This is a genomic window from Prochlorococcus sp. MIT 1011 (genome assembly GCF_047305235.1).
Taxonomy (GTDB): Bacteria; Cyanobacteriota; Cyanobacteriia; order PCC-6307; family Cyanobiaceae; genus Prochlorococcus_B.
Genome location: NZ_CP138983.1, coordinates 115,343 through 229,221, shown reverse-complemented (window position 1 = coordinate 229,221; position 113,879 = coordinate 115,343). Strand labels below are relative to the sequence as shown.

Sequence of the window (113,879 nt, the reverse complement as noted above, 5' to 3'; positions counted from 1 at the left end):
TAGTTTCTAGGAATGTATCTCTCAATACATCGTATTGAATTGTTAATTAGGAAGATATGTTTGATCTTAATTTGTGTGAGGACACAATGAAGTTTTTTCAGCGTTTGCTGGTAGCCCCTGCTGCTTTGGGCCTAATGGCTCCTATTGCAGTGAATGCAGATACTGCATTCTCATCAACTACATCTCTTTCTGGTGGTGCTGTTTTCACTGTTGGTTCTGTTGCCGACGGTGGAACAACTGATACAGAAGAAGAGCTCTATATGCAATATGGATATGGACTGGATGTAACTTCCAGTTTTACTGGTGAAGACATGCTTTACATGGGCATGGAAACTGGTAATGCCAGTGGTCCATTGGCAAGCATGGATAGCTCAGTAGGTGGCACTGGTGCTATTACACTGCATTCTTTATTTTATGCATTCCCTGTTGGCGATCTAGAAGTAACTGCTGGTCCTTTGGTTGATCAGGATGATGTTGTTGCTGCAACTACTTCTGCTTACTCAGACGCTTTCAGACTAGGCAGTATGCCTTATTCGTTAGCTGGTAGCGAAACTGGTCCTGGTGTTGGTGTTGCGTACTCCAACGACAACGGCGTAGTTGCTTCTGTTAGCTTCGTTTCAGTTGGTGGTACTGATGCAACCACAGGTATCAATTCTGATGATGCTGATGATGTTTCAACTTTCACTCTTGGCTATGACGGCGACGGCTTTGGTGGCGGTCTAGTAATTGCTTCTAACGACGGTGAAGGTGGAACAACTGGATACGACACATTTGGTGGTGGTATCTACTACAGCCCTGAGTCAATCCCTGCAACAATTAGCGTTGCTTATGACACAAATGATCCAGAAACTGGTGCAGATGCAACTGATTTGTTCGTTGGCATTGACTACGAAGTTGGTCCTGGAACATTAAGTGCTGCATACAATTCAACTGATATTGACGGTAGTGATTCCGAAGATTCAACAGGATTTGAAGTTTCTTACAGCTACGGACTTAATGATTATGTCTCTGTAACAGCTGGATTCTTCACAGTAGAAGATACAAGTACTGGTGATGACGACACTGGTGTAGTTGCTGAAACTTATTTCAGCTTCTAAGACTTACAAGTTAAATTTACAAAGCCTCCTATTGAAATAGGAGGCTTTTTTTTGATAAATAGAAAAATAAATTTTAATAAACAATAATATTATTTAATAGATTTATTATTATTTTTAGAAGTACATTTGATTTGCGCTTCATAAGCATCAAGCTTCTCCAATCTCACAAAATCTTCATAGGGATCAGGATTATTTTGTTTGTTAATTTTAATCTTTCTCATGTGATTTTATAAAAAATAATTAATTTATATTGTTTCTCATGCTGCAATATCAGATTTCAAACCCCTGTCACGACTGCCTTTGAACCATCTCATTTGATGGGTCATACGATGTCCATCAGGATACAGATAATTACGATTCTGAATTGCTTGAATTGGAATTACCTTTTCGTTTTTATTAATAATGTCTTGAGATTTATCAGTATTATTTTGATTTAATTCCATAAAAAATAATTTCACTAAACTATTAAAAACACCAAATCAATAGATTGATGTTCGTCATGAACAAAGTGATGATTCTCAGACGAAAATAATCCAATCAAAAAAAATCACTATCTAAAATTATTTCTAAAAATTTGTTATTTATTCAAATTGAATTTCTCATGAAGAATAAAGGCAGCTAAATTAGCTGCCTTTATAACCTAAAAATCAATTTTATCTATATTTTTATCTTAAAAATATTTAAAAGGGAAAAATATCTTATCAGGACCCGCAAGCATGACAGAAGCAGCGATAAGGGCAGTTACTACTTGAACACCAATAAATTGTTTTTGAAGATATTTATATGAACCAGTTTCAGAAAGCTCAACTGTTGGTTCATTCTCAGGTAATCCATAATAATAAATTTGAGAGATCTGAAAAAAGATAACCAATCCTGCAATTGCAGCTAAAGGATTAAATCCGCCAAATGTGATTGTTGAAAAAGGAATTGTTGAGTAAAGCATTAAAAAGGCATTGCTCTGAACTTCTTATCATTACAGCATTAATTTTAGAAAATGCTTAATTCGCTAATAGACTGAAATCTAAAATTAATTAAAATTCAAAAAATATAATTTATCGAGTTACAGACAGTTTTACTGTCAGAGGTATGAAAAATTATTTTTAATCTAATTAATTGTTTTTAGGTCTAGCTTTTGTAACCCTGATAGCTCTCCCCATCCATTCAACATCTTGAAGATCATCGATTGCTTTTTGTTCTTGAGCATCATCGCCCATATCAACAAAAGCGAAACCTCTTTTTCTTCCAGTTTCCCTTTCTAATGGGAGCTTACAATTAGTGACTTCACCATAACTGCTAAAAACGCCAACAATATCTTCAACCTCAGCATCAAATGAGAGGTTCCCTATGTAAATAGTCATTGGATAACGGACCTATGAAATAATAATGAATGGTCCGAAAAGGGGAAAACCTCAATAATTTGGCTAATGAGCAAAACTTGAAGAAAGCTATTTGGATAATTCAACAAATATTCTAGATCTTTTTCTCCCAAAAAGGACAAAACAAAAATATGCTTTATCGTCCTGTAAAATTATCTGATAGCATTTTTTATCTTTTTGACTCAAGTAACTGTTGGAGAAAACGAAGGCATTGAATCAGCACTTCGCCGCTTTAAGCGTCAAGTTTCCAAAGCTGGCATCTTTGGAGAATTAAAGCGCCTGCGTCATCATGAAACTCCAGTTGAAAAATATAAGCGCAAATTGCAACAAAGACGCAGAAGCAGAAGAAGATAAATACAATTTCATTCTCTTACTAGTTCAATCAAATGGAAAGAGAAAACTGTTGGGTTTGGTTCAAAGGCTCACTCAAAGAAGGAGGCTCATGGAAGGGAGGATTTACATATAAAAAGGATGACAACTCAGGCGTCCTTATTCAAAACCCAGGATATGTACAATGTAGAGTTCCAGACTGGCGAATAAGCACTACAGAGCCACCTGATAAATCTATAGGACCTAAGATACCTGATAATGCTAATTGGAAAATTTTATAAATTTAACAGCCACATAATGAATATTTTTTTGACTTTCGATTACTAAATTGCTAGTTCATATTCACGCTAACAAAAGGAGCTAAATACTTAACAACAGCTGGCGTGATTAACAAAACAGCTATCAATCTAAATGCATGAATTGCTGCAACTGCAGCTCCTACCCCAAGTTCTGCTCCAACCAGGCTCATACCAAGAGTCCCTCCAGGAGCAGATCCTAGCAAAGCTATTAATGGATCAATTCCAAACAAACGGACTACCAGGGCTCCAACCAAGAGGCCTGTAAAAATTAAAGTAAAAGTAATTAAAATAGCTGGCTTCCAAAGAGTTTGTAACTCTGTGAGAGTATCTCGATTAATACCCGTACCAATAACAGTACCTACTCCAATTCCAAGCAAAGTTTTGGTGCCTATAGGCCATTGCGCAGGTTCAAATTGGCCACTTATACTTAGGCATCCCGCAGCCAAAATCGAGCCTAAAAGAGGAGCAGCAGGAATACCACTAAGCAGCATCAAACTCCCAAGAGCAGCACCACTGAAAATGTATATGATCAAAGTCATTGCAGAATTCATAATCCAATCATTAAAGCGATGGCTTTAGTCTGATCTATTTTTTGTTTTTTAAATCAATTGTTCAATATCAATTTAAAAAAGCCTTTATAAAAACTTTATCTTTCAATTAGATTGTCATCTTACTAGTTGCAAAAAATATAAAAATGACCTCTATAACTAAGTTTTGACTGGATTTGCAATGGACTTTAGTTTTCTTCCTTTTGAATATTCATCTAATTTCCAATCAAAAAGGTCCACAAATTGTTAGTGTTTATTTCTAATTGATCATTTTTGTTAGCAATAGATGTTCTGATGAAAGCAAATTTGACATCTGAATTAAAAGTGCTTAGACCTCAAGCAGAGGCTAAGATCTTATATGTCAGACTGCCTTGCAATCCTATTTTCCCTATTGGACCAATTTATTTAGCTGACCATGTTCATAAATGCTTTCCAAAAATTGAACAATCAATTCTAGATTTAGCTTCATTGCCAATTTTAGATGTCGAAAGAATATTAATAAGTAGCATTGAAAGTTTTAAACCTACACTCCTAATTTTTTCATGGAGAGATATACAAATTTATGCCCCTGTAGATGGAAGAGGTGGAAATCCATTACAAAATTCATTTGAAGTTTTTTATGCTCGCAATCCTCTTAAAAAAATTCGTGGTGCTTTAGGTGGATTCCAGTTATTGAAAAGTCATTATGGAGAGATATGGAGAAACCAAAAATTAATTAGAAAAGGATTAAAATATGCAAAGAAATATAATTCAAAAGCTAATGCAATATTAGGGGGAGGTGCTGTTAGTGTATTCTACAATCAATTAAAAAATTCACTTCCTAAAGGTACTATTATTTCCTTAGGAGAAGGAGAACTATTAATAGAGAAATTAATAAGAGGTGAATCAATAAATGATGAGAGATGTTTTATTGTTGGTGAGTCACCTAGAGAAAAATTGATTCATGAAAAACCAAATAATATACTTAAAACTGCATGCGACTATGGATATATTCAATCTATTTGGCCTGAATTTAAATGGTATCTAGATGGTGGGGACTTTTATATCGGAGTACAAACCAAAAGAGGCTGTCCGCATAATTGTTGTTATTGTATTTACACAGTTATTGAAGGTAAAAAAGTAAGAATTAATCCTGTAAGTGAGGTTATTAAAGAAATCAAACAATTGTACAATCTTGGTGTTCGAGGCTTTTGGTTTACGGATGCTCAATTCATACCCTCTAGAGGACACATTCAAAACGCTAAAGATATTCTTCAGGCTATATATGACGAAGGATTGCATGATATTCATTGGGCTGCATACATACGAGCTGACAATTTAGATGAAGAGTTAGCCGAATTAATGGTTAGAACAGGTATGAGCTATTTCGAGATTGGAATTACTTCTGGATCTCAAGAACTTGTTAGAAAAATGAGAATGGGATACAACTTAAAAACAGTTTTAAAAAATTGCGAACTTCTAGCAAAAGCAGGATTCAAGGCACAGGTTTCAGTCAATTATTCATTTAATGTTATAGATGAGCGTCCAGAAACAATAAGACAAACAGTTGCTTACCATAGAGAATTAGAGAAGATTTTTGGAGCTGATATCGTTGAGCCTTCAATATTTTTTATAGGACTTCAACCTCACACTTTGCTAGAAGAGTATGGACTGAAAAAGGGTTTATTAAATCCTGGTTATAATCCAATGAGTTTAATGCCTTGGACTGCTAGAAAACTCCTCTGGAATCCTGAGCCCATGGGAAAGGAATTTGGAAGAGTTTGCTTAGAGGCCTTTGATACAAATCCAAATGATTTCGGCAGAACAGTTATGAACTTATTAGAAAGAGATTATGGAGTTTCATCTTTAGACGAAGCATTAACTGTCGAGGCTAAAAATCGACCCGTTCTTGCAAAAAGTCTTCGTTGAAAAAATATAGTAATTAGCAAAATTATTATTCCAATAACGCTACCAATTGGATTCACCATATTTCTGCTTGGTCCTAATAAAAAATAAGGGGTATCAATAGAAAAACTTACCATTCCAGAATCAAAAAGATACCAAATACCAACCAATCCACCGTGCAAACCTATACATCCCCATAAAGACCCTTTATCAATAATTCTTCTAAAAGTGAGAACTATTCCAAACAAAAACAGACCAGTCAAGAAAAGAATTAAAGCTGATAAACTAAGATCAGATCGGTAATGGGCAAGACTGAAAATTGCAGATTGAAAAATCATTCCTCTTCGCATACCAACCAAAAGAACCATTTCTTCCATTAACCATCCTCTAAAAATCATCTCTTCAGCAAAAACAATACCCACTATTAACAATATTGCGTTTAACAATTGAATGAATTTGATATAGTCAACTCTATCAATCCAGCCAGATAAAAGAAAAAAAATAAAAAGTATAATTATAAGAAAAACTGAAAATATAAACCCACCAAAAAATAGTTTTAATGATTGAACTGTATTTTTAAAATCTAACCCAATATATAGCCATAGATTATTAGTTTTCCATCTAATTCTTCCCCAACTAGGCAAAAGAATTAGAAACAATATGAATGTAATTATGGTTCCTATAATACTTAAATTATTGGAACTAATATCTCGGTTAAATAAATAAAAAAATTGACTAATAAACCATCCTGCAGGATATAAAAACAAAAAAAGAGTAATTGTTGGTATCCATTGCATCTTTTGATGCAACCATCTATTCCAAAACCTGTTAATTGATAATTTCAGCTTTCTAATTCTATAGAACTTGTTAGTCCTTTTGCCTTTAAAGATTCAGAATAAAATTCAGCAGGTTCTAAGTCACATGTTATAACAAGTCCGATTCCATTGTTATGCGTTTCCAACATAATATTCAAAGCATCCTGTTCACTTAATTGTGGAACCACCTGCCTTAAAGTTTCAACTACATAATCCATCGTATTAACTGGATCATTATGTAGTAAAACCTTATATTTGGGTGATATTTTTCTAACTCGCTGAACTTCCCGATCAATAACAGCAGTATCTCCATCAGTTTTATTTGCAGAATCAACCATAATTAAACTGCCAAGACGAATAGCACTTTTTAATAAGGAACTTACCATGAACGAGCATCAAAGTTTTACAATCCTTTGCATCGCTTTTTCAACATTTTCTCTACTGTTGAAGGCGGACAATCGAAAATAACCTTCTCCCGCTGCCCCAAAGCCACTCCCTGGCGTACCAACGACATTTGCGTTTTCAAGCAAGAAATCAAAGAAGTCCCATGAGCTTAGGTTATTCGGTGTTTTTATCCATGCATAAGGGGCATTGATCGCACCAAACACCTCAAATCCCGCAGAAGTCAAATTAGCTTTGATTATTTGAGCATTATCCATATAAAAACTTACTAATTTTTTGACTTGCATTTTCCCTTCTTCAGAATAAACAGCTTCCGCTCCTCTTTGAACTACATAACTGACCCCATTAAATTTAGTACTTTGTCGACGATTCCATAAGGACCATAAATCAACTTCTTCCTTACCTGCTTTACCTTTTAAAGACTTTGGAATAACAGTAAATGCACATCTTGTTCCAGTGAAGCCTGCATTTTTTGAAAAAGAGCGAAACTCAATGGCACAATCTCTAGCTCCCTCAATTTCAAAAATCGAATGAGGAATCGAATCATCTTTAATAAAAGCCTCATAAGCAGCATCAAATAAAATCAAAGAATCATTTTCGTTTGCATATTGAACCCAAGCAACTAATTGCTCTCTAGTTGCTACAGCCCCAGTTGGATTGTTAGGGAAACAAAGGTAAATCAAATCAAATTTTTCTTTTGGAATTGCTGCCTCAAATCCATTCTCTGAATTAATTGGGATATAACTTAAACCTTGATATTCTCCTTTTAAGTTTGCTTCTCCTGTCCTTCCCGTCATGACATTGGTATCCACGTATACAGGATAAACGGGATCAGTTACGGCTATTTTATTATCCTTTCCAAGAATATCTAAAATATTGCTGCTATCGCATTTGGAGCCATCTGAAACAAAGATTTCTTCTGCTGAGATCTCGCAACCACGAGATGAATAATCATTTTTAGAGATACTTTCGCGAAGCCATTTGTACCCCTGCTCTGGACCATAGCCCTTGAAGCTTTCTGCTGTTCCCATTTCTTCAATAGCTGCTTTCATGGCTTCTCGACAAGCCAACGGTAGAGGCTCAGTAACATCACCTATTCCTAGACGGATCAAATCAGTATTTGGATTCTTAGAGTTAAAGTCTTTAATTCTTCTAGAAATCTCTGGAAAAAGATAGCCTGCTTTCAATTTCAGGTAATCAGCATTAACTTGTACCACTGGAAAATCGCTAAACGCTAAGATTTAATTTAAGGATAATCCCTTAAACACCTTAAAATCTTCAAAATAGATGATTCCATAATTAAGAACTAATTTTTTTAAGAACTCAGATTGAAAGCATTAACTCAAAATTGATCTTGTGTTAATATGAATTTGAACTAAGAAAAGGGTTTAAGCCCTTAGTGTTCTTAATTAACGTCAGTTTTTCTTAAAGGGACGCCTAGATTAAACGTTGACAACTCCATCGGTTTCAATCGGATTATATTTAATTCACATTCCGAACAGTATTCAAAAATCTCTTTAAGTTTGTTTGGCGTTAAAAATTTCCCACAGTTCTATCTGCAGTTTTTCTGCTAGTCAATTTTTTATAGCTTGAAAAAGCTCAACATTGTATATGCCCCAGCAAATTGTCATTGCTGAGTATTTGCGCATTGCCGCTCTGCTCACTGATGAGAGAATAGATGAATTAATCGTGGCTCAAGGTAGCTACCAAATCGGAGATATTTTCTTAGGTACAGTTGAAAATGTTCTTCCAGGAATAGATGCTGCTTTTGTCAATATTGGAGAAAGCGAAAAAAATGGTTTTATTCATGTCAATGATTTAGGTCCACTTAGATTAAAAAAGGCAACTACAGGAATAACAGAGTTGCTCGAACCAAGGCAAAAGGTTTTGGTTCAAGTAATGAAAGAGCCCACTGGGTCAAAAGGACCTAGGTTAACTGGAAACATAGCTCTCCCAGGGAGATATCTTGTACTCCAACCTTATGGGCAAGGTGTAAATATTTCTAGAAGAATAAGCACAGAGAGTGAAAGAAATCGACTTAGAGCATTAGGTGTATTGGTTAAGCCTCCAAGTACTGGGCTTTTAATTAGGACAGAAGCAGAAGATATTTCTGAAGAATTTCTGATTGATGATCTTGAAAATCTTCTTAAACATTGGGAGCTTATTCAACAAGCATCTGATGGTTGCACTCCGCCAATTCTTTTAAATAGAGATGAGGACTTTATTCATAGAATTCTTAGAGACAATATGGGGCAAAATGTAACTCAGATTGTTGTAGATAATACTGAAGCAATTGGTCGAGTTAAAAATTTCCTTGGCAAGGATAGTAAAGAATTGACAATAGAATTACATAGTGATTCACAAAATATATTAGAAAAATATAGAGTCATTTCTGCAATTAATGATGCTCTAAAGCCCAGAGTAGATCTACCCTCTGGTGGATACATAATAATAGAGCCAACAGAGGCATTGACGGTTATCGATGTAAACTCAGGCTCATTTACAAGATCTGCAAATTCCAGAGAAACAGTTTTGTGGACTAATTGTGAAGCAGCTATAGAAATAGCAAGACAATTGAAATTAAGAAATATTGGTGGGGTAATTATTATTGATTTTATAGATATGGATACAAGAAGAGATCAACTTCAATTATTAGAACATTTCACATCAGCTATTAATGGAGACTCAGCTCGGCCACAAATTGCTTCGCTAACAGAGCTTGGACTTGTAGAGCTAACGAGAAAAAGACAAGGTCAAAATATATATGAACTATTTGGGAAAAATTCTACTAATTCACAAGGCGAAAGTAATCTTACAAATATCACTATTCAAGATATAAATCCAACAACTTCTTCTGAAGCTGGTGTAATCAATTCAACTTTAATCTCAGGAGAACATGTCCAATCTTTACAAGAGAATAATATTACAAAGAAACGTATAAATAAAACAAAAGATTTAGATACTAACTTATTCAATGAAGAAAAAAAATCATCTATAGATTATTCAAAATCTAATTCCACAGAGATAATCGCAGAAGATATTAATAAGGAGAATAATAATAAAAAGCAAGAGAGTAAAATAATAAATATAAATATGAATGAGAATGAAAAAATGGTATATAGTTCAATGGGATTTGATCCAATTTTAATTTTAGATGAACCTCCACTATATAAAAACTATACCGTTAATATAATTCTTCCTGGAGTTGAGGAGGTTGAAGGAGAAGAAAAAAATAAAATTCCCGATGATAATCAACAACAAAAAATTGATATTTCCAATACTAAAAATAATAAAGATATAATTCGTCTTAAAAATAACAACCCTGTTGAGCAAATTTCAACCACTTCTGAAGGGAAAGAAAATCCCCAAGAAAAAGATATTAATGTAGATTTAGATATCGAAACAAATGAATTAATTAGTGCTGATAATATTTCAACAGATGAAAAGAATGAATTAAGTTCTAATGAATCACAAGAAGTTAATGAGGATCCAAGAAGGAAAAGAAGAAGATCATCAGCTTCTTCTTAACCATGAATACTCATAAACATCTGATTGCAGGCGTTGACGAAGTAGGAAAAGGTTGTTTATTTGGCCCTGTCTTCGCAGGAGCTGTCATATTAAGCAAAACTAACGAATCAAAACTTTTATCTCAAGGTTTGAAGGACAGCAAAAAATTAAGCCAACGCAAAAGATATAAATTAGTTCCTTTAATAAAAGAAAACTCAATAGCTTGGTCATTAGGCCAGGCTTCAGCAAGAGAAATTGACAGAATCGGTATCCGAGAGGCTACTGAAAAAGCAATGATAAGAGCATTAGAAAAATTTTCTTTTCCACCAGATTTAATTCTCGTAGACGGAATATTACCCATTCGCTCGTGGTCAGGAAAACAAAAAACACAAGTTCGGGGCGAGGGTCACTTCCCTTCAATTGCCGCTGCCAGCGTTTTAGCAAAAGAAGCAAGAGATGAATTAATTAAACGACTTGCTACCTTATACAGTCTTTATGGACTAGAAAAAAACAAGGGTTATGGGACTGAAATCCATAGAACAAACTTACTCAAAGAAGGTGCAACAAGACTCCACCGAAAAAGTTTTCTCTCAAAACTTAAAATTGATTGACATTTATTTTGTCACTAATTTTCTTTGCACCAGTTATTAAAGTCAACAATTAGCTGCTTTTCAACTCTGCCCTTAATTCCCAACAATATTCCATTTAATATTGATTGCCCAGTGGATTCGAGCATTTTAGGAGGAATTAATCTCAATAGCTGAGGCTGGCTGACCGTTACACCTAAAAGCGCTTCACCTTCAAGACCTGATGGTTTTGCCTCCAGAATTGCATCTAAAGTTAAATCAAAATCTTCAACAAATCCCAAACCATCCAAGTGACTTTCTGTCACATACATTCTGATTTTCCTATCAGTATTTTCGACACCTATTGATACCACTGGATTTATCTGAAGTTGAAAAACCTTAAAACTTGTGACTTCGTACTTAAATCTACCTGAACCCAAAGGAGTTAATTTTTTTGGATCAAGCATTGCTCCTACAACTCTTTCCTGTTGTAGGAGATAATCAGGTAGTTGCTCCTCATTTTCTTGAACAACTAGATCAATTTTTTGTCGTGCAGTAAAGGCAAGAGCCATTATCAAAAACTTGCTCAGTTTGATCTTATCGGCATTTACCCCTTTTTTTTTATCTAATGTCAATTCGAGTGGCCTACCTTGGACCTAAAGGAACATACGCTGAGAAGGCCGCAAAAGCCCTGGCAGCCTTAGAAGAGCTTGATTCTCCACAGTTCTCTCCATGCAAAGGGTTAAGATCCGTAGTCGATAATCTTGCAAACAATCTTTGTGAAGCAGCCGTAGTACCAATTGAAAATTCCGTAGAAGGTGGCGTTACCACAACCTTAGATTCTCTGTGGAGACATAAAAATCTATTTATTCATAGAGCCCTAGTACTCCCCATCAAACACTCATTAATGAGCAGCGGATCGATATCAACCATTTCAGAGGTCCTTTCTCATCCTCAAGCAATAGCGCAATGCAGCCAGTGGCTAAATGACAATATCCCAAATGCAGTTCATTTACCAACCAATTCAACCGCAGAAGCGATAAGAATGGTTAAGGGAAGTTCATTTCGAGCAGCGATAGGCTCCAAAGATGCAAGTGAGGAACTAAATATTCTTGCTTATCCAATTAATGATATTGAAGGCAATTGCACTAGATTCATTCTTCTTGGAAAGAAGAACGTTAAAGTAGATGGAAACAAGGCTAGTATGGCCTTTTCTCTTAAGTCAAATAGTCCAGGTGCATTACTTAAAGCATTGAATTGCATCGCAAATCTTGGACTGAATATGAGTAGAATTGAATCTCGTCCCTCTAAAAGGGAACTAGGCGAATATGTCTTTTTTATAGATCTTGATTTAAACCATGATAATAAAAAAGAATTTGAAAAAATTACTGAAGAGTTATCTCCACTTTGTAATCAAATAATTAATTTTGGATGTTATTTCGGTTCAGAAGTAGATTGATTTATCCTCTTGATTTAAAAACTCCAAATTCCATCAAACCTCTTGAAAAAGACCATCTCATCATTAATATCGTTGGGATTTCTCTAAATGCCTTAAATAAAGATCTAAGTCCTAATTTCAAGATAGCTGAAGGTCTTCTTAAACCTTCATATATTGACTCATTCCAAGATTGAATTGTGTATTTTGTCCAATTAGAAGTCTCTACAGAGCCTCCACAATAAGGACTATTTAATAAATTTTTTTTAAATCCTTCAATACTTGAAAATTCAGGATGCGTCCATTGAATTAATAGTTGATTCATAACGAACTTTTCCAAAAAATCGAATGGATTCTTTATTGAATCTCTTTGATTCCAATCTGCGATTGCCAAAATACCACCAGGTCTGAGGACTCTTAGCATTTCATCTGCAAAAGTTTGTTTATCAAAAATATGAGGTCCAGCTTCAACACTCCAAACGCCGTCAAAGCTGCCTTTGTCAAACTTTAAGTCAAGAGCATTCATTACCTCAAAACGGCATAAGTCACTATTAGTTGTTAGTTCATTTGCTCTTTTAATTTGTTCTTGACTTATAGAAATACCAATGACATCAAATCCATAATCATTAGATAATATTCTGGAACTTCCGCCTATTCCACATCCTACATCTAATATCCTTGATCCTTTTGGTAATTTATCCAAACCACTCCAACGAACTAATTCATGAACAAAATCAACCTTTGCTTTTCTAAAATCTTTTTTTATTCTTGGTTTTTCATAAAAACCAAGATGAATATGATCCCCCCAAAGATTTTCTAATAAACGATCATTAGTCCAGGAGTCATATGAGGATGCAACACTATTAACAGACTCATATTTGCGACTTTTCCTAAGCCATTGAGTACTTAAAAAGAATAAAAAGAAAGAACTAAATATAAAAATTAATATCCATTGCATAATTAATTACTGGCTGGATCAGCGCTTGAAAAAGTATCTTTTAAAGCTGTTCTTGCAGCCAGTTGCCTTCTTGTGTGATCAAGAAGTTCATATTCTCTTTCCAATCGTTGATATGTATTTGTTAACTCTAATAAATTTTGCTGTTCATTTGCTACTGGACCGCCAAGATGGGCAGCTATCCAAAAAGACAATTCTCTGGGGATATCAGGCAAAGAATCAGGGAGTTCTTTCTCTGAATCAGTTAATTTTGAAGTAAGCGAAACTACATCTCTAAGAGCGATAGCGACGGAGTTCTTGAGTTCTAATAGTTTTTTCTGATCTGAGATTTGATCATCATCAACCCAACTCACTAAAGCGTTAATGAAAGGAGTTTCGCTAATAATTTCTAGGATTCGAAATCTTTGCTGTCCAATAGTCACAATATTACTTCTACCATCTTGTGAAGTTTGATGCTTAATGATCTCAGCGCAACACCCAACATCAGCCATTTTTTTTGCAATTGGATCCCATCTAACAACTCCAAAACGGCTATCTGATTTCAACACAGATTGAAGCATGACCCTGTATCGAGTTTCAAAAATATGAAGAGGCAAGTACTCCTGAGGAAAAAGCACAACCTCAGGCAATGGGAAAAGTGGTAGCTCCCTAACTGAAAGTTCGCTCAAATGGGTATTCCTAATTAAACCTATCCTAGATAATCAATCTCGTGTTTGAGAGAAAAAGATCTAGAGCTTAACTTCTATATCAACTCCGCTTGGTAGATCCAACTTCATTAAAGCGTCAATAGTCTTTGCTGAAGGGCTATAAATATCAATAATTCTCATATGTGTTCTTGTCTCAAAATGCTCTCTTGAATCTTTATCAACATGAGGGGATCGGAGAACACAATAAATTTTTCTTTTAGTAGGAAGGGGAATAGGCCCTATTGCTGAAGCAGCTGTAGTATCTGCAGTCTCAATTATCTTATCGCAAGATAAATCAAGCATCCTTCTATCAAAAGCCTTTAGGCGGATACGTATTTTTTGCTGTGCAATTGCAGTTGACATAATGGCGTTACCAAAAGCTAATTAGATTTTCAAGGTTCTATTAAATATGAACTGATTAGTTCATTAGGTTATTCAATCTAGAGGATGACCTGAATAAATTACAAGTCATCCTCTGGAATCATCACTCAATAATTTTAGAAACAACTCCTGCGCCAATAGTACGTCCACCTTCACGAATTGCGAATCTCATTCCTTGTTCTATCGCTACAGGAGCAATCAATTCTCCTGTCATTTTTATTCTGTCCCCAGGCATTACCATTTCAACATTACTGCCATCATCAGATGTGAATGCTGTAATTTGACCTGTTACGTCTGTGGTACGGATATAGAACTGAGGACGATAACCAGCAAAGAAAGGGGTATGACGACCACCCTCTTCTTTTTTCAATACATAGACCTCACCCTCGAATTTAGTATGAGGCGTGATCGATCCTTTTTTAACAAGAACCATTCCTCTTTCAATATCTTCTTTCTGAACACCACGTAATAGGAGACCAACGTTATCTCCTGCCATCCCTTCGTCAAGAAGCTTTCTAAACATCTCAACACCAGTAACTGTTGTGAGTCTTGTATCTCTGATTCCTACAATTTCAACCTCCTCTCCGACAGTTACTTTTCCTCTTTCAATTCGACCAGTTGCAACTGTTCCACGACCAGTAATTGAGAAAACGTCTTCAACTGCCATCAAAAATGGCTTATCAACTTCACGCTCTGGCTCGGGGATTGAGGAGTCAACAGCTGTCATTAATTCATCTATTTTTGACTCCCAATCAGTTTCGCCCTCTATAGCTTTCAATCCTGAAACTTGAATAACAGGGATATCATCACCAGGGAAGTCATAACTTGTAAGAAGTTCTCTAATCTCCATTTCAACAAGCTCGATCATTTCTTCATCATCGACCATGTCACATTTGTTAAGTGCAACTACCAATGCTGGAACGCCAACTTGCTTAGCCAAAAGGATATGTTCTTTTGTTTGAGCCATTGCTCCATCTGTAGCAGCTACAACAAGAATTGCACCATCCATTTGTGCAGCCCCTGTGATCATGTTTTTTACATAATCGGCGTGACCTGGGCAATCAACGTGAGCGTAATGCCTACCGTCAGTTTCGTATTCAACGTGCGCAGTATTGATTGTGATTCCACGCTCTCGCTCTTCAGGAGCACCATCAATATCTGCATAATCTTGTTCTTTTGCTTGGCCCTTCTTGGCTAAAACCTTTGTAATTGCAGCAGTAAGGGTCGTTTTACCATGGTCAACGTGGCCAATAGTACCTATGTTGACGTGAGGTTTGTTCCTCTCAAACTTCTCGCGAGCCATTTTTTTTAAAGAATCGGGGGATGGTTAGTAAATTTTAGAGATCAGGAATTGCCCTGATTCTTGGAGATAATTGCTTCAGCAACATTACGAGGAACCTCCTCGTAGGTGCTGAACTCCATTGAAAATATACCCCGACCTTGAGTCATTGATCGGAGTTGAGTGGCATAGCCAAACATTTCGGCTAATGGCACTTTTGCCTGGACTTTGGATTGTCCATCATCGATGGACTGACCTTCGACCTGACCTCGTCTAGAGGACAGATCTCCAATTATAGAGCCTAGGAAGTCCTCTGGGACTTCTACCTCAACTTTCATCATAGGTTCCAGAAGGACAGGCTTGCACTTCTTGATTCCATCTTTGAAAGCCATTGAGCCAGCAATTTTGAAGGCCATCTCTGATGAATCAACATCATGATAAGAGCCATCAACCAAAGTGACTTTGACATCAATAAGAGGATAGCCTGCAATCACTCCAGATTCGCAGGTTTCCTTCATCCCAGATTCCGCAGGTTTTATATATTCTTTTGGAACTGATCCACCTACAATTTTATTGACAAATTCAAAACCAGTTCCTGGCTCACCTGGCTCAACTTCGATAACGACATGTCCATATTGACCTTTACCACCTGTTTGCCTTGCAAACTTTCCTTCTCCAGAAGAACTTGCTCTAATAGTTTCCCGATAAGAAACTTGAGGTGCTCCAATATTTGCCTCCACCTTGAATTCTCTCAACATACGGTCAACGAGAATCTCAAGGTGGAGTTCACCCATTCCTGCAATGACAGTTTGATTCGTTTCTTGATCAGTACTTACTCTGAATGTTGGGTCTTCCTCGGAAAGTGAAGTTAAAGCTTTCCCAAGCTTTTCCATATCGCCTTTGGTCTTTGGCTCAACAGCAACTGAGATAACAGGTTCAGGTATAAAGAGAGTTTCTAATACAATTGCCTCATCAGAAGCACATAAAGTATCTCCGGTGGTTGTATTTTTAAGTCCCAATACAGCTCCGAGATCTCCCGCCCTTAGCTCATCTACCTCTTCACGGTCATCAGCTTTTAAAATAATTAATCTTGATATTCTCTCTTTTGCATCCTTGGTTGAATTGAGTACATAACTTCCTTTCTCAAGGACTCCAGAATACATACGAACAAAAGTCAATTTCCCGTATGGGTCTGCCATTACTTTGAATGCAAGCGCACTAAATGGAGCACTATCATCTGAGGGCCTTACAGCTTCTTTCCCATTTGGAAGCAAACCTTGAATCGGAGGTACATCAACTGGGGCGGGGAGATAATTAACTACAGCGTCAAGAAGTAACTGAACACCTTTATTCTTAAAAGCTGAACCACATAACATTGGAACTAATCCATGCTTGAGAACACCTTCTCTAATTCCAGACTTCAATTGATCAACAGTTAACTCACCATTTTCTAGAAATGCGTCCAGTAATTCCTCATCAGTTTCAGCTATGGACTCCATTAGTTTTGAGCGCCAATCGGAAACCAACTCAACCATATCTGCGGGAACCTCAGTTTCTTCAATATCTTTCCCTAAATCATCTTTATAGATATATGCTTTATTACCTACAAGATCAATAATACCTTTAAGGTCATTTTCCGCTCCAATTGGTAATTGAATTGGGACTGCATTAGCTTTTAATCTATCTTTAATTTGGTCATGGACCTTTAGAAAATCAGCCCCTGTTCTATCCATTTTGTTAACAAAAACCATCCTTGGGACCGAATACCTATCAGCTTGTCGCCAAACCGTCTCGGATTGGGGTTGAACACCACCAACAGCACAGAAAACAGCAATAACACCATCAAGGACTCTCATCGAACGCTCGACTTCAATAGTGAAATCAACGTGTCCTGGCGTGTCAATGATATTGATTCGGTGATCATCCCATGTAGTTGAGATTGCTGCCGCTGTTATGGTTATTCCTCTTTCTCTCTCTTGGGCCATCCAGTCAGTAACTGCGGCCCCATCATGGACCTCTCCCATTTTGTGTACAACCCCCGAGTAGAAAAGAATTCTCTCGGTACAAGTGGTTTTACCAGCATCAATATGTGCAGCAATCCCAATATTTCTTACTCGTTCCAAAGGAAAGGCGCGTGCCACAGAAAATTCTCCGACTAAAGGGCTTTAAAATGCTGGTGGACTCTACAACTCAGCATGCAAAAAACGAAATATTTTTTGAAATTGAATAGAAATATTTGAAAAAATCAGTAACGGTAATGTGCAAAAGCTTTATTCGCTTCAGCCATTTTATGTGTCTCTTCCCTCTTTCTCACTGCGTTTCCAGCCTCATTAGCAGCATCCATAAGTTCCCCAGCAAGCTTTTGAGCCATGCTTCTACCATTTCTTGATCTTGAGAAATTTACCAACCATCTTAGAGCCATCGCAGTGCCTCTTTCCTGACGTACCTCCATAGGGACCTGATATGTGGCACCACCGACTCTTCTCGCTCTTACTTCAACAAGAGGTGTGACATTTTTCACTGCCGTTTCGAATAGCTCAATCGGATCTGAGCCAGTTCTTTCATTGATCAAACCAAAAGCATCTGAAAGGATTTTTTGAGCTGTCGATTTCTTCCCATGTTTCATCAACCGATGAACCATCATACTCGCCAAACGATTATTAAACTGTGGATCAGGGAGAACAGGTCTTTTTTCTGCAGCGTTTCTTCTTGACATGAAATTAAATTGTATAAAGGTTAAAATTCAACAAATCAAAGTAGGTTTTTATTCTTTAGGAGATTTAGCTCCATATTTAGATCTTGACTGCTTACGATCCTTCACACCAGCAGTATCAAGGGTTCCTCTAACTATGTGATATCTAACTCCTGGAAGATCTTTCACTCTCCCGCCTCTCAACAAAACAACTGAGTGTTCTTGAAGATTATGTCCGATACCACCTATGTATGCAGTCACTTCAAAGCCAGAGGTTAATCTTACACGAGCGACTTTTCTGAGTGCTGAGTTAGGTTTTTTGGGAGTTGAGGTGTAGACCCTTGTACATACTCCCCTCCTTTCGGGACACCCTCGCAAAGCAGGAGATTTTGTCTTTGTTTTAAGAGTCTTTCGCTCTGTTCTTATCAACTGTTGAATGGTTGGCATTAATTTAATATTTGGTCTAAGTACGACCAGATTCAACAATTCTTCAGATTACTTGGTCAACTACCCAAATTCATAGTTTTTTTCAATTAATATTTTATTTTTATTCAGGTTTAAGCATAAGTACAAATAATTTTCAAGAAAGTATTGAATAAAAAACTTCTTACTTCACAAAATGTTTAAGATGTAACTCTAGGATCTATCAAATTATTCTCATCAGCTATTTCAAGCTTTTATAAATACCACTTTTGCAAGGAAAGAAAAAATAGTAAGTTAACAACATGCATCAACGACCCTCAAGATCAAATTGGCCCTACTGCGATAGCACCAATCCAGATGCCTTCTCTGGGGAAAAAGATTCTTGTGGTGTTGGCTTTATAGCGAGCGTTGAAGGCAACCGAAATCATTGGGTCTTGTCTCAGGCATTACGTGGTCTCAGTTGCATGGAGCACAGGGGCGGATGCGGCGGAGATGGGGACTCAGGTGATGGTGCTGGGATTTTATGTGAAATTCCATGGTCATATTTAAGGCAAGTTTGGGGCACGGTTAAACAATGCGACCCCCACTTATCAGGAATAGGTATGATTTTCATGCCTAAGGACTATAAGAATAGAGAAATAGCGAAGAATATATGTGAGCAGGAAGCTGAGTTGTTAGGGATAACCTCCAAAGGGTGGAGAGATGTTCCTGTTCATGAAGAAGTTTTGGGAAAACTTGCAAGGGAAAATGAACCCTTTATTACACAATGGCTAGTTGATGTTAAGGATAAAGAAATCAATCTTGAGGCTTTACTTTTCAGATTGAGGCAAAAGATTTCTAATCGAGCAAATATAGAATTAAAGGAGGATGAATTAGGTCTCTATATTTGCTCTTTAAGTAGCAAAACTATTGTTTATAAAGGAATGGTTAGATCTAAAATATTAGCTCCTTTTTATAATGATTTACAGGACGATAGATTCGAAGTTTCATATGCGGTTTACCATAGAAGATTTAGTACAAATACTTTACCAAAATGGCCATTGGCTCAACCTATGAGACTTTTAGGTCATAACGGAGAAATAAATACCTTACTAGGAAATATAAATTGGGCAAAAGCAACAGAGACAGATATAAGTTCAGTATGGAAAAACAATGCAAATGATCTAAAACCAATTGTTAATAATTTATTTAGTGATTCAGCTAATCTTGATTTAACCCTTGAATTATTAGTTAGAAGTGGAAGGCCCATAACTGATAGTTTATTAACACTTATACCTGAAGCTTTTAGAGATCAACCTGAATTAATAAACAAACCTGAAATAACTGCTTTTTATGAATATGCAGCTGGAACTCAGGAGCCATGGGATGGGCCAGCATTAATAGTATTTACTGATGGAAGAAATATAGGCGCAACCCTAGACAGGAATGGACTTAGACCAGCCCGTTATTGCATAACTAAAAATGGATATGTTGTTATGGGATCTGAAACAGGGGTTGTTGAATTAGATGAGCAACAAATCCAAGAAAAAGGTCGACTTGGTCCTGGTCAAATGCTGGCAGTAGATTTAGAAAAAAAGAGGATTTTACGAAACTGGGATGTCAAAGAAGAGTCAGCGAATAGATATCCTTACTTAGATTGGTTAAAAGCAAATCGCATAAACCTTAACAACCAAAATTGGGAATTAAATAATAAATTTGACAAGCAAAAATTACTACAGAAACAAATTGCATTTGGATTTAGTTCAGAAGATTTTGATTACATAATTAATAGCATGGCAGCAAATGCAAAAGAACCAACTTATTGCATGGGAGATGATATTCCACTAGCCATACTTTCTAATAAATCACATATTCTTTATGACTACTTCAAACAAAGATTTGCACAAGTTACTAATCCCCCAATTGACCCTCTTAGAGAAAAACTTGTTACCAGCTTAGAAATGCATCTTGGTGTTAGAAAAGCACCATTATCTCCAAAAGCAGAATCAGCACGCCTAATTCATATTAAATCGCCAATTATCAATGAAAAAGAATTAACTTCGATAACAAAATCTGGGCTTAGATGCAAGGAATTATCCACATTAATTACTATTAATGATGATGATGAAGGTAACTTAGATAAAGGTCTTAAAAATCTATGTCAAGAAGCAGAATCCAGTGTAATTAGTGGTGAAGAAATACTAATCCTCTCAGATAGAAATATTAATCGAGAAAAGTCATACATTCCTCCTCTTCTTGCTGTTGGTGCAGTTCATCATCACTTACTTAGAAAGGGCCTAAGGCTAAAAACCTCGATAATTATAGATACAGCTCAATGCTGGAGTACGCATCACATAGCCTGTTTGATTGGATTTGGAGCAAGTGCAATTTGTCCTTGGTTGACATGGGAAACCACTCGCCATTGGTGGCAATTACCTAAAACTCAAAAACTTATTTCCGATGGAAAGTTATCTAATTTATCTATAGAGATTGCTCAAGATAATGTTAAGAAAGCAATGGAAGATGGGTTAAGAAAAATACTTTCTAAGATAGGGATCTCAGTACTAGCAAGTTATCACGGGGCACAAATCTTTGAAGCTATAGGTATCGGTGCAGATTTAATTGATTTGGCTTTCAAGGGAACAACAAGTCGTATAGCAGGACTAACTCTGAGAGAATTATCAATCGAGACAATTTCATTTCATAAAAAAGCTTTTCCAGAACTAGAGCAAAAAAAACTTGATTTTAATGGATTTGTTCAATATCGAAATAGCGGAGAGTTTCATTTAAATAATCCAGAAATGTCAAAAATTCTTCATGCTGCAGTGAAAGCTGGGCCTGGCTATGACCACTTCAAAACTTATCAACAACTTCTAGAAAATCGTCCCGCTACCACCCTCAGAGATCTCCTCTCATTTAAAACTGCTACTCAGCCTTTACCACTTGATCAAATCGAGAGTGTTGAGAGTATTTGTCAAAGATTTTGCACCGGTGGGATGAGTCTAGGCGCCCTATCTAGAGAGGCGCATGAAGTTCTTGCAATAGCAATGAATAGAATTGGAGGCAAAAGTAATAGTGGTGAAGGAGGAGAAGATCCTGCGAGATTCAATGTCCTAGAGGATGTTGATGAAAATAATCAATCAAAAACATTACCTAATCTCAAAGGACTTTTAAATGGAGATACTGCATGTTCTGCAATTAAACAAATTGCGTCTGGCCGATTTGGTGTAACCCCTGAATATTTAACTAGCGGAAAGCAATTAGAAATAAAAGTAGCTCAAGGTGCAAAGCCTGGAGAAGGAGGCCAATTACCTGGGCCAAAGGTTGATGAATATATAGCAAAGCTTCGTAATAGCAAACCAGGAGTAGCTCTGATTTCTCCTCCTCCTCATCATGACATCTATTCCATAGAGGATCTTGCCCAACTTATTCATGACCTGCATCAAATCAATCCAACTGCAAAAGTCAGTGTGAAATTAGTTGCTGAGATAGGAATTGGCACAATTGCAGGGGGAGTAGCCAAAGCCAATGCTGATGTAATACAAATTTCAGGACATGATGGAGGGACGGGTGCATCTCCACTTAGTTCAATTAAACATGCTGGTTTGCCATGGGAACTTGGATTAACTGAAGTTCATCGATCTTTATTAGAAAATGGTCTTCGCGAAAGGGTTTTATTAAGAGCAGATGGAGGCCTAAAAACAGGCTGGGATGTACTGATTGCAGCTTTACTTGGAGCAGAAGAATATGGTTTTGGAACAGTCGCAATGATTGCAGAAGGTTGCATCATGGCGAGGATTTGCCATACCAATAAATGTCCAGTCGGTGTAGCAACTCAACAAGAAGGATTAAGAAAAAGATTCCCTGGATTACCTGAACATGTTGTTAACTTTTTCATCTTCGTAGCGGAGGAAGTCAGACAATTAATGAGTCAAGTTGGAATAGCAAAAGTTGAGGATCTTATTGGAAGAACAGATCTATTAATTCCAAGAAATTTAGACTTAACAAAAACAAAAGAAGTTGACCTGTCTAGCTTGCTCAAACCTCTAGATAACTCAAGAGATAGATCATGGCTGAGCCACGAAATTCAAGCTCATAGCAATGGAGAAGTTCTTGAAAATGACCTACTCAGAGATGCAGAAGTTTCTAAGGCAATTCAAACTCAGGGAAGTATCACTAAAAAAATTCCAATTGTAAATACAGATAGAAGTGTTTGTGCGCGAATCTCTGGAGAAATAGCTAAAAAATATGGAAATAAAGGTTTTAATGGGAATGTAAATTTGATGTTTAAAGGTTCAGCTGGGCAAAGTTTTGGTGCATTTATTTTAAAAGGAATGAATATTTCTTTAATAGGAGAAGCTAATGATTATGTAGGAAAGGGCATTAACGGAGGTTCCATTACTATTGTTCCCGAAATTATTAATGACTCATCTAACACTCAGGTAATACTTGGCAACACATGTCTATATGGAGCAACTGGTGGAAAATTATTCGCCCTTGGAATAGCAGGGGAACGTTTTGGTGTTCGCAATAGTGGAGCTCATGCTGTTATTGAAGGAGCGGGAGACCATTGTTGCGAATATATGACTGGAGGCGTAGTTGTTGTGCTTGGAAAAACTGGAAGAAACATAGGAGCAGGAATGACTGGGGGCATATCTTTTATTCTTGACCAACACAATGAACTTGATTTAAGAATTAATAAGGAAATTGTTGACGTCTATTATCTAACTGCAACTAACCAAGAACAATTCTTAAATGACTTAATTATTGAATATCATCAGAAAACTAAAAGTCCTTTAGCCAAAAAGATTCTCGCAGACTGGTCTTCGTGGAAAAAGTTATTTAAAATAGTAGTTCCTCCAAGCGAAAAGAATAAATTAGGTATTGAGGAAGCGCTGGAGAAAGCAATTATATAAACAGACTAGAATGCCCTTATTTATCAAGACAGAGAAGTTTAAAGATAAAACCTTAGAAATGTCTAATAGTGAAAGAAAAAAATTCTTATTAATGCATAAACAATGGGTCGAAGATATTAGAAAATGTGGCAATTACATTCATAGTGGATATTTAATAAATGAAGAAAAAAGGCCAGGCGGGGGCGGTTTATTAATTTTTGAAGCGAAGGATTATTTGACAGCAAAAAAAATCATAGGAAATGATCCCATGATTAAACATGAGTTAGTTATTTGGGATCTTCAAGAATGGATATCAATTGATGGAAGTCAACCCAAGTTTTCAAATCATCTTGGATGAGACATCATTAATTTTTTAACTTCTCCAGCATGATAACTACTTCTAGTTAATGGTGAACTAATAACCTGTAAAAATCCTAATTTATTTTCTCCCTCAATACGGTAACTATCAAATTGAGAAGGAGATACAAATCTATTAACAGGTAAATGTTTTGGTCCTGGTGATAAATATTGGCCAATAGTTACTATATCAACTTTATTTAAATGAAGATCAGATAGAACGTTCAAAATCTCTTCATCTGTTTCCCCTAATCCAGCCATTAAGCCAGATTTTGTATACACTCTTGGCCATCCTTCACGAACTCTTTTTAATAACTCCAAAGACCTTTCATATTTTCCCTGTGGTCTAACTCGTGGATAGAGCCTTGGAACCGTCTCGATATTGTGATTGAGAACATTTGGGGCCGCATCCAAAATAACTTTCAAAGCATCCCAATTTCCGCAAAGATCTGGAATTAAGACTTCAATAGAAGTAAAAGGAGATTTACTTTGAACAGCCTTAATACATTTCAAAAATTGACTTGCACCGCCATCTTCTAAATCATCACGATTGACGGAAGTTATGACCACATGAGTTAAGCCCATCCTAGAAACAGCTTCACCTAAACGATCAGGTTCTGATGGGTCTAATTGCCTTTTCGAATTATCAAAAGAGATATCGCAATAAGGACATTTCCTCGTACAAGCTGGTCCCATAATTAAGAAAGTAGCTGTACCTCCTGCGAAACATTCTCCAATATTTGGACAACTAGCTTCCTGGCAAACTGTATTGAGTTTTAAATCAACCAATAGATCAGCAACGTTGCCAATCCTTTCTTGCTGAGGGGCCTTAACCCTTAACCAGTTTGGTTTAAGCAAAATTCTTTTAATAACAAACTAACTTTAGAAAGAATTCAGAGATTGACTTGATTTTTTAACTTCTTCTACAGTTGATGAGCAAAAATAAACTTAAAACTAAGCATTGGATTTTCTAGTTCGTAGTAATCAACGAAAAATTAATTAGATAAATAGCCTCTTGGAGTTAAAAATTTATTGTTTTTGATAACACTCTGACTATTACCAATAACCAGAATCGTGAGCATATCGACCTGATCAAATGGCAAAGTTTCGAGAGTATGTAGTTCTATACTTTCCTCTGGCCTCCCAAGCTGTCGAGCGATGGCAACAGGTGTGCTTGGTTTGCGAAATTCAAGTAATAAATCAACCGTCTTTTTCAGCTGCCAATAACGTTTTATTGATTTTGGGTTGAATATTGCAAGAACAAAGTCACCAATAGCTGCACTTTTTATTCTCTTCTCAATTTGATTCCAAGGAGTCAAAAGATCACTTAAAGAGATGGAGCAAAAATCGTGCATAAAAGGAGCTCCTAGTTTTGCCGCAGCCATTTGAAAAGAACTAATGCCTGGATGAACTTGAAATAAAGGTCTTGAATCAACCCTTTCATTTAGCCAAAGTTCAAGCGCCAAGCCTGCCATTCCATAAATTCCACTGTCTCCAGAAGAAATCAAAGCAACCTTTACTCCCTGTTTCGCAAGATCAAGAGCATTTTGACAACGATCTTTTTCAAAAGTTAATTCTGAATCGATCCGAACCTGATCATGACGTCGTATAGCTTCCAAATAATTTAAGTAAGGGCCATAACCAATCCAAGCAGCACATCTAGCCAAAACTTGACGTGAGTCAGAAGTAAGCATTTCTAATTTTCCAGGCCCACTACCAATTAAATGCAATTCACCTTTATGGGGAGCAAAAGGTTTATCAAGCTCTACCAATGCAATAGTTACAGCCCCAAATTCATCCTCTTTGGCATAATGGATTTTTTTTTCTTGTATTAACCTTCCACTTTCTGCTCCCTGGGAAAGTGCTGCCGCCTCAGCTACTGAGGGAGTTCCCATTTCTTTTAACACTACATTTGAAGGAGTAGGGACCTTTACTTTTGAAAGTTCAAGAGCACTAAAAAAATAAATTGGCCATTCATTTTTTTTTGATAAATTCAATAATCCAATTTCATCATTTTTTTTATCAATCGTTGCAATACAAGCGATTGAAAGAAGTGATAAACCTTTTTCAGAAAAAGACTCATTGATTGCTCTTTTAATCAATTTTTCATCAGTATTTCTCTCGCAACCAATTCCGATGATTATTGATGATGGATGCCATGAACATATGCTGTTTTTCTCTTGACCTATATATAAATCGATATTTCCAGAAGATATCTGATCATCTTTCTCTAAAAAAGAAAAATTTGAGCAAGCTTTCAACTTATGCCATAGTTTTGAGCCTTTAGATTGAAAAACAACATTTTTTCTCTCTCTAGCTTGTTTAATCATTAAATTTCGCCAATCAACATTATCTCCTCCTCTTTCCCATCCCCAACCTTTGCCAAAACAATCCAAGGATATTTTTCTTTGAATATATGAATCTGAAGTAAAAATCGATTCTGCTTCTAAAGCTGCTGATAATTCATTTGCAAATCTATCGCCCCCTTGTTTATGGCCTCCCAAGAGAGGAATAATATTTTCAGCTTTTGAATCCATTACCAGTATCGCTGGATCATTTTCTTTGGAACTGACGAAAGGAGAAATGAGCCTAACTACTGCTCCGATTGAACCTATAAAAATTAATTGATTGTTTTTCTGCCAATGCTCTTTTAAAAAAGCTTTAGGCATTGCTTGAATCAAACCTGAAGCTTGTTCTTCGAATAAAAAATCTGATCTATCCGACATGAAAATGTGATCAACATGATTAGATGCCTTTAATCTCTCGAGCAAAGGCAAAGAACTCAAAGAAAATCCAAATGCAATTCTTTTTGGAGTGTTAACTAAAGGTTTTTCCAGAACAGAAATAAGAAACAGCTTTATTTTGATGCATTTCAATAAAATGCCCATCGAAAAGATTCGCTAATGATTAAAAAACAATTTTCAAAACCTAAAACAATAAGAGTATATTTGCCTATGAATAAGCACTCAAAGAGAGCCTAATAAGCGAAAAACATTACGATAACTAGGATAAATAGCTATTTGGATGAATCTTAATTTAAGATATCTATCACCAAAACTACCATCTGAAATTTCATTGATTCTTTATTTCACCTCTCAAAAAATTGAGGTTAAGCAAAGTTTTGAATTTCGAATTGACACAAAAATAAAAGTGTAGAACATTTGTTACACGTGACCGTAGTAACTGAATCTCTGTTTTATGATTGTGACATAACTAAAAACCACAAATTCAATTACCTTTCAAGGTAGGTCTTGAATTCCTAAATCTATCCGCGGAACTAGCTTTTTTTTATTAGTTTTTTCCTCTTAGATTTAACAACTAATCTGAAAAGATTACCCCCCCACCTCGATCACATTCCTAAAGGAATCACTCGATGACCATAAGCCCCCCAGAAAGAGAACAAAAAAAAGAACCAGTTCTCGATAAACCTATCGAAACTGATGCAATCCCTGTAGATTTTTCCAAGCTTGATAAGCCTGGTTTTTGGTCTAAAACCCTTGCCAAGGGTCCCAAGACTACAACTTGGATATGGAATCTTCATGCTGATGCGCATGATTTCGATACCCATGTAGGAGATCTACAAGAGACTAGTAGAAAGGTCTTTTCAGCTCACTTTGGGCATTTAGCAGTCATCTTTATTTGGATGAGTGCTGCTTTTTTCCATGGAGCTCGCTTTTCCAATTACTCAGGCTGGCTAGCCGACCCAACTCATGTAAAGCCTGGAGCGCAGGTTGTTTGGCCAATAGTTGGTCAAGAAATGCTTAATGCTGATTTGGGTGGTAATTATCACGGAATACAGATCACATCAGGAATCTTTCAGATGTGGAGAGGCTGGGGTATTACTAACGAAACAGAGTTAATGGCTCTAGCTATTGGTGCTTTGCTAATGGCTGCCATTATGCTTCACGGGGGTATATACCACTATCACAAAGCGGCTCCTAAGCTCGATTGGTTCAGAAATCTTGAATCTATGCTCAATCACCACATTGCTGGTCTTGTTGGTTTAGGTTCAATTGCTTGGGCTGGACATTGCATTCACATTGGTGCACCAACTGCAGCCATCATGGATGCAATTGATGCTGGTAAGCCTCTGATTATTGATGGCATTCCTATTGCTTCAATTGCGGATATGCCTCTGCCACACGAGCTTTGCAATCCTGCTATTGCTAGTCAAATATTCCCTGGTCTCGCTGGAAGAACAGTTGAAAATTTCTTTACGACTAATTGGTGGGCGTTTAGTGATTTTCTAACTTTCAAAGGTGGACTAAATCCGGTTACTGGTAGCTTATGGATGACAGATATTTCTCATCATCATTTAGCTTTTGGAGTTCTAGCTGTATTTGGCGGACATCTATATAGAACAATGTTTGGCATTGGCCATAGCCTCAAAGAAATATTAGATAATCATGCTGGAGATCCAATTCTTTTCCCTGCTCCAAATGGTCATAAGGGCATTTATGAGTTTTTAGCTAATAGTTGGCATGCTCAGCTTGGTTTAAACCTTGCAATGATTGGCTCCTTGAGCATCATTATTTCTCATCACATGTATGCGATGCCCCCATATCCTTACTTGTCGATTGATTACCCAACAGTCCTTGGTCTATTTACTCACCACATGTGGATAGGAGGTTTATTCATTGTTGGTGCAGCAGCTCATTCTGCTATTGCAATGATTAGAGACTATGACCCAGCTGTTCATATTGATAACGTTTTAGACAGAATTTTGAAAGCAAGAGATGCATTAATTAGTCATCTTAATTGGGCTTGCATGTTCTTAGGTTTTCATAGCTTTGGTCTTTATATTCATAACGACGTTATGCGAGCGTTAGGAAGACCTGCAGATATGTTCAGTGATACAGGAATCCAACTTCAACCTGTTTTTGCTCAATGGATTCAAAATATTCATCATTCAGCAGCTGGTTCTACCACTCTTGCTGGTGCGAACGTAAACCTTCAAAGTGGCTTGGTTAGCGAGGTCTTTAATGGTTCAGTAAGTCAAGTAGGTGGGAAGATTGGAATCGCTCCTATACCTCTAGGAACTGCTGATTTCATGATTCACCATATTCATGCTTTTACTATCCACGTAACCCTTTTGATTCTTCTAAAGGGAGTTTTATTCGCGAGGAGCTCCAGACTAATTCCTGACAAAGCAAATCTTGGATTTAGATTCCCATGTGATGGACCAGGAAGAGGAGGTACATGCCAAGTTTCATCTTGGGATCATGTTTTCCTTGGATTGTTCTGGATGTATAACGGCTTATCAGTAGTTATTTTCCACTTCTCATGGAAAATGCAAAGTGATGTATGGGGTCTTACCGGAGGAAACTTTGCTCAAAGCTCCATCACTATCAATGGATGGCTTAGAGATTTTCTCTGGGCTCAGTCATCACAGGTCCTTACAAGTTATGGGCAGCCTATAAGTATGTACGGTTTGATGTTCTTAGGAGCACATTTCGTGTGGGCATTTAGTCTGATGTTCCTATTCAGTGGTCGTGGTTACTGGCAAGAATTATTTGAGTCAATTATTTGGGCTCACAATAAACTGAAGTTGGCTCCAACTATCCAACCAAGAGCTCTATCTATTACTCAAGGTCGTGCAGTAGGGGCAGCTCATTTCCTTCTAGGAGGAATTGCTACAACTTGGGCCTTCTTCCACGCTCGCTTAATCGGTCTCGGCTGACCCTCTCTGATCTTTTATAAAATGGCAACTAAATTTCCATCTTTTAGTCAGGGTCTTGCTCAAGACCCTACAACCAGAAGAATCTGGTACGGCATAGCTACGGCTCATGACTTCGAAAGTCATGACGGTATGACAGAGGAACAGTTATATCAAAAACTCTTCTCTACTCATTTTGGTCACTTAGCAATCATTGGTCTTTGGGTTGCAGGAAATCTTTTTCACATAGCTTGGCAAGGAAACTTTGAGCAATGGGTTCTAGATCCAACTCATACTCGTCCAATTGCTCATGCAATTTGGGATCCTCATTTTGGACAAGGTCTTACTGATGCTCTGACTCAGGCAGGAGCAACTTCTCCAGTCAATATTGCTTACTCAGGCTTATACCACTGGTGGTACACAATTGGTATGAGAACTAATGAGCAGCTTTTCCAGGGTGCAATCTTTATCAACATTCTTGTCTGCTGGTTATTGTTTGCTGGATGGCTTCATCTTCAGCCTAAATACAGACCATCATTAGCATGGTTTAAAAATGCAGAATCTCAATTAAATCATCACCTAGCTGTTCTTTTTGGATTCAGCAGTATTGCTTGGACTGGTCATTTGATTCACGTAGCCATACCTGAATCAAGAGGAATACATGTTGGCTGGGATAACTGGTTAACTGTTATGCCTCATCCAGAAGGTCTAACTCCATTTTTCTCAGGAAATTGGGGAGCTTATGCTCAAAATCCTGATTCACTAGATGCAGTTTTTGGAACTACTCAAGGAGCTGGTACAGCTATATTTACATTCTTAGGTGGACTTCACCCTCAAAGTGAATCACTTTGGCTATCAGATATTGCTCACCATCATTTGGCTATAGGAGTTGTATTTATAATTGCAGGCCATATGTATAGGACTAACTTTGGTATTGGCCATAGCCTTAAAGAAATTGTTGAAGCACATAATACAAGTCACCCCAAAGATCCACATAAAGGTTATTTCGGCATAAAGCACAATGGACTTTTCGAGACAGTTAACAATTCACTCCATTTTCAACTTGGACTTGCACTCGCTTCTTTAGGTGTAGCTTGTAGTTTGGTCGCCCAGCATATGGGTGCACTTCCTTCATATGCATTTATCGCAAGAGATTACACAACTCAGTCAGCTCTATATACCCATCATCAATACATAGCAATGTTCTTGATGGTTGGTGCGTTCTCTCACGGAGCAATTTTCTTTGTCAGAGATTATGATCCAGAGCTGAATAAAGATAATGTATTAGCAAGAATCCTTAGTACAAAAGAAGCCTTAATTAGCCACTTAAGTTGGGTAACAATGCTTCTAGGCTTCCATACTCTTGGAATTTATGTTCACAACGATGTAGTTGTAGCCTTTGGTACTCCTGAAAAGCAAATTCTTATTGAACCAGTGTTTGCCCAGTTTGCACAGGCTGCTAGTGGAAAAATGATGTATGGATTCAATGCGTTGCTAGCAAATGCATCAAGTTCTGCATCTATAGCTTCCAATTCCATGCCAGGTAATCACTACTGGATGGACATGATCAATAGACCAGATGCACTAACCAATTTCTTACCTATTGGACCTGCCGATTTCTTGGTTCACCATGCAATTGCATTAGGACTTCATACAACTGCTTTGATTCTTATCAAAGGTGCTCTTGATGCTAGAGGAACAAAACTAATTCCAGATAAAAAGGATTTAGGATTTGCTTTCCCTTGCGATGGTCCAGGCCGTGGTGGTACTTGTGATAGTTCTTCTTGGGACGCTACTTATCTAGCAATGTTCTGGGCCTTAAATACTATTGCTTGGATTACCTTCTATTGGCATTGGAAACATCTAGCAATTTGGATGGGCAATACAGCTCAATTCAATGAATCTGGCACCTATTTAATGGGTTGGTTTAGAGATTATCTATGGCTCAATAGCTCTCAGCTAATTAATGGATATAACCCATTTGGTGTAAATGCTTTATCTCCATGGGCTTGGATGTTCTTATTTGGTCATCTCATTTGGGCTACTGGATTTATGTTCCTCATCTCTTGGAGAGGTTATTGGCAAGAACTTATTGAAACTCTCGTTTGGGCTCATCAAAGAACTCCAATAGCTAATTTAGTTGGTTGGAGAGATAAGCCTGTTGCATTATCAATTGTCCAAGCACGATTAGTTGGTTTAACCCATTTCACAGTTGGAAACTTTGTAACCTTTGGAGCCTTTGTTATCGCATCTACTTCTGGTAAGTTCGGATAAATCCATAACAAAAGCTTCCAATCAAAGAACACTGTCTTCATAAACAGTGTTCTTTTTTTGGGAACTAATATTGATGAAATTAGATATTGTTATTTCAAATAAAAATAGATCAATAAATATAAATTCAAGCTTTTGACTCAAAATCAGTAAATTTAAATAAATAATTTAGAGAATTAAAAATATTTTCTAAAAAATTTAAGCTCCAAGTAAATGATATTCCTTAATCAAAGGGAGAACAGTATCTAAATGCAAAGTACCAATTAACAACCAAGCAAAAACAACACCTCCTGTACCTCCCAACCAAAAACCATTTGTAAAAATCAATTGTCCAAGCACGATTAGTTGGTTTAACCCATTTCACAGTTGGAAACTTTGTAACCTTTGGAGCCTTTGTTATCGCATCTACTTCTGGTAAGTTCGGATAAATCCATAACAAAAGCTTCCAATCAAAGAACACTGTCTTCATAAACAGTGTTCTTTTTTTGGGAACTAATATTGATGAAATTAGATATTGTTATTTCAAATAAAAATAGATCAATAAATATAAATTCAAGCTTTTGACTCAAAATCAGTAAATTTAAATAAATAATTTAGAGAATTAAAAATATTTTCTAAAAAATTTAAGCTCCAAGTAAATGATATTCCTTAATCAAAGGGAGAACAGTATCTAAATGCAAAGTACCAATTAACAACCAAGCAAAAACAACACCTCCTGTACCTCCCAACCAAAAACCATTTGTAAAATCATTCCATCCTGCTCGAGTAAATAAATCAGAAGGAGGATTAGCTACTGTTGCATCAGGGGGTTGGACATTAGGCGACTTGCCTGCAGCATTGTAAAGAATAAAAAGAGCAGTCAGTATTTGAATTGCTCCCACGCCGCCAAGTAAACCTGCTGTTAAGGCAAAATCAGTATTTCTAAGAGGCCCTGTCATAGAGAAAGGACCAAAGAGTAAGTAGCCAAAAATTGCTCCTGTTTCGAGGCCTCTGAAATTTGGCGACAAGCCCTGTCTATAAACAGGAAGATTATTTATAACCATCTTTGTAAACCAACCACTGTTCACTGGGGTTTGAAGATTACCAACAGTTGGGTCTGAGACTGTTTTCACAGCCCACTTTTGCATAAGTGTTTCTTGAGATTTAGTCATGGGCTAAAAGAATTGGTAGAAAATTAAGTTTTTGAAATTACTCAGTAGCTGTTATGTACCTACCAATCAAAACAATGAAAACGGCTGGACCCATTATTCCAACTAATGGAATCAGAATAGCGGGAAGCAAACTTGAAGCTAGTTCACTAGTCATTACTTATTTCAATAAATCCACTTATATTTTATAGAATTATGATCTAATCAAACCAAATACAACCCATTGATGACATAAAAGTTCAATCCGTTTATCTTCTTTTACGAAGATGCATCATTAAAAAGGTTTTCTCATCATGAATCAAGTTTTTGCTGGTGGTTTAGCTCTAATTATTGCTTTCATCCTTTGGAGTTCAAAAAAACAATCCAAGGCATCAGCTTTTTTTAAGTCTCAAAAAGATTCTTTTACAAAGGCAAAATTATCATCAGCCTCTTTGGTAATCGAAAAGAGTTTACAAAATAAAAAATCACCCAAACTAAATAATAAAAAATCAGAGTCTTTTAAACCTCAACTTTCACTTAATTCAATAGAAACAAAAAAACAATTAACTAGATTAATCTCTAGCAACCCAAATGATCGTCTTTTAGCTATTCAAATTGCTAGTCAATGGAAGAATAATAAATCATTGCCTTTTTTAAGAAGAGGATTAAGGGATTCTGATAGTAGAGTTGTTATTGCATCTGCAGCTGGCATTTCATCTTATAAAGGAAAAACTATTGATTTACATAAAAAACCTCAAACTTCTCGTCCGCCTCGGAATGTATCTCTAATGCGATAAATTGGTCTATTTTGACTTTCATGATAAGTCCGGATCTGAAGCTCTCCAAGCAATCCAAACCCAAAAAGTTGGACTCCAGTCACTGCAAGAAGTAAAGAGAAAATGAGTAAAGGTCTATTACCAATATCTTCTCCTAAAAGTTTGATGATTAATAAGTAAAAACTTGTTATGAAGCTCCCAATAATTGCAAGAATTCCACCAAAACCAAAAACATACATAGGTCTAGTTAAAAATCTATTCATAAACCAAACAGTTAACAAGTCCATTAAGACTCTAAAAGTTCTATCTATTCCATACTTACTAGACCCAAATTGGCGGGCTCTATGGTTTACTTTGACCTCCGTAATTCTAGCTCCTTCAATATTTGCGAGGACAGGCAAAAACCTATGCAATTCTCCATACAATCTCATATCTGTCAGTACTTCTTTCCTATAAGCCTTTAAAGAACATCCATAATCATTAAGTCGAACATCAGTAACCTTCCCGATTAACCTGTTAGCAATTTTTGAAGGAAGCTTTCTACTTATAGCGGCATCTTGCCTTCGATATCTCCATCCACTTACAAGATCAAATCCATCCCTAATCTTATTAACTAATAAAGGAATATCTTTAGGGTCATTTTGCAAATCACCATCAAGTGTGACGACTATCTCACCAGAAGAAATATCAAATCCTGCTGCCATAGCTGCAGTCTGTCCATAGTTTTTACGAAGCATAACTCCAACTAATTCTGGTATCTCAAAGCTTAGTTTTCTAATTACCTCTGCGCTGTTGTCTGATGAACCATCATTTACTAAAACTAATTCAAAAGTTTCTTCCATAGGCTCTAAAACTTCTAATAACTGATTAACCAAAAAAGGAAGACTTTCTTCTTCGTTATAGATAGGAACAACTATTGATAAGGTGACATTAGAATTCATTAAAAACTCCTCATAATGGTCAATTAATCTTCTTTAGAGTTTTTTCACTCTGATAAGAAGACATCACTCTTCCAGCAGATCTAAATTTAGATCTATAAAAAGAAGCAATTTTTCCAAGGTTCGGGTGAAATAAACCGTCAATCTCTATTCCATTATGCCCATCAGTTACCCCAGAACTGTGAATATAAAAACCATTCTCAATATGTAATCCCACATGTGTACATTTTTCAGAAGATCCAAAGAAAAGCAAATCACCAGGTATTAATTTTTCGCCTAAAGTTTCAATATCCAATCCTACATTTTTACAGAATATTTCCTGCTGATAAGCATCTCTTGGTATCCAAATACCTGAACTTGCAAAAGCAGATTGAACCAAACCAGAGCAATCAAAATTTGGACCTATAGTTCCACCCCACAAATACTCATTATTATTTTTTTTCGCAGCCTTAGTCCAAGACAAAATCCTAGGTATCTTAGAAATAATTTTCTCTTCAGTGAAAAATTCAGATTCCCAGGATTCTATTCTTGAAGCTTGATGAATTAATTCAGAAAATCTAAACCAACAAATATAGTCATCTTCCAAAAGACGCACTTTAACTCTATCGATAATTTCTTTATTTTTATAATTAGATTTAAAACAATCAATCAATTGAAAACTCCTACCAATACTTGCTTGAGTAACTAATTCATCACTATTTGGACTTTTCAATCCATCAATATTTACTCTGAGTTTCCATAAACTTCCCAAAACAAATGAAGCTTTAGTTAGCAAAACCTCTAAGGTCATATTGAATTCTTCTCGAGCGCTATGGCGTTCTACCGACAAGACCCTGAGATGGCATATTGCCTGAAAGGTCTCCTCGATAGATTTGAAAAAGAAGGTCGACCAAACCTTCAAGAAAACATTGCAATAACATGCATCCGCTATGACAAGAAAAGTCCATCTACATCTAGTGGATATGGAACAGGGTGGAATTCAAACAGAAATTTTTATCCTGCAAGCGTTGTAAAGATAGTTTATGCATTAGCGACTCACGTATGGCTTCAACAAGATTTAATTGTTGACTCAGAAGAACTTAGAAGAGCATTACATGAAATGATCGCAAACTCTAATAATGACGCCACAAGTTATATTTTAGATCTTTTAACAGGTACAACAAGTGGTCCATCTCTAAACAAGTCAAACTATCAAGCATGGACAATCCAAAGGCAATTAATTAACAACTGGTTAGAAGAACTTCAATGGCCTGAAATACAAAATTGGAACTGTAGCCAAAAAACTTGGAATGAAGGTCCTTTTGGAAGAGAAAAAGACTTTTATGGAGAAAATAATAAGAATCGAAACAGTATGACAACAGACGGAAGTGCCAGAATTTTTGAATCATTAATGACTAAAGAGATGCTTCCAAAAGTAGCAAGTGAAAAATTGATAAAAAATTTCCTTCGATCACTCGATCCATTTATTCGTAAGCAAGATTTAAATAATCAAGTAGATGGTTTTTTAGGCGAAGGTCTTCCTTATGCTTCAAAGCTATGGAGCAAGGCAGGTCTAATGAGTGAGGTTCGCCACGATGTCGCATGGTGGGAAGCACCCAATAAAAATCCTATGCTTGTAGCTGTTTTTACTATTGGGGAAAAATTAGTGAAAGATAGATTTCTACTTCCTGCTATAGGAAGTGAGTTAAATAAATTAGCTATCTAGCAATTAGTAAGATACCTGCAAATAAAATAGAACCCACAATGAATCCCACCCCTAAAAGAACAGCAATTATTGGGGTATTCAAATAAACAGATATTGTTGCGAGTTGATTACCCTTAGCTTCTGTCACCTTAAAAACTCCTAAAAAATATTTTTTATTCAATCATATAAACATCCCATTGAACTAAAAAGGTAGAAGAGAGAAAAAAATTTATAAAAAACTGATTTATTTCTTATTTTTTCAAATAAACTCAAAAAAAGTTAGATTTAGATTTCTTTGTATTTGAAATGGAGACGTCATTTTTAATTTCTATTTCTTCCAATTGTTCTTCATCTAATTCAGATATTTGATCTTTAGCGATATTATCTTCTGATTTTAATGAATCTTCGTTATCTGATAAATCCTCAGTTGATATATTTATTTCTTCTTTTGCAAAATCTTCTTCACTTTCAGAATTAAAATTAATATCAATAATTTGATTCTCCTCTGAGATTATATTTGATTTTTTGGTGTCTGTTTGAACAAGTTTATCTTTAAAAGCTACAGAAAGTGATCCTAGATTAAAGTTAAGTTGAGACCCCTTTAAAGTAGACAGAACAATTAGTGAAGATATAATTACTATAATTAATAAATTAGATATTAATCTTTGAATAGGAGGCCATAATAATGTTATTTTTGCTACTTCTTTTTGTTTAGATAAGGCGCTAGAAGATTTGCCAAATTCTAAAAATATATCTTGATTAATCCAGCCTTTATTTGCTTTGCTATAAGGAGATTCACTTTTAGTGAATTCAAGAATTTCTTGTAATCGGTCTTTAAACACAGTTTAATATCTTTTGGGAAAAGTTAAAAACGCAAACATAGCAGAAACTCATGATCAAAACTTAATTTGGATAAGATTTTTGAAAATTGAATTAGCCAGAAATAAATACCATTGCAGAGACAAGAAAAGCAGAAGCCAATATACCTACAGCAACTATTCCAACAATTTTACCTGTATCTAAAGAAACTGAAACTGTCAACAGTTCAGTCCTGGAGTCACGCTTTTTCTGAGGATCAAGTTGCTTTACTGAAATAGCTTTCTTATCTGCTGCTGCTTTCTTATCTGCTGCAGCCTTTTTCTCTGCTAAAGCTTTCTTATCTGCTAAAGCTTTCTTATCTGCTAAAGCTTTCTTATCTGCTAAAGCTTTCTTATCTGCTAAAGCTTTCTTCTCTGCTAAAGCCTTTTTCTCTGCTAAAGCTTTCTTCTCTGCCGCAGCTTTCTTATCTGCTAAAGCTTTCTTCTCTGCTAAGGCTTTCTTATCTGCTGCAGCCTTTTTCTCTGCTAAAGCTTTCTTATCTGCTGCAGCCTTTTTCTCTGCTAAAGCTTTCTTATCTGCTAAAGCTTTCTTCTCTGCTAAAGCTTTCTTCTCTGCTAAGGCTTTCTTATCTGCTAAAGCTTTCTTCTCTGCTGCAGCCTTTTTCTCTGCTAAAGCTTTCTTCTCTGCCGCAGCTTTCTTCTCTGCTAAAGCTTTCTTCTCTGCTAAAGCTTTCTTCTCTGCCGCAGCTTTCTTCTCTGCTAAAGCTTTCTTCTCTGCTAAGGCTTTCTTATCTGCTAAAGCTTTCTTATCTGCTAAAGCTTTCTTCTCTGCCGCAGCTTTCTTCTCTGCTGCAGCCTTTTTCTCTGCCGCAGCTTTCTTCTCTGCTGCAGCCTTTTTCTCTGCCGCAGCTTTCTTCTCTGCTGCAGCCTTTTTCTCTGCCGCAGCTTTCTTCTCTGCTGCAGCCTTTTTCTCTGCCGCAGCTTTCTTCTCTGCTAAGGCTTTCTTATCTGCTAAAGCTTTCTTCTCTGCTGCAGCCTTTTTCTCTGCCGCAGCTTTCTTCTCTGCTAAGGCTTTCTTATCTGCTAAAGCTTTCTTCTCTGCCGCAGCTTTCTTCTCTGCTGCAGCCTTTTTCTCTGCCGCAGCTTTCTTCTCTGCCTGAGCTGTTTTCGCTTGCACTTTAAATCCAAAATTTTGCCTATTCAAGCATCCTGATCACAATGATTTTAAAAATATTGGCTAGTTGCAATGAAGTAATGCAATAGATTTCTTTTCTTTTGAATTTATAAAGATCTTTTGCTGTAAATAGGAACGGAGAGGGAGGGATTCGAACCCTCGACAGAAGTTACCTCCTGTAACTCCTTAGCAGGGAGCCGCTTTCAACCACTCAGCCACCTCTCCATTGCCAATACCTTATCAAGTCAACGTTCAAAAAATTTGTATTGTGATCCTCTACAAATTTTAAGCGACCACTCTAGGAAGTCGATTTCTGAAACTGCAAAGAACTTCCCATGGAATTGATCCAGACAAATCGCACCAATGTTGAGGAGATATACAAATCTCACCATCTGTTCCAAGAAGGGTTAAAACCTGACCTGTTTTAATATCTGGTTTATCAGTTATGTCAAAGACCATTTGATCCATTGCAATTGCGCCTACTTGAGGAACCAAAACTCCATCTATTGAGGCTGATATTTTTCCAGAAAGAGTCCTGCTTACGCCATCTGCGTAGCCAATAGCTACGACAGCAAGCTTACTTTTCCTTTGAGTTTTAAAAATATGTCCATACCCCACTCCAATACCTTTTTCAACATCCCTAACCAAAGTAACTCGAGCCTTAACTTTCAAGGCTGGGGTAAGGTTCAAATCAGACTGAAAATCATTTGCGGGAAAGTAACCATACAAGCTAAGTCCCACTCGAACCATATCAAAATGAAGACGACTATCTAAAAGTGTCCCCGCAGAATTAGCTAGGTGTCTGCATAGAATCTTATTTCTTTTGCCTAAATCCTTTAAAACCTTCTCAAATCTATTTAACTGAATCTGAGTGAAACTTGTTTGAGTATTATTTTCTAGATCTTTATCAGCAATTGCCAAATGACTATATATACCTTCTAAGGATATATTTTCTAAACAATCAATCTTAGTAATTAATTCTTCAACTTGATTACAATCACAGCCAAGTCTAGCCATACCCGTGTCAACTTTTAAGTGAATAACAAATTTTTTATGATTATTTTCTGCTATATTATTGCAAATTATAGCCTCACGAATTCCGCTAATCGTGGGAATAAGATCCCAGCAAAAAGAAGCATAAAGTTCTTCTGCATTTATTAGATTTCCAAGAATTAATATATGACACTTCAAGCCAGCATTTCTTAATTGAATCCCCTCTTCTAATGTTGCTACTCCGAGACAATCAGCGCCTCCAATTAAAGCTGCTTTTGCAACAGTCTCTGCACCATGTCCGTACCCATCAGCTTTGACTACTGCCATTAATAAACAATCTGTGCCAATAAAGTTTTTCAAAACTCTTGAATTATTTTCAATGACTTTCGAATCGACCTCAACCCATGCACGACTTCGAGGATCAGGATTCAACACATTTTTAGTTATCCCACCAAAAGTGAAAGATCTTTCTCTTTTATTGATCTTTGACATACTCTACATGGAATCAATGTAATAAGGGAAACTGCAACAAGGCTCCAATGGCACTAGCATGCCGCTAAATAGCTTGCTTGCATGGCTCAAGTTCTTGTTCTGAATGCTTCCTATGAGCCATTGAACATCACTTCATGGCGTCGCGCGACTGTTTTAATGCTTAAAGGCAAGGCTGAAAGTCTTGAAGAAGATGCTTCACACAATATTAGGCAAGATGTCAAAGCCCCTACTGTAATTAGATTAATACAATTTATTAGAGTTCCATATCGAGATATTCCTCTTTCTAGAAAAAATATATTTCAAAGAGATAATAACTGTTGTCAATATTGTGGTCAAAAAAACAAGAAACTCTCAATTGACCATGTTTTACCCCGTAGTAGAGGGGGAACCGACAATTGGGAGAATGTGATTACTGCTTGTCTTCAATGCAACGTCATGAAGGGGAATAGAACTCCAGATGAGGCCAAGATGCCAATGAAAACAAAACCCTATAAACCTTTAAATAACATGAGTTTTGAAACTACAAAACAAATTCATTCTGGTCGCCATAAAGAATGGAGTAAATATGTAATTGGATGGGTAGCGTAGCTTCCTTTAATCTTCAGATTGATTACTAATTTCTTCCATTTGCCTTCTTTGTTCTTCGGCAATACATGCGTCAATCACATCTTCCAATTGACCTGAAAGAACTTGCTCGAGAGGGAAATTAACTCCTAATCGATGATCAGTTGTTCGATTATCTTTGTAGTTATATGTCCTAATTTTTTCACTTCTATCACCTGTGCCAACCTGAGACAATCGCGCAGATCTTTCCTTTGCATTAGCCTCTGCTATTTCTAATTCTAATAATTTAGCTCTTAAAATCTCCATTGCTCTTTCTCTATTTTGCATTTGAGAACGTTCCTGCGTACAAAAAACTCTTATACCTGAGGGCTTGTGAAATAAATCAATAGCTGTTTCTACTTTATTTACATTTTGCCCTCCAGCACCACCTGATCTTGCCGTACTTATTTCCAGGTCAGTAGATTCTATTTTCACCTCTACTGGATCAGCTTCTGGCATTACAGCAACAGTTGCAGTAGAGGTATGTACTCGACCTTGAGATTCGGTTGAAGGAACTCTTTGAACCCTATGAACACCTGCTTCAAATTTTAATTGGCTGTAAACAGACTCTCCTTTGACTGAGATAATCATTTCACGAAAGCCACCCATATCAGCTTCTGTTGAACTTATGGGTTTTACATTCCATCCAAGTTTTTGACCATATCTCTCATACATTCTTGCTAAATCGCCAGCCCATAAACAAGCTTCATTTCCTCCTGCTCCAGCTCTTATTTCAAGCATCACACTTCTTTCATCTCTTGGATCTTTGGGCAAAAGAGCCAAAGTCAACTTTTGAATTAATTCATTTTTTGAGAGTTCGAGATTTTGAAGTTCTTCTCTAGCTAAAAGTTCCATCTCTTTATCATCTTTGCTTTCTTTTACTAATCCTTTAGCTTCTAGACACTCTTTTTCTATTATCTGGAGGTTTAAATAATCATTAACCAAAGGCTCTAAACGGGATCTTTCTCTCGCAATTGTCTCTAATTGTTTTGGATCTGAAGCAACATCTGGATCAGCTAATTGCAACTCCAAATTTTGAAAACTACTTTTAGCTGTTTCTAGTCGTTTAATTAGGGTTGAAGAATCCATTCTTTTTATTCCCTAAATCTTTAAATCAAACGCTATCAACTTTCTTTTTTTTCTTCTGAAGATTTCTCTTTTTGTTCACTTGAATCCGATGGGGCCATACCATATTTTTTCATAAATCTATCTACTCTTCCTTCCGTATCTAAAATCTTTTGAGTCCCGGTGAAGAAAGGATGGTTTCCACTCCAAACATCAACCTGAATTTCAGGCTGAGTAGCACCTGTTGTCATGACAACCTCTCCATTACAAATAACTTTTGCTTCTGGATACCAAGTTGGATGTATATCTGATTTAGGCATGATTAGAAAAGAGCAAGATTTTAGATGAAAAGGGAAATTATCTCTTTGAGAATTGTGGAGCTTTACGAGCTTTTTTGAGACCATATTTGCGTCTTTCTTTTGCTCTAGGATCTCGACTAAGGTGACCCTCTACTTTCAAAGGCTTACGGTTATCAAGTGATAAGTCACATAAAGCCCTAGCAGCGCCCTGCTTTATGGCATCAGACTGACCAGTCAATCCTCCACCATAGACATTAACTAAAACGTCATATGATTCACTCAATCCTAAAGTTTTCAAAGGAGCTTTAACAGCAGATATATAAGCAGGATTAAAATTCAAGTAATGGTCACCAGGGCGACCATTGATGATTATTTCACCTTTTCCCGGAGTTAATCTAACTCTGGCTACTGATGTCTTTCGTCTACCAGTTCCCCAGTAAACTACTTTGTTTGTTGAACTAGTCATTTCGTAACAGATTCAGAATTTAGAGAAAGAATTTTAGGTTCTTGCGCTGAATGAGGATGATCAGAGCCTTTATAAACTTTGAGTTTCGTAAATAATTGCCTTCCTAGCCTTGTGTGAGGAAGCATTCCTTTAATTGCCTTTTCAACTATTCTCTCAGGGATTCTAGATTGAAGAGCCTTAAAGGTTTCAACTTTCATACCACCTGGACGTCCGGAATGTCTGCGGTAAAGCTTTTGATCTGATTTTTTGCCGGTTACTTTGATCTTTTCAGCATTGACGACAATAACAAAATCTCCAGTATCTAAATGAGGAGTAAAATTTGGCTTTGTCTTACCCCTTAGGACACTAGCAACTTCAGTTGCTAGTCGACCAAGAGTCTGATTCTCTGCATCCACCAGAAACCACTGGCGATCTATTGAATCCGGCGATGGAACTGATGTTTTGTTCATTTTCCCTGAACACCTTTAACACTGAATAAGCATTATCGTTTTGATAATACTGTTTAAGGAAGTTATCAAGTCAATAAATTGATCTGATTCTTCAGAAGATTGATTCTACACTTTCATGGCTTAAAACTGGCCTTTTTGTTCGTATAAAATTTAAATTACTGATTTAAGAAATGCCCAAATTTTAATTTATTAATCTTGGACTCTTTGAATACTTTTTGACGATTCAAACATTGGGAGAGAAAAGCTTGGGAAAGTGTCAAAACTTTTCTCTTTTGAAAAGATCATGTGCTCATAACCAACTCTTATCAAACACAAACCATGAGGAGGTGCAGCCTCTTTAATCTCAGAGCGCAAACCCTTTCTCCATCTATATCTAAATTTTTCTAAAGAAAGTCGTTTTTCTCCAACAGCAACTAATTGGCCCATCAAAAGCCTGACCATCCCATACAAAAAGCCACTGGCCTGAATTTCAACTGTGACTATATCCCCATCACGGGAAATAGAAACATCTTGTACTGTGGTCAATGAATTACTTCTATTGCTTCCTGCTTTTTGAAAAGCTGCAAAATCATGTAGACCTAACAAATCATTTAGAGCATGCTTCATTAAATTAATATCCAATATAAATCTATATTTATGCCAACTTATATTTTGAAGAAAAAGATTTGGATAGGAACCATTAAAAATAGAATATCTATACCTTCTATATTTTGCCGAATAGCAAGCATGCCAATCAATTGGAACACTTACTGCTTCAAGAACTTTAATGGATGCTGGAAGCCTACCATTCAAGGCTGATGCCCATTTATGAATAGGAATTGGTCCACAGCAATCAAAATGAACAACTTGTCCTGAAGCATGAACTCCTGAATCAGTTCTGCCTGCTGCTATTGCCTTGACTGGTCTGATTGGATCAAGTTCTGAAATTTTCTCTTCTAAAGTTCCTTGAACAGTTATTGAATCTTTTTGATTTTGCCAGCCTCTAAAACCTGATCCATCGTATTGAATAACAAGAGCAATTCTTTTCGTCAAATTGAACTAATAAGAAAAAATCTTGATTTACTTTTTTGCAGAATAATGAATCTATACAAGCTCAACAATCGCCATTTCTGAATTATCACCGCGTCTTGGAGTGGTTCTCACGATTCTTGTATAGCCACCTTCTCTATCACCGTATCGCTCTTGGGCCTTTTCAAAAAGTGCATGAACTAATTGCTTATCGTAGACATATCCAATAGCTCTTCTTCTTGAAGAAAGACTGCCATCCTTAGCTAATGTAATCATTCTCTCAGTTTCATTTCTCAAAGCTTTAGCTCTTGCTTTCGTTGTCGTGACTCTACCTTCACGAATTAATTGAGTAGTTAATCCTCTTAACAGTGCCTTCCTTTGATCTGCAGGGAGACTCAGTTGTGGAATTCGACGTTGATGACGCATTGGATTAGCCTTTAGATGTGATAGTAATAAAACTGAAAGTCATGCAGAAGTTCTACTTTGTGGAATAGAAATTCCAATTCTCTCTAGAGCTTCAATAACTTCATCAGCAGATTTAGAACCGAAGTTCTTAATTTCCAATAAATCCTCATAACTGAAACCCATCAGGTCTGAAACAGAGTTCACTTGGGCACGTTTTAGGCAGTTATAAGCTCTTACAGACAAGTTTAACTCCTCAAGGGGGATTTGGGCTTCAGCTGCTGGCTCTGGCTCTTCAGGAATCTCTTCTACCATTGAGACAGTGGCAAGAGGTTGAAAAAGTTCGATTAATTGATTCGCAGCTTCCGCCAATGCATCGTCTGGAGATGTGGATCCATCAGTGACCAACTCCATTTTTAATCTTTCTCTAGTTGATCCCCCCTCAGCTACAGCGGTTTCATCAATAGTAAAATTAACTCTATTTATAGGCATAAATACAGCATCTATTTGAAGCAAATCAATTGCGCTTGTCTCTTCATTTCTTCTATCAACTGGTCGATATCCAACACCTCTTTCTACATGTATTTCTAGTTCTAAGTTATGCCCCTCCTGAACTGTTGCGATTGGGCGATCACCATCAACAACTTCAACTTGTGATGAGAACTGAATGTCCTTTGCTTTAACTTCAGCTGGGCCTGTCACAACAAGCCTTCCTATCTCAAGCTCTTGACTGCGACTATCAACTGAAATTTGTTTACAATTCAGCAGTATGTCTAATACATCTTCTCTTACACCAGGAATTGTTGCATATTCATGATTAACACCTGCAATCCTTACAGCAGTAACTGCGCTGCCTTCGAGTCCGCCCATTAACACCCTGCGAAGGGAATTACCCAAAGTTGTTGCTTGACCTCTTTCAAGAGGTCCGATTAGGAAGACGCCTGTTTGGGAACGATCATTGGCAACTTGATGGTCGATCCTGTCTATCTGGTATTGCAACACGGTCTAATGCGATGTGGAAAAAAAGAAAAGTTCACTCAAGTGAATAGATTTTAAACGCGTCTGCGCTTAGGCCTCCTACAACCATTATGAGGAAGAGGAGTAACATCTCTGATCAAAGTAATTTCAAGACCAGCTACTTGCAACGCTCTTATTGCGGTTTCACGACCTGAGCCTGGTCCTCTTACAAGAACTTCTATTTGACGCATTCCTTGCTCTAGGGCCCTTCTGGCCGCAACTTCAGCAGCGGTCTGAGCAGCAAAAGGAGTACCTTTTCGAGCTCCTTTGAATCCGCTTGCTCCCGCTGATGACCAGGAAATGACTTCACCAGAGGTGTCAGTAATTGAGACAATGGTGTTATTAAAGGTACTTTGAATATGCACAACTCCATTTGGAACGTTGCGCTTTGACTTCTTAGAACCGGATTTCTTTGAGGGTGTAGCCATTAGGCTGTGCTTTATTTAATAAAGATTAAGTAAATTACCAGTTGGTAACAGGAGTCTTAAGAAATTATTTCTTTCTTCCTGCAACAGTTTTTCTAGCTCCTCTGCGTGTACGAGCGTTAGTTCTTGTTCGTTGTCCACGAACAGGAAGGCTCATTCGATGCCTGCGTCCACGGACACATCCAATATCTTGAAGTCTTTTAAGCGCCATTCCTTCCTGGCGCCTCAAATCTCCTTCAAGAGTGAATTCTTCAGTAACAGCTCTGAGCTTCTGAATATCACTATCATCTAAATCCTTTACACGAACATCAGGATTAACTCCTGATTTTTCAAGGATAGCCTGGGCTCTGGTTAAGCCAATGCCGTAGATGTAAGTAAGGGCAACTTCTACACGCTTTTCGCGTGGTATGTCGATGCCTGAAATCCGTGCCACTTAGGGATAAATCGAAGAGGACAATGAAAATCATCATAAATTAATGATGACCGTTGTTGAAAAAAGCAAACGAAATAATTTAATCGTTTAAGATTTCTTCAAAAGTCAGGAATCAGCCCTGACGTTGCTTGTTACGAGGCCTTTTCTTGTTGATCACATAGATTCGGCCTCTACGCCTCACGATCTGATCGTCAGGACTAATTTTTTTGACTGAGGATCTAACCTTCATTTGGTGAGACTCTCCTATTTCCAAACTATAACTTTACTACATCATCAGCCTAAAGATTTCTCAATACATGAAAACACAACATCTATGTCAGCATTACCTTCTATCTCCTCAAGAATACCTTCCTTCTTATACAAAGCAATTAAGGGAGAAGTTTTTTCTCTATAAATTTCGAGTCTATTTTTTATGACTTGTTGGTTATCATCCTGCCTTCCTCTTTCTAAAAGTCTTTTAATTAAATAATCGTCGGCACATTTTATTAGTACGACTGCTTCTAAAGGTTGATTTATTTTTTCTAAAAGACTTTTTAGAGAATTCGCTTGATTGACATTCCTAGGGAAACCATCAAGCAACCACCCTTCATTAATATTTTCTAATCTTCCTTCAACAATTGAGAGAACCAATTCATCACTTACTAATTCTCCTTTATTCATAACCTCCTCAGCTTTAAGACCTAAAACGGATCCAGAAGAGACTTCATCTCTAAGTAAATCTCCAGTTGAAAGATGATCTAATCCGTACTTCTTGCAAAAAAGATTTGCTTGCGTCCCTTTACCCGCACCAGGAGGACCAAGGAAGAGTAATTTCTTTTTCATTTAAATAAAAATCATAGTAAAGATTTTATTGACGTACTAATCCTTCATATCTTTGAGAAATGACATAAGTCTGAATCTGCTTAGATGTATCAATTGCAACTCCTACCAAGATTAATAATGAAGTTGCTCCAAGGCCTTGAAAAGTTTGCACATTAGTTGCTCTCTCTACTGCAGCAGGGACAATGGCAACTGAACCAAGAAATAATCCACCTAGTAAAGTGAGTCGATTTTGAACACCTGAAAGATAATTAGCAGTGGAACCTCCCGGTCTTACCCCTGGAATTGCTACGCCACCCTTTTTTAAATTAGAAGCAATATCTATTGGATTAATGGTTAAAGAAGCATAAAAATAAGCAAAACCCAAAATCAATGCAAAAAAGGTAATTGCATATGGCCATGGGTTGGATGAACCTGGATTAAGTGAACTGGCAGCCTTAATAAGTAAAGGATTTTGAGTGAAATTTGCGATTGTTATTGGAAGGAAAATCAATGCAGATGCAAAAATTATGGGCATAACGCCACCAGCATTTAACTTAAGGGGTAAATAACTTTGCCTACTTGGCAGAAGTGCTGTACCTCCCATTTGGCTTTTTGCACTTACGATTGGAATCCTTCTAGCGCCTTCTTGAACAAAAATAATACCCACAATAGTAATTAAAAAAACTATCAAAAGAATTATTATCCCAAGAACATCGGCTCTATCTCCGGTTTGAGCTTTTTCAATAGTAGAGCTAAGTGCCTTAGGCAAAGTCGCAACAATATTCAAGAAAATAACTAAAGAAGCCCCTTGGCCTATACCTTTTTCAGTAATAATCTCACTAAGCCACATGACTATCATCGATCCAGTGACTAATGCCAGGGATGTTTGAATAACAAATTCAGTTTCGCCAAGACCTTCGACTGCATACTGTCTAAGAATCAAAGCAAAAACTGTGCTTTGAACCAATCCCCACCCCAAGGCTACATATCTAGTAATTTGAGCAATCTTCCTTCTTCCTGCCTCCCCTTCATTTTTCTGTAGATCTTCCAATTGCGGTAAAGAAGCAGTAAGCAATTGAATAATTATTGAAGCATTAATAAAAGGAAGAATACCTAGTGCAAAAATACCCAAAGTTGAGATTCCGCCACCTGTGAAAATATCAAGAAATCCAATCAATTGCCCCCCCTGATCAATAAAAGTTTTAAAAGCCTCTCTATCTATTCCAGGCATAGGAATATAAATTCCTAACCGAACTATTAACAATAGACCTAGGGTAGTTAAGACTCTTCCCCTAAGCTCTTCATTACTAAAAAGCTGAGTGATTACTTCACCTGCGCTTGGGTTTCGACCACGACTTATTAACATTTAATAAGGATAATTTATTAGAGGCTAGTGTATAAAATCAATTTTTTGGGATAGCTAAGTTAAGTATATATCTCACATTTGCCGCCGATCTCTTCAATTTTCTTTTTGGCGGATGTTGTAAAAGCAGCAGCTTGAACAGTCAATTTAACTTCTAATTTACCGTTGCCAAGAATTTTTAGAGGATTTTTTGGTTTTGTCAAAATACCCTCCTTGACCAATGAATCAAGATTAACGACAGTTCCCTCTTTCAATTCATTCAAACTGGAAACATTGAGGACGGTAAAATTTTTCTGATTGACTATTGGAAAATGCTTTAATTTTGGGACTCTTCTATACAAAGGCATCTGACCACCCTCAAAGCCTGGGCGAGTAGGTCTACCTGATCGAGATTTTTGGCCCCTCATCCCAAAACCGCAACTAGCTCCTTGGCCAGCAGCGATACCTCGACCTTTACGTGTTTTTTTACGTCTAGATCCTTGATTTGACTGAAGAGATTCTAATTTAATAGTCATGATTTTTAAGAATAAATCTGCTCAAGTGAAATACCGCGCTCTTTTGCTGTGGCTTTATGAGTTCTTAACTCACTTAAAGCAACCATTGCAGCACGAGCATTATTGAGAGGAGTCTTACTACCTAATCTCTTAGCAAGTACATTTTTAATTCCAGCCAACTCTAAGACAGTACGAATTGACCCCCCCGCAATTACACCAGTTCCAGGCGCTGCAGGACGAATTAATACACTCGCTGCTCCATCTCTACCATTAGAGAGAGTTGGTATAGAGCTATTTCGTGTTAAGGGAACACGAACTAAATGTTTTTTTCCATCAGCGACTCCTTTCCTAACAGCACCAATTACATCGCCAGCTTTCCCAACCCCAACCCCAACTTGTCCTTTTTCATTCCCTACTACAACTATTGCCCTAAAACTCATTTTCTTTCCACCTTTGACAGTTTTGGAAACCCTTCTGATTTGGACAACACGCTCTTGCCATTCAGAATCTCTTTCTTGCCCTCTTCTATCTCTTCTTCCTCCGCGTTTCTCACCACGATTTCGACGATTATCCTGCCTACCATCTGCGGCAGGAGGGGAATCTGATGCTCCTGAAGTTCTTTTACTTGAGGACTGGTTTTTAGAGTCTGTCATTGTTAAAGCAATAATTAAAAGTTCAAGCCTGCCACTCTGGCAGCTTCGGCTAGAGCTTTAACCCTGCCATGATAGATGTTCCCACCTCTGTCAAAGATAACTTGTTTGATGCCTTTTGATAAAGCTTTTTTTGCAACAAGCTCTCCGACCGCTGTAGAAGCATCGCAACTTGCAGCATTAGATTTTAAAGAAGCTTTTAAGTCTTTATCTAAGGTTGATGCAGCACATATGGTGCTTTGGGCATCATCATCTATTATTTGAGCATAGATGTGGTTATTAGAACGAAAAACAGCAAGTCTTGGTCGAGCTTCTGTTCCGCTTAAGTTTCTCCTCAAGCGTTTATGTCTTTTTTGTGTCTGTTGTTTTCTTGAGAGTTTTGACATGGCTAAAAAATTTTAAAAAACAAATAAGCAAGATTAAGCTTTGCCAGACTTACCAGCTTTTCTAATTATGTTTTCTCCTTCATATTTGATTCCCTTGCCTTTATAGGGTTCTGGAGGCCTAATTGCTCTTATTTTGGCAGCTTCATTGCCAACTAATTCTTTATCAGGTCCAGTTACTATCACATTTGTATTATTTTCAACTTTAAAAGTTATGCCTTCAGGAGGGACAACCTCAACAGGATGACTATAACCGGCACTAACAACAAGAGTTTTTCCTTTTACTTGAGCTCTTGAGCCAACACCAACAATCTCAAGTTTTTTTGTAAAACCATTACTAACTCCCTCAACCATATTTGCCACAAGAGATCTACATAGCCCATGCATTTCCCTGGACTGTCTCTTTTCATTTATTGGTTTAACAACAATAGTTTTGTCATCTTTGCTTAGGCTTACTCCATCAGGAAGAGTTCGATGCAGTTCACCTTTTGGACCTTTAACAGTAATAGAAAGTCCTTCAAGTTTTACATCTACCTTTTCAGGAAGGGAGATTGGTTTTTTTCCAGTACGAGACATAATAAATACCTAATCAATCAACAGACATAGCAGAGGACTTCTCCTCCAACACCTTGTTTGCGAGCATCACGATCACTCATGACTCCCTTAGAGGTAGAGATTATTGCAACTCCAAGACCTCCTAAAACTTTTGGCAATCCTCGAGTATTTTTATAAATCCTCAACCCTGGTTTACTCACTCGCTGCATTGAACGAATAATGGGTGAGCGATGCTTACCAGTATATTTCAATCCAAGAATGAGCTGCTTTCGAAAGCCTTCTCCTTCTTCATTGATTTCTGCAATAAACCCCTCACGCTGAAGCACCTTAGCGATACTAAGAGACATTCTTGAAGCAGGGACTTTGGTTTGTTCATGACGTTTTTCACTTGCATTTCGTATGCGAGTGAGCATGTCTGAAATTGGATCGTGGTTGGCCATAGTATTTAGCTAATCAAACTCATTTTTTACGGAAGGGCATTCCCATTTCACTAAGAAGAGCCTTACCTTGCTCATCAGAGGAAGCACTGGTCACAATTGTGATATCCATGCCTCTAATGGTGTCGACTTTGTCAAAAGTGATCTCAGGGAAAATAAGTTGTTCTTTGACTCCAATGGTGTAATTTCCTCGGCCATCAAAGCTTTTAGGACTGACCCCACGAAAATCTCTGATTCTTGGAAGTGCCAGATTTATGAACCTTTCCAAGAATGCATACATGCGATCACCTCTAAGTGTGACTGCGCAACCAATAGGCATTCCTTGTCTGATTTTGAAAGTAGCAATTGCTTTCTTAGCCCTTGTTACAAGAGCTTTTTGCCCCGAGATTGTTGCCATTTCCTTTAGAGAGGCTTCTAAAGCTTTTGAATTCGTTGCGGCTTCACCAAGACCTCTATTTAAAGTGACCTTCTGCACTTTAGGAACTTGATGAACATTTTTTAGACCAAGATCTTTTAAAAGCTTTGGTCTAATTGTCTCTCGATAACGGGTTTTTAGTGACATTGTTGGAAAGGATTTAATTCTGGTCTTGGTCAGAATTCAATTGGGAAAAGAAACTCTGCTTTAGTTAATTCAGATAAAGGAATAGTGAATTAATCAATTAATTCCCCAGTCTTTTTTAATCGTCGTTTCTTTGATCCGTCTTTATCTACAAAAATTTCAACCTTACTAGCAACTTTCTCTTTAGTTGAGTAGATCATTACATTTGAGGCATGCAAGGAAAATTCTTTGGTCTCTATTCGACCAGTTTCTCCTTCCTGTGAGGGTTTTACATGCTTTGTTCTTTGGTTAATTCCTTGGACTAAAACTCTATTTTCATAGGGAAGTGTTTTAAGGACTTCACCGGTTTTACCCTTGTCCTTTCCAGAAATAATCTGAACTGTATCTCCTTTACGGATTTTCATTTTGATCCGATCAGTAGGAGCTTTGGATTTGTTAATTGCTGGCATGACTAAATAACCTCCGGAGCTAAAGAGACAATTTTAGTGAAATTGCGTTCTCTTAATTCTCGTGCGACGGGACCAAACACCCTAGTACCTCTTGGGTTTTGATCATCATTGATCAGAACAGCAGCGTTGTCATCAAAGCGAATTGAATTTCCTGTCTCTCTACGCATTGTTGCTCTAGTACGAACAACAACCGCTTTAACGACATCTGATTTTTTGACTCCCATATTAGGCATCGCATCTTTAACAGAAGCAACAATCACATCTCCTACGTGGGCATAGCGACGATTAGAGCCCAAGACCCTAATACATTGCAAACGCTTGGCTCCACTGTTATCTGCAACTGTTAAGAATGTTTCTTGCTGAATCATTTTGCAGCCTCCTTAGATTTCATACCCTGAACGAGAACATCTGTAACCGTCCATCGTTTTTGAGCGCTGATTGGAGGAGACTCTTTAATCCGAACTCTGTCTCCCACTTTGCAATGGTTTTCTGCATCATGAGCTTTATATCTAGTCGTACGACTAATAATTTTTTGGTAAATAGGATGTGGAAATCTATTTTCCACAGCGACAACTACTGTTTTTTGCATTTTGTCACTGACAACAGTGCCAACCATTTCCTTAAGTGCCATAACTAAAAAATCAAGATGATGTGTTGGAGCGGCTTCGCTCGTTAGAAACCGTTAAAAGTTGAGCCAATTCGGTTCGTGCCTCTTTGAAACGGTGGGTTTTCGCTAGCTGTCTAGTGGCTTGCTTAAAACGAAGATCAAAAAGTTCTTTACGAAGATTTTCAATCTTTTCTGATATCTCGGAATCAGATAGATTCCTAACATCTTTCGTAGTTGTTTTGCTCATGATGATGACTCCGAATCATCTGCTTCAACTGGAGTTTTAGCAGGTTTATAATTTCCCTTATTGAGATCTTCCTCTAGGAAAATAAATTTTGTTTTTACTGGCAGCTTGTATTGAGCAAGACGCATTGCCTCTTTTGCAATTTCCTCTGTAATTTCATCGCCACCCATTTCAAATAAAATTCGACCAGGCTTAACAACTGCAACCCAAAATTCTGGGTTACCTTTACCAGATCCCATTCTTGTCTCGGCAGGCCTCATCGTTACAGGCTTATCAGGGAAAATACGAATCCAAATTTGTCCTCCCCTTTTTACATAACGAGTCATAGCTCGTCTGCTTGCCTCGATTTGTCTTGAGGTAACCCAACCACAATCTTGAGCTTGCAATGCAAACTGACCAAAAGCGATTTTGTTGCCTCTAGTAGCAACGCCGCGCATACGGCCTCTCTGTTGTTTGCGAAATTTGGTTCTTTTGGGACTAAGCATGATTAAAACTCCTTATTTAGCTTCATTAGAACGATCCTCAAATTGTTGAGGTCTTCGATTCCCCCTATTGCGTCTAGGAGTAGAACCAACAGGTAATGGCTGTTCTTCTTTAGGAAGAACTTCACCTTTGAAAACCCATACTTTGATTCCTAAAACCCCATAGGTTGTACTAGCAACTTTGGTTGCATAGTCGATTTCTGCTCTCAAAGTGTGGAGAGGGACTCTTCCTTCTCGTGTCCATTCAGAACGTGCAATTTCAGCACCATTCAACCTTCCGCCTACTTGTATTTTAAGACCTAAGACACCAGCTCTTTGTGCTCTTTGAACAGCCATTCGAATAGTCCGTCTAAAGGCAACACGCTTTTCTAGTTGCTGAGCAATATATTCGGCAAGAAGATAAGCATCTGCATCAACTTTTTCTACTTCAACAACATTAATTCGTACTTGTCTATTTCTATCACCGATTGTTTTTTGAATACCAGATCTGAGTTCTTCAATACCACTTCCCTGCCTACCAACAATTACTCCTGGCCTAGCAGTTTTTAATTCGACCTCAAGCTGATCTGCTTTTCGAGCAATCAATACATCGCTTATCCCTGCTGCTCCATACTTTTTCTTGATGAAAGTGCGGATCCGATCATCTTCTTGGAGTAGTAAAGGATAAGTCTTACTTGGTGCATACCATTTAGAACGATGCTCTTGGGTGATGCCAAGCCTAATTCCAGTGGGGTGAATTTTATGTCCCATCAGTCTGAGTCCTCAGAATTGGTTGTTTGAGTGGCCGAAACAGCAATGCTGATGTGGCATGTCTGCTTTTTAATTGCGAATGCTCTGCCCTGAGCCCTAGGCCTATAACGTTTCATTGGTGGGCCCATATCAGCAGTAGCAGTGCTAATCACCAGCGAAGAAGGTTCAAGACCAAGATTGTTTTCTGCATTCGCAACAGCTGATCGCAATACTTTTGTTATTGGCTCAGTTGATCGATAAGGCATGAATTCAAGCATGATCAAAGCATCCCTATAAGTTCTTCCTCTTATTTGATCAAGAACACGTCGAACTTTTGAAGCAGATCCGCGAATATAACGCCCATGGGCCTGGGCTGTCTTTTTGGTAGATGAATTATTCATGATTAGCGTGTTCCTTTTTTATCTCTGATGTGACCTCTGTAGGTTCGAGTTGGTGCAAACTCTCCTAACTTGTGTCCAACCATTTGCTCAGTTATGAAAACAGGTATGTGACTCTTTCCATTGTGAACAGCAATTGTATGGCCAATCATCATTGGCAGAATTGTTGAGGCTCTGGACCATGTTTTGATGACAGCTTTATCGTCATTAGAGTTTTGCTTCTCGATTTTACGAAGCAAACTGTCTGAAATAAATGGCCCTTTTTTTAGTGAACGTCCCATAACGGTTTAAAAGAATTGGTAAAGAAAGATAGAAATCATGAATCGCGACCTCCTCTACTCCGTTTAGATACCTTGCGTCGTTTTCGAAGAACGTACTTATTACTAGGCTTATTCTTCTTCCTGGTTTTCAAACCAAGAGCAGCTTTACCCCATGGCGTAACAGGACCAGCTCGTCCAACTGGTGCCTTACCCTCTCCTCCTCCATGTGGGTGGTCACATGGATTCATAACACTTCCTCTAACTTGAGGTCGTCTACCTAGCCACCTTCTTCTCCCAGCCTTTCCAAGGCTTGTATTTCTAATTTCAGAATTTCCCACCTCTCCAAGTGTTGCGTAGCATTCTTTTCTTACTAAACGAACCTCAGTAGAGGGTAATTTCAACGCAACATAATCTCCTTCTTTAGCCATAACTTGGGCACTAGCTCCAGCTGTACGAACCATCTGTCCTCCTCGACCAGGATACAGTTCAACACAATGAACGCTGGAACCTAAAGGCATTGAGGAAAGAGGTAAGGCATTACCAGTTTCAATTGGTGAATCTGGGCCTGAAATAACTTCTTGACCAACCGTTATGTCTGCAGGCGCAAGAATATATCTCTTTTCACCATCAGAGTAAAAGAGTAAAGCAAGTCTTGCATTGCGATGAGGGTCATAATGTATAGCTGCAACTTTGGCCGAAACACCATGCTTATTTCGACGAAAATCAACAATCCTATATAACCTTTTGTGCCCGCCACCTCGATGTCGACAAGTAATTACTCCTCGATTGTTGCGTCCTTTCTTTTGATGTTTTGATACGACAAGTGAGCGCTCAGGCTTATTAGATGTAACTTCACTAAAGTCAGTTACGACTCTTGTACGAGTGCCTGGTGTGTAAGGTTTGAAACTTCTTATTGCCATTGTTTTAAGCCTCCTCTGATTCTGGGAACAACTGTATGGTGTTGCCTTCTGCTAAGCGAACCACAGCCTTCTTAACTTGTGGCCTCTTTCCAGAAAATCTACCAACCCTCCTACTTTTCCTTGGAGGATTCATAGTGCTAATACCAAGAACCTTGACATCAAACATTTTCTCTACAGCAGCTTTTATATCAGGCTTAGCTGCTCTTGGATCGACTTCAAAAGTGTACTGATTTAAATCCAAAGCTTTTGTAGCCTTCTCAGTTATTAAGGGACGCTTAATAACATCAGTAAGTCGTTTATCAAAAAATTTAGTCATTACCGTATACCTCCTTAATGGTTGATAATGCGTCTTCACCTATTACCAATGAATTGGCATTCAGAAGGTCAAACACATTTAATTGATCAGCAGAGATAAGCTTAATTTTTTCTAAGTTTCTAATTGAGCGCTTAATAATTTCAGAAGGATGATTGAGAATAATCAGAATTTTGCCATCAGAATCAATTCCAACTCGCTTGAGTAGGGCAACAATTTCACTTGTCTTAGGTACGTCAAGTTTTGAGCCAAAGTCTTTAATTATTTTTGCATCTGCAATTCTACTCATTAGAGCAGTGCGAAGAGCTAGCCTTCGTTCCTTCCTATTCATTTCCAAGTTATATTTCCGAGGCTTAGGGCCGAAAATAACTCCACCCCCAGGACGAAGAGGAGTTCTAATTGAACCTTGTCTTGCTCTACCAGTACCCTTTTGCTTATAGGGTTTTCTACCGCCGCCTCGAACCTCAGACCTAGTCAAAGAACTTGCAGTCCCTTGGCGGCTGTGAGCTTGCTGGCGCAAAACAGCGCGATGCAATAGATCTGCTGCAGATGATTCCTTGGCAGTTTTCAAATCAATTGATGATTCGCCAGTCTCTTTGCCTTGCCAATCAAGAACAGTACAGTTAGCCATCATTTACCTCCTTGGTGGGTAGAGACGCCAACTCTTTTGGCAGGTCTTATGTTTAGAAGAGATCCAGGCTTACCTGGAACAGATCCCTTTACGACTAATAAATTGTGATCAGTATCTATCTTTAGAATTTCTAGGCCTCTCGTAGTAACTTTTTTACCACCCATACGACCAGCCATCCTCTTGCCGGGATAAACACGTCCAGGAGTGGTTCCAGCCCCTGTTGAACCAGGTAATCGATGATTTTTCGAACCGTGACTCATAGGGCCTCGGCTAAACCCATGTCGCTTTTGATAACCAGCGAATCCTCTACCCATTGTGTCGCCGCTCACATCAACCTTTTGACCTGTTTTGAAATCATCGACTGTTATTGCAGCTCCAAGTTCAAATTCACCAGAATTTTCAACTCGGTACTCTCGAAGATGACGCAAAAGGTCATCTCCTGATTTTGCAAGATGACCTTTTGAAGGCTTGTTGATAAGTTTTTCGCGAATTAATTGAAAGCCTATTTGTACAGAAGCATAGCCATCTGTATCGGCAGACTTCAATTGAGTGATTCGACAGGGACCCGCTTCGATCAAAGTGACTGGAACGGCTCTGCCTTCATCATCGAAGAGTTGGGACATACCCAACTTCTTACCTAAGATTCCTAAAGACATTGATTTAAAAAAACGCCAGCTAAAACGTCTATCTGTACGAAGAAAGACTTAGATCTGAATTAAATCGCCTATCTAGCCAAAAAAGTTGAAATTAATTGAAGTTCAATTTATTTGGAAAATGCTAGCGATCATCAGCTGGCTGAGACTTTTCTAAACTCTTCACAAAGTTCAAATAGTATCTCGACAGAAGGAAAAAAATTCTTCTGTACTGGCCAAAAAGACTAAACGCAAACGCTCAGTCTGCTCAAGCATCTAGAGGCCCGGCTAGCGGGCGGGCATAGAAAAGCTTTAGCAACTTATAAGATTACACTACTAAGGTCAATTTTGTGTGATGCTTCAATTGAACAAGATAAAGAATTTGATTTAAGAATGCCTTTATTACTCTCTGGTCAGAAATTTCGCACTGATCTGGAATCATTTGGTTGTCTTGCCATCCTCAGTCCATTAGAAGGAGGAGCGGAAACTCGTTTACTTCGAAGACTTAGAGCTGGCGGGTATCAAACACAGATAACTTCCGCTAGAGGATTAGGAGATCCAGTTGTCTTTCTTACACAATTACATGGAATCAGGCCACCACATTTAGGACATCAAAATGTTGGGAGAAATGGGGCCTTAGGGGAAGTTCAACAAGTGATTCCTCAATTAAATGAATTGTTAGTTGAAGATAAACCCTTGGTTCTATGGTTATTAGAGGGTCAAGTTTTATCCAAGTCAGAACTATTAGCAATAAATAATCTCTGCCAAAAGGAACCTCGAATCAAAATTGTTATTGAGATGGGAGGGGCTCGAAGTATTCAATGGCAACCATTAAATGACTTTATAAATAGAGATTAGAACTTCATCAAAGTGATTACTCAAAATTCGATTTGCAATTCTGAAGCTCTCAAAAAAGGTAACTGGGTAAAATTAATTTGTGGCGCAAGTAATCAAGACTTACCTTCAATAACTGATCTTTGCTCAATTTATGGAGCTGCAGGGGTGCATTGCATTGACCTCGCTGCTGACGAAGCTGTTATCCATGCAGCTCGCAATGCAATTGATTGGGTTTTCGAAACTTATGGAAAAAAACCTTGGCTGATGATCAGCTTAAGTGATGGAAAAGATGCGCATTTTCGCAAAGCTTGGTTTAATCCAGACCTATGTCCTTCGAATTGCTCAAGACCCTGTCAAAGCATTTGTCCAGCTCATGCGATTGAAAAAGAAGGTGGTGTGAAGGCTAATAAATGCTATGGATGTGGCCGATGTATTGATACATGCCCATTAGGAATCATTCAAGAAAAGGATCGAAGATTAACTCTGAAAGATTTTGCTCCATTATTAACAACTATCAGACCGGATGCAGTAGAAATTCATACTGCTCCAGGAAGAGGAAAAGAATTTGAACAGACAGTCAAGGAAATTTTTAAAGTCGATCTGGAGCTACAAAGATTATCCGTAAGCTGCGGTTTACAAGGGCATGGAATAAACCATGAAAAATTAGCAGAAGAACTTTGGCTTCGACATAAATTTCTCAGAATTCATAATCAAAAACCTCTTTGGCAAATTGATGGGCGTCGAATGAGTGGAGATCTTGGGGCAGGTGCGGCCAAAATCGCAGTAAAGCTCTGGGAAAGAATACGCCCTATAGCTCCACCAGGCCCCTTACAACTTGCTGGAGGGACAAATGAATCGACCATTAAGTACCTTCCAGAGGTCAAGGGGCCTGAAGGCATTGCTTTTGGAGGGAAAGCAAGAAAGATAATTCAACCATGGTTAGAAGAGGCTCAACGAAAAAGAATTAGTCTTAGAGAATGGCCTGAAGGCTGGGAGGCGGCTCTGACAGAGGCAAAAAGACTGATAAATCCTTGGCTTGTAAGAAAATCTTTATAATTGGATTTCTCCTAGCTAAATCAATCATTCGAAAGCGCACGATGAGTTGTATTAATGAAGAAATCTTCCGATTAACAAAAAAAAACTGGATTAAGACATGACAGGATTGAATCAAATATGCAATTATCTAAGAGAAAGAATCCAAATCTATGTCTTTCTATTGCAAACATAGATCTGGGACAATGGGCCGTCGCCAAGTGGTAAGGCATCGGGTTTTGGTCTCGACATTCCTAGGTTCGAATCCTAGCGGCCCAGTTTTCAACACTTAGTGATAGAGAAACCTCTGCTTGTTCTTGATTTTGATGGCGTCATCGTTGACGGCATTAAGGAGTATTGGTCAAGTTCTCGTCAAACTTGTCTAAATATATTTTCTGCCAAAGAAAAAGAAATTATTTCTTTTCCTACTGAGATCCCCAAAGCTTTTAAGGCTATGAGACCATGGGTTCATCATGGTTGGGAAATGGTTATTCTGGCTGCTGAATGTTCAAATAAAACTAGTCAATTAAACTTAAAAGGTTTACAAAATTTCTCAAGTAATTATCAAATAGAATGCTCCTTAGCTCTTGAAAAATGGGGTTGGACACCTTTTCAATTACAAGAAGCTTTAAATCAAACCAGAAGAGAAGCAATAGCAAATAATTTCAATCAGTGGTTAAATTTTCATCAGCCTTTTTCTTTAGTCACTCAACGCCTCAAGACACTTGAGAAGGACGGCATTGAATTTGCTGTTTTAACAACAAAAAGTATTGAGTTCACAAAAAAACTTTTGGATTGTTTCGATCTTCAGCCAAAGCTTATTTTCGGCCACGAATCAGGAAGTAAAGTCGATGTCTTGAACCAACTCTTACAGACAAGAATAATTCAAGGTTTTATTGAAGATCGAAGAACAACCTTAGAAAAAGTCTTGGAAGATCCAAAGCTAAAATCTATACCTTGTTACCTAGCAAGCTGGGGATACTTAAAACCTCAAGATAAAAATAATCTTCCTTGCGGTATTAAATTATTAAATTCAGAAACTTTACAAGAACCTATTCCTAAGTGGTCTTGACTTAATAGCGTACGTCTGTACTATCGGTTTAATTGCTATTCGTTGAGGAACTGAGCATTTCATCATCAATCCCAACGTCTGTTGTTATCCCTCTGAATTAAAGTTATTTGTCATGTCAAACGAAGGTAAGTCACTCCAATCTACTGAACCTAAGAAAATAGACGCAAAGCCTGGTGAGAAAGAAAAAGCATTGAGCTTAGTGGTTGGACAAATAGAACGCAATTTCGGGAAGGGTTCAATCATGCGCCTTGGGGATGCATCAAAAATGCGGGTAGAAACAATATCTACGGGTGCTTTAACTCTTGATTTAGCTCTTGGTGGCGGTTATCCCAAAGGACGTGTAATTGAAGTTTATGGTCCCGAAAGTTCTGGAAAAACAACGCTGACATTACATGCGATAGCTGAGATTCAACGTAATGGCGGAGTTGCTGCATTTGTAGATGCAGAACATGCTCTTGACCCAGTTTATGCAGCTTCTCTTGGTGTTGATGTAGAGAATCTTCTCGTATCTCAACCAGATACAGGCGAGATGGCATTGGAAATCGTTGACCAACTTATTAGATCTGCTGCAGTCGATCTAGTTGTTGTTGATTCAGTCGCTGCACTTACGCCCCGTTCAGAAATAGAAGGAGAAATGGGTGATCATTCAGTCGGCGCTCAAGCTCGTCTAATGAGTCAAGCAATGAGAAAAATTACTGGAAATATTGGCAAGTCTGGTTGCACAGTAATTTTCTTAAATCAATTACGTCTAAAAATTGGTATTACATATGGGAATCCAGAAACAACAACTGGTGGAAACGCTCTTAAATTTTATGCCTCTGTAAGATTAGATATTCGTCGTATTCAAACTTTAAAGAGAGGAACTGAAGAATATGGAATTCGTGCAAAAGTGAAAGTCGCAAAAAACAAAGTTGCACCTCCATTCCGAATAGCCGAATTTGATATTCTTTTTGGAAAAGGAATTAGTACTCTTGGTTGTCTTCTTGATTTAGCAGATGAGACTAATGTCGTTACTCGTAAAGGAGCTTGGTATAGCTATGAAGGTGACAATATTGGGCAAGGGAGAGACAATACCATTACTTGGCTTGAACAAAATCCTGAATCAAAAGAAATAATTGAAAAGTTAGTGAAAGAAAAATTAACTGAAGGCTCAGAAGTAAGCGCTAATTCAATGAGACCATTGGCGACAGCTGCTCGACAGGCTTCATCACGATCAAACCTAAGCCAAGTTTCAGCGAACGGTTAAAGGTGAAAACATACTAGCTTTACCTAATATCAGCAGGAATCCACCACCCTGCAGCAGGTCCAATAAAGCGAACAATGATCCAAAGAATAACTAAAGCAGCAATGCCTACCCATCCTGCACGAATACTTAATTGTATGAATTGATCTCTTTGCGCTTGCGTAACAGGAAACCAAGAGACAATACGCGGTGACTCATTCCTAGAGTTTTTCTTACTACGAGGTTTTAAGCCTTGCTCAGATCTTCGGCGTGCTTCTCCCATTATAAAAAAAACAATATTTTTTAATCTAAGAGATTGATTTTAATAAGGCAATAAACGCTCTAAAGCGACCCATGGTTCAAGAGCTTCGAATATTAGTTTTCCCCAACTTCTATAGTGCATGCGTCCGTCAAGTATGGCGACTCGAGTATCTTTACCCCTAATAATTGCAAGCGATTTAAGAAGGGTAGTAAGGGTTTCTGGGAAAAGGAATTCTCGAAACCAGTCACGACCTTGATGCTTAAGCATTTCAACTTTAGCGGCTATCCAGGGTGATTCTAAAGTCGGCAATGGAATTACTGGGAAAATCAATTGATCTGGAATTGGCAAATTGTACTGATTAATAATCCACCAATTACAGCCACAACAAATAATCCCATTAGTTTCAATATTAGTAGTTTCATGAACGACTCTCAATCCAAATTCTCCAGCCAATTCACTAGTTATCTGAAGTCGTAGCTGTAAATCATCTACCAAAACAATAGTTGGGTGAGTACGACCAAGAATTAATCTTTGACACTGTCTTATAATGTGGCGATAAAAATGAGACGTATTTGGCAAAGGTTGTCTTTTAGGAACAAATAAAGGAGTAGGTTCTTGATCAAATTTATTTCCTAAATGCACCTTCACATCGAAAGTAAATTGTGTTTTATTTAAATCTAAAAAGAAAGAATCGCTTTGATCTGAGTTATTCAGCATCAAAAGAGAATTTTTTGATAGCAGACCTGAGAGAGTTTGCAAAGGAAGCAAAGGTTGAATATACCAATCCCAACTAAGTTTTCGATTATCTAGTTTCGCCCATGTTACCCATTCATTGTTGACGATATTAAGAGCTCGTTTCCAAGGCATTGCCGAAGGCAAGTCATCTTTGAGAATTTCTTTTAATGCTAAAAGTTCCCTATAGTCAATTCTTATTACAGCATCAGAACTTACAGAATGACTGAAAAGACTTTGACTTAGACGCTCATGAACTTCAATAATTGGAGCTTCAAAACGTGCGTAAGAAGCAATCAAATCTTCCCAATCTTTTGGAGTGATTTTTATAGACATAGATTCTCTAAGCTCATTAGAAATAAACTCAGATTCAGGAAATATTAATTGGCGATTGTTTAATAAATCTTTTTCATTCGCAAAAACAAGATCTTGGTATCTTAGAACCCAAACTTTTTTATCTGAGGGAGTTAATTCAATTCCTTCTACATAATCGAAATCTAATCGACTAGATCTTAACTTTGGCAATTCCACTTCAAATAAGTGTCGATATTGTCTCTTTGAAAGAACAAGCACAATATTATTGTTATGCAAACAAAGTGGAATCAAAAGGCCAGGCCACCAAAAATTTCTACTGTCACTTGATAGCTGAATAAAAGTATTATCTTGACGACTTAAACTTCTAGATATCAGTCTTGTTAGAGTCAGATTATGAGGCCATAGAGCAAGATTCTGTTGATAGTATTTTTTTAGATGTTTATGTGAATTTACCTCAAGCATTAGTAGTACCTTTTATCAATAAATTCTTTTAATCATGTTGCCCTATCAATAAAGATATAGAACAATACTATTTATGGAGCTTAAACCAAAACCCTCTGAAAATATTGGAATTGTTGGATTAGGTCTAATTGGAGGATCTTTAGGCCTAGATCTCCAAAAGCTTGGATATACAGTTTATGGGATTACTCATCGAGAAAAAACTGCACAAAAAGCCAGAACAAGAAAACTAGCCCAAATTGTTAGTACCGATCTGAGTGTATTAAACAATTGTTCTCTTATTTATATTGCTTTACCACTTGAGCAGCTCCTAAATCCTTCAACAGCTTTAGTTAATGCCATTCCTAGAAATTCTGTTGTTACTGATGTTGGATCTGTAAAAGTCCCTATTTTAAATACTTGGAACAAGTTACATCCACGTTTTGTTGCTAGTCATCCAATGACAGGGACGGAGGAATCTGGCGTGAACGCAGGTCAACATAATTTATTTAAAAATAAGCCATGGGTCGTAACCCCAAGCAAAGAAACTGATCAAAAAGCCCTCGACATAGTGCACAAAATTGCTTTATCACTTGGGAGTCAATGGATAAGCTCTGAAGCTCAAACACATGATGAAGCTGTTGGATTGATTTCACATTTACCAGTTCTAATTAGCGCGGCATTGCTCCAAACACTAACTACAGATGTAAAGCCTTCCTTATATTCACTTGCAAAAAGTATCGCATCCACTGGGTTTACTGATACATCTAGAGTAGGAGGTGGCAACCCAGAGCTAGGCGTCTCTATGGCAAAATTTAACAAACAAAATATAGAGAGACATTTGGCCTCTTATAGACATTCTCTAGATCTTTTTGAAAAATATTTACTTGAAGAGAACTGGAGTGAACTCGAAAAAATACTAATAAATACTCAGAAAGAAAGACAAAAATTTTTGTAAAACCTACTAATTAGAGACAGGGATATTCAAATATCTCCCTTTACATTCCATTAGTTGTCTGATAACCATCATCGCTGATTGGCTGACGCCAGCTGTACCTTCACCGGGATAAATTGAATCTCCACAAAGCCATAAACCTCTGAGAGGGGTTCTACTTGACAAGCCAAAAGGGCCAAATTGATCTGGATGTTGACCAAGGCCTCCGACTATACCACCAGGACGGCCTGTCCACTTTTCAAAGCTTCTTGGGGTTGAAAGTTCTTGATGATCCCAACTCGTCTCTAGCAAATCAAATTTTTTATTTAAAATACTTCTAATCTGTTTTGATATAATGTTTTTTTTTCTTGCATAGGATTGACTATCTAGGTTAGACCATTGATCAATATTAACAAATATACTTGCAATCAAAGTAGCCATTCCAGCTGGTGCACGCTGATCATCTTCCATGCTTATAGAAATAAATAAAGAACCAAAATTCTCATCGAAGAATTGAATATGCCCTGGACAATCAACTGGCAAGTCAGAACGATGGAGAGCTCCATAAAACACAAGAGCACCACTGGGCTTAGGTAATTTTTTTATAGTTTCACGATAAGTTGTGGATAAACCTCCATCAATAGGAATTAAATCTAAAAGAGATTGAGGAGGTAAGCTAAAAACAATATCTGATGCTTTTAGCTGTATCAAATTCTTTCTTCTATCAATTATATTGACATCAAAAATATTTAATTTATTTTTACTTAATATTTTGGTCACTCTATGCCCAATCAAAAGGCTTCCACCATCTCTCAAAAAACTATCTTTCAACAAATCGCTAAGAATTTGCATTGATCCATGAAGATGCCATAGGCCTCTAGGGGATTGGGCCATTTGAAGAACAGTTGCACCGTATAAAGCTGCCGTTCTACTTGCTGGCTCTTGAGAGTAAAGTTTTAATTGAAGGTCTAGAAAAATTCGTAGACGTCTATCTTTATGACAACCAGTTATTACAAGCAAGTCTGCAATAGTCAACTTACTCAAAAAACCTGTTAAAAGATTTGAAGGACGTATGGCTCTAATTAATTGACTTAAATCCCAAAAATTTCTTACAGGAAGTATTGGATCTCTTTCGACAAATTCCCAGTTACTTTCGTGAATTTTTGAACACAATGACCAGAAGATTTCACTCCCAGGAAACTGTTCTTGTCTTTCTTTCTGCCACCTCAATGGATCATGCCAAAGATTGATTGGCCTGCTCCCATCACCAAGTACAACTGAACACCCAGGATCTAAAATTTTTGCATCAGGTAACGGAATATCTAAATAATTAAACAAACGATGATGAATTCCTCCCCTCTCAAGGCCTGCAACTTGAGTAGCGCCTACATCAAAGGTATAAGAACCTCTTTTAAAAGTTCCTGCACAACCACCTAATTGACTATGTGCTTCTACCAAAATTACCTTGTAACCTTCTTTTGCGAGAAGAGCAGCTCCTGTTAAGCCAGCTATCCCTCCCCCAACAACAATGATAGATTCTTCAGACATAAAAAATTGTCAAGCGAGAATACGGTGAATGGAAGAATTAATCCAAAAGGCTCTTTCAAGTTCAAATAAAGTAAGCCAAAACTCATTAATAGAAAAAATAAGTCCGTTAGGCGGGGGTTGTATCCATAAAGCTTGGTGCATTCATTTCCAAAATGACAAGAGAGTTTTTGCCAAATCAAATCACATTGACAATATTAATATGTTTAAGTTCGAACGTGAGTGTCTTTCAGTTCTAAAAAAATTTGCTAATAAATCATATATCTGGGTTCCTGAAACACTTGACCTCATAAGTTATCAAAATATATCTATACTTTTTTTAGAATGGATAGATCTCAGACAAAGCCAACAAAATCTCCTTGGGAAAGGCTTAGCACTACTGCACAAATCCTCGAGTGAATGGAGCCAAAAAAATTTCGGATGGGAAAAAGAAGGTTTTATAGGTTCTAACACCCAAATAAGAGGGTGGGGAAGTAACTGGGGCGAATTCTTTGCCAATTATCGTCTTAGGCCACAACTTATACAAGCAAAAGCATGGGGGGTTAGAGTTGATGATTATGAGGATGTTTTAAAATATTTAAGTTCATATCTAAATGATCATCAACCAAGAATCTCAATAGTGCATGGCGATCTATGGTCAGGTAATTGTGGAAGTACTAAAAATGGTTTAGGAAGTCTTTATGACCCTGCTTCTTATTGGGCTGACAGAGAAGTCGATATTTCAATGACTAAATTATTTGGTGGTTTTAATAAAGAATTTTATAAAGGTTACGAAGAGATTTGGCCACTAGATAAATTTTCAAAAGATAGAACTGATATTTATAATCTTTACCATTTGCTTAACCATGCAAATATGTTTGGTGGATCATACAAAGAAAGTTCATTAAAAATATTAAAAGATCTGAGATCTCGTGTTTAACGAAACCTCAGATCTTTTGTTCTTTTCTTATTTATTTATCCTAAATACTCTTTTTTAAGATTTTGAACTTTATCAAAAACGGCTGTTCTTTTTTCACTTGTAGTTAAATTTTGCCAACTCCATTGGCCCAAAACTACTATTCCAAGAAGTTCTAGCAAACCAGGGAGAATTGGGAAGAAATTAACTGTATCAATAACAACCTTGATTAATACTTGAGCAAGCACAACCACAGCAATGATTCCTGCGGCCTTGCCATACTTACCCATCTGGGTCCAATCAATTTTGCTCAATGATTCATTAACTTTCCCCATTACATCACTGTAACGTTCCGAAAAATTAACACCTTCAGTTTTCCCTCCCTTTGATTCATCTTTAGAATCAGGATTTACATCAGACATGAACACAAGCGACTAAGCAGATATGGATTGAGCGTATCGAATTAATTTGATAAATGCCATAGGCTTTATAGAGATAAGTCCGAACCAAAATAGGGAGGATGCCGAATCAAATGACTTTTTCTTATGAAAATTCCAAAATATATTGAGTTCCATAACGAGACAAATTATGTTCTCTGTAGATTTTTAAAGGCAGCGGAACCAGCAGAAGGCTGCGCTATATTAATAGGTCAGAAAAAAACCTCCGCAACAGATAAAAAAAATTTTTGGAAAGTAACCCATATATGGAATTGTCGTAATATATGGGGGCAAACAGAGTCGCAATTAATTGATCAGAAGATAAAAGTTTTTTCTAATCAAAAAAATATTCAACTATCAAAAAACACTCGTTTCGAAATAGACGCTAAAGATCAAATTGCATCTCAAAAATGGTCAAGAGAGAATGGTTTAGAAGTTTTATGCTGTGCTCACTCTCATCCATCAGGTGAAAACAAACCGTCAAAAATAGACCTATTATTACATCAATCTCCTGGCCTTATGGTTATTTCAAATAAATATGGAGACTTAAAGGCATGGTGGATCACAAATAAATTAAACTTTCATAACGTGAAAATTGAAATTTTTTCTTTAACGTAAATTAATCAAGAAAGATTTGATTCATGGAGCAAAGCAAGAATGAAGCAAATTTAAATCTCGATGAACTTGCTAGGTATGCAAGACACATAAGTCTTCCTGAAATAGGTATCACAGGGCAAAAAAATTTGAAGACAAGCTCAGTTGCTTGCATTGGGACAGGAGGTCTCGGATCTCCACTTTTAATTTATCTTGCTGCAGCTGGAATTGGACGTATCGGAATAGTTGATTTTGATGTAGTTGAATACTCAAATTTACAAAGGCAAATCATTCATACTACAAATTCAATAGGTCTATTAAAAACAGATTCTGCCAAACAACACATACTTAAAATAAATCCTTCTTGTCAGGTTGATTTATTCAATCAAAAGCTAACAAGTGGTAATGCTTTGGAGATACTTAGAACTTATGATGTGATATGTGATTGTTCGGACAATTTCCCAACTCGCTATCTAATTAATGATGCTTGCATAATACTGAAGAAGCCTAATATATATGGTTCAATTGCAAGATTCGAAGGTCAGGTAAGTGTATTTAATTTAAAGGAAGATAGCCCTAACTATCGAGACCTTATTCCAACACCACCTCCACAAGAGTTAATTCCGTCATGCTCTGAAGCTGGTGTCATGGGAATTCTGCCAGGAATTATAGGTACAATTCAAGCAGCAGAAGCCATAAAAATAATCACAAATATTGGGTTTCCACTAAACGGAAGGATACTCATTTTTAATGCATTAAAGATGAGCTTTAAAGAGCTAACATTGAAATCGAGTCCAGAGAATAGAAATATCAGTAAACTAATAGATTATACAAGCTTTTGTGCAGAAGTTAAAGTCAAAAATGAGGTCGATTTAAATATAAAAAGTATTTCAGTTAAGGAATTAAAGACACTTCTTAGTCAAGCATCTAAAGAAACATTATTAATAGATGTTCGCAATCAAATTGAGCATCATGAATGTTCCATTTCAGGCTCAAGGCTCATACCCCTTAATACTATTGAAAGTGGGGAATCCATCAATGAAATTAAAATTCTTGCCTCACAAAAGAATCTTTATGTATTTTGTAAAAGTGGAAAAAGATCATTGCGAGCATTAGGGCTTTTAAAAAAGCGTGGTATTCAAGGTACAAATATTGAAGGAGGTATTGAAGCCTGGAATAAAGAAAATATTAATTAGAGCTAATAATCTACTCCCCTCTTTAAATCAACTCCTTTTTCTGCATAGTGCTTATGACAAACCATCTCAGAATGAACACTTGCTATATCAAAATATATAGGTTGGTTTTTACATCTCCCTGTAATAATCACTTCAGTCTCTGAGGGCTTCCGCAGCAATGTTTGAACAATAGGCTCAACTGGTAGGAGTTCCAAATCAACGGTTGGATTTAACTCATCCAAAATCACAGTCTTATAAAGACCACTAGAAATCGCTGCTCTTGCAATTTCCCATGCTCTTTCAGCTTCTACATAATCAATAGGCTTTTGCTGGCCCCTCCAAACGATCGCATCTCTACCAGATCGAAGATGGTCTACTAAATGAGGATAACTTTCTCGAAGAGCTGCTATTGCAGCATCCTCTGTATAACCACTACCACCCTTCAGCCATTGCAAAATTAATACACGATGACTTTTGTCCTGACTAATCCCTCTGCCAATAGCTTGTAAAGCTTTACCCAAAGCACTAGTTGATTTGCCTTTTCCTTCTCCGGTATATATTTCAATTCCACCAACATTATTCTCAAAAGGGGTTTCCGCATTATTAATCTCAGGGCGTCTGTGAGCTCTCATTTCAGAATGAAGTTCCGCAACTTTAATTAGAGGGTTTGGTGCAGCTCTTCCAGTGACGATAATTTCCATACCGTTTGGTCTTGCAGTAAGTGTTTTAACAACTTCTTCAACAGGCAATAATCCCAAATCCAAAACAGGATTCAATTCGTCCAAAACAACAACTGAATATAGGGCACTAGCAATTGCTCCCTTTGCTATGTCCCATCCTCTTTGAGCTTCTTGATAATCAAATTTAGTAGCTTGATCGGCGTTAAAAAATTCACCCCTCCCAGTCCTAACTTGATCAATCAGGTGAGGAAAGCCTTGCTGCAATGCATCAATTGCTGCATCTTCGTCATAAGAGCGACCAGGTCCTTTCAAAAATCTAAGAAGTAATACTCGTGTTTGTCTTTTCTCACATATACCCAGACCTATAGTACGCAAAACCACCCCCAAAGCTGCTTGGCTCTTGCCTTTACCTTCTCCGTCATAAACATGTAATTGTCCGTGACTACGTTCCTGGCTTCCCGATGCTGTCGTAATTCCTATACCGTTTGATACCACGATCGATAATTTTGCTTCTTATGCATGCAACTTAACTTCTTCTCCATTAGACGTCATAGAATATGCAAAATACATACAAAGATAAAAGTGTTTAGAAGTTTGAATTTAACCAAATCAATGATCTTTTAGAAAAGTGTTTTTTAGTCAACTGGAATCCTTAACTGAATCAGAACTGGAGCAATTAAAATTGTTGAGAGAGTTTATTAAGGATATCAATAAGGCTTGTGTTGCATTCTCTGGAGGCGTTGATAGTTCTTTAGTAGCAACAATCGCTCAAGAACAGCTAGGTTCAAAAGCCTTTGCTGTTACAGGTGTCTCTCCTTCCTTAGCCCCATATTTACTCAAGCAAGCTCGTCTTCAAGCAGCTTGGATTGGTATTCGTCATGCAGAATGCAAAACCAATGAAATCAATGAGCCAAATTACTTTAAAAATCCTGAAAATAGATGCTTTGCGTGCAAACAAGAATTGCACAAGCATTTAAATCAAATATCTCAAAGATTCCATAATGCTCAAGTGCTTGATGGAGTTAATCATGACGACCTTCAGGACTTTAGACCAGGCATTAAGGCATCTAATCAAGCAGGAGTAATATCACCTTTGGCCGAATTAAAAATAGATAAAAAATCAATTCGTTCGATTTCCAAATCATTAGGGTTACCTTGGTGGGATAAACCTGCTCAACCATGCTTAGCATCTCGCATTCCTTTTGGAGAAGAAATCAGTTCAAAAAGGCTGGAGCAAATTGCCTTAGCAGAAGAATGGATTATTAATCAAGGTTTTTCTAAAGTACGTGTAAGAAGTCAGGGCCTATCAGCCAGAATCGAATTGCCCGCAAATGAAATAAATAACTTTCTGAAAATTATTGAAAGGAATCAATTAATTGAATATTTCTTATCTTTAGGTTTTCATTCCATCAGTTTAGATCTAGAGGGTTTGATTAGTGGGAAACTTACTAGAGATATAAAGAAGACCACTTAAAAAATAAACTCTCATATAGAAATGGTTTTGGAATTACTGTAATTGAGGATTTTGTTTAGGGTTCACGATGCAAAACTTGGATTCCTGAAGGAATCTCTCTCGCGATATTTTTAAAAGAGAAATTCTTAGCCAAAAAATCCTTAAAAAATAACTTACAAGCCTTTTCAGGCATCGTATGGTCACCACAAGTGAATACATCAATGGCTGCATAACCAATCTCGGGCCATGTATGTATTGATATATGGGACTCAGCCAATAAAGCCAAGCCTGTAACCCCCTGAGGTTTAAAACTATGTGTTACCAAATTCATGAGTGTTGCACCAGCAACTTTGGCCGATGATGTAATAGTTGTCCTTATAAAAGCTTCATCATTAAGCTTCGCATGATCACATTGGTAAAGTTCAAGTATGCAGTGCCTACCAATATTCTCACTAGAATTAATATTTATAGTTTCGATATCCTTTGACTCCCAAGAGTCATTCCATCCAGGGTTTGGATGCAATTCTGGGAAAGAAGGTTCCATAATCTATCAAACAATCATTTCCACAATAACCGACCAATAGTTTTAAGAAAAAGGATCTAATTGCATTAATTGTGAGTTTTGTACCCACTCACCTTCAAAGGATTCTAAATGTGTTGCACTGATTAAACACTGATGTTTCTCACCAACAGCATCTAAAAGCAATAATTGTCGTTTTGGATCCAACTCAGCCAAAACATCATCTAAAAGTAAAATTGGAGATTTGCCATAAACCGTTTTAATTAATTCTAATTCTGCCAATTTCAAAGCCAGCACAATAGTCCTCTGCTGACCAGCAGACCCAAAACGTCTAGCATCTACCCCATTTAGTAAAAACTTTACATCATCACGATGAGGACCTACTCGACAATTACCCGTAATCTCTTCCTCAGACCTCATTTCTAAAAGTTGACGTTCAATATTCTCCCTCCAAAGCCTTTCACTCTCTTCACCTTCAAGTTTGCTACCCGGTAAATATTTGATGTTCAGATTCTCCTTACTATTACTTAAATGTTCTTGCCAGCTTGAAGCTATTGGAAGTAGACGATTTAAAATACGCCTACGTCTTCTATGAATTCTTGTGCTTACCAAAGCCATTTGCATATCATAAGAATCTAATAAGATATTTTGATCCTTGTTCGATTGAATACTTAAATTGCGCCAAAGCTGACTTCTTTGCCGAAGCAATCTAGAAAACCTTCCAATCAAATCAGAATAAATAGGCTCAAGTTGTTGAACAATTCTATCCAGCCAATGCCTTCTAAGAGCAGGTTCTCCTCTAATTAGTTCTAGATCAAGAGCACTAAAACCTACACTTCTTATCGGTCCAATCAAATCAATTTGACGAGTTAAAAGTTTTTCATTTTTATAAGCTTTTCTCCCACCTTTTCTATTTAATTCTAAAGAAACTTTTTGATCATCTTCAATCATCGCAGATACGCAAGCCTGATCTTGGTCCCAATAAATTAAATCCTGGTTTCGATTAGATCGATGAGAACGTAAACTTGATAGAAGCTCTACGGATTCAAGAAGATTAGATTTACCAACTCCATTTTGACCTATTATTATCAACCGATTTTCAGTTAACTCAAACTGAAAACATCGATAATTTCGAAAATTATTAAGTTCTAACTGGTGAAGTTGAATGTTTCTTTATGGAATTTGTATGTAAGCTAATTTTAATGAGGTCTCAGTATTTGGCCTTTTTTATAACAACCCCTTTTTGGGCATGTAGCTCAGTTGGATAGAGCATCAGATTCCGGTTCTGAGAGTCGGGGGTTCGAGTCCCTCCATGCTCGTAAAATTAATTTTTTCAAAGTCTAAATCCCATTGTTTTGATTCCATTTGGATCTAATAAAAATCCATTAGCTTTTAATGGATTAATTGAAATTAATGGAGCAGCAACTGAAATGCTACAGCCAGGCAACTCCCGTCTAATAATTTCAATTGCTTTAAATACCATAATAGACATGTAGGTTTCTTGTTGGTCTCCAGGCTCTGCCGCTAAATCCCACAAATTTGCATTTAAACCTTTATCGCTAGTCACACGCACGAAACCTACAAGGTTATCAGAAGTCTTTTCAAGGAGAGTTAAATAAAAATCAGACTTTTTCAAAGCTAATTCTAACTTCCTTGGTTGATGAGTATCTTGATTACATCTTGATAGGAGCCTATTTATTTTACGAACAGAAAGGAGTTGACTCCGTAGCAGAACTAAGCCCTCAGGCATTTGAGGACATTTATTTCCTGAATTTAATCCAAGCATATCATCCTGTGTTTCTCATCCCTGCAGCAATGCCATTGATAGTCAACAATGCTCCTCTCAATAACTCACTACGGCTATATGTACGTGAACTTTGACTAGAGTCAACAGTCAAATCTTCACTAATTGGTGGTTGACGATTCTGATCTCTTAATCGCTTAAGAAGAGCGACTTGGAGGAATCCTAATGGAACAATGGTCCTATTTCTCAAATTGACAGACAATTGCAAAGCAGGGTCTGCACTTAAAAGTTTTGACTTATCAGTGATTTCTAAAATTAATTTTTTAGTCAAGTTATATTCACTTGAGATAATCTCAAAAATTGCAGCAAATGCATCGCGATTATCATTACCACCTAAACTAACCATATAGTGGTGGGCAACATCCAAATCAACTTTCGAAAGTGTCATCTCTACTTTAGATATCAACATTCTAAAGAATGGCCATCTTTGATTCAACATTCTCAACATCTCCATTTGATCGGGGTCTGTATTTAGTTCAGTAGATAAAGCTGTGCCAACCCCAAACCAACTTGGTAAGAGGAAGCGACTTTGAGTCCAACCAAAGACCCATGGAATCGCTCGAAGACTGGATAAATCTTTTGCACCACTTTTTCTTCGAGCAGGACGACTAGAAATTTGTAACTTACTGATTTCTTCTATTGGAGTAACTACCTGAAAAAATTGAACCAAATCTGGATTATCATGAACTAAAGCTCGGTAATGCTCTCTTGAACGGGCGGCAAGTCTGGTCATTAAATCATTCCAACTTGGCGTAGCATCTAATTTATTTGTAACTAAGCTATTTTGAAGGACAGCCGTAGTTACAGTTTCAAGATTATATAAAGCTAACTCTGGTAGGCTATATTTTGAGGCAAGAACTTCCCCTTGCTCAGTAATCTTTATGCGGCCTTGAAGTGTGCCGCTTGGTTGAGCCAAAATTGCTTGATAAGCGGGTCCACCACCTCTTCCAACAGACCCTCCCCTACCATGGAAAATCCGTAATGCTATTCCTTGTCTACTAGCCAGATCTTGAAGTGCTATTTGGGCCTTATGAATTTCCCAATTACTTGAAAGAAAACCAGAATCCTTATTACTATCAGAATAACCAAGCATAAGTTCCTGAAGCGGTTGCTTTTTCTCTCCTACTCGTGGAAGTAATTTGCGATAAATGTCTGTCTGGAGCAACGACTCCATTACAGCAGGAGCATGCTGTAAATCCTCAACCGTTTCAAATAATGGAACAACAAGAAAATCAGCAGCCCCTAAAGTTGGATCAATCAACCCTGACTCTTTTGCTAAAAGTAGAACTTCTAATAAATCTGATGCTGTATGGCTCATTGAAATTACATATGAGCGACATATACGAGTGCCAAATTCTCTCTGAAGCCTATGAAGCATATGAAAAACTGAGATAGTTTCTTGAGTACTTTGAGACCACTCAAAAGCAGGAGGAATAAGAGGTCTCCGAGTATTTAATTCCTTCATCAACCAAGTGACTCGTTGATCCTCGCACATCGCTCCATACGACTCAGGCAGATCTAAATAGCGAGTGAGTTCATCCAAAGCATCACTATGTCGAGTACTTTCTTGCCTAATGTCTAAACTTGCCAAAGAGAAGCCAAAGATATGAACTTGATTTAATAATGTATCTAAAGGTTCACATGAAAGGTCCGTACTAACTAGACTGTTCCTAATGAGTTCTAATTCATTCTTAAACTCATCTACAGATCTATAGTGAAAAAATTCATCAAAACTATTTTTGGTAGACATTAAAGGCTTTCCTTCAGGCGAGAATTGCCATCCAGCATCGGCGAGCTGCTTATTACGTAGTTGAGTAAGTCTTAACCTCTCAAGTGTATAGCTAAGCTTCAAGCGATAAGGTTCTAATCGGTATCTCGCAGCTCTTTCCTCATAGACCTCAGGGAAACGAACTCTGTCCATCTCCAACGACTCTAAAAGAGGAGAACTTACTTGACTCCATTGCATAGATATACTCAGTTGGTCTCTAAGCTCTTGAACTGAGGCAATATATCTATCCAACATTAATTGTCTTTGATAACATGCTGTTCTCCATGTAATTTCGGGAGTAACAGACGGGTTCCCATCTCGATCTGAACCCACCCACGAACCAAATGTACAAAAAGCTTCATTAGGAATCTCTACATCTGGATAACTTGAAGCTAATGCAGTAGTCAACCTTCTTCTCAATTGGGGCATAGCATCAAACAAAACCTGCTGAAAGTAATGAAGTGCATAGTCAACCTCATCAAGAACAGTCGGTTTAAATTGATGAAGCTCATCAGTTCTCCACCAAAGTCTTATCTCCTCCTCTAATTGCAGCCTGAAAATCTCCTTCTCAGATTCGGAAATTAAGCTATTAGATTGAAGTTGTTGCAAAAGAGTTGCGACTCTACGTTGCTTGTGTCTAACAGTATGTCTAACTATTTCAGTTGGGTGAGCTGTAAAGACTAGACGAATATCCATTTCCCTCATCAGAGCATCAAGTTGAGCTGGAGGGACATTTAGACGCCGTAATCGCTCAAACAATTGTCTAAAAGTTGCTGGCGCAGTCTGACTTGCTAAAGCTGGAGCAAATGGATCTATTTTATAATTGACATTGTCTAATTTACCTTTTTTCATGCTTTCTAAATAACTATCTTCTTCTATACGTTGCTCAAGAATATTTACTAACTGAAAATAAAGTGAGAAAGCCCTAGCAGCAGATATAGCCTCAGCTAAATCCATTTCTGTAATTAACTGAACTATTGCCTGAGAAGAATTATCTTTCTTTGACTTGCTAGGGTCACTTAATTGTTTTAAACGCAATAATCGGTCTGTTTGATTAGGAGGACATTCACTTTTGAGAACTGTTTTCCAAAGATCCTCAACTAGTTCAAGCCTTTGTTGCAATAAATATCCAGGATCTTGATCCTCAACACATACTGTCGAGTGATTAGAGATATTTTCGTTAGAAAGATTTTTCAACATAAACCTATTATGAGGCAGTTCTCCCGACTTAGTCACTAATAGGTTGATTTCAATTGAATGAAATTAGTCTCTTCTCGTTCCATTTCACTAATACCTTTCTGGAGCAAAGACTGAATTGAGACGCCTTTGGAATAAGAATTCAGCCATATCATAGATTGATTTCCTTTTCTCAAAACAGATCCAATAGGTTGCAATAACTCAAACATATCAAGCTCCTTAGCTAAAGGAGTTACATCTAACAGAAGTTCATTTATCCACTCACGACAGGTTATTTTATTTCCATTTTTCCAATGAGATAGATTTCCATCCAGACTATATTTAGCTGCAATCAAATCATTTTCATCTGCCAATCGAGCCAATTCTTTTGGTGTTTTGGAGCTCGCTTCCATGGGATCATATTTTTTTATATTGTTTTTAAGGTTAATAATTCTTAGTTCAAGTAGTGCTGTAATAGCCAAAAGCAAATCAACATTACCGACTAAATCGCATATCCTTAGCTCTAATCGATTTAAAACATGAGGTCTTTGAGGACCATTTGGCCTTACTGATGTCCACAAATGTCTTTCATTTTGCATATTGCCCATAACTAGTTGATTTTCAACCCATGAAACATAGTGTCCATGATCCACAAACATAGGCACGTTCAAGGGTGTCTTAGGGAATTGAACCCATCTTTGAGAATGTGCTCCAGTAGCATTTCCTCCTAAGAAAGGAGAACTAGCGCTTAATGCCAACAATAATGATGCCTCACATCTAACCAAACGAAGGGCCGAAAAAAGTAAGGATAAATTTTCAATACCTAAATTAATATGAATACTTGCTGTTACAACTTTTGTTCCATAAGTTTTTTCTATATAAGAGTGATAGGGATTTCCCAATTCTGACCTTTCAAATTTTGTTGTATTGCCAAGACTTAGTGTGCTACCAGGAAGAATTGTCAGTTTTTTGTAATCAAGCCATTTCCTAAGTTTTATTCTTGGTAGTAGTAGAGCATGTTTTAAGACTGCATATCTTTGATCTGGGATAGTTATGTACTCAAGATTTCTTTGATCCGGCTCTTTGACAAAATCTGATAGATCTTTAGTAATGGCGGATGAAACCCCTACATTTTCACCAGCGAATGTGCCAGTAAAAAGCTCCACTTCAAACCCCTTTAAAAGCATAAAGTTGGTCATGAATCAGGAGCTTCTAAGCAAGCTAAAGCTGTGAACATACCTTTCGCTTTATTTAAAGTTTCTTGATACTCATTAGAAGGTATGGAATCTGCAACAACTCCTGCCCCAGCTTGAACTTGAACAGTAAAGTCATTATTGTTTTTCCTACGAACAACCATTGTTCTGATAGTAATCGCTGTATTCAATGCTCCATTTAAATCCATAGAGCCATAAATGCCGGAATAAGGCCCCCTACGTTGTTTTTCTAATTGATTGATCAGTTGCATCGCTCTTATCTTTGGGGCTCCACTTACAGTTCCAGCGGGGAAGGAAGCAATTAACAAATCCCAAACATCATTCCCTTTTTTTAAAGTACCTTCAACCTCACTGACTATGTGCATTACATGCGAATATTTTTCTATAACCATTAATTCTTTTACAAAAACACTACCTGGGTTGCAAACTCGGCCTAAATCATTTCGACCTAAATCTACTAGCATCACATGCTCAGCTCTTTCTTTTGGATCTTGTAAAAGATCTTTCTCTAGAGTTGCATCTTCCATATCATTTTTACCTCTTGGACGTGTACCAGCAATTGGTCTCAAGCTTGCTTGAATCCCCTTTTCTGTTTGTTGGGCCTTAACCATTACCTCTGGACTAGAACCAATAAGTTGCCACTCTCCAAAATCAAAAAATGCCATAAATGGAGAGGGATTTACCATCCGCAAGCTCCGATACAACTCAAAAGGTTTTTGTGGGACAGTCGACTCCAATTTTTGACTAATAACCAACTGAAAAACATCACCTTTTTTAATAAATTCTTTTGCTGATTCCACACTATTCTCAAAGTCAGTTTTTGAAGTTTTATAAGTCATATCAAGAGATCTTTTAGCATTTTCATTCCACTTTAAAGACTTCACTGGCTTTAGAGGCGAAGCCATTAGATCTTGAAGTTGATTTATTTGTTCACAGGCGATTTCGTAAGCCTGCTCAGGAGAAACTCCATCATTTAAATCTCCATATGCCACAGCTGTTATTAAACGTTTGACTTGATCAAAAATAAGAATTTTGTCCATAAACATCCAAATACCATCGGGCAAGTCTTGATTCGAAAATTCACAGGTGGGTACTGAGGGCTCAATCCATTGAATTAGTTCATAGCCCCACATTCCAAAAAGTTGCCCTAGTTGCGGCAAGCCAGACAAAGAAACAGATTTATAAGGTTTAAGCATTGTCCTGAGTATTTCAATTGGATTGCCATAAAACTTTTCTTGTTTTCCGTTTCTCCAAAATCTAGTCAATTCATTACCACTTACTGTCGCCCTCCAGAGAGGATCTGATGCAACCACACTCCACCTACCAATAGTTTCTCCGCCTTCAACTGATTCAAGCAATACTCCTGGAGGACTGTCGTTACCAACTTTAAGCCAGGTTGTAAGTGGGGTTTCCAAATCTGCTGGCCAACTTTTTGCCAAGGGGATATAGTTTGCCCCGCTGGACGCAGATAGAAGAAATTGTTCCTTATCTAAACTAAGCATGACTGCATAATGGCAGCCCAATATATATATTTAAAGGGGTCAATAGTTTAAATCAAATGAGTCATGCATCGTAAGTTTTTTTCCCGCTAAACTTCAAGCTTGCTGGATTAGGATTTTCTCCAATCCTTCTATTATTGTAGCCTTCTTTTAGCCTACCTTCATTGGGCTTCTCAGAGAAAACACCATCTTTAGGGAAAAGTAATTCTCTATCTCCTCCAGGATAAATTCTATATATTTTACTTGTTTCAATTCTTGGCTTAAACCCTCTTAATTGAGTATTCAAAGCAAAACACTGTTCTTTTCTAGCAAAGTACATAAGATTATCACCTTGATGCATTATGGCAGCTCCTCCAGTTGGAAGTTCAAAAACTTCCGAGGTTTTACTTGTCCATGTAATTGCATATTTTTCTTCGGTTTCAGCCGAGTTCAATAGCCCACCGGTGCTACCAATATGCTTTGGAAGTGTTCCAGGTAATACTTCGGTCATGCTTTCAATTAAATCAACTTATTCTTTATATTTTTAAATTAGCACTTTATTTTATGCCTTTTGATACATTTCACGTCAACTTCACACGCGTCAACATTAATCAAGAAGATCAAATTCTTTCAATTCAGAAATAGGAAAAAATATCGTAATTCCTTTATCTCGCCTATTCGTAAGACGACCACCAAGACTTTTCAAAAGCCTTTGCGTTGCAGCCTGACTAAGCTGCAAATTACCTGTGGCTGGATTCCAACTAAGTACTGGTCCAATTTCTTCATTCGAAACACTTTCTGAGATTTCAGAATTGGTAGCTGTGGGAAGCTGAGTTAAAATCTGAAGCTTTAGTCTCTGTCCAGCTGGCCTTAATTTCAAAGTTAATTCCCCACCCGTCTGCAATCCACGACTGTTACGGTCAATTAGACCTGTAAGCATTAATTCAAGCCCATCAGAATCACTCAAAACTTTTGGTAGATCTGGTGTGATATCAAGAATAAGTTTCAAACCTTTTCTCTCTAACTGATTACTCCAAACCGGATATAGGATTGTGAGCATTTTCCCTAAATCAGTTAAAGCCAAATTTGTTTTCTCTGGCTTGCTTCTCTCTAACTCCACTGCATTAAAAATCAAACCAAAACGATCAATTTGTTCTGTACATTCAATATCTATTTGCTTTAAACGCGTTTCAACGACTTTAGGTAAATCTTGCTTTCTTAAAAGAGATCTTATTAAAGTTCTTATAGTAGCCAATGGAGTTCTAATTTCATGTGTTAAAGCCTCTAGTAAGGAAATTTCACTATTTTTTGAACTTGATTTGTGATCATTAGTTAAATTATCTGGCAAAGTTTGAATATTCAAACTTGGTGCAATATCTGCGAGACGTTGAGATAGTAGAGGCCAAAATATTTTAGATAAATCATCATTGGTTTTTAGCTGGCCCATCTCTCCTAGTGCGTTGCGGAGATTATTTGCTTGTTCAACATTTTCTGTATTCAATCTATTATCAAGTAATGTCAAAAGATCACTCAAAGTCTCAGGATCACTTCGCATCAATAATTTTCTCTCCTGAGTATTACCTTCCAGAGCTAAAGCAATTTGAATTTCAGGAGTAATTACTATTAGCAAAGGATCGTTTCCATCTTCCTCAAGAAGAGTCAAGCGCTCATAGTCTGAAGAATCATTATGGAAATCCATCGAAACTGATTGACTTGGAGGCAACATCCCTACGGAAGGATTTTTAAGGTTTAACAAATCTTTTGGAGCCCAAACCCATCCTTGAAATTTCTTGAGTAATTTAGGTTCATATAATGCTGGCAAAGGTGAAGACATCCATAAACCTCTTGTAAGGTTCATTGGCAACAAAATATCTGACTGAAGAGTATCCAGAGCTGCCCACCACATTCTTCTTACTGCAGATTCACTGCATGTGGAATGAGATACACCTTCAGCCATCCTTTTTTGTAAAGCTTGAATAGTAACTAGAGGTGTTTTCACGAAAACCTCCAAACCTCATACCAACCTTTAAATCCAATTGATTGATCAAATTTTAAAGGATGAAAAATCATAAAAATTGGAGTTTCAACTCTTGAAGGTTTTTAAAATGACTATTGTGAAATAGTTAGATTGAGAATTCCTAAGTCAATCTATTTAATAGATAAATAAAGTTTCTCTAAACAAATTAAGTTCATGGGAGCTAATTCGTCTATGAGTCAGGATTTAGAAGGAGGAATATCTCCTTTAAATTCCATTAAAATAACAATAACTAATTCAATGAAACTAATGTTTAATATTGAAGTGAGGATTCCTTCCTTTACATAGATGAAAAAACTTAACCTCAAGATGGTATTTAGAGGTTAAACCATACTGAGACTCAAAGATTTTTTATCACTAAACAAATGCATCTATGCATAGAATCAGCAGAAGTGTCTAGTTAAAGATTTTTTCTTATTGACTGCCCTCGTCTTGAGACAGATAAACACAAGCCCAGACTTATAAAATTAACAAATAACGCAGTTCTTCCATAGCTCATAAAAGGTAATGGGATTCCAGTAACAGGACCTAAGCCAATAGTCATAAATATATTCACCATGATTTGAAAGACAAACATTGAAGCTATTCCAATAACAACTAAAGATTCAAAATCTGTACGCGCATCAACAGCTATCTTGATTAATCGAAAAACTAAAATAAAAAATAAAAATACTACTAATAAAGTTCCTATAAAACCTGTCTCTTCTCCAAGAGCACTAAAAATGAAATCAGTATGTTGTTCGGGGATGAATTTTAATTTAGTTAATTGACCTTGCATAAGGCCAGATCCAATCAATCCTCCTGATCCAATGCCTATTTTACTTTGAAGCATATGATATCCACCACCCAAAGGATCTTGGCTAGGGTCAAGAAAAATGATTAGTCTATTTCTTTGATAATCTCTTAAAACAGTTTCCCAAAACCAAGGAGTGATTTTTGCTATTAATGAATGAAAAAAGATAGAAAATAATGTTAGTAATTTTTTTAGTTTTGGAAAAGACTTATAAGATAAAAAACCAATTATTGGAATCCAAATAAAAAGTCCAAATGTATATAAATATGAGAGTAATCCTGTAATCAAAGTTGCAAAAACAATCAATGCCCATTCATATGGCATTCCTGACCAATACAACATTCCAAGAAGTATAGCTCCAAAAACAAGAGATGTTCCTAGATCGGGTTGTATAAAAACTAAAATCCAAGGCAAGAATGAAACTAAGAAAGGTTTAATTAAATGAGATAAATCAGAAAACCTTTTGCGATCCAATATAGAAGCCAAGGCAAGTATTAAGATTAATTTTGCAAACTCCGATGGCTGAACATACAATCCAGCAAAGCTCAACCACCTTTGCGCTCCTAAGGCAGAAGTACCGCTAAGATTCACATAGAATAGTGTTAAAATAGTGAAAAAATATATTGGTATAATGTATTTTCGTAAATCCTGTAAAGGAACTTGAGCTAAAACATAAACAATTAACGACCCTAAATAAGCAATAATTGCATGTTGATACCAATTTGTAATTCCAAGATTTCTTTGAGTGCTTGCAATTAATAAACAAGATAAATGTACTAAAATAAAAGGTACAATCCAAATTACGAAATCAATATTTTTCCAATTTTTTTTGTTTCTAACTATTTTTAAATTAGATATTTTATATCGACCAAAGCCCATCATTACTTTTAATCACTGTTTAACAGATAATGCATTACATAGAGTTCCCGCAAGTTCTAAAAATACTTTTGCTGTTAGTGAATCTGGAGATGTATGAACGACTGGCAGGTCCTTGCCTGTACCAGAATAGTTATCAGACTCTATTGGTATCTGCGAAAGTAAAGGTACATTATTTTCTTTGGCTAATTGATTACCTCCTCCTGAACCAAAAATCTCATATGATTTTTGCGGTTGATCCGGAGGTATAAAATAGGTCATATTTTCTATCACCCCAAGTACGGGAATATTCATTTGTTTAAACATTGCCAACCCCCTTCTTGAGTCTTGAAGAGATACATTTTGTGGAGTTGTAACTATTATCACACCTGCCATGGGAACTGCCTGAGCCAAAGAAAGTTGAGCATCTCCTGTCCCGGGAGGAAGATCTACGATTAAAAAATCACGTTCACCCCAGGAAGCTTGATATAAAAATTGTCGGATAATGCCATTAAGCATTGGGCCACGCCAAATCACTGGCTGATTTTGATCAATTAATAATCCCATTGAAACCATTCCAATTCCGCACGTTTCAATGGGAATAATCTTTTGCTCTGCACCAGATCCACTAACTTCCGGAGTTATTTCGCTAACACCAAGCATATAAGGCGTATTTGGCCCATAGATATCAGCATCGAGCAAGCCAACCTTAAAACCCTTTTGACTAAGTGCACAAGCTAAATTTACAGCAACAGTACTTTTACCGACACCACCTTTACCACTACTTATAGCGATAACATTTTTTACTTTTGGTATTGAAGTTAATCCCTGAGATTGCCCACCATGCCCGGCTTGACCAATAGGAGCATCCTCAGAGGGAGATGAATCACCTATCTCAATTTGAACTTCTTCTATATCGTCCAGCGAATTAATGCTCTCCCTTATATCGTTAGCCATTTGACTTCTTTGCTCTATCGCAAAATTAGGCAGAGTCAGTCTTACAACAACTTTCGGTGGCTTTACAGAAACTACTTCGAGCCATCCAAGTTCAACAATAGAACGTTTACTTCCGACATCTTTGATTGAATTAAAAGCTTTTAAAACCTTCTCGTTGGTTTTCATTCTTAATTTCTATTACTTACGATGATAGTAAAAAAATCGACAAATATTCCACCTCATTATCCAATGATATTCGCTTTAGTAATCAGTAAAAAATAGTCGCAATACAAACTTTTCCAATATTGATGTGAAATTTGCATCATTTGAAAGTATTTTTTTAGAGAAAGCAAAATAGAATTAATTTGTCCTCCTCACAAGACCAAGCCAATTTACCGGCAGAAAACTCAAGAGATCGAGCCAAAAAGCTTGTTCTAGGACTTCAAGATGAAATTTGCGCTGGCTTGGAGACTATTGATGAAGAAGGCAAATTCGTAGAAGAATCTTGGGAAAGACCAGAGGGTGGCGGGGGACGTTCAAGAGTATTAAAAGATGGAAAAATCTTTGAACAGGGAGGAGTGAATTTTTCTGAAGTACATGGCAAAGAACTTCCACCCTCAATTATTAGCCAAAGGCCCGAAGCAAAAGGTCACTCTTGGTTTGCGACAGGAACCTCCATGGTACTTCACCCCAAAAGCCCCTACATACCAACTGTTCATCTTAATTACAGATATTTCGAAGCAGGTCCTGTTTGGTGGTTTGGGGGAGGGGCAGATTTAACCCCTTTCTATCCATATCTATCTGACACGCGTCATTTTCATTCATGCCATAAAGCTGCATGTGACACAATTGACGAAAATCTTCACAAAGTCTTCAAGCCATGGTGTGACGAATATTTTTTCCTAAAACATCGAAACGAAACAAGAGGAGTTGGAGGTATTTTTTATGACTATCAAGATGGATCAGGTTTTCTTTATAAAGGACAAAATGCCAATGGGAAGGCCTCGAACATTTCAAAAGAACTAGGGAAATATTCTTTGAATTGGGAAAGTCTTTTTTCACTTGCGAAAGCATGCGGGCAAGCATTTTTGCCCTCCTATGAGCCAATAATCAACAAGCGAAAAAATCAAAGCTTCTCAACAAAAGAAAGGGAATTTCAGCTTTATAGGCGAGGAAGATATGCTGAGTTCAATTTGGTATGGGATAGAGGGACCATTTTTGGATTACAAACGAATGGAAGAACGGAGTCAATATTGATGTCATTACCGCCCTTGGCGAGATGGGAGTATGGATATAAGCCTGAAAAAAATTCACGTGAGGCACTTTTAACAGATTTATTTACTAAGCCTCAAGATTGGTTTACAGATAAAACGCTTGAAGAGAGGTGTCTACCTCATCAAGCATTAGATTAGGTAATGCACTTCTAAATTATTCCATTTAAAAAAGCCTGAACTATTTCATTTGCTAGAAGATTTATTGTTCTTTGCCTAGTTTTTAAATTCCTGAGATTTCTTTCTAGCAAACCCTCTAATTTCCCAATTTCAAGAATCCTTATTTGCCTTCTTGGAGCACCTAAACCTCCTCTAAATAAAACAGGAAACCGTCCAAATGCTCTTGCGATTGACTCGTCTATTTTATTTGGCGTCTCAGCGAAAGAAGGGATCAACCCTGAACCAACTCCATACTTACCGTATGCATCAAAATGAAGCTCAATTGCGTAGCCACCACGTTTGGCAAATTTCCGACCTACTGACCAATTCGTCCTTGGATCATTAGCGTCATCTATATTTCTTATTCCTGGATCATAAGATCGAATATTTAAACCTTTTTTTTTGCCAAGTTTAACAATTGATTCTTGTAATTTTAAATTCCAAAAAAGTTCATCACTAATTTCAGGATCCATTGGATTCAAACCAAACTTATCAACAGCTTCTCCAGGAGTACCAGCACCAGAAAATCCCTGAGAGTCTGCATGGCCGGCTAATATTAAAATTGGGATATTTTTATCTACATCTTTAGTCCCAACCCAAGTCGCAGGAAGATTTGAACTCTCGCCAATAAGTAGTTCTAGATCGTCAGCAAAATTTAAATTTCTAGTGTAATAAAGTTGTGAGAAAGCATAAAAAATACTAAAAAATACTATAAATTTTAAACCTTTTAATCCTTGTTTTCTCTCCACAACTACAAGTTAAATAGGAGAAGACAGTAGAGAATTTTCACTACTAAGCTTAAGACTTTCGGATAATTCCAACTGAATTGCTATCAGCTCATCGCGATGAGCTTTGATTCGTAAAATAGTGCTATCAGATAGATCTGGACTTAATAACTTAACTTCTAATGATTCCTCCCTCTGGGATTTAACACGGTAAACAATTCCAGCTAGAGGTGCACCAATTGCAGCCAGTAGTAAAGGCCACCAACTCAAAGAGGGGTAAAGCTGAATGAGAACAAGACCCAAACAAGCAGAACCGAGTCCTCCAAGGCAAGACAAAAAAATCACCAAAAATTTACTAGAAGCAACATTGCCATTAAAGATCAACAATTTCTCTTCTACATTTCCTCCATTTTTTGTCCAACCACGTTCTCCCAACCAAAAACTAATTCCTTTCAAAACTTCCAGAGGAGGTAAAGGAGACTTAACATCTACAATTGTAGTGCGATCCTTACTTGCAGCTCGCAGAAAAAACCCCAAACCTATCGCCAATAAGATAGTGAGAAATAAAGTTGAGGAGAATGCATTTTGCATCTCAAAAATACGATCCTTTCAAGTTTAATTGTTCTAGTAAAGATGGCTACAAAAGAGAGCTAAAAAAATCAAAAAATCTTAGAAAAGATAAAATCGTTGAGTTTACCGAATATTTCATCATTTAAGGTATTAGAATTTGATCATAAAAAAATCACTGATTAATTCAATTTCCACTGAATTTATTATGCCGAAAAAACTTGACGAACCTTCGACGTTCAAGATCTTTGATAAAGACATAGATAATGAAACTGAAATTGCATTAAGCTCATCTTTAGCGTTAGCAGTTGATACAGAAGCCATGGGATTAATTCATGGTAGAGATAGGCTATGTTTAATACAAATATGTGATGAGTTAGATAATGTTTTTTGTATTCGTATAGAAAAAAATCAACATTCAGCTCCAAACTTACAATCTATTCTTGAGAAGAAAACAATTGAAAAAGTTTTTCATTTTGCAAGATTTGATGTCGCTGCTTTAGCAAGTAATCTAAATATTGACGTTAATCCGATTTTTTGTACAAAAATTGCAAGTAAAATTGGTAGAACTTACAGCCCAAGGCATGGATTAAAAGAAGTAGTTATGGAAACTGTTGGAGTTGAATTAGATAAGCAATCTCAATGCAGTGACTGGGGAAAGGTTGGTGATTTAACTCAAAAACAACTGATCTATGCAGCAAATGATGTTAGATATTTACTAGGGGCAAAACACAAACTTGAAGAGATGTTGAAACGTGAAGAAAGATGGGAATTAGCACAAAAATGTTTCCAATGTGTACCAATTTTTTCCGAGCTTGATAGAAGAAGATTTACAAATATTTTTGACCACTAGTTTTTTCAAACCAAAGGACAATTAGTCCTCAAGCATAAAATTTTCCTCTTCTTTTAGAGCCTTCAATAAGTGATCAAAAGAGGCAGAGGCAGATACACTTTGTTTTTGATCCTCATTAAGAGTTTGATCTAGGATCTTTTGAGCAATTTCTTTTCTTGATTGCAAGTCTTTTTTCCCTTCCTTAGCTGCCGCGACCTCTACTTTTCTTCGAGCGGCTGAAATACTAATACTTAAAGAGGATGCCAATTGAGCACAAATTTTAAGATAATGATGATCTTCAATTAGAGGCATATGCTTTAGTTTGTATAGAAAATCTTCATGAAAAATCTTCTATTAGATTACACCTCACTATGAACGCTGGGACAAGTAGGTAGAAATAATAAGGGCTAAAGAGTGACTGCCACCTACCTCGCCCATCCTTTTAGATCCTCTTAAACCAATAGCGTGTCTATCAAAATCAGAATTCAATAAAAACTCAACTCGTTTTGCGAGAGCTTGATAACCTTTTGCAATAGCTACAGCTCCTCCCAATAAACGACTTTGCCGCTTAGCAAAATTGAAATTAAATTGAGGTCCTTTCCCAGGTAAGGAGACACATGGGATACCTAAACCTACTAATTGTTCTGTAGCTGTTCCTGCATTCGCCACTCCTACTTCTCCCCAATTAGCCCAAGAAGAGAATTGATTAAAGCCAATTAATAAAAGTAACGATTTTTTTTTCCATATTTCCGAAATTCCTAATTCATCTATTGATTCATAAGTCGATTGAAAACCTAAGTCAATTAATATCAATTTTATTGTTTTACTCATTGAAGAAGAATTTAAAGGCAAAAAGACTGCCAAGGGAGATGAATGTTGAATAAGTTGAATTGCAATTAAAAGTTTTTTAAAATTCTCATAAGCCTCAGGTAAACGACTTCCACATAACAAAATCAAACGTCTATATGTTTCAAAATTATTAGGAAATTCTTTCTTTACCAGACCATCCATCATCGGATTGCCAGGGGCAATTGCTTCGACTCTGTGATTCCTTAAACCTCTTGCAGTAATTTTGTCTCTTACTGCAACCATTTTACAACGACTAGATCGCATCAACCAATATTCCCATGGATCCCACTCGGTTCCTTTTAATCGATGATAAATATCACTCAAGGAGAATCTTGGTCCACTTGACCACGTGTAATCACTTTTAGGAGTGCCAATAAACAAATAATCTGCACCACTAGCCCATGCAAAAAGAAGAGGTAATAAATCTCCAACTGCAACAATAATTCTTCCCTCTCTCGCTGATCTATAAATAAAAATCCATTGACTCCAAAGGCTCCAAATTAATCCAGCTTGTAAATCTAAAACTAGTCCACTAAGACTCTGATTACTAAATCCACCGCTTGGTAAAAATGTTGAGGGACCAATCTTGGTAAGCCAGCCATCCTTTATGAGCTTTTTAAACACTTTTCCTTCTCCAACCATTGGGAGCACTTCCTGAGAAACATCCGGATTAATTTTATGAAGTGCCTCCATGATTTGGCAGGCAATCGTATCTTCTCCATGTCCATTACAAAGAAACAAAAGTTTTTGTTCAGATTGGCTGATACGATTTGAATTGGAAATGAATATTTCATTTTCGGCGGCATGGCCAAGTGGTAAGGCAGAGGATTGCAAATCCTTTATCCCCAGTTCGAATCTGGGTGCCGCCTTCAACAGTTTACGCTTTATCTTCTTGAGAACCCTTCCAAGAACTATGCTCCAAGTGTATCGGGTTGCGAGTCTCAAGTCTAAAAAACGGTAGAAAAGTGGTAGGAAAGTTTTTACTCTTTTTTATCGACCCTTTTGATGCCAGGAGTTTTCCTACCTTCACTCTATCAATTGGTAGTTTTTTAAGCCGAATCATGTGTTTACAAGTTGTTCGTCCTAACAGGTGTTATGTGACTATAACTTTTTGATCTAATCGCCATGTGTAAACAAGTTACGTAACGTGTGTACAGGGTTTATAAAACCAAATGGTCATTATGGTTTTATTAATGAACAAATTCATCTCTTATCGAAGAGTCAGTACTCAATCTCAAGGTCTATCAGGACGGTGGGATTAGAGGGACAAAAACAATCTATTGATGATTATCTAACTACTGTAGAAGGTGAACTAATTAAGACTTAGTTGACGTTGCAAGTGGTAAAGATGATTCAAATATAGTAACTTTATCAAAGCGCAGTAGAGGTATAGATTTTATTTATTACACTTAAGGTTACGAAGTAATCATATTAGTTGCAAAGGAATATGACTAAAATGGTAAATCTTATATAAAACTCTGTAAAGGTTTATGAGGGAAATGAATATCAATAGTGGATTTATAGATTAACTCTTGGGGCAATTAATGAATAAATACTTGTAAATACATTTTAAATAGCTTTTTAAATAGGAATGAGAAATATATTCTTAGATTGTTTGTTATGAGGCATACTTCATTCAGGAAAATTATCTTATACAAAAATGCAACAATTAGTCTAAAAAAGAGATGTCGAAGAAAGAATATCCTAAGGATATTCTAATTTAAAGAAACCTAAGAGAAGGAAATAACTTATAACAATAGAGAATCACATATTCTTGATATTGAGAAAAAATAATTTGCTTCAACGGTTTTACAAATTATTAAATATTATTCTATGCTGCTTTGTATGCTATGCAATTGGATTTGTAATTATGCATATACTTCTTTGGCCTTTATGAGCTGAGTCAATTGAAATTAGTTTGGAATTGTTGGACCATCTTGGGTGTAAATCACATCGGAAATCATTTCTATAAGATAAAGGATGGTAATATGAAGCTAATTTATATAGATTATTATTATATATGTTATAAATTAGTAGCGATTGTTCAGAAAGTTTGTTTGGGTATGTATCAGTTAATAGAAGATCTGTTCTAGGATTTGATAATGATGGGTGCCCATCTTCTGTAAGGATTTTGTGACCTATTGTAGAAAAATTATTTTTCTCTAAATCAAATAAATAGTATGAAAGTTTGTTATCATTAAATCCACAATAAATAATTATTTTATTTGGATCAACCCAGCAATGGTGGCTTATAATTCCATTCTCCAACAAAATAGAATACTTTTGCGTTACAATATTATAAATATAAGCTCTAGAAAATCTTTTTCCATTAGGCCATACCCAAAGATGTAAGAAAAAGAATTTTTTGGAATCAGGAGACCAAAGAATATGATTAAAGTAGTGACTTGCCTCTCTCATTGTTGATAGAGGATTGTTTTCTGATATTTCTTTTAAACTTATTAATAACTCCTTTTCCCCAGTAGTAAAATCAACAATATATAGTCCGTCATTATCAGGAGCTTTATAATTAATTGTTTTATCTTTTATGTCTGAATAACCATATCCGGGCCTAAACCTTTGAAGCCTTGAAAAGTTAATTGATATATAGTGGGTTGCATTGTTATTTATAGAATATATAGGGCTGTTATATTCATTGATAACCTTTTTAGAATTAATATCTATAATTCTACAAATATGATTTTCATAATTAGAGGTATTATATATTATTCTGGAATCTTCTTTTGGTACCCATTGAAGTCTACAACTTTGCTGCCAACACCATGAAAATGTCGATGCTAAATAGTTAAATTTTTTATTTATATCTGAAAGATCATAATATCCAATCTCTAAGTTTGAGTTCGAGACATTAGATATTAGTTTTCCTTTTGTCCTGCAAGCTAAAACTAAGCTATTATCTAAAGAAAATGGAGTAATATCATGATAACCAAAAAATGTTTCATATCCTGATGAATTGTATTCTATATCTTTGAATTCAATATATTTTATTTTTCTTGATCTTAATAATAATAAGCGATTTAATCGTCTTACTATTTGTAAAATAAATTTTTTAAAATTAACTAAACTCACTTTTTTGTTAATCTAATAACTTTATTAATAACACGCTCTAGTATAGATGATCTAATTATTTCTGATCCTTCATTTATAGAACTTTCAATAATAGATAATTTGTTTTTCCATCTTTCCGGCTTTTTTGAAGCGATTATGAAATGATAGATAGAGCAATTCCTGTATGGAGTAGATGTGAAAGTTAAAGGAGTTAATTTATTTTTCTCAAGAAGTTTCAATATACTACCACTCATAAATCTCCAATAGTCTCCTAAGCTATCTGAATAATGTTCTTCTTGAATTGCTGGAACTACTAAAATAAGGATGTCATTTGTCATTAAAGAAAGATTTCTAAAAGCAGTGAAAATATCAAATACATGTTCTAACGTTGTATGGTTAAAAACAACATCTGCATAATCTATTAATTCTTTTGGTAATTTTGATTCGAGATCAAGCTGCATTTGACCATCTTCCAAATCACCTCTGACCCCTTCTCCATAATTTGTGATTGAATAACTTTTAGAATTAGGAAAATAATTTTTATAAAAACCACCTTGTTTATCTTCATCCTTCCATCCACTAATATTAACTATATTGCCTTTAAACAAATATCCCACTTTGCGCAGTACAGTATTTGACCAAATCCTAGCCTCTCTATAATCTCGGCCAGTGCTGAAAATTAAATTATTATTTATTCTCATGGATTCTCCTTTTTAAATACATATTACTATAAAGCCTGTTTTATTTGTTCTGATTCAATTTAATCATAAATGGTGAATGCTGTTTAACTTCAATATTAACATTATCGTTTTGATTAGTATTCTTTATTATTTCTCTTATTTTATTTGGTTTTAAAATTTTTAACTTGTTTGAGATATATTAATTATTTTTTAAAAAAATTGATTTTAACTTATTAAGATAAGATCTTAAATAAGATTTAAAAGAATATTTTGGAATGAATTCTTTTCTATTCGCCAACGATTTTGCAACTGATTACTTTTGTTTTGATTGAACCCATTTCACAGATCTTTTTGCAGCCTCTAACATATCAGAAGTATTCATAGATTCTTGAATAACTATTTTCTTTTCTTTTCCGTCCTTACATCTTCTTTGAAACTCTCTAGGATCGTTCTCTTTTGATGGTAAATACTGGGCATATATGTTTTGCGAGTTGTCTATACGTTTAATCCTTAAATCCTGTGGATATGACCCTCTAATTCTCAAATCCCTTGCAAAGTTTAAGGTTCTCCAGTTTTCGCGAATGTCTGAAAAGTATTTTTCCTACTAAAATTGACCAAAAACGATCAAAAATACGTGTTTTTACACCCTAAATGGTCGGGAAAGAGTAGGAAAATGACCAATTCTTTGTTAAAAGATCCAAGTTATAGTAGCAATTTCTATTGCTTTAAACCCACTTCGAATCTGGGTGCCGCCTTTATTAGTTTACGCTTTATTTTCCTAAGAACCCATCCCAGTGCTATGATTTATGTGTAGAGAGTAGCAAGTTTCAAGAAGGTTCAGATATTGATAAGTTGATTTTGTTTATCGATCGAAATATTGATCATTTTTACCGTAAGTCTTAAAATAACTACTAATCAAAAGCTGGTAGCCAATCAAAATACCAACTATTTAGATATATCATATGTTCATATCTTTATTTACTATTTCATTCGTTTAAAAAGTAGAGAGTAATATTAGTCATGAACTAATATTAAATACAATTAGCAATAATAACAGTGACTGATCAAATTGAATTCAGTTCTTTTTTTAAATTATTAAATTCAATAAAAGAGGGAGACTCGGAGAAAACATCTTTATTAGATGAACAAATTAGTGAATTTAAAAATGGTATCAATTCTAAAAATTTTCTAGAGGAGTTGGGATCTATTTATCTTTCAGTAGGTGTTACAGAGTTATATAATTTTACCAATCAAAAGGATCTAAAATCTATCGGCCTAATAGATAAAGAAGAATGGGAAAGTTTATCTGAAAAAAATCAACAGGAGCTGCCCGTCTTTCTTGCTAATAAAATGATTGAGTACATTAAAGTAAACAAAAAAGTGAAAGAAATTTCCAAGAAGTGGAATGTTAGAGAAGGTGAAATTAGAAAGCACATAACAAAAATGGCAAGATATATTACTGAAGGAATAATTGATGTGATTGAATAAATTAATAATTAAAAATCGAACTAAATACTTTGAGATTAATAATTTACTTTGAGATTCTGCTATCTAAATAAATAATTTCAAAGTTAATATTCATTGTCTGCAACGCAAATTCCAAGGCATCTTATACCATTACTTGCTGTTCTACCACAATGATTACATAGTACCTTTTCAATTTCATTATCTCCTAAATTGTCTTTTTGACTTTCTTGATTACTATTATTTTTTTCCAAAGAAAAATCTTTTAATCTGTTTAATTTATTCATGTAAGATAACTATAATAAACTTTTGAGTTAAATAAAAAATGAAGTCATGAATAAGAAAAAAATTGGCATTGGCATTGGCACTTGGGCATGGGGAAATAAATTGGTATGGGGCTACAAGCCTGAAACAGATGATATTTTACTTAAAAAAACTTTTTTTGATGCAATTGATGGCGGATTAGATCTTGTTGATACTGCAGATTCATATGGCACAGGAAACTTATTTGGTCAAAGCGAGAAGCTTATTGGCAATTTCCTTGAAGAATTACCCAAAAGAAAGCTCAGAAAAATCACAATTGCAACAAAACTCGCCCCCTTCCCTTGGCGAATTGGTCGCAATGGCCTCAATCATGCTTTTCAAGAAAGTAATAAGCGGCTTAGAGGACATATAAAAAGAGCACAACTTCACTGGAGTACTTGTCGTTATGCACCTTGGCAAGAAGAACAATTACTAAATGGCCTGGGAGATTTATACGAAAAAGGTTTAATTAAAGAAATTGGGCTGTCTAATACTGGTCCAAAAAGACTAAGTTTTTTGTATCAAAAGCTTAAAGAACGAGGAATTAAAATTACTAGTATCCAAATGCAATTTTCATTATTAACGAAACCAACTTTAGAAGATGAGAAAATTAAAAATCTATGTATTGAGCAAAATATAGAATATTTAGCTTATAGTCCACTTGCATTGGGAATACTAGCTATTAAGCCTAATAAGTCTCCTAAACCTAGAACATTCTTACGACAAAAATTATTTCAAAATATTCTCCCAAAAACCATAGAATTGAGAAAGTTACTAACTAATATTGGCGAAAAGTATTCAGCCTCCCAGGCACAAGTGGCATTGAATTGGATAAGGTCTCATGGAGCTAAACCAATAGTTGGGATTCGCAATCCCTTACAAGCTAAAGATGCGATTTCAGCACTTAACTGGTCTTTAACTCAAAGAGAAAAAGAAAGACTGGATTTTCACAGGAATAGTTGTCTCGCTAATATGCCTCAAAATCCTTTTACTAGTCCATAATCCAAATTAAGTATCAGGACTGACAATAACCTTCATTGAATCTGAAGAGGTTGGAAGAGTAATAACTTTTGCTGGTGGAAGTGGCTGTGTATTTGAATTTTTTTCAATTATTTCTTTATCAGGCTCTTTTTCATCTTTAGCACAAGCTTCTAATGCTTCTCTCAACAACGAGTCAAAAGTAGCACCTGGCAATCTATGCCTGGCGACCTCAAGGAATGTGAGTGGTAAAGACTCTGATGCTGCATCTTTTAATGCAGGATTATTTTTTCGATGCTCTTGTTCGTCTTGAATTGCTCGAATAAATCTAAGAGTTACTTCATGCTTAGTAGAAGCTTTAATTAAAGTATCGTTATCTCTTTGTCCATTAGTTGCTTCTTGTTCTAGATCATTAATTCTGCTCTCTAAACTGGTTAGCACTTCATCAGCTTCTTTCCCAATATGAGAGAGTTGTCCATCAGACAAGTTTGGCAAATCAGCCACATATACTTTTCCATGATCTCTGAGAGTTAGGAAAGTTGGTCTTGGGCCTCCATTTTGTCTAATACCAGATTCAGATTGTCCACCTAAAGGCTTTCTAGGTGGAGTTGGACCTGCAGAACTTCTCCTACGCGTAAGACGCTGTTGATTTTCAAAAGGCATAGAACTTAGAACTAATTAAGATCTGACTTCGCATTACCCGAACTAATATCCGGCTAGCGTTTTTTTACATCTTACTGTTTTTTTACCGATATAGAAAATCTTCTTTAACCTTAATTTAAGGTATTCGAAAAATTGGAATTCAGATTTTATAAACCTATGCTTAATACCCTAAGCCAGGTATTCCTAATATATCGAAATGCTTTGGATTATTCGGACTTTCAACAACTTTACCAATATTCCAAGCTTGAAAATCATTTTTAATACATATTTCTAATGCAGGATTCACTACATTTTTAGGAACAATTAAACAAAAACCTATACCCATATTAAAAGTATTCCAAAGATCGATCTCAGGAATATCACCAGCACTTTGTAACCAATTAAATATTTCAGATCTTTCCCAACTAGTTATATCTATTTGAGGTAATAATCCAGCAGGAAAAACTCTAGGGAGATTTTCTGGCAATCCTCCACCAGTTATATGAGTCATTCCATGAATTGGTAAATTTTCACCCAACAATTGATCAACAAGTTGAGCATAGATTGCAGTTGGTTTAAGTAAAGATTGAATCAAGTTACTTTGATTTGCCCCATACAGAGTATTTTGATCAGCATTAGCCATCGAAAGCACTTTACGAACAAGACTAAAACCGTTGCTATGAACCCCATTACTTTTAATCCCAATAATTTGATCCTCAGAATTAATTTGCGTACCACTAATTAAATGCTTATTTTCAGCAATACCAACACAAAATCCTGCCAGGTCATATCTTCCCTTGGGATAAAAGCCAGGCATTTCAGCAGTTTCACCGCCCAAAAGAGAACAATCAGATTGCCTACATCCGTCAGCAATTCCCTCTATTACTTCGGCTAAAGCATCGGGAGTTAAATTTCCGCTTGCAATGTAATCAAGAAAAAATAAAGGTCTAGCACCATTAGTTATTACATCATTTACGCACATTGCAACTAGATCAATTCCAACTCCAAAATGGAAGCCATATTGCTGAGCTAGTTCTAATTTTGTACCAACTCCATCTGTCCCAGATACCAATACAGGACTTTCATAGCCTTTTGGAATTTTTATACATCCTCCAAAGCCTCCCAACCCACCAATCACTTCACTTTTGTGAGTTTTTTCAACGCATGATTTAATTCTCTCCACAAAGGCTCTTCCAGCAGTAACATCAACTCCCGAAGTTTTGTAATCCATCAGTAAAAAGCTTTCTTTTTCAAAAGATTATGAACCCTCATATGAAATCCATATGGGATCAGTATGCAATTAACCTATTTCATTTCAATCATAAGTTGATGAAATCAATTTGTTTACCAACATAGTGGGACAAAAAATCTTCCAAACTAATGCTGAATTAAAAGATTGGCTTAGTAAACAAAATTCAACAATAATTTTCATCCCTACTATGGGAGGACTTCACCCTGGGCACCAATATTTAATTCAGAAAGCTAAAGAAAGGAAAACAAACACAAACCAAATTATTCTTGTCAGTATTTTTGTAAATCCATTGCAATTTAGCAAGGGTGAAGACTTCAAAAAATATCCCAGAAATATAAACAGAGATGCTGAAGTAGCTTTTAGTGCAGGAGCAGATGCAATCTGGGTTCCAGATTATTTTGAGGTTTTTCCCGGAGGAGAAAATTCACATTTCAAAATTCAAGTTCCTCAAACATTACACAATCAATTATGTGGTGCTGAAAGAAAAGGACATTTTGATGGAGTCGCAACCGTTATTATTCGTTTGATCAAAATCATCCAACCAGAGAAACTAATTCTGGGAGAAAAAGATTGGCAACAATTAATTATCATTAGAAAACTATTTCAAGAACTCTCTATACCAATAAGAATTGAATCCTTTGCAACACAAAGAGATCAAAGTGGATTTGCTTATAGTTCAAGAAATACTTATCTAAGCCATTCTGAAAGATTGAATGCTCAGGCTTTACCCAATGTAATTCAAGATGCTAAAGACAGTTTTTCTAAAGAAAAGATAATCAGTCTCCAAAAGATCGAGTCCAAGCTTAAACACAGCAATTTAGAAATCGAATACATCAAAATTGTAGATGCATTTTCATTGGAAGAAAAAGAGAATATAAAAGGTATATGTCTTTTAGCCGCAGCGGTAAGATGTGGCTCTACAAGACTTATTGATCACACTTTTCTTATGCATCGGAAACCGATTATTGCCATTGATGGCCCAGCTGGTGCTGGCAAAAGCACAGTAACTAAAGAATTTGCAAAGAGACTTGGTTTTATTTATTTAGATACTGGTGCAATGTATCGGGCAGTAACTTGGTTCATACTCCATAATTCGATTAATCCAAGTAACCAAGTTGAAATCAAAGATATCTTAAAAGATGCAAAATTAGAATTTAAAAGCTCAAACTTAAATGAGCAGAAAATATTCATTAATAATACTGATGTAACAGAGAAAATACGATCTCCAAAAGTTACTTCAATAGTTTCTGAAATTGCCAAACAACAGTTTGTAAGAGAGTTACTTACAACAAAACAACAAGTTATTGGAGATAGCGGAGGTTTAATTGCTGAAGGAAGAGATATAGGCACAGCTGTATTCCCAGATGCAGATGTAAAAATCTTTCTGACAGCCACTCCAAAAGAAAGAGCGAAACGACGGTCTCTGGACTTAGAAAAAAGAGGTTATAAATATACAAGCATTGAAGATCTTGAAAAAGAAATTAAGGAAAGAGATAAAAAAGATAGCGAAAGAAAAATCGCCCCCTTAAAAAAGGCTCAAGATGCAATAGAACTAGTTACTGATGGACTAAATATTGAAGATGTATTAACAGAAATGACTTATATTTTTAGAGCAAAGATTCCAGAAGAAATCTGGCCAACCCCTAATCTATAAGACTATCTATTAATTCATCAATAGCTTCATCCAATAAGTCTAGAACCCTCTCGAAGCCATTTTGACCTCCATAATAAGGATCAGGAACTTCATCTAATTGTGATTTTTTAGAGTAACTTAAAATAAGTTTTATTTTAGAATTAATAGGATAAGTATTATCTTTAATTAATGATTTAACAGCATTAAGATTATCTTTATCCATAACAAGAATATGATCAAATTCATATAGGTCATTGTCGTCGATTTTTCTTGATCTACTTGTAAGTTCTATACCTCTTGATAATGCTGCTTCACGCATTCTTCGATCTGCCAGATTTCCAACATGCCAACCGCCAGTTCCTGCAGAATCAACAACAAAAAGATTTTCTAAATCTCTATCTTTAATTTTTTGCTTAAAGATTGCTTCAGCTGCAGGTGAACGACAAATATTCCCCAGACAAACAAATAGAATTTTTTTTACCATTATCAAAATGTATATACTTTATTGTAAATCAAAAAGAATATTATTTATATAGTTTTCAGCCCAAATATCACCAAAAAAACCTCTTAACATTCCTCTTGCTGGATCTTTTTCAGCTCTATATCGCATATATTTTTTCTGACCATTTAGCAGAATCGAAGCTCTTTCTGGTGAAACCCTCTTTGCATTAGTCACTAAATCCAAGAAAAAATTCAAATACTCATCAAAAGCTGGTTTAATAACCTGATTAATTAATTTATCACCATCTTCACCTAGAGGGATTCTAGTCCAAAGGAAACCTGGAGAAAAATATTTTTTAGCCTCCGATGGTATATCTCCTCCTGAAGGAAGTTTAGATTGCCAATTAGCGTGTATAGATTTTAATTTTCCTAAAACATATTTAGTATGAATCAGATCATCTTTTAATGCAGGTTGAAGATCTAATGCAATAAGATGTCCACTTGGAAGTGTTACAAAATCGGCTCCAAAAAAAGGTACATCATAATTATTAAAAGGTGAAATTACCAAATTCATTACAGAAGTAATTTCTCCAGCTTGCAGGCAAGCGCATCTAGCCTGACGTATTTTTTCTGTCTTTAAACCCCATGTTTCCAAAATAACTTTTTTAGGATTAGAATTTGAACCCCAAAAAGATTCTCTAAAAAGAAAATCATTCTCTATTGGATAAGGGCTAGATTGAAAAATAGAAAAACCCTTAATAGTTTTATCTAGAAAATAATTCCAACGCCAATTACGAATTGAAATAGGATCAAGACTATTATTTCGATTATTTTGCATTTAAAAAACTAAAATAAAGAATTAAAATTTTCTATGCTTAAGGGAAATAAAAACTCCTTCATATATTTCTCTGACCATTCTTTGCCAAAAAAGCCAGAAAATAAACTATGAGCAGGGTCTTTTTCAGCACTATATTTATCATAATCTATATGTAATAAGCTGACCTCTTGAGACTTAATATGATTTTCATTAGCTTTAGATAAATCAAGATTTAACCAATAATTTCTAAGAAAAGAGCTAAAAACCTTTGGCAAAATATTTTCCGCTTCAAAACTACCACCTTTGCAAAATAGAGCCCATGGAGAAAAGTACTTGCTTGGATCATATATATTACTTTTCATATCAGAATTAAATTCATTAAAACATTTTTTAAGGCTTTTTAAGCCAGCAAAGTATCTATCAAAATATTCTTTATCTTGAACAAGAGGCTGATAATCTAGAATAGCAACTAGCTTTTGTTTTTTTTCAAACCATAAAATGTCAATACCCATAATTGGCATATCATTGTGATAATGAGGATAAGCAACTGAATTTAATACTTGAAGACGATTACCTGCATCCAATCTGGTGACTCTCCATCTTCGAAATTCAGGGACATCCCATAACCAGCTATTTAGTTTATAATCACCTTTTTTAGAAACTCGTTCACAAAATTCATTCGGAACAGTCAACTTCTTACCGCCATGTTCAAGAATATTTTTTGTTAACTCACCTAAAAGTTCATCAAACATATACAGTTACCTCCTAGGAGAGTTTAATAATCTACTCTCGCTTAAAGTGATTGAATTAGTTAAAAAGAAAAAATACAAACCTTTTTCAATACTATTATAGGCATCTTAATAGAGACTGAATATAAATAAAGAAATAGTCTTTAGAAAATTTTAATTTCATTACTCTGTACTACCTTTTCGCTTTTTATTTGCAAAAAATCTAAATAAAACTTTCCCTATAGCAGCAATTAAATTTCCCTCTAATTCATTAAAAATATCCATATTGTATTTAAAAGATCTATTAGCCTCTTCTATAATTGAATCTGCTATCTTTTGATCAATAGGAAGATTATCTAATGTGTTTCTATAATTAATTTTAAATTCTTTTTCATCGTTGATTTCCTCAAAAATATAAAAGCTAAGTCCTTCATCCCCAGCTAGATTCATAGCTTTTTTAGTGATTGTTTTCAAAAGCTGTCCCCCAGACAAGTCACCTATATATCTGCTGTAATGATGCCCAATTAAAAGTTCAGGATTATCCTTAGCGATTTCTCTAATTCTTGCTTCATATTCAAGAGCTGGCTTAGAGGGTTTTACCAATTCAGACCAATTACTACCAAAATAGAATGACAAATCTTGTTCTAATTTTTCCTTACGATAAAGCTCTTTAAATCCAATTGGAGAAATGATGGGATGCGAGTTTTTACAAAGTTTTTCTATTTCTTCCTCCATCGCAGAGTAAACGAAATATAAATCAGCTAATAAATTTCTGTATGAGGACTGATCAACCACTCCCTTCAGGAAACAACTTATAAAACCTGTATTTTCAGCCATCGTATGAGACTTTTTAGTCCCTTCACGAAGTTGCCTAGCCAAGGCTACTGCCATGAGTTCAAAATCATTTAATCAAAACTTACCACTTAGACATAAGCTCAACATTATATCAATTAATCGCTGAATAAAAATTATGGCAAATTTTGAAAAGCTCACTGCACCATCAGAGGGGCAAAAAATTACTTTTGTTGATGGAAACCCAGTAGTCCCAGACCATCCAATTATTCCATTTATCAGAGGTGATGGAACAGGGATAGATATTTGGCCAGCTACACAATTAGTAATTGATAAAGCTATTGAAAAAGCTTATGGAAAAAATCGATCCATTGAATGGTTCAAAATCTATGCAGGTGATGAAGCTTGCGACTTATATGGAACTTATCAATACTTACCAAAAGATACTCTAGAGGCGATACGAACTTTCGGGATAGCAATTAAAGGCCCTTTAACCACACCTGTAGGCGGAGGGATTAGATCTTTAAACGTATCTCTAAGACAGATTTTTGATCTATATTCATGCGTTAGACCCTGCAAATATTACGCAGGGACACCAAGCCCTCATAAAAAGCCGCAAGATTTAGATGTAATTGTTTATCGAGAAAATACTGAAGATATTTATATGGGTATTGAATGGGAGTCTGATGATCCTGAATGCATCAAATTGATTGATCAACTGAATAATGAAATAATTCCAGCTAGCCAAAAACTAAAAAACAGGAAGATTCCAATCGGAGCAGGAATTGGAATTAAACCAGTTAGCAAGAGTGGTAGTCAAAGACATATCAGACGTGCAATTAAACATGCACTCACCCTTGAAGGGAGCAAAAGACATGTGACCTTAGTTCACAAAGGCAACATTATGAAATTCACCGAAGGAGCTTTCAGGGATTGGGGATACGAATTAGCAACCACGGAATTCAGGAATGAATGCGTAACTGAAAGGGAAAGTTGGATTTTAGATAATGTAGAAAAAAATCCTCGCATCTCCTATGAGGAGAATGCCGAGTTGATTGATCCAGGTTATTCATCTTTAACAGAAGAGAAAAAGAAAGCTATATGTGATGAGGTTTGTTCAGTTCTTAAAAGCATTGGAAGTAGTCATGGCAGTGGGAAATGGAAGGATATGGTGATGGTTGATGACCGAATCGCAGATAGTATTTTTCAACAAATTCAAACTCGTCCCCAAGAGTATTCCATACTTGCAACTCTCAATCTAAATGGTGATTACATATCAGATGCTGCCGCTGCAATTGTAGGTGGACTGGGGATGGCACCAGGTGCAAACATTGGAGATAAAGCAGCTATTTTCGAGGCCACCCATGGGACAGCTCCAAAGCATGCAGGCTTGGACAGAATAAATCCAGGTTCAGTAATCCTAAGCGGAGTAATGATGCTGGAATATTTAGGTTGGAATGAAGCAGCAAAATTAATTACAAATGGATTAAGCAAATCTATTTCAGATAAACAAGTTACTTATGACCTTGCAAGATTAATGGAACCACGCGTAGAACCTCTTAGTTGTAGTGATTTTGCTAAATCAATTGTTGAAAGATTTTAACTAAAAATTTTTTAGAATCTTGGAGAAATTAAGAATCATACTCCATCAATCTAAATGATTCTAGAAGTGTTTTTTCATTACCTAGATTCCCTGGGAAAGTAACCACTGGCAAATTATTTTGATCAGAATCACTCTGTACTATAGACAAGCCTGGTAATATTTGACCTTTTAAAATTACTTGATTAAAATTTAATCCTCTTTGAAGTAAAAGTTGTGTTGTAATACCTCCTTTACTAATAATATATCCTAATTTTTTACTTATTTTCCCAACTAAGATTGCCATAAACTCAGCCAGTGCAAGCCCATACTTCATTCTTGTAGAGTGAGATGAAAATTTCATCTCTTCTCGAGTTGTATATAAAACAGGTATTTTATTTGTATACAAAATATTATCTATTTTCGATAATAAATTATCCTCCAACTCTAAAATTAGCTTTTTACAATCTTTTGAGGCAAAAATATCAGCTAATTTGCTGACAGATATTTCCAAACCTTTACAGGAATTATCTTTCAATAAAAACTCTAGTTGATCTGTCGCTAATTTCACATGGGAACCGACCATTATCAAACCTGGCTTATATTTAAACTGATTATTTTTAGATTTCAAAGATACTAAATCTGCAGAACTTTGAGGGTTGGATGGTAATCCAGATAAAGAGTTAATAAAGCTTGCTGCAGTTCTGAAAAGAAATCTTTTCTCTGTAGAAACTACTTTAATCGCGCTAGCAAGTGTTTCTAAATGATGTGGTAATTTTGCATCGACGACTACTGAAATATTATTTTCCAATTGAGACAAAAAGCTTAAAAGAGATATAAAACCAGCTTCATTATTAAAAGCCATTTCTAATTGTTTAATATCTATATGCAAGATATTTTCCGCCTGAATCTTTCCAAAACTTTTTTCTTCAATCCATTTAGCTAAATCACTTGTAGAAAAACCAAAAATACTATCACGACCAAAATCAGTGCAATGGACAGGAATCCCATTTAGATAATGAATACCTTTTTCAGTTGTTCTTCCACCTTCCAAAAAAGCTGGAATATGAAATGTTGCATGAAATGGGCCTAATTCTTCAGCAAGAATTGCAGGCTCCAAAACACCATGACCACGTAATGTTGAATCACCTCTACTGATATAAAAATAATCTTCTTTAGAATATCCTTGTATTAAAAAAAACTTCTTGATAGCTAAACATATTGCTCTGGTTTTCTTAACAGCCAAAACAGACGACAAAGATCTTGTGTTCGCAAGTATAAATATCAAAGGTGAAGGCTGTTTAAATGCTTTCTCTAGAGTTTTCTCATCCCAATTTAATAATAATGGGCATCCATAAACAGTTTGAGATCCAGTTGGATCATCATCAAAAATAATGATTTTCATAAAAGATTAATCTATTATTCAACCAAAGATTTATTCAAATCTCTCCCAACTTTCAGGAACTTGAATATAAGATTTATTCAAATCGGCAACAGATCCACACCCCAATAGTTTCATTGTTCTTATTATGTCTGTTTGAAGAATTTCTATAGCTCTGGCAACGCCTTTACCTCCCGCAGCAGCAAGTCCATAAGCATATGCTCTACCTATCAAAACCCCTTTCGCGCCAAGACATAATGCTTTAACAACATCACTACCACTGCGAATACCTCCATCTAGCAACACATCTATTTTTCCTTCGACTGCAGCTAAAATTTCAGGCAAAACACGGATCGTGGGAGCAACGCTATCAAGTTGCCTGGCTCCATGATTAGAAATAACTATTGCATCAGCACCTAGCTCAGCCGCTTTTTTTGCGTCATCACCAATATGTATACCCTTAACAATAATCTTTCCACCCCACGCCTCGCGTATCCATTTAAGATCCTCCCAAGTAACAACTGATTGTTCTAAAGCAGGACCAATTGCTGTATAGCCCATAGGGCCATCATCTAGTTGAACATTCGGAAAACTCATTAGACCTCCATCACTTAACCATTGAGTCAACCAACATGGTTTAACTAATATTTGAGGAATATAAGGAAGCATCTCAAAAGGATTCCTCGACAAAAGCTGTTGGGTTCCAGATCGCATATCTCTTTCCCTCAAGCCAGATACAGGTGTATCAATCGTTACAACTATTGCTGAGAATCCTGCCTTTTTAGCTCTAGCAATTGTTTTCAGAGCGACTTCTTTACCACCTAGCAAATAAAGCTGATACCAAGCTGGCCAGCTTGTAGCAGCTTTAACATCTTCTAATAAACAACCTGAGAGAGTAGACAAGGTATATCCAGTTCCAGCTTTTCCTGCCTCTCTAGCTGCAACAACTTCTCCCTTGGGATAGAACATCCTGCTACTCCCAACTGGTCCCAACAAGAAAGGAAGTTGAAATTGCTGATCCAAAACAGATATTCCAAGATCACATGATGGAACAGAGACTGCACATCTAGGACGAAATAAAATTTCATTATATGCGTTGCAATTTTGTGAAAGTGTTTGTTCTCTATCTGCACCACTATCTATATAGTTAAAAACCATTGCCGGTAGACGATTTTTAGCTCTAGACCTTAGGTCGTCAATATTAAGTACTCCTGGAGAGGAAACATCTGCTCCTAACATTATTCATCACAAATTCATGAATATTGAATCTATAATATATTGATCGTAGATGCAAAAATTAACGAAATATTGAAATATTTGTCATACAAAAAAACTATAAATTAAATTTAATTAGTGACAAATTATACTCCTGAAAAACATAAATAACTAAAAAGAATTATGCTTAAAAGTAGTATATAATTCAATATATTCTTCTGGTTTAATTTCGAGTTTTCTATCCCCAGTGACCAATGAATTCCTTGGGCTAGTCCAAGGCTCAAGGCAAACCATTTGCCTTGGAGGATCAGTCCATATTACCGATGTATCCATTGGCTCTTGATAAATTAATTCAATTACATTCCTAGACAAACTATCGAAAAGCTTAACCGAGGAAGAAGGATAAGATAGAAAATCGACTCCTTTAGCTAAAATTCTAATTTGATCAGATGCATTCGTAACTTTCATATTTGTTTGATCAATACATTTTTCAGGTAATCCATCTATCTTTATTTTTTGCAAATTTGAAACTTGAAAATATGGATGCAGGCCAAAGCTAAAGGGCATAGAATCTTTACTCTGATTATAAATTTTCACCGATATTTGAAGACTTTTTTCTTTCAATTGAACATCCATGATAAGGGTGAAAAAGAAAGGAAATTGAGAACGTGAGTAATCAGTTTCCATAAGCTTTAGCCTTATTCCTGATTTGTCTTTAATTAAACTAATTGACCAAGGTAAATCTCTTGCAAAACCATGCTGTTTCAATAAATACTTCTTACCAGCTATTGAATAGTCTTCAGATAAATCACCGCATATGGGGAAAAGTATAGGTATTCCTCCTCTTATACTTTTATCTTTATCTAAAAAACGTTCTAAATCAAAATATAAAAGATCTTTCCCTTCACTTCGCCATTCAGTAACCAACCCTCCTCTTTCAGGGACAATTCTTATTAATGAATCAAATTCAGTATTTTTATATTCCCAGTGAGGATAGGGGTTTTTCTTTTTTGTGAAACTGACGGACATCGATTAAAGCTGATCGATCCATTCTAAAAGAGCGGAATTAACCTGATCAGGGACTTCATCATGTGGACAATGGCCAGCATCTAAAACAACTTCTTTTGTATTTTCAGGGGTGTGTTTTTTATAAGTAGCTCTTTTACCAGGTGCATTCATCCAAGGATCTCTATTCCCCCAGAGCAATAGTAATGGAGCCTTCAACTGAGCAAACAACTCATCAAGTGGTCTCCCCTGAGGTCCTGCGGGATCAAAAACACTTTTGAAGACATTAAAAGCCCCAGCATCCAAGGAAGGTTTTCGTATGGCTTCTACTAATTCATCATCAACGTTAGAAGTATCAATATAAACTTGATTCAAAGTACGTTTAATTGTTGAAGGCTGTCTAAGATTTTCAAAAATTATCCTTTGCAATAGAGCATTTTTGAGAAAGATTCCTACGACAGTCTTTCTAGCAGTAGCCCAAAATCCTGTTGTTGGCTTTTTATCCTCACTGAAATAACCAGCTGCATTCAATAAAACAACACCTGCTGCTTCAGCACCCAAAGCAGCACCACTTGCAAGCGCGGCATATCCTCCTAGAGAGTTACCAACAAGTATTGTTGGTCTCCCTATATTTTCTTTAATGTAAGAGACTATTTGATCTTTCCAAAGTGGACCTCCATAAGCAAGACCTCCGGGTTTAGAACTTTTACCAAAGCCTAGAAGATCTAAAGCATGTACTTCATACTGCTTCCCAAGTACTGGCAAATTATGCCTCCAATGTGTTGTTGAGGCACCAAAACCATGAATTAAAAGAATCGCTGGACCTTTTTCTTCATCAGTCTTACTTTTATGCGCTTCAGGAATAATGCTCAAACTGTGAACAGAATGACCTAAGAATTTCCAATCAGAAAGATTTTTTTCTACAACTGAGGAAACCATTTAAGAATAAACTGACACTTATAGATCTTAGTAAATCATTGTTAGAAAGAGATTGGTTATTTTATTTCTTTTTTTCGAAATTTCCTCACCTTTCGGTAAATAAAGTAAATAAATTATTTTTAAACTAATCCAACTGGATCAGCTGCAACCTCATCAGGAATGGAATTACCTCCTGAAGGTGGTTTATCTTTCAAAACAACTCTTAGCAAAACAGGAGCCAAAAATGTTGTTCCAATAACCATCAACAATATTGCAGCCTCAAGGGAAGGAGTAAGCAAACCAGCACTTGTTCCTAATCCTAAGAAAATCAATCCGACCTCACCTCGAGGCATCATCCCCAAGCCAACTACCAATCTATTTGTTGGTTTATCAATGACAAAGCACCAACCAGCAGCAATTTTACCAACAATTGCAACAGCAAATAAGAAACCAGCCACAATCAAAGCAGAGCGACTCTGTGGATCAAGAGGATTAATTACAGATAGATCCATGCCTGCTCCAACAAGCACAAAGAAAATAGTTGCGAATAGCGATACCAATGGCAAAACAGATTGTTGAATTGCGTGATTATTTTTTGAACTACTTAATATCAATCCAGCAGCAAAAGCACCCAGAGCAGCTTCTAAACCTATAGCAGTAGCTACAAAACAGCTCAGAACCAATATCACAAAAGAAGCTACAACGACAGCTCCAGGAGCTTTAAGTCTTTCAAGCAACCAATCAAAAGCTGGGGCAGCTGTTCGACTCAAAGCAATCGCAGCAAAGACAAAAACAGTTGCAGCTAATACTAATTTGACAATTGGAGCAATTTGCAAAGATCCTCCCGTAGCAAGAGCTACTACTACCGCAAGGATGACAATTCCAAGTATGTCATCCAATACTGCTGCGCCAATAACAATTTGACCTTCACGAGTTTTTAAATAACCAAGCTCACCAAAAACACTTGCAGTAATACCTATGCTCGTTGCGGTCATAGATGCACCAGCAAATATCGCAGGAATAATATCTACTTGGAAAATAAACATTAATCCAAAAGTTCCAAAAGCAAATGGCAAAATCACCCCTGCCATAGCAACTGTGAATGCTTGTGCTCCAACTGCTACGAGTTCCTCTAATTCACTTTCCAGACCAGTTAAAAATAACAATGCATATAGCCCTAAAGTTGCTACGGCTTGTAATGACGGAAAAGTTTCAAAATAAATATCTGGGACTGCTTCTTTAGGTACTGAAGCAAGTGTGCTGATAACAGAAACAAAACCTTGATTCAACTCAGCATGAGCACTTGGCGGCAATAGCAGATGCAATCCCGAGGCACCAATTAAAACTCCAGCAAGAAGTTCACCAACTATCGTAGGCAAACTTAGTCGAACCAAGATTTCAGCCAAAGTCCTCGCCGCAACAAAGATCATTAAGAAATTAATGACACCTATAAGTGTTTCTGCGACCTCGACATCATGCGAATTCAGGGCTGAGACTAAAGGAGTTAATACCATCAGGTTTTCTAGAAAAGCCTTTTCTTTAAGACATAAATTACCTAATCACAGAGCATATTTGGGATAAGTATCAAAGGTGACTTAATTAATAAGGTGTGGATCTGAAGTTACTAACTGATTACTCAGACTTTATTGGCTAGCGTCCAAAAACATTTGATGCCCCTATGAGCAGCTCCCAGTCAATAGATCTGCGTCTGCCTACCCCAGGATGCTATGCCGATCCTGTTAGGGCTGGCATGGATGCCGATGCTGTCTTCGATGGAATGACTGAGCATCTATTTTTCACTCTCGGCAAACTTGCTACTTCGGCAAGCCTTCGAGATCTCTACATGGCTTTAAGTTTTGCTGTAAGAGATAGATTGATGAGCAGATATCTCACAAGCCAAGAAACAATCCGAGCAAGACCTCAAAAAACAGTCGCATATCTTTCCGCTGAATTTCTAATCGGACCTCAATTAAACAATAATTTATTAAATTTAGGGATCAAAAAAGAAGCAGAAGAGGCTCTTAAAAGGTTTGGTATTGAATCTCTTAATGAAATATTGGAAGTAGAAGAAGAACCTGGACTCGGAAATGGAGGCTTGGGTAGACTGGCAGCTTGTTATATGGAATCACTTGCAAGTCTTCAGGTTCCTGCAGTGGGTTATGGCATAAGGTACGAATTTGGCATTTTCAATCAGTTAATTAGAGATGGTTGGCAAGTAGAAGTTACTGATAAATGGCTCAAAGGGGGTTGGCCATGGGAATTACCTCAACCAGACGAAGCTTGTTTGGTTGGTTTTGGTGGGCAAACAGAGAGTTACACAGATGACAATGGAAATTATCGATCCAGATGGATTCCAAGCGAACATGCAATAGGTGTTCCACATGATGTTCCCGTTCTTGGTTACAGAGTTAATAGCTGCGATCGCTTGAGGTTATGGAGAGCTGATGCAACCGAAAGTTTTGATTTTTATGCTTTCAATATTGGTGATTACTATGGTGCTGTTGAAGAGAAAGTAGCCTCAGAAACTCTTTCCAAGGTGTTATATCCCAATGATGGAACTGATGAAGGAAGAAGATTGCGCTTGAAGCAACAACACTTTTTTGTAAGTTGTTCTTTGCAAGATATGCTTCGAAGTCTAGAGAAGCGCTCTATACCTATTCAGGAATTTCCAGATCATTGGACTGTTCAACTTAATGACACTCATCCAGCAATTGCTGTTGCTGAGTTAATGAGACTTTTAATCGATCAGCATCGACTTGATTGGGAAAAAGCTTGGGAAATCACCAATAGATCTGTTGCTTACACAAACCATACTTTGTTACCTGAAGCTCTTGAAAAATGGGACCTCAGTCTATTTAGAAATTTATTACCCAGACATCTAGAACTTATATACGAAATCAATAGGAGATTCCTTCAACAAGTAAGACTTAAGTATCCAGGAAATGATTTAATTCTACGAAAACTTTCGATTATTGATGAAGAAGGTGGAAAAGCTATTCGAATGGCACATTTAGCGACAATTGGAGCACATCATGTAAATGGAGTAGCTGCCCTACATTCAGATTTAATAAAAAGACAGTTATTACCTGAATTTGCAGAACTCTGGCCAGAAAAATTTACTAACGTTACTAATGGCGTGACCCCGCGTAGATGGGTGGCTTTAGCAAATCCTGAACTTTCTAAACTTCTTGACAAAGAAATTGGTCCAAATTGGATTACCAATATGGATCTATTACTTGAATTAGAAAAAAAAGAAAACGACTCAAATTTTTTAGATCTTTTTGCTTCAGCCAAACTATCTGGAAAAAGAAAACTTGCTGGTTACATACATAAACAAACTGGAGTTCTTGTAGATCCTTCAAGTTTATTTGATGTACAAGTTAAAAGAATTCACCAATATAAGAGACAGCATTTAAATGCATTGCAAGTCATTGCTCAATATCTAAGGATTAAAAATGGAATAACAAAAAATATTGCACCTCGTACGATCATTTTTGGTGGTAAAGCTGCGCCCGGTTACTTCATGGCGAAGTTAATGATTAGATTTATCAATGGCATAGCAGATGTTGTTAATGCGGATCCTGATATGGAGGGATTACTAAGGGTAGTTTTTCTTCCTGACTACAATGTAAAACTTGGTGAGCAAGTCTATCCAGCTACTGATCTTTCTGAACAAATTTCTACTGCTGGTAAAGAAGCTTCAGGAACTGGGAATATGAAATTCGCCATGAATGGTGCACTAACAATTGGGACACTTGATGGAGCCAATGTAGAGATTAGAGAAAGAGTAGGGGCGGAAAACTTCTTTTTGTTTGGAAAGACAGAATCAGAAATCATGGAACTAAGAGATCAAGGGTACAGTCCAAATAGTTTTATTGCTGAATCAATTGAGCTACAAGAGACTCTTAAGTTAATAGAAGTTGGGCATTTCAGTAATGGTGACAGTGAGCTATTTAAACCAATAATAAATATTTTGACAGGGAATGATCCTTTCTTTGTGATGGCAGATTTTGATGATTACCTTCGGGCGCAAGATGAGGTTAGTAAAGCCTGGAAAAAAAGTCAGCAATGGAACCGTATGGCGTTATTAAATACAGCAAGGTCAGGCTTTTTCTCATCAGATAGATCTATTAGAGAATATTGTCAATCTATTTGGAAAGTTAAACCATTACCTGTAGAAATAAGTTGCGAAAAATAAATATCTACTTATCAGGCAAATCTGGAGTTTGATGTAATAATCTATTCAACCTTAATCTATCAATATTTAATGGATCTGGAGCAAGTTCGCCAGCGACTTCTCGAAATTTATCTTCAACTTCATCAGGAACTTTGACATCGAAAATTCTTTCCATTAAAGCTTCAATAGAATATAGATGAGCATTAATATTCTCCAGGTCTGAAATTACTTGTGTAATCGATTTTTCTTTTTTCTCAGTAGTACCTTCTTTAAAATGTTCTTCAGATTGATTAAATGAATTTGAATTCATTTTCTTTTGCAAATCTTCTAAAACTCGTCCACATAAAGTTCTAAAGGACTGAAGAGCTGCCCAATTGATCTCTTGTTGTTTGCGCAAAGTGGGAAACTCTCTGATTAAACGATCATGTTCCCGATAAAATCTTAGGCAATCTGGACATTGGCAAGGTTCTTCAGGCACCTTCATCAAGGCAGCTTGCAACCATCATTGCATTTTTTAGGCCGTCATAGGAGGCTCATCGCTATATAAGTCTCCTCCACCTTCAGTATTATCTAAATCTGAGCTTTCAGGTAGAGGTATTTCAACGCTAGTAACCACTTGTATGACATCACGTAATCTCATTGAATCAGCAAACCATCCCATCGCTTGTTCTGTATCACCCCTTCCTTCTGCATCATTAGCTTGATCTTCATGTGCTTCAGCTAGAAGTGTTAACCAACATAAGCATCTAGCTTGAACAATTGATAAATCTAAATCACTGGGTTGTGAATTAGATATGTGCTCACTCTCTTGTTGAACAAGTAATCGCAAGCGAAGATCGTGAAGCTGGGCCATGTTGACTGATTCACTAAACCAACGCTAGCGAGAGAGTAAAGATTTTGCACACCCACCACATATAGGACTACAAAATTTTAGTTTTAATTCGTTTTTCGTACGGGGCTGGCGGGACTCGAACCCACGACCTACGGTTTAGGAAACCGTCGCTCTATCCAACTGAGCTACAGCCCCCTGAAATTAATTATGCCTTGAGGCATGATGGAGTTGAAAGCAGGGGAGGTGATCGCAATTGAACTTCAGCAAAAAGCTGAAGAATTCCATTGAGGAAAGTCCGGGCTCCTATTTGGCCAGGCTTGCTGGGTAATTCCCAGTGCGGGTGACCGTGAGGATAGTGCCACAGAAACATACCGCCTAATGCTTAATGGGGAAATCCCAACAAGCGCGGCAAGGGTGCAAAGGTGCGGCAAGAGCGCACCAGCAGCATCGAGAGGTGCTGGCTAGGTAAACCCCGGCTAGGAGCAAGGCGAGGGACTCTGGATGGCCATAAACCTTGTCCCTAATGAGAGCCGCTTGAGGCTATCGGCAACGTTAGTCCCAGATAGATGATTACCCATTCACTTTCTATAGAAAGAAGAATGAACAGAACCCGGCTTATGACCTGCTTTCACTTTATTAAATTTATACAAAGAAATAATATCAGAATCCTATTTTTTTATACATTCAATTATGTGCTTTAAATAATTATGAAAATCTCAATTCAAAGAGTAGAAGAAATAATTAATTTTATAAAAAGTCTAAATTTAGATCAAAAATATAAAAAAGAATTTACCAATGAAAAAATTAAAAATATTTTATATATTAATGAATCTTTAACACATAGTTCAGCAAATAGTGACATTAATTACGAGAATCTTGAATTTCTTGGAGATGCAGTTTTAAGACTCATTGCATCAGATTTCATAAAAAATAAATATCCATCTATGCATGTTGGAGAGAGATCTGAACTTCGTTCTCATCTTGTAAGTGATCAATGGTTAGAGGAAGTTGGTGAAAAAATAAAGATCAAAAGTGTATTAGTAATTGGGAAAAAGGCTCTTAGAGATAAATCAGCAAATGCAACTATTCAAGCAGAGGCAACTGAGGCATTAATAGGAGCTTTGTATGAAAGTCTCACGATTTTAGATCCTATAAAAGATTGGCTAATTCCATTCTGGAATGAAAAAAGTCAAGAAATTCTAGCTGATCCTCATAAGAAAAATTATAAATCAGCACTTCAAGAACTGACTCAACGTGAGGGATTATCTATTCCAGTATATAAAACGATTGAAATTGACAAAAAGCATGACAATCCAAAACGATTTTTTTGTACTGTTTATATCAAAAATCGATCCATGGCTGAAGGCTGGGGAAAGTCAATTAAACAAGCAGAAAAAAATGCCGCAAGCAAAGCATTAAAGGATTCCGATGCTAATTTTATTAGCTTTTAATAAGATCTTTCAAAGGCAGTGTCAATAATTTATCCCAATTACCTCCCTCAAAAAGCACTGCGGCTTTATCACCACTTATTCTTTGAACAAAGCCTTCATAACCATTATAAATTGACTCTTGATTATCAACAGTTACTGTTGTCCCAGGAAGGATAGGATCTTTTAAATTAGTCATAATTAAACATATTCAAATAAACTCTTAGAAAGTCTACTTATAAAAATGATCGAAAAAGATAAATGGATGTCAATAGGTGAAATTGTTGCTGCTCAAGGATTAAAAGGAGATATTCGCATTAAACCTAGCAGTGACTTCCCTGAAAGATTTACAAAACCAGGCAAACGTTGGATTCAAAAAAACAAAGAATTGCCCACTGAAATTAATTTAAGAAAAGGAACACTTATTCCAGGTAAATCTATCTATGTACTTTCTATCGAAGGAGTATCTAATAGGAGTTCTGCAGAGGCAATTATTGGATGGAAATTAGTCATACCAGTTGATAGCAGACCAAACTTGAGTAATAATGAATACCATTATTTTGATTTGATTGGTTTAGAAGCAAGAAAAGGTCCAAAAAAGACTTTAATTGGTTATGTAACTGACTTAATCAAAGGAGGGAATGACCTTCTAGAGATAGAGTTGGTAGAAGGTAAAAAAGTTTTAGTACCTTTTGTTAAAGAAATTATCCCAGAAATAGAAATTAAAGAAAAATGGCTGCTAATCAATCCTCCCCCAGGTTTATTGGAACTCTAAAAATCATTCAGATTTTCAATCAGAACATCAAGCATGGATTAAAAGGTTCTTCATGGAAATAACTGATAAATCAATAATTCCTGTGATCCTTAGTGGTGGATCAGGAACAAGGCTTTGGCCACTTTCAAGAGAAAGTTATCCAAAACAATTTTTAGCACTAGATTCACGCACAAAGAAAACTCTTTTGCAGAACACTTATGAAAGACTTCTAGGTTTAGAGGGACTTGAAAAACCGATATTGATATGTAATGAGGAACATA

At 36.5% G+C, this 113,879-nt stretch carries 126 protein-coding genes, 5 tRNA genes, 1 other RNA gene and 2 pseudogenes (1 of these 134 cut by a window edge); 38 read left to right on the top strand and 96 right to left on the bottom strand.

Annotation, left to right across the window (positions count from 1 at the left end):
- Positions 1-86: 86 nt before the first annotated feature.
- On the top strand, positions 87-1,097 hold the full coding sequence (locus SIB75_RS01190) for a porin (protein ID WP_413683624.1): 1,011 nt from the start codon (positions 87-89) through the stop codon (positions 1,095-1,097).
- An 89-nt stretch (positions 1,098-1,186) separates the two neighbouring features.
- Here SIB75_RS01190 and SIB75_RS01185 read toward each other — a convergent pair whose 3' ends face one another.
- From SIB75_RS01185 to SIB75_RS01170, 4 genes are all read right to left on the bottom strand, one after another.
- Positions 1,187-1,318, bottom strand: coding sequence for a hypothetical protein (locus tag SIB75_RS01185; RefSeq protein ID WP_413683623.1), 132 nt, complete (start codon positions 1,316-1,318; stop codon positions 1,187-1,189).
- 36 nt (positions 1,319-1,354) lie between these two features.
- Positions 1,355-1,555 (bottom strand): hypothetical protein, encoded by a 201-nt coding sequence (locus tag SIB75_RS01180; RefSeq protein WP_413683622.1) that lies wholly within the window; start codon positions 1,553-1,555, stop codon positions 1,355-1,357.
- Positions 1,556-1,767: 212 nt separating this feature from the next.
- On the bottom strand, positions 1,768-2,040 hold the full coding sequence (locus SIB75_RS01175; protein WP_413683621.1) for a hypothetical protein: 273 nt from the start codon (positions 2,038-2,040) through the stop codon (positions 1,768-1,770).
- A gap of 166 nt (positions 2,041-2,206) precedes the next feature.
- A complete protein-coding gene (locus SIB75_RS01170; RefSeq protein WP_011295404.1) occupies positions 2,207-2,455 on the bottom strand; it encodes an RNA recognition motif domain-containing protein in 249 nt (82 codons plus the stop codon).
- Positions 2,456-2,650: 195 nt separating this feature from the next.
- Between SIB75_RS01170 and rpsU the strand changes: the two genes are divergently transcribed.
- Both rpsU and SIB75_RS01160 read left to right on the top strand, forming a co-directional pair.
- The gene (gene rpsU / locus SIB75_RS01165; RefSeq protein WP_011295405.1) at positions 2,651-2,827 is read left to right on the top strand and encodes a 30S ribosomal protein S21; all 177 of its coding nucleotides are present in this window, start codon (positions 2,651-2,653) and stop codon (positions 2,825-2,827) included.
- 32 nt (positions 2,828-2,859) lie between these two features.
- Positions 2,860-3,084, top strand: a complete 225-nt coding sequence (locus SIB75_RS01160; protein ID WP_413683620.1) for a hypothetical protein — start codon at positions 2,860-2,862, stop codon at positions 3,082-3,084.
- Between the two features lie 50 nt (positions 3,085-3,134).
- On the opposite strand, the gene SIB75_RS01155 is transcribed toward SIB75_RS01160, so the two are convergent.
- Complete coding sequence (locus SIB75_RS01155) at positions 3,135-3,653, bottom strand: AbrB family transcriptional regulator (protein ID WP_413389217.1); 519 nt, start codon at positions 3,651-3,653, stop codon at positions 3,135-3,137.
- A 291-nt stretch (positions 3,654-3,944) separates the two neighbouring features.
- On the opposite strand from SIB75_RS01155, the gene SIB75_RS01150 reads away from it, so the two are divergent.
- Positions 3,945-5,558, top strand: a complete 1,614-nt coding sequence (locus SIB75_RS01150; RefSeq protein WP_413683619.1) for a photosystem II high light acclimation radical SAM protein — start codon at positions 3,945-3,947, stop codon at positions 5,556-5,558.
- Here SIB75_RS01150 and SIB75_RS01145 read toward each other — a convergent pair.
- From SIB75_RS01145 to SIB75_RS01135, 3 genes are read right to left on the bottom strand one after another with little or no spacing between them, the layout of a single operon-like run.
- Positions 5,480-6,331: a CPBP family intramembrane glutamic endopeptidase gene (locus SIB75_RS01145; RefSeq protein WP_413683618.1), complete on the bottom strand. Its 852-nt coding sequence runs from the start codon at positions 6,329-6,331 to the stop codon at positions 5,480-5,482. The two genes, SIB75_RS01150 and SIB75_RS01145, sit on opposite strands and share 79 nt — an antisense overlap.
- A 44-nt stretch (positions 6,332-6,375) precedes the next feature.
- Positions 6,376-6,687, bottom strand: a complete 312-nt coding sequence (clpS, locus tag SIB75_RS01140; RefSeq protein ID WP_413684757.1) for an ATP-dependent Clp protease adapter ClpS — start codon at positions 6,685-6,687, stop codon at positions 6,376-6,378.
- A gap of 57 nt (positions 6,688-6,744) precedes the next feature.
- A complete protein-coding gene (locus tag SIB75_RS01135; protein ID WP_413683617.1) occupies positions 6,745-7,968 on the bottom strand; it encodes an LL-diaminopimelate aminotransferase in 1,224 nt (407 codons plus the stop codon).
- 394 nt (positions 7,969-8,362) lie between these two features.
- On the opposite strand from SIB75_RS01135, the gene SIB75_RS01130 reads away from it, so the two are divergent.
- Together SIB75_RS01130 and SIB75_RS01125 are read left to right on the top strand one after the other, a co-directional pair.
- Positions 8,363-10,279, top strand: a complete 1,917-nt coding sequence (locus tag SIB75_RS01130; protein ID WP_413683616.1) for an Rne/Rng family ribonuclease — start codon at positions 8,363-8,365, stop codon at positions 10,277-10,279.
- A 2-nt stretch (positions 10,280-10,281) separates the two neighbouring features.
- Entirely contained in the window at positions 10,282-10,869 is a 588-nt protein-coding gene (locus SIB75_RS01125; protein WP_413683615.1) for a ribonuclease HII, read from the top strand.
- Between the two features lie 14 nt (positions 10,870-10,883).
- Here the strand turns inward: SIB75_RS01125 and SIB75_RS01120 are convergent, their stop codons facing one another.
- Positions 10,884-11,396, bottom strand: a complete 513-nt coding sequence (locus SIB75_RS01120; RefSeq protein WP_413389223.1) for a DUF1997 domain-containing protein — start codon at positions 11,394-11,396, stop codon at positions 10,884-10,886.
- A gap of 56 nt (positions 11,397-11,452) precedes the next feature.
- On the opposite strand from SIB75_RS01120, the gene pheA reads away from it, so the two are divergent.
- Positions 11,453-12,283: a prephenate dehydratase gene (pheA, locus tag SIB75_RS01115; RefSeq protein ID WP_413683614.1), complete on the top strand. Its 831-nt coding sequence runs from the start codon at positions 11,453-11,455 to the stop codon at positions 12,281-12,283.
- 1 nt (position 12,284) lies between these two features.
- Here pheA and SIB75_RS01110 read toward each other — a convergent pair whose 3' ends face one another.
- The 7 genes from SIB75_RS01110 to rpsL form a co-directional block, all read right to left on the bottom strand.
- A complete protein-coding gene (locus tag SIB75_RS01110; RefSeq protein WP_413683613.1) occupies positions 12,285-13,217 on the bottom strand; it encodes a methyltransferase domain-containing protein in 933 nt (310 codons plus the stop codon).
- 2 nt (positions 13,218-13,219) lie between these two features.
- Positions 13,220-13,882: an LON peptidase substrate-binding domain-containing protein gene (locus SIB75_RS01105; RefSeq protein ID WP_413683612.1), complete on the bottom strand. Its 663-nt coding sequence runs from the start codon at positions 13,880-13,882 to the stop codon at positions 13,220-13,222.
- A 60-nt stretch (positions 13,883-13,942) separates the two neighbouring features.
- A complete protein-coding gene (gene rpsJ, locus SIB75_RS01100; protein WP_413683611.1) occupies positions 13,943-14,263 on the bottom strand; it encodes a 30S ribosomal protein S10 in 321 nt (106 codons plus the stop codon).
- Positions 14,264-14,384: 121 nt separating this feature from the next.
- Positions 14,385-15,584, bottom strand: a complete 1,200-nt coding sequence (gene tuf / locus SIB75_RS01095; protein ID WP_413683610.1) for an elongation factor Tu — start codon at positions 15,582-15,584, stop codon at positions 14,385-14,387.
- 41 nt (positions 15,585-15,625) lie between these two features.
- Positions 15,626-17,701, bottom strand: coding sequence for an elongation factor G (gene fusA, locus SIB75_RS01090; protein WP_413683609.1), 2,076 nt, complete (start codon positions 17,699-17,701; stop codon positions 15,626-15,628).
- A 104-nt stretch (positions 17,702-17,805) separates the two neighbouring features.
- The gene (rpsG, locus tag SIB75_RS01085) at positions 17,806-18,276 is read right to left on the bottom strand and encodes a 30S ribosomal protein S7 (protein ID WP_269608916.1); all 471 of its coding nucleotides are present in this window, start codon (positions 18,274-18,276) and stop codon (positions 17,806-17,808) included.
- A gap of 48 nt (positions 18,277-18,324) precedes the next feature.
- Positions 18,325-18,699: a 30S ribosomal protein S12 gene (rpsL, locus tag SIB75_RS01080; protein ID WP_158467243.1), complete on the bottom strand. Its 375-nt coding sequence runs from the start codon at positions 18,697-18,699 to the stop codon at positions 18,325-18,327.
- A gap of 278 nt (positions 18,700-18,977) precedes the next feature.
- Between rpsL and gltB the strand changes: the two genes are divergently transcribed.
- Positions 18,978-23,570 carry a glutamate synthase large subunit gene (gene gltB / locus SIB75_RS01075; RefSeq protein WP_413683608.1) on the top strand — a complete coding sequence of 1,531 codons (4,593 nt, stop codon included), beginning with the start codon at positions 18,978-18,980 and terminating at the stop codon, positions 23,568-23,570.
- A gap of 58 nt (positions 23,571-23,628) precedes the next feature.
- Entirely contained in the window at positions 23,629-23,907 is a 279-nt protein-coding gene (locus SIB75_RS01070) for a YciI family protein (RefSeq protein ID WP_413683607.1), read from the top strand.
- Here the strand turns inward: SIB75_RS01070 and lipA are convergent.
- Positions 23,895-24,764, bottom strand: coding sequence for a lipoyl synthase (lipA, locus tag SIB75_RS01065; protein WP_413683606.1), 870 nt, complete (start codon positions 24,762-24,764; stop codon positions 23,895-23,897). The genes SIB75_RS01070 and lipA overlap by 13 nt on opposite strands.
- Positions 24,765-24,901: 137 nt before the next feature.
- Positions 24,902-26,683: a precorrin-3B C(17)-methyltransferase gene (cobJ, locus tag SIB75_RS01060; protein ID WP_413684755.1), complete on the bottom strand. Its 1,782-nt coding sequence runs from the start codon at positions 26,681-26,683 to the stop codon at positions 24,902-24,904.
- Positions 26,684-27,279: 596 nt separating this feature from the next.
- Between cobJ and psaA the strand changes: the two genes are divergently transcribed.
- Both psaA and psaB read left to right on the top strand, forming a co-directional pair.
- Positions 27,280-29,586, top strand: coding sequence for a photosystem I core protein PsaA (gene psaA / locus SIB75_RS01055; protein WP_413683605.1), 2,307 nt, complete (start codon positions 27,280-27,282; stop codon positions 29,584-29,586).
- Positions 29,587-29,607: 21 nt separating this feature from the next.
- Entirely contained in the window at positions 29,608-31,836 is a 2,229-nt protein-coding gene (gene psaB / locus SIB75_RS01050) for a photosystem I core protein PsaB (protein WP_413683604.1), read from the top strand.
- Between the two features lie 195 nt (positions 31,837-32,031).
- Here the strand turns inward: psaB and SIB75_RS01045 are convergent.
- Positions 32,032-32,154: pseudogene (locus SIB75_RS01045) on the bottom strand (photosystem I reaction center protein subunit XI); the annotation flags it as partial.
- Positions 32,155-32,156: 2 nt separating this feature from the next.
- Between SIB75_RS01045 and SIB75_RS01040 the strand changes: the two are divergent.
- Positions 32,157-32,261: pseudogene (locus SIB75_RS01040) on the top strand (hypothetical protein); the annotation flags it as partial.
- A 195-nt stretch (positions 32,262-32,456) separates the two neighbouring features.
- Here the strand turns inward: SIB75_RS01040 and SIB75_RS01035 are convergent.
- Positions 32,457-32,984, bottom strand: a complete 528-nt coding sequence (locus SIB75_RS01035; RefSeq protein WP_413683603.1) for a photosystem I reaction center protein subunit XI — start codon at positions 32,982-32,984, stop codon at positions 32,457-32,459.
- Between the two features lie 37 nt (positions 32,985-33,021).
- Positions 33,022-33,138: a photosystem I reaction center subunit VIII gene (locus SIB75_RS01030; RefSeq protein ID WP_011295429.1), complete on the bottom strand. Its 117-nt coding sequence runs from the start codon at positions 33,136-33,138 to the stop codon at positions 33,022-33,024.
- A gap of 136 nt (positions 33,139-33,274) precedes the next feature.
- Between SIB75_RS01030 and SIB75_RS01025 the strand changes: the two genes are divergently transcribed.
- Positions 33,275-33,757 (top strand): HEAT repeat domain-containing protein, encoded by a 483-nt coding sequence (locus tag SIB75_RS01025; protein ID WP_413683602.1) that lies wholly within the window; start codon positions 33,275-33,277, stop codon positions 33,755-33,757.
- Here SIB75_RS01025 and SIB75_RS01020 read toward each other — a convergent pair.
- Positions 33,715-34,677 carry a glycosyltransferase family 2 protein gene (locus SIB75_RS01020; protein WP_413683601.1) on the bottom strand — a complete coding sequence of 321 codons (963 nt, stop codon included), beginning with the start codon at positions 34,675-34,677 and terminating at the stop codon, positions 33,715-33,717. The genes SIB75_RS01025 and SIB75_RS01020 overlap by 43 nt on opposite strands.
- Positions 34,678-34,696: 19 nt before the next feature.
- Positions 34,697-35,503 (bottom strand): NlpC/P60 family protein, encoded by an 807-nt coding sequence (locus SIB75_RS01015; RefSeq protein ID WP_413683600.1) that lies wholly within the window; start codon positions 35,501-35,503, stop codon positions 34,697-34,699.
- On the opposite strand from SIB75_RS01015, the gene SIB75_RS01010 reads away from it, so the two are divergent.
- Positions 35,486-36,379 (top strand): serine hydrolase, encoded by an 894-nt coding sequence (locus SIB75_RS01010; protein ID WP_413683599.1) that lies wholly within the window; start codon positions 35,486-35,488, stop codon positions 36,377-36,379. The genes SIB75_RS01015 and SIB75_RS01010 overlap by 18 nt on opposite strands.
- On the opposite strand, the gene SIB75_RS01005 is transcribed toward SIB75_RS01010, so the two are convergent.
- The 5 genes from SIB75_RS01005 to alr form a co-directional block, all read right to left on the bottom strand.
- Positions 36,372-36,506, bottom strand: a complete 135-nt coding sequence (locus tag SIB75_RS01005) for a hypothetical protein (RefSeq protein WP_413389238.1) — start codon at positions 36,504-36,506, stop codon at positions 36,372-36,374. The genes SIB75_RS01010 and SIB75_RS01005 overlap by 8 nt on opposite strands.
- Before the next feature lie 121 nt (positions 36,507-36,627).
- A complete protein-coding gene (locus tag SIB75_RS01000) occupies positions 36,628-37,200 on the bottom strand; it encodes a hypothetical protein (RefSeq protein WP_413683598.1) in 573 nt (190 codons plus the stop codon).
- Between the two features lie 91 nt (positions 37,201-37,291).
- Positions 37,292-38,353 carry a hypothetical protein gene (locus SIB75_RS00995; RefSeq protein WP_413683597.1) on the bottom strand — a complete coding sequence of 354 codons (1,062 nt, stop codon included), beginning with the start codon at positions 38,351-38,353 and terminating at the stop codon, positions 37,292-37,294.
- Positions 38,354-38,486: 133 nt separating this feature from the next.
- Positions 38,487-38,575 (bottom strand) — tRNA-Ser (locus SIB75_RS00990).
- 60 nt (positions 38,576-38,635) lie between these two features.
- On the bottom strand, positions 38,636-39,835 hold the full coding sequence (alr, locus tag SIB75_RS00985) for an alanine racemase (protein ID WP_413683596.1): 1,200 nt from the start codon (positions 39,833-39,835) through the stop codon (positions 38,636-38,638).
- Positions 39,836-39,916: 81 nt separating this feature from the next.
- Here alr and SIB75_RS00980 point away from each other — a divergent pair, with 81 nt between their 5' ends.
- The gene (locus SIB75_RS00980; protein ID WP_413683595.1) at positions 39,917-40,423 is read left to right on the top strand and encodes an HNH endonuclease; all 507 of its coding nucleotides are present in this window, start codon (positions 39,917-39,919) and stop codon (positions 40,421-40,423) included.
- Between the two features lie 6 nt (positions 40,424-40,429).
- Here SIB75_RS00980 and prfA read toward each other — a convergent pair whose 3' ends face one another.
- The 30 genes from prfA to rplC all read right to left on the bottom strand — a co-directional run bounded on the left by prfA (position 40,430) and on the right by rplC (position 56,933).
- Positions 40,430-41,527, bottom strand: coding sequence for a peptide chain release factor 1 (gene prfA / locus SIB75_RS00975; RefSeq protein ID WP_413683594.1), 1,098 nt, complete (start codon positions 41,525-41,527; stop codon positions 40,430-40,432).
- A gap of 35 nt (positions 41,528-41,562) precedes the next feature.
- Positions 41,563-41,823: a 50S ribosomal protein L31 gene (gene rpmE / locus SIB75_RS00970; protein WP_413683593.1), complete on the bottom strand. Its 261-nt coding sequence runs from the start codon at positions 41,821-41,823 to the stop codon at positions 41,563-41,565.
- Between the two features lie 37 nt (positions 41,824-41,860).
- Complete coding sequence (rpsI, locus tag SIB75_RS00965) at positions 41,861-42,268, bottom strand: 30S ribosomal protein S9 (RefSeq protein ID WP_413683592.1); 408 nt, start codon at positions 42,266-42,268, stop codon at positions 41,861-41,863.
- A complete protein-coding gene (rplM, locus tag SIB75_RS00960) occupies positions 42,265-42,717 on the bottom strand; it encodes a 50S ribosomal protein L13 (protein ID WP_011295447.1) in 453 nt (150 codons plus the stop codon). The genes rpsI and rplM overlap by 4 nt, the downstream gene beginning before the upstream one ends.
- A 189-nt stretch (positions 42,718-42,906) precedes the next feature.
- Complete coding sequence (truA, locus tag SIB75_RS00955; RefSeq protein WP_413683591.1) at positions 42,907-43,749, bottom strand: tRNA pseudouridine(38-40) synthase TruA; 843 nt, start codon at positions 43,747-43,749, stop codon at positions 42,907-42,909.
- Between the two features lie 51 nt (positions 43,750-43,800).
- On the bottom strand, positions 43,801-44,151 hold the full coding sequence (gene rplQ, locus SIB75_RS00950) for a 50S ribosomal protein L17 (protein ID WP_413389246.1): 351 nt from the start codon (positions 44,149-44,151) through the stop codon (positions 43,801-43,803).
- 39 nt (positions 44,152-44,190) lie between these two features.
- On the bottom strand, positions 44,191-45,129 hold the full coding sequence (locus SIB75_RS00945) for a DNA-directed RNA polymerase subunit alpha (RefSeq protein WP_413389247.1): 939 nt from the start codon (positions 45,127-45,129) through the stop codon (positions 44,191-44,193).
- 50 nt (positions 45,130-45,179) lie between these two features.
- The gene (gene rpsK, locus SIB75_RS00940) at positions 45,180-45,572 is read right to left on the bottom strand and encodes a 30S ribosomal protein S11 (RefSeq protein ID WP_413683590.1); all 393 of its coding nucleotides are present in this window, start codon (positions 45,570-45,572) and stop codon (positions 45,180-45,182) included.
- 64 nt (positions 45,573-45,636) lie between these two features.
- On the bottom strand, positions 45,637-46,002 hold the full coding sequence (gene rpsM / locus SIB75_RS00935; protein WP_413389249.1) for a 30S ribosomal protein S13: 366 nt from the start codon (positions 46,000-46,002) through the stop codon (positions 45,637-45,639).
- Between the two features lie 112 nt (positions 46,003-46,114).
- The gene (gene rpmJ, locus SIB75_RS00930; protein WP_011295453.1) at positions 46,115-46,231 is read right to left on the bottom strand and encodes a 50S ribosomal protein L36; all 117 of its coding nucleotides are present in this window, start codon (positions 46,229-46,231) and stop codon (positions 46,115-46,117) included.
- 44 nt (positions 46,232-46,275) lie between these two features.
- Entirely contained in the window at positions 46,276-46,824 is a 549-nt protein-coding gene (locus SIB75_RS00925) for an adenylate kinase (protein WP_413683589.1), read from the bottom strand.
- Between the two features lie 25 nt (positions 46,825-46,849).
- Complete coding sequence (gene secY / locus SIB75_RS00920) at positions 46,850-48,169, bottom strand: preprotein translocase subunit SecY (protein ID WP_413683588.1); 1,320 nt, start codon at positions 48,167-48,169, stop codon at positions 46,850-46,852.
- 59 nt (positions 48,170-48,228) lie between these two features.
- Positions 48,229-48,681: a 50S ribosomal protein L15 gene (gene rplO / locus SIB75_RS00915; protein ID WP_413683587.1), complete on the bottom strand. Its 453-nt coding sequence runs from the start codon at positions 48,679-48,681 to the stop codon at positions 48,229-48,231.
- Between the two features lie 5 nt (positions 48,682-48,686).
- Entirely contained in the window at positions 48,687-49,313 is a 627-nt protein-coding gene (rpsE, locus tag SIB75_RS00910) for a 30S ribosomal protein S5 (protein WP_413683586.1), read from the bottom strand.
- Positions 49,314-49,327: 14 nt separating this feature from the next.
- The gene (rplR, locus tag SIB75_RS00905; RefSeq protein WP_413683585.1) at positions 49,328-49,696 is read right to left on the bottom strand and encodes a 50S ribosomal protein L18; all 369 of its coding nucleotides are present in this window, start codon (positions 49,694-49,696) and stop codon (positions 49,328-49,330) included.
- A gap of 33 nt (positions 49,697-49,729) precedes the next feature.
- Positions 49,730-50,269, bottom strand: coding sequence for a 50S ribosomal protein L6 (rplF, locus tag SIB75_RS00900; RefSeq protein ID WP_413683584.1), 540 nt, complete (start codon positions 50,267-50,269; stop codon positions 49,730-49,732).
- A gap of 17 nt (positions 50,270-50,286) precedes the next feature.
- Complete coding sequence (rpsH, locus tag SIB75_RS00895; protein ID WP_413683583.1) at positions 50,287-50,688, bottom strand: 30S ribosomal protein S8; 402 nt, start codon at positions 50,686-50,688, stop codon at positions 50,287-50,289.
- Between the two features lie 19 nt (positions 50,689-50,707).
- Positions 50,708-51,247 (bottom strand): 50S ribosomal protein L5, encoded by a 540-nt coding sequence (rplE, locus tag SIB75_RS00890; RefSeq protein ID WP_011295461.1) that lies wholly within the window; start codon positions 51,245-51,247, stop codon positions 50,708-50,710.
- 89 nt (positions 51,248-51,336) lie between these two features.
- Positions 51,337-51,648, bottom strand: coding sequence for a 50S ribosomal protein L24 (gene rplX, locus SIB75_RS00885; protein WP_269625525.1), 312 nt, complete (start codon positions 51,646-51,648; stop codon positions 51,337-51,339).
- Positions 51,649-51,695: 47 nt separating this feature from the next.
- Positions 51,696-52,061: a 50S ribosomal protein L14 gene (gene rplN / locus SIB75_RS00880; protein ID WP_011295463.1), complete on the bottom strand. Its 366-nt coding sequence runs from the start codon at positions 52,059-52,061 to the stop codon at positions 51,696-51,698.
- A complete protein-coding gene (rpsQ, locus tag SIB75_RS00875) occupies positions 52,058-52,324 on the bottom strand; it encodes a 30S ribosomal protein S17 (protein ID WP_413683582.1) in 267 nt (88 codons plus the stop codon). The genes rplN and rpsQ overlap by 4 nt, the downstream gene beginning before the upstream one ends.
- A 10-nt stretch (positions 52,325-52,334) precedes the next feature.
- The gene (rpmC, locus tag SIB75_RS00870; protein WP_413683581.1) at positions 52,335-52,547 is read right to left on the bottom strand and encodes a 50S ribosomal protein L29; all 213 of its coding nucleotides are present in this window, start codon (positions 52,545-52,547) and stop codon (positions 52,335-52,337) included.
- Positions 52,544-53,029 (bottom strand): 50S ribosomal protein L16, encoded by a 486-nt coding sequence (rplP, locus tag SIB75_RS00865; protein WP_413389257.1) that lies wholly within the window; start codon positions 53,027-53,029, stop codon positions 52,544-52,546. The genes rpmC and rplP overlap by 4 nt, the downstream gene beginning before the upstream one ends.
- A 12-nt stretch (positions 53,030-53,041) precedes the next feature.
- A complete protein-coding gene (rpsC, locus tag SIB75_RS00860) occupies positions 53,042-53,776 on the bottom strand; it encodes a 30S ribosomal protein S3 (protein WP_413683580.1) in 735 nt (244 codons plus the stop codon).
- On the bottom strand, positions 53,776-54,156 hold the full coding sequence (rplV, locus tag SIB75_RS00855; protein ID WP_413683579.1) for a 50S ribosomal protein L22: 381 nt from the start codon (positions 54,154-54,156) through the stop codon (positions 53,776-53,778). Before rplV ends, rpsC begins: the two co-directional genes overlap by 1 nt.
- A 2-nt stretch (positions 54,157-54,158) precedes the next feature.
- Positions 54,159-54,434, bottom strand: a complete 276-nt coding sequence (gene rpsS / locus SIB75_RS00850; RefSeq protein ID WP_413389260.1) for a 30S ribosomal protein S19 — start codon at positions 54,432-54,434, stop codon at positions 54,159-54,161.
- A gap of 35 nt (positions 54,435-54,469) precedes the next feature.
- A complete protein-coding gene (gene rplB / locus SIB75_RS00845; protein ID WP_413683578.1) occupies positions 54,470-55,333 on the bottom strand; it encodes a 50S ribosomal protein L2 in 864 nt (287 codons plus the stop codon).
- 4 nt (positions 55,334-55,337) lie between these two features.
- The gene (locus tag SIB75_RS00840) at positions 55,338-55,649 is read right to left on the bottom strand and encodes a 50S ribosomal protein L23 (RefSeq protein ID WP_413683577.1); all 312 of its coding nucleotides are present in this window, start codon (positions 55,647-55,649) and stop codon (positions 55,338-55,340) included.
- A complete protein-coding gene (rplD, locus tag SIB75_RS00835; protein ID WP_413684753.1) occupies positions 55,642-56,277 on the bottom strand; it encodes a 50S ribosomal protein L4 in 636 nt (211 codons plus the stop codon). Before rplD ends, SIB75_RS00840 begins: the two co-directional genes overlap by 8 nt.
- On the bottom strand, positions 56,277-56,933 hold the full coding sequence (gene rplC / locus SIB75_RS00830) for a 50S ribosomal protein L3 (RefSeq protein WP_413389263.1): 657 nt from the start codon (positions 56,931-56,933) through the stop codon (positions 56,277-56,279). Before rplC ends, rplD begins: the two co-directional genes overlap by 1 nt.
- Positions 56,934-57,302: 369 nt before the next feature.
- On the opposite strand from rplC, the gene SIB75_RS00825 reads away from it, so the two are divergent.
- The 5 genes from SIB75_RS00825 (at position 57,303) to recA (ending at position 61,096) form a co-directional block, all read left to right on the top strand.
- Positions 57,303-57,767 carry an NAD(P)H-quinone oxidoreductase subunit N gene (locus SIB75_RS00825; protein ID WP_413684751.1) on the top strand — a complete coding sequence of 155 codons (465 nt, stop codon included), beginning with the start codon at positions 57,303-57,305 and terminating at the stop codon, positions 57,765-57,767.
- Between the two features lie 12 nt (positions 57,768-57,779).
- Positions 57,780-58,802: an LdpA C-terminal domain-containing domain gene (locus SIB75_RS00820; RefSeq protein ID WP_413683576.1), complete on the top strand. Its 1,023-nt coding sequence runs from the start codon at positions 57,780-57,782 to the stop codon at positions 58,800-58,802.
- A 183-nt stretch (positions 58,803-58,985) separates the two neighbouring features.
- A tRNA-Gln gene (locus SIB75_RS00815) sits at positions 58,986-59,057 on the top strand.
- A gap of 13 nt (positions 59,058-59,070) precedes the next feature.
- Positions 59,071-59,850: an HAD family hydrolase gene (locus SIB75_RS00810; RefSeq protein WP_413683575.1), complete on the top strand. Its 780-nt coding sequence runs from the start codon at positions 59,071-59,073 to the stop codon at positions 59,848-59,850.
- 112 nt (positions 59,851-59,962) lie between these two features.
- A complete protein-coding gene (gene recA, locus SIB75_RS00805; RefSeq protein WP_413683574.1) occupies positions 59,963-61,096 on the top strand; it encodes a recombinase RecA in 1,134 nt (377 codons plus the stop codon).
- A gap of 19 nt (positions 61,097-61,115) precedes the next feature.
- Here the strand turns inward: recA and SIB75_RS00800 are convergent, their stop codons facing one another.
- The gene (locus tag SIB75_RS00800) at positions 61,116-61,355 is read right to left on the bottom strand and encodes a DUF2839 domain-containing protein (RefSeq protein ID WP_413683573.1); all 240 of its coding nucleotides are present in this window, start codon (positions 61,353-61,355) and stop codon (positions 61,116-61,118) included.
- 39 nt (positions 61,356-61,394) lie between these two features.
- A complete protein-coding gene (locus tag SIB75_RS00795) occupies positions 61,395-62,843 on the bottom strand; it encodes a helicase (protein ID WP_413683572.1) in 1,449 nt (482 codons plus the stop codon).
- Between the two features lie 73 nt (positions 62,844-62,916).
- On the opposite strand from SIB75_RS00795, the gene SIB75_RS00790 reads away from it, so the two are divergent.
- The gene (locus SIB75_RS00790) at positions 62,917-63,777 is read left to right on the top strand and encodes a prephenate/arogenate dehydrogenase (protein WP_413683571.1); all 861 of its coding nucleotides are present in this window, start codon (positions 62,917-62,919) and stop codon (positions 63,775-63,777) included.
- A gap of 6 nt (positions 63,778-63,783) precedes the next feature.
- Here the strand turns inward: SIB75_RS00790 and crtD are convergent, their stop codons facing one another.
- Positions 63,784-65,301 carry a C-3',4' desaturase CrtD gene (gene crtD, locus SIB75_RS00785; protein ID WP_413683570.1) on the bottom strand — a complete coding sequence of 506 codons (1,518 nt, stop codon included), beginning with the start codon at positions 65,299-65,301 and terminating at the stop codon, positions 63,784-63,786.
- A 28-nt stretch (positions 65,302-65,329) separates the two neighbouring features.
- Here crtD and SIB75_RS00780 point away from each other — a divergent pair, with 28 nt between their 5' ends.
- Complete coding sequence (locus SIB75_RS00780) at positions 65,330-66,217, top strand: fructosamine kinase family protein (protein ID WP_413683569.1); 888 nt, start codon at positions 65,330-65,332, stop codon at positions 66,215-66,217.
- 35 nt (positions 66,218-66,252) lie between these two features.
- Here the strand turns inward: SIB75_RS00780 and SIB75_RS00775 are convergent, their stop codons facing one another.
- Positions 66,253-66,615 (bottom strand): CAAD domain-containing protein, encoded by a 363-nt coding sequence (locus SIB75_RS00775; protein ID WP_413683568.1) that lies wholly within the window; start codon positions 66,613-66,615, stop codon positions 66,253-66,255.
- A gap of 123 nt (positions 66,616-66,738) precedes the next feature.
- On the opposite strand from SIB75_RS00775, the gene SIB75_RS00770 reads away from it, so the two are divergent.
- Together SIB75_RS00770 and moeB are read left to right on the top strand one after the other, a co-directional pair.
- Positions 66,739-67,248 (top strand): M67 family metallopeptidase, encoded by a 510-nt coding sequence (locus tag SIB75_RS00770; RefSeq protein ID WP_413683567.1) that lies wholly within the window; start codon positions 66,739-66,741, stop codon positions 67,246-67,248.
- Between the two features lie 23 nt (positions 67,249-67,271).
- Positions 67,272-68,420, top strand: coding sequence for a molybdopterin-synthase adenylyltransferase MoeB (gene moeB / locus SIB75_RS00765; RefSeq protein WP_413683566.1), 1,149 nt, complete (start codon positions 67,272-67,274; stop codon positions 68,418-68,420).
- 2 nt (positions 68,421-68,422) lie between these two features.
- On the opposite strand, the gene SIB75_RS00760 is transcribed toward moeB, so the two are convergent.
- Complete coding sequence (locus SIB75_RS00760) at positions 68,423-69,574, bottom strand: cob(I)yrinic acid a,c-diamide adenosyltransferase (RefSeq protein WP_413683565.1); 1,152 nt, start codon at positions 69,572-69,574, stop codon at positions 68,423-68,425.
- A 133-nt stretch (positions 69,575-69,707) separates the two neighbouring features.
- Here SIB75_RS00760 and larE point away from each other — a divergent pair, with 133 nt between their 5' ends.
- Entirely contained in the window at positions 69,708-70,553 is an 846-nt protein-coding gene (gene larE / locus SIB75_RS00755; RefSeq protein WP_413683564.1) for an ATP-dependent sacrificial sulfur transferase LarE, read from the top strand.
- A gap of 55 nt (positions 70,554-70,608) precedes the next feature.
- Here the strand turns inward: larE and speD are convergent, their stop codons facing one another.
- Together speD and recF are read right to left on the bottom strand one after the other, a co-directional pair.
- Positions 70,609-71,076, bottom strand: coding sequence for an adenosylmethionine decarboxylase (gene speD / locus SIB75_RS00750; RefSeq protein ID WP_413683563.1), 468 nt, complete (start codon positions 71,074-71,076; stop codon positions 70,609-70,611).
- Positions 71,077-71,118: 42 nt separating this feature from the next.
- Positions 71,119-72,219, bottom strand: a complete 1,101-nt coding sequence (gene recF, locus SIB75_RS00745) for a DNA replication/repair protein RecF (RefSeq protein WP_413684749.1) — start codon at positions 72,217-72,219, stop codon at positions 71,119-71,121.
- A 78-nt stretch (positions 72,220-72,297) separates the two neighbouring features.
- On the opposite strand from recF, the gene SIB75_RS00740 reads away from it, so the two are divergent.
- Positions 72,298-72,371 (top strand) — tRNA-Arg (locus SIB75_RS00740).
- Positions 72,372-72,385: 14 nt separating this feature from the next.
- Here the strand turns inward: SIB75_RS00740 and SIB75_RS00735 are convergent.
- The 8 genes from SIB75_RS00735 to SIB75_RS00700 all read right to left on the bottom strand — a co-directional run bounded on the left by SIB75_RS00735 (position 72,386) and on the right by SIB75_RS00700 (position 83,297).
- Positions 72,386-72,838: an N-acetyltransferase gene (locus tag SIB75_RS00735; RefSeq protein ID WP_413683562.1), complete on the bottom strand. Its 453-nt coding sequence runs from the start codon at positions 72,836-72,838 to the stop codon at positions 72,386-72,388.
- Between the two features lies 1 nt (position 72,839).
- Complete coding sequence (gene ppc / locus SIB75_RS00730) at positions 72,840-75,824, bottom strand: phosphoenolpyruvate carboxylase (RefSeq protein WP_413683561.1); 2,985 nt, start codon at positions 75,822-75,824, stop codon at positions 72,840-72,842.
- Between the two features lie 35 nt (positions 75,825-75,859).
- Positions 75,860-76,999, bottom strand: a complete 1,140-nt coding sequence (gene gshA, locus SIB75_RS00725) for a glutamate--cysteine ligase (protein WP_413683560.1) — start codon at positions 76,997-76,999, stop codon at positions 75,860-75,862.
- On the bottom strand, positions 76,996-78,516 hold the full coding sequence (locus tag SIB75_RS00720) for an anthranilate synthase component I family protein (protein WP_413683559.1): 1,521 nt from the start codon (positions 78,514-78,516) through the stop codon (positions 76,996-76,998). The genes gshA and SIB75_RS00720 overlap by 4 nt, the downstream gene beginning before the upstream one ends.
- Positions 78,517-78,577: 61 nt before the next feature.
- Complete coding sequence (gene psaD / locus SIB75_RS00715) at positions 78,578-79,003, bottom strand: photosystem I reaction center subunit II (RefSeq protein ID WP_413683558.1); 426 nt, start codon at positions 79,001-79,003, stop codon at positions 78,578-78,580.
- 96 nt (positions 79,004-79,099) lie between these two features.
- Positions 79,100-80,491 carry a sensor histidine kinase gene (locus tag SIB75_RS00710; protein WP_413683557.1) on the bottom strand — a complete coding sequence of 464 codons (1,392 nt, stop codon included), beginning with the start codon at positions 80,489-80,491 and terminating at the stop codon, positions 79,100-79,102.
- A 436-nt stretch (positions 80,492-80,927) separates the two neighbouring features.
- Positions 80,928-82,202, bottom strand: a complete 1,275-nt coding sequence (gene rodA / locus SIB75_RS00705) for a rod shape-determining protein RodA (protein ID WP_413683556.1) — start codon at positions 82,200-82,202, stop codon at positions 80,928-80,930.
- A gap of 9 nt (positions 82,203-82,211) precedes the next feature.
- Positions 82,212-83,297: an Mrp/NBP35 family ATP-binding protein gene (locus tag SIB75_RS00700; protein ID WP_413683555.1), complete on the bottom strand. Its 1,086-nt coding sequence runs from the start codon at positions 83,295-83,297 to the stop codon at positions 82,212-82,214.
- Positions 83,298-83,476: 179 nt separating this feature from the next.
- Between SIB75_RS00700 and hemF the strand changes: the two genes are divergently transcribed.
- Positions 83,477-84,523 carry an oxygen-dependent coproporphyrinogen oxidase gene (hemF, locus tag SIB75_RS00695; protein WP_413683554.1) on the top strand — a complete coding sequence of 349 codons (1,047 nt, stop codon included), beginning with the start codon at positions 83,477-83,479 and terminating at the stop codon, positions 84,521-84,523.
- 11 nt (positions 84,524-84,534) lie between these two features.
- Here the strand turns inward: hemF and SIB75_RS00690 are convergent, their stop codons facing one another.
- Both SIB75_RS00690 and SIB75_RS00685 read right to left on the bottom strand, forming a co-directional pair.
- Entirely contained in the window at positions 84,535-85,290 is a 756-nt protein-coding gene (locus tag SIB75_RS00690) for an N-acetylmuramoyl-L-alanine amidase (protein WP_413683553.1), read from the bottom strand.
- Between the two features lie 9 nt (positions 85,291-85,299).
- Positions 85,300-85,857, bottom strand: a complete 558-nt coding sequence (locus tag SIB75_RS00685) for a cofactor assembly of complex C subunit B (protein WP_413683552.1) — start codon at positions 85,855-85,857, stop codon at positions 85,300-85,302.
- A gap of 184 nt (positions 85,858-86,041) precedes the next feature.
- On the opposite strand from SIB75_RS00685, the gene SIB75_RS00680 reads away from it, so the two are divergent.
- The gene (locus tag SIB75_RS00680) at positions 86,042-86,686 is read left to right on the top strand and encodes a ribonuclease D (RefSeq protein WP_413683551.1); all 645 of its coding nucleotides are present in this window, start codon (positions 86,042-86,044) and stop codon (positions 86,684-86,686) included.
- A 21-nt stretch (positions 86,687-86,707) separates the two neighbouring features.
- Here the strand turns inward: SIB75_RS00680 and SIB75_RS00675 are convergent, their stop codons facing one another.
- Together SIB75_RS00675 and SIB75_RS00670 are read right to left on the bottom strand one after the other, a co-directional pair.
- The gene (locus SIB75_RS00675; protein ID WP_413683550.1) at positions 86,708-86,977 is read right to left on the bottom strand and encodes a hypothetical protein; all 270 of its coding nucleotides are present in this window, start codon (positions 86,975-86,977) and stop codon (positions 86,708-86,710) included.
- Positions 86,978-87,034: 57 nt separating this feature from the next.
- Positions 87,035-88,207: a lipid-A-disaccharide synthase-related protein gene (locus SIB75_RS00670; protein WP_413683549.1), complete on the bottom strand. Its 1,173-nt coding sequence runs from the start codon at positions 88,205-88,207 to the stop codon at positions 87,035-87,037.
- Positions 88,208-88,312: 105 nt separating this feature from the next.
- On the opposite strand from SIB75_RS00670, the gene SIB75_RS00665 reads away from it, so the two are divergent.
- Positions 88,313-88,383, top strand: a tRNA-Cys gene (locus SIB75_RS00665).
- A gap of 979 nt (positions 88,384-89,362) precedes the next feature.
- Here the strand turns inward: SIB75_RS00665 and SIB75_RS00660 are convergent.
- The 3 genes from SIB75_RS00660 to SIB75_RS00650 all read right to left on the bottom strand — a co-directional run bounded on the left by SIB75_RS00660 (position 89,363) and on the right by SIB75_RS00650 (position 91,804).
- Positions 89,363-90,601, bottom strand: a complete 1,239-nt coding sequence (locus tag SIB75_RS00660) for a hypothetical protein (protein WP_413683548.1) — start codon at positions 90,599-90,601, stop codon at positions 89,363-89,365.
- On the bottom strand, positions 90,598-91,281 hold the full coding sequence (locus SIB75_RS00655; RefSeq protein ID WP_413683547.1) for a hypothetical protein: 684 nt from the start codon (positions 91,279-91,281) through the stop codon (positions 90,598-90,600). Before SIB75_RS00655 ends, SIB75_RS00660 begins: the two co-directional genes overlap by 4 nt.
- A 292-nt stretch (positions 91,282-91,573) precedes the next feature.
- A complete protein-coding gene (locus tag SIB75_RS00650) occupies positions 91,574-91,804 on the bottom strand; it encodes a hypothetical protein (RefSeq protein WP_413683546.1) in 231 nt (76 codons plus the stop codon).
- A 512-nt stretch (positions 91,805-92,316) separates the two neighbouring features.
- On the opposite strand from SIB75_RS00650, the gene SIB75_RS00645 reads away from it, so the two are divergent.
- A complete protein-coding gene (locus SIB75_RS00645; RefSeq protein WP_413683545.1) occupies positions 92,317-92,748 on the top strand; it encodes a hypothetical protein in 432 nt (143 codons plus the stop codon).
- 83 nt (positions 92,749-92,831) lie between these two features.
- Here the strand turns inward: SIB75_RS00645 and SIB75_RS00640 are convergent, their stop codons facing one another.
- Positions 92,832-93,011, bottom strand: coding sequence for a hypothetical protein (locus SIB75_RS00640; RefSeq protein WP_413683544.1), 180 nt, complete (start codon positions 93,009-93,011; stop codon positions 92,832-92,834).
- 46 nt (positions 93,012-93,057) lie between these two features.
- On the opposite strand from SIB75_RS00640, the gene SIB75_RS00635 reads away from it, so the two are divergent.
- Complete coding sequence (locus SIB75_RS00635) at positions 93,058-94,029, top strand: aldo/keto reductase (RefSeq protein WP_413683543.1); 972 nt, start codon at positions 93,058-93,060, stop codon at positions 94,027-94,029.
- Positions 94,030-94,035: 6 nt separating this feature from the next.
- Here SIB75_RS00635 and SIB75_RS00630 read toward each other — a convergent pair whose 3' ends face one another.
- Positions 94,036-94,668, bottom strand: coding sequence for a histidine phosphotransferase (locus SIB75_RS00630; RefSeq protein ID WP_413683542.1), 633 nt, complete (start codon positions 94,666-94,668; stop codon positions 94,036-94,038).
- Between the two features lie 160 nt (positions 94,669-94,828).
- Positions 94,829-95,878 carry a phosphoribosylformylglycinamidine cyclo-ligase gene (gene purM, locus SIB75_RS00625; protein WP_413683541.1) on the bottom strand — a complete coding sequence of 350 codons (1,050 nt, stop codon included), beginning with the start codon at positions 95,876-95,878 and terminating at the stop codon, positions 94,829-94,831.
- Positions 95,879-96,002: 124 nt separating this feature from the next.
- On the opposite strand from purM, the gene SIB75_RS00620 reads away from it, so the two are divergent.
- A complete protein-coding gene (locus SIB75_RS00620) occupies positions 96,003-97,553 on the top strand; it encodes a bifunctional pantoate--beta-alanine ligase/(d)CMP kinase (RefSeq protein WP_413683540.1) in 1,551 nt (516 codons plus the stop codon).
- Here SIB75_RS00620 and SIB75_RS00615 read toward each other — a convergent pair.
- The 4 genes from SIB75_RS00615 to SIB75_RS00600 all read right to left on the bottom strand — a co-directional run bounded on the left by SIB75_RS00615 (position 97,543) and on the right by SIB75_RS00600 (position 100,409).
- The gene (locus SIB75_RS00615) at positions 97,543-98,016 is read right to left on the bottom strand and encodes a low molecular weight protein-tyrosine-phosphatase (protein WP_413683539.1); all 474 of its coding nucleotides are present in this window, start codon (positions 98,014-98,016) and stop codon (positions 97,543-97,545) included. The genes SIB75_RS00620 and SIB75_RS00615 overlap by 11 nt on opposite strands.
- A gap of 18 nt (positions 98,017-98,034) precedes the next feature.
- Positions 98,035-98,811 (bottom strand): phycoerythrobilin:ferredoxin oxidoreductase, encoded by a 777-nt coding sequence (locus tag SIB75_RS00610; protein WP_413683538.1) that lies wholly within the window; start codon positions 98,809-98,811, stop codon positions 98,035-98,037.
- Positions 98,812-98,819: 8 nt separating this feature from the next.
- Positions 98,820-99,542: a 15,16-dihydrobiliverdin:ferredoxin oxidoreductase gene (locus tag SIB75_RS00605; RefSeq protein WP_413683537.1), complete on the bottom strand. Its 723-nt coding sequence runs from the start codon at positions 99,540-99,542 to the stop codon at positions 98,820-98,822.
- A 159-nt stretch (positions 99,543-99,701) separates the two neighbouring features.
- Positions 99,702-100,409, bottom strand: coding sequence for a heme oxygenase (biliverdin-producing) (locus tag SIB75_RS00600; protein WP_413683536.1), 708 nt, complete (start codon positions 100,407-100,409; stop codon positions 99,702-99,704).
- Positions 100,410-100,488: 79 nt separating this feature from the next.
- On the opposite strand from SIB75_RS00600, the gene SIB75_RS00595 reads away from it, so the two are divergent.
- Positions 100,489-101,913 (top strand): NADP-dependent isocitrate dehydrogenase, encoded by a 1,425-nt coding sequence (locus tag SIB75_RS00595; protein WP_413683535.1) that lies wholly within the window; start codon positions 100,489-100,491, stop codon positions 101,911-101,913.
- Positions 101,914-101,941: 28 nt separating this feature from the next.
- Here the strand turns inward: SIB75_RS00595 and SIB75_RS00590 are convergent, their stop codons facing one another.
- The 5 genes from SIB75_RS00590 to SIB75_RS00570 all read right to left on the bottom strand — a co-directional run bounded on the left by SIB75_RS00590 (position 101,942) and on the right by SIB75_RS00570 (position 107,922).
- On the bottom strand, positions 101,942-103,294 hold the full coding sequence (locus SIB75_RS00590) for a four-carbon acid sugar kinase family protein (protein WP_413683534.1): 1,353 nt from the start codon (positions 103,292-103,294) through the stop codon (positions 101,942-101,944).
- A gap of 30 nt (positions 103,295-103,324) precedes the next feature.
- Complete coding sequence (locus SIB75_RS00585; RefSeq protein WP_413683533.1) at positions 103,325-104,509, bottom strand: alpha-hydroxy acid oxidase; 1,185 nt, start codon at positions 104,507-104,509, stop codon at positions 103,325-103,327.
- Between the two features lie 147 nt (positions 104,510-104,656).
- The gene (locus tag SIB75_RS00580) at positions 104,657-105,514 is read right to left on the bottom strand and encodes a galactose mutarotase (protein WP_413683532.1); all 858 of its coding nucleotides are present in this window, start codon (positions 105,512-105,514) and stop codon (positions 104,657-104,659) included.
- Positions 105,515-105,517: 3 nt separating this feature from the next.
- Positions 105,518-106,429 carry an alpha/beta fold hydrolase gene (locus SIB75_RS00575; RefSeq protein ID WP_413683531.1) on the bottom strand — a complete coding sequence of 304 codons (912 nt, stop codon included), beginning with the start codon at positions 106,427-106,429 and terminating at the stop codon, positions 105,518-105,520.
- A gap of 119 nt (positions 106,430-106,548) precedes the next feature.
- Positions 106,549-107,922, bottom strand: coding sequence for a cation:proton antiporter (locus tag SIB75_RS00570; RefSeq protein WP_413683530.1), 1,374 nt, complete (start codon positions 107,920-107,922; stop codon positions 106,549-106,551).
- A 164-nt stretch (positions 107,923-108,086) separates the two neighbouring features.
- On the opposite strand from SIB75_RS00570, the gene SIB75_RS00565 reads away from it, so the two are divergent.
- Positions 108,087-110,606 (top strand): glycogen/starch/alpha-glucan phosphorylase, encoded by a 2,520-nt coding sequence (locus SIB75_RS00565; protein WP_413683529.1) that lies wholly within the window; start codon positions 108,087-108,089, stop codon positions 110,604-110,606.
- A gap of 4 nt (positions 110,607-110,610) precedes the next feature.
- On the opposite strand, the gene SIB75_RS00560 is transcribed toward SIB75_RS00565, so the two are convergent.
- The 3 genes from SIB75_RS00560 to SIB75_RS00550 form a co-directional block, all read right to left on the bottom strand.
- Positions 110,611-111,063, bottom strand: coding sequence for a hypothetical protein (locus tag SIB75_RS00560; protein WP_413684747.1), 453 nt, complete (start codon positions 111,061-111,063; stop codon positions 110,611-110,613).
- A gap of 36 nt (positions 111,064-111,099) precedes the next feature.
- Positions 111,100-111,438, bottom strand: coding sequence for a hypothetical protein (locus SIB75_RS00555; RefSeq protein ID WP_413683528.1), 339 nt, complete (start codon positions 111,436-111,438; stop codon positions 111,100-111,102).
- A gap of 100 nt (positions 111,439-111,538) precedes the next feature.
- Positions 111,539-111,612, bottom strand: a tRNA-Arg gene (locus SIB75_RS00550).
- 35 nt (positions 111,613-111,647) lie between these two features.
- Here SIB75_RS00550 and rnpB point away from each other — a divergent pair.
- Positions 111,648-112,051, top strand: an RNA gene (rnpB, locus tag SIB75_RS00545) — RNase P RNA component class A.
- A 73-nt stretch (positions 112,052-112,124) separates the two neighbouring features.
- Positions 112,125-112,868, top strand: a complete 744-nt coding sequence (gene rnc, locus SIB75_RS00540) for a ribonuclease III (RefSeq protein ID WP_413683527.1) — start codon at positions 112,125-112,127, stop codon at positions 112,866-112,868.
- Here rnc and SIB75_RS00535 read toward each other — a convergent pair.
- A complete protein-coding gene (locus tag SIB75_RS00535; RefSeq protein WP_413683526.1) occupies positions 112,858-113,043 on the bottom strand; it encodes an NAD(P)H dehydrogenase subunit NdhS in 186 nt (61 codons plus the stop codon). The two genes, rnc and SIB75_RS00535, sit on opposite strands and share 11 nt — an antisense overlap.
- A 45-nt stretch (positions 113,044-113,088) precedes the next feature.
- Between SIB75_RS00535 and rimM the strand changes: the two genes are divergently transcribed.
- Together rimM and SIB75_RS00525 are read left to right on the top strand one after the other, a co-directional pair.
- Positions 113,089-113,619, top strand: coding sequence for a ribosome maturation factor RimM (gene rimM, locus SIB75_RS00530; protein WP_413683525.1), 531 nt, complete (start codon positions 113,089-113,091; stop codon positions 113,617-113,619).
- A 52-nt stretch (positions 113,620-113,671) separates the two neighbouring features.
- On the top strand, positions 113,672-113,879 hold the 5' portion of the coding sequence (locus SIB75_RS00525; protein WP_413683524.1) for a mannose-1-phosphate guanylyltransferase/mannose-6-phosphate isomerase. The gene runs 1,250 nt beyond the window's last position; the window shows 208 of its 1,458 coding nt (coding positions 1-208); the start codon lies at positions 113,672-113,674; the stop codon falls past the right edge of the window.

What these genes read in the sequence shown, in the direction of transcription:
- SIB75_RS01190 (WP_413683624.1), top strand. Translation starts at nt 87, where the DNA reads ATGAAGTTTTTTCAGCGTTTGCTGGTAGCCCCTGCTGCTTTGGGCCTA.
- SIB75_RS01185 (WP_413683623.1), bottom strand. Translation starts at nt 1,318, where the DNA reads ATGAGAAAGATTAAAATTAACAAACAAAATAATCCTGATCCCTATGAA.
- SIB75_RS01175 (WP_413683621.1), bottom strand. Translation starts at nt 2,040, where the DNA reads ATGCTTTACTCAACAATTCCTTTTTCAACAATCACATTTGGCGGATTT.
- SIB75_RS01170 (WP_011295404.1), bottom strand. Translation starts at nt 2,455, where the DNA reads ATGACTATTTACATAGGGAACCTCTCATTTGATGCTGAGGTTGAAGAT.
- SIB75_RS01160 (WP_413683620.1), top strand. Translation starts at nt 2,860, where the DNA reads ATGGAAAGAGAAAACTGTTGGGTTTGGTTCAAAGGCTCACTCAAAGAA.
- SIB75_RS01155 (WP_413389217.1), bottom strand. Translation starts at nt 3,653, where the DNA reads ATGAATTCTGCAATGACTTTGATCATATACATTTTCAGTGGTGCTGCT.
- SIB75_RS01150 (WP_413683619.1), top strand. Translation starts at nt 3,945, where the DNA reads ATGAAAGCAAATTTGACATCTGAATTAAAAGTGCTTAGACCTCAAGCA.
- SIB75_RS01145 (WP_413683618.1), bottom strand. Translation starts at nt 6,331, where the DNA reads ATGCAATGGATACCAACAATTACTCTTTTTTTGTTTTTATATCCTGCA.
- clpS (WP_413684757.1), bottom strand. Translation starts at nt 6,687, where the DNA reads ATGGTTGATTCTGCAAATAAAACTGATGGAGATACTGCTGTTATTGAT.
- SIB75_RS01130 (WP_413683616.1), top strand. Translation starts at nt 8,363, where the DNA reads ATGCCCCAGCAAATTGTCATTGCTGAGTATTTGCGCATTGCCGCTCTG.
- SIB75_RS01125 (WP_413683615.1), top strand. Translation starts at nt 10,282, where the DNA reads ATGAATACTCATAAACATCTGATTGCAGGCGTTGACGAAGTAGGAAAA.
- SIB75_RS01120 (WP_413389223.1), bottom strand. Translation starts at nt 11,396, where the DNA reads ATGGCTCTTGCCTTTACTGCACGACAAAAAATTGATCTAGTTGTTCAA.
- pheA (WP_413683614.1), top strand. Translation starts at nt 11,453, where the DNA reads ATGTCAATTCGAGTGGCCTACCTTGGACCTAAAGGAACATACGCTGAG.
- SIB75_RS01110 (WP_413683613.1), bottom strand. Translation starts at nt 13,217, where the DNA reads ATGCAATGGATATTAATTTTTATATTTAGTTCTTTCTTTTTATTCTTT.
- rpsJ (WP_413683611.1), bottom strand. Translation starts at nt 14,263, where the DNA reads ATGTCAACTGCAATTGCACAGCAAAAAATACGTATCCGCCTAAAGGCT.
- tuf (WP_413683610.1), bottom strand. Translation starts at nt 15,584, where the DNA reads ATGGCTCGCGAGAAGTTTGAGAGGAACAAACCTCACGTCAACATAGGT.
- rpsG (WP_269608916.1), bottom strand. Translation starts at nt 18,276, where the DNA reads ATGTCAAGAAGAAACGCTGCAGAAAAAAGACCTGTTCTCCCTGATCCA.
- rpsL (WP_158467243.1), bottom strand. Translation starts at nt 18,699, where the DNA reads ATGCCAACCATTCAACAGTTGATAAGAACAGAGCGAAAGACTCTTAAA.
- gltB (WP_413683608.1), top strand. Translation starts at nt 18,978, where the DNA reads ATGCATCAACGACCCTCAAGATCAAATTGGCCCTACTGCGATAGCACC.
- SIB75_RS01070 (WP_413683607.1), top strand. Translation starts at nt 23,629, where the DNA reads ATGTCTAATAGTGAAAGAAAAAAATTCTTATTAATGCATAAACAATGG.
- psaA (WP_413683605.1), top strand. Translation starts at nt 27,280, where the DNA reads ATGACCATAAGCCCCCCAGAAAGAGAACAAAAAAAAGAACCAGTTCTC.
- psaB (WP_413683604.1), top strand. Translation starts at nt 29,608, where the DNA reads ATGGCAACTAAATTTCCATCTTTTAGTCAGGGTCTTGCTCAAGACCCT.
- SIB75_RS01035 (WP_413683603.1), bottom strand. Translation starts at nt 32,984, where the DNA reads ATGACTAAATCTCAAGAAACACTTATGCAAAAGTGGGCTGTGAAAACA.
- SIB75_RS01030 (WP_011295429.1), bottom strand. Translation starts at nt 33,138, where the DNA reads ATGACTAGTGAACTAGCTTCAAGTTTGCTTCCCGCTATTCTGATTCCA.
- SIB75_RS01025 (WP_413683602.1), top strand. Translation starts at nt 33,275, where the DNA reads ATGAATCAAGTTTTTGCTGGTGGTTTAGCTCTAATTATTGCTTTCATC.
- SIB75_RS01020 (WP_413683601.1), bottom strand. Translation starts at nt 34,677, where the DNA reads ATGAATTCTAATGTCACCTTATCAATAGTTGTTCCTATCTATAACGAA.
- SIB75_RS01010 (WP_413683599.1), top strand. Translation starts at nt 35,486, where the DNA reads ATGGCGTTCTACCGACAAGACCCTGAGATGGCATATTGCCTGAAAGGT.
- alr (WP_413683596.1), bottom strand. Translation starts at nt 39,835, where the DNA reads ATGTCAAAGATCAATAAAAGAGAAAGATCTTTCACTTTTGGTGGGATA.
- SIB75_RS00980 (WP_413683595.1), top strand. Translation starts at nt 39,917, where the DNA reads ATGGCTCAAGTTCTTGTTCTGAATGCTTCCTATGAGCCATTGAACATC.
- prfA (WP_413683594.1), bottom strand. Translation starts at nt 41,527, where the DNA reads ATGGATTCTTCAACCCTAATTAAACGACTAGAAACAGCTAAAAGTAGT.
- rpmE (WP_413683593.1), bottom strand. Translation starts at nt 41,823, where the DNA reads ATGCCTAAATCAGATATACATCCAACTTGGTATCCAGAAGCAAAAGTT.
- rpsI (WP_413683592.1), bottom strand. Translation starts at nt 42,268, where the DNA reads ATGACTAGTTCAACAAACAAAGTAGTTTACTGGGGAACTGGTAGACGA.
- rplM (WP_011295447.1), bottom strand. Translation starts at nt 42,717, where the DNA reads ATGAACAAAACATCAGTTCCATCGCCGGATTCAATAGATCGCCAGTGG.
- rplQ (WP_413389246.1), bottom strand. Translation starts at nt 44,151, where the DNA reads ATGCGTCATCAACGTCGAATTCCACAACTGAGTCTCCCTGCAGATCAA.
- rpsK (WP_413683590.1), bottom strand. Translation starts at nt 45,572, where the DNA reads ATGGCTACACCCTCAAAGAAATCCGGTTCTAAGAAGTCAAAGCGCAAC.
- rpmJ (WP_011295453.1), bottom strand. Translation starts at nt 46,231, where the DNA reads ATGAAGGTTAGATCCTCAGTCAAAAAAATTAGTCCTGACGATCAGATC.
- SIB75_RS00925 (WP_413683589.1), bottom strand. Translation starts at nt 46,824, where the DNA reads ATGAAAAAGAAATTACTCTTCCTTGGTCCTCCTGGTGCGGGTAAAGGG.
- secY (WP_413683588.1), bottom strand. Translation starts at nt 48,169, where the DNA reads ATGTTAATAAGTCGTGGTCGAAACCCAAGCGCAGGTGAAGTAATCACT.
- rplO (WP_413683587.1), bottom strand. Translation starts at nt 48,681, where the DNA reads ATGACTATTAAATTAGAATCTCTTCAGTCAAATCAAGGATCTAGACGT.
- rpsE (WP_413683586.1), bottom strand. Translation starts at nt 49,313, where the DNA reads ATGACAGACTCTAAAAACCAGTCCTCAAGTAAAAGAACTTCAGGAGCA.
- rplR (WP_413683585.1), bottom strand. Translation starts at nt 49,696, where the DNA reads ATGTCAAAACTCTCAAGAAAACAACAGACACAAAAAAGACATAAACGC.
- rplF (WP_413683584.1), bottom strand. Translation starts at nt 50,269, where the DNA reads ATGTCTCGTACTGGAAAAAAACCAATCTCCCTTCCTGAAAAGGTAGAT.
- rpsH (WP_413683583.1), bottom strand. Translation starts at nt 50,688, where the DNA reads ATGGCCAACCACGATCCAATTTCAGACATGCTCACTCGCATACGAAAT.
- rplE (WP_011295461.1), bottom strand. Translation starts at nt 51,247, where the DNA reads ATGTCACTAAAAACCCGTTATCGAGAGACAATTAGACCAAAGCTTTTA.
- rplX (WP_269625525.1), bottom strand. Translation starts at nt 51,648, where the DNA reads ATGAAAATCCGTAAAGGAGATACAGTTCAGATTATTTCTGGAAAGGAC.
- rplN (WP_011295463.1), bottom strand. Translation starts at nt 52,061, where the DNA reads ATGATTCAGCAAGAAACATTCTTAACAGTTGCAGATAACAGTGGAGCC.
- rpsQ (WP_413683582.1), bottom strand. Translation starts at nt 52,324, where the DNA reads ATGGCACTTAAGGAAATGGTTGGCACTGTTGTCAGTGACAAAATGCAA.
- rpmC (WP_413683581.1), bottom strand. Translation starts at nt 52,547, where the DNA reads ATGAGCAAAACAACTACGAAAGATGTTAGGAATCTATCTGATTCCGAG.
- rplP (WP_413389257.1), bottom strand. Translation starts at nt 53,029, where the DNA reads ATGCTTAGTCCCAAAAGAACCAAATTTCGCAAACAACAGAGAGGCCGT.
- rpsC (WP_413683580.1), bottom strand. Translation starts at nt 53,776, where the DNA reads ATGGGACATAAAATTCACCCCACTGGAATTAGGCTTGGCATCACCCAA.
- rplV (WP_413683579.1), bottom strand. Translation starts at nt 54,156, where the DNA reads ATGAATAATTCATCTACCAAAAAGACAGCCCAGGCCCATGGGCGTTAT.
- rpsS (WP_413389260.1), bottom strand. Translation starts at nt 54,434, where the DNA reads ATGGGACGTTCACTAAAAAAAGGGCCATTTATTTCAGACAGTTTGCTT.
- rplB (WP_413683578.1), bottom strand. Translation starts at nt 55,333, where the DNA reads ATGGCAATAAGAAGTTTCAAACCTTACACACCAGGCACTCGTACAAGA.
- SIB75_RS00840 (WP_413683577.1), bottom strand. Translation starts at nt 55,649, where the DNA reads ATGACTAAATTTTTTGATAAACGACTTACTGATGTTATTAAGCGTCCC.
- rplD (WP_413684753.1), bottom strand. Translation starts at nt 56,277, where the DNA reads ATGGCTAACTGTACTGTTCTTGATTGGCAAGGCAAAGAGACTGGCGAA.
- rplC (WP_413389263.1), bottom strand. Translation starts at nt 56,933, where the DNA reads ATGTCTTTAGGAATCTTAGGTAAGAAGTTGGGTATGTCCCAACTCTTC.
- SIB75_RS00825 (WP_413684751.1), top strand. Translation starts at nt 57,303, where the DNA reads ATGCCTTTATTACTCTCTGGTCAGAAATTTCGCACTGATCTGGAATCA.
- recA (WP_413683574.1), top strand. Translation starts at nt 59,963, where the DNA reads ATGTCAAACGAAGGTAAGTCACTCCAATCTACTGAACCTAAGAAAATA.
- SIB75_RS00800 (WP_413683573.1), bottom strand. Translation starts at nt 61,355, where the DNA reads ATGGGAGAAGCACGCCGAAGATCTGAGCAAGGCTTAAAACCTCGTAGT.
- SIB75_RS00795 (WP_413683572.1), bottom strand. Translation starts at nt 62,843, where the DNA reads ATGCTTGAGGTAAATTCACATAAACATCTAAAAAAATACTATCAACAG.
- SIB75_RS00790 (WP_413683571.1), top strand. Translation starts at nt 62,917, where the DNA reads ATGGAGCTTAAACCAAAACCCTCTGAAAATATTGGAATTGTTGGATTA.
- crtD (WP_413683570.1), bottom strand. Translation starts at nt 65,301, where the DNA reads ATGTCTGAAGAATCTATCATTGTTGTTGGGGGAGGGATAGCTGGCTTA.
- SIB75_RS00780 (WP_413683569.1), top strand. Translation starts at nt 65,330, where the DNA reads ATGGAAGAATTAATCCAAAAGGCTCTTTCAAGTTCAAATAAAGTAAGC.
- SIB75_RS00775 (WP_413683568.1), bottom strand. Translation starts at nt 66,615, where the DNA reads ATGTCTGATGTAAATCCTGATTCTAAAGATGAATCAAAGGGAGGGAAA.
- SIB75_RS00770 (WP_413683567.1), top strand. Translation starts at nt 66,739, where the DNA reads ATGAAAATTCCAAAATATATTGAGTTCCATAACGAGACAAATTATGTT.
- moeB (WP_413683566.1), top strand. Translation starts at nt 67,272, where the DNA reads ATGGAGCAAAGCAAGAATGAAGCAAATTTAAATCTCGATGAACTTGCT.
- speD (WP_413683563.1), bottom strand. Translation starts at nt 71,076, where the DNA reads ATGGAACCTTCTTTCCCAGAATTGCATCCAAACCCTGGATGGAATGAC.
- SIB75_RS00735 (WP_413683562.1), bottom strand. Translation starts at nt 72,838, where the DNA reads ATGCTTGGATTAAATTCAGGAAATAAATGTCCTCAAATGCCTGAGGGC.
- ppc (WP_413683561.1), bottom strand. Translation starts at nt 75,824, where the DNA reads ATGTTGAAAAATCTTTCTAACGAAAATATCTCTAATCACTCGACAGTA.
- gshA (WP_413683560.1), bottom strand. Translation starts at nt 76,999, where the DNA reads ATGACCAACTTTATGCTTTTAAAGGGGTTTGAAGTGGAGCTTTTTACT.
- SIB75_RS00720 (WP_413683559.1), bottom strand. Translation starts at nt 78,516, where the DNA reads ATGCTTAGTTTAGATAAGGAACAATTTCTTCTATCTGCGTCCAGCGGG.
- psaD (WP_413683558.1), bottom strand. Translation starts at nt 79,003, where the DNA reads ATGACCGAAGTATTACCTGGAACACTTCCAAAGCATATTGGTAGCACC.
- rodA (WP_413683556.1), bottom strand. Translation starts at nt 82,202, where the DNA reads ATGATGGGCTTTGGTCGATATAAAATATCTAATTTAAAAATAGTTAGA.
- SIB75_RS00700 (WP_413683555.1), bottom strand. Translation starts at nt 83,297, where the DNA reads ATGAAAACCAACGAGAAGGTTTTAAAAGCTTTTAATTCAATCAAAGAT.
- SIB75_RS00685 (WP_413683552.1), bottom strand. Translation starts at nt 85,857, where the DNA reads ATGCAAAATGCATTCTCCTCAACTTTATTTCTCACTATCTTATTGGCG.
- SIB75_RS00680 (WP_413683551.1), top strand. Translation starts at nt 86,042, where the DNA reads ATGCCGAAAAAACTTGACGAACCTTCGACGTTCAAGATCTTTGATAAA.
- SIB75_RS00675 (WP_413683550.1), bottom strand. Translation starts at nt 86,977, where the DNA reads ATGCCTCTAATTGAAGATCATCATTATCTTAAAATTTGTGCTCAATTG.
- SIB75_RS00670 (WP_413683549.1), bottom strand. Translation starts at nt 88,207, where the DNA reads ATGGAGGCACTTCATAAAATTAATCCGGATGTTTCTCAGGAAGTGCTC.
- SIB75_RS00655 (WP_413683547.1), bottom strand. Translation starts at nt 91,281, where the DNA reads ATGAGAATAAATAATAATTTAATTTTCAGCACTGGCCGAGATTATAGA.
- SIB75_RS00640 (WP_413683544.1), bottom strand. Translation starts at nt 93,011, where the DNA reads ATGAATAAATTAAACAGATTAAAAGATTTTTCTTTGGAAAAAAATAAT.
- SIB75_RS00635 (WP_413683543.1), top strand. Translation starts at nt 93,058, where the DNA reads ATGAATAAGAAAAAAATTGGCATTGGCATTGGCACTTGGGCATGGGGA.
- SIB75_RS00630 (WP_413683542.1), bottom strand. Translation starts at nt 94,668, where the DNA reads ATGCCTTTTGAAAATCAACAGCGTCTTACGCGTAGGAGAAGTTCTGCA.
- purM (WP_413683541.1), bottom strand. Translation starts at nt 95,878, where the DNA reads ATGGATTACAAAACTTCGGGAGTTGATGTTACTGCTGGAAGAGCCTTT.
- SIB75_RS00615 (WP_413683539.1), bottom strand. Translation starts at nt 98,016, where the DNA reads ATGGTAAAAAAAATTCTATTTGTTTGTCTGGGGAATATTTGTCGTTCA.
- SIB75_RS00610 (WP_413683538.1), bottom strand. Translation starts at nt 98,811, where the DNA reads ATGCAAAATAATCGAAATAATAGTCTTGATCCTATTTCAATTCGTAAT.
- SIB75_RS00605 (WP_413683537.1), bottom strand. Translation starts at nt 99,542, where the DNA reads ATGTTTGATGAACTTTTAGGTGAGTTAACAAAAAATATTCTTGAACAT.
- SIB75_RS00600 (WP_413683536.1), bottom strand. Translation starts at nt 100,409, where the DNA reads ATGGCAGTAGCCTTGGCTAGGCAACTTCGTGAAGGGACTAAAAAGTCT.
- SIB75_RS00595 (WP_413683535.1), top strand. Translation starts at nt 100,489, where the DNA reads ATGGCAAATTTTGAAAAGCTCACTGCACCATCAGAGGGGCAAAAAATT.
- SIB75_RS00590 (WP_413683534.1), bottom strand. Translation starts at nt 103,294, where the DNA reads ATGAAAATCATTATTTTTGATGATGATCCAACTGGATCTCAAACTGTT.
- SIB75_RS00585 (WP_413683533.1), bottom strand. Translation starts at nt 104,509, where the DNA reads ATGTTAGGAGCAGATGTTTCCTCTCCAGGAGTACTTAATATTGACGAC.
- SIB75_RS00580 (WP_413683532.1), bottom strand. Translation starts at nt 105,514, where the DNA reads ATGTCCGTCAGTTTCACAAAAAAGAAAAACCCCTATCCTCACTGGGAA.
- SIB75_RS00575 (WP_413683531.1), bottom strand. Translation starts at nt 106,429, where the DNA reads ATGGTTTCCTCAGTTGTAGAAAAAAATCTTTCTGATTGGAAATTCTTA.
- SIB75_RS00570 (WP_413683530.1), bottom strand. Translation starts at nt 107,922, where the DNA reads ATGGTATTAACTCCTTTAGTCTCAGCCCTGAATTCGCATGATGTCGAG.
- SIB75_RS00565 (WP_413683529.1), top strand. Translation starts at nt 108,087, where the DNA reads ATGAGCAGCTCCCAGTCAATAGATCTGCGTCTGCCTACCCCAGGATGC.
- SIB75_RS00555 (WP_413683528.1), bottom strand. Translation starts at nt 111,438, where the DNA reads ATGGCCCAGCTTCACGATCTTCGCTTGCGATTACTTGTTCAACAAGAG.
- rnc (WP_413683527.1), top strand. Translation starts at nt 112,125, where the DNA reads ATGAAAATCTCAATTCAAAGAGTAGAAGAAATAATTAATTTTATAAAA.
- SIB75_RS00535 (WP_413683526.1), bottom strand. Translation starts at nt 113,043, where the DNA reads ATGACTAATTTAAAAGATCCTATCCTTCCTGGGACAACAGTAACTGTT.
- rimM (WP_413683525.1), top strand. Translation starts at nt 113,089, where the DNA reads ATGATCGAAAAAGATAAATGGATGTCAATAGGTGAAATTGTTGCTGCT.